98 protein-coding genes, 2 tRNA genes and 1 pseudogene (2 of these 101 running past the window's edge) are annotated in these 115,343 nt (G+C 62.7%); 41 read left to right on the top strand and 60 right to left on the bottom strand.

All coding sequences use genetic code 11. The features are described 5' to 3' along the window. From A3OO_RS21135 to A3OO_RS0104735, 3 genes are all read right to left on the bottom strand, one after another. Positions 1-150 carry the 5' end (the start) of a peptidoglycan-binding domain-containing protein gene (locus A3OO_RS21135; protein ID WP_018406689.1) on the bottom strand. It extends 336 nt beyond the left edge of the window, so only the first 150 of its 486 coding nucleotides appear in the window; its start codon is at positions 148-150; its stop codon lies beyond the left edge, outside the window. Positions 151-163: 13 nt separating this feature from the next. Continuing rightward, complete coding sequence (locus A3OO_RS0104740) at positions 164-448, bottom strand: peptidoglycan-binding domain-containing protein (RefSeq protein WP_018406688.1); 285 nt, start codon at positions 446-448, stop codon at positions 164-166. Between the two features lie 253 nt (positions 449-701). After that, a tRNA-Phe gene (locus tag A3OO_RS0104735) sits at positions 702-777 on the bottom strand. A gap of 243 nt (positions 778-1,020) precedes the next feature. Between A3OO_RS0104735 and A3OO_RS21130 the strand changes: the two are divergent. From A3OO_RS21130 to A3OO_RS0104705, 6 genes and pseudogenes are all read left to right on the top strand, one after another. Continuing rightward, positions 1,021-2,012, top strand: a pseudogene (locus A3OO_RS21130) (aldo/keto reductase). 187 nt (positions 2,013-2,199) lie between these two features. After that, positions 2,200-2,778 (top strand): HdeD family acid-resistance protein, encoded by a 579-nt coding sequence (locus A3OO_RS0104725; RefSeq protein WP_026222690.1) that lies wholly within the window; start codon positions 2,200-2,202, stop codon positions 2,776-2,778. Between the two features lie 479 nt (positions 2,779-3,257). Continuing rightward, on the top strand, positions 3,258-4,160 hold the full coding sequence (gene cysD / locus A3OO_RS0104720) for a sulfate adenylyltransferase subunit CysD (protein ID WP_018406685.1): 903 nt from the start codon (positions 3,258-3,260) through the stop codon (positions 4,158-4,160). Beyond that, a complete protein-coding gene (gene cysN / locus A3OO_RS0104715) occupies positions 4,160-6,061 on the top strand; it encodes a sulfate adenylyltransferase subunit CysN (protein WP_018406684.1) in 1,902 nt (633 codons plus the stop codon). The genes cysD and cysN overlap by 1 nt, the downstream gene beginning before the upstream one ends. 84 nt (positions 6,062-6,145) lie before the next feature. After that, positions 6,146-6,967, top strand: a complete 822-nt coding sequence (locus A3OO_RS0104710) for an ABC transporter permease (RefSeq protein ID WP_018406683.1) — start codon at positions 6,146-6,148, stop codon at positions 6,965-6,967. A 418-nt stretch (positions 6,968-7,385) separates the two neighbouring features. Further along, complete coding sequence (locus tag A3OO_RS0104705) at positions 7,386-7,739, top strand: RidA family protein (protein ID WP_040573355.1); 354 nt, start codon at positions 7,386-7,388, stop codon at positions 7,737-7,739. A 65-nt stretch (positions 7,740-7,804) separates the two neighbouring features. On the opposite strand, the gene A3OO_RS0104700 is transcribed toward A3OO_RS0104705, so the two are convergent. The 3 genes from A3OO_RS0104700 to A3OO_RS0104690 form a co-directional block, all read right to left on the bottom strand. Then, complete coding sequence (locus A3OO_RS0104700; protein ID WP_018406681.1) at positions 7,805-8,584, bottom strand: HesA/MoeB/ThiF family protein; 780 nt, start codon at positions 8,582-8,584, stop codon at positions 7,805-7,807. Between the two features lie 101 nt (positions 8,585-8,685). Then, positions 8,686-9,786, bottom strand: coding sequence for a glycosyltransferase family 4 protein (locus tag A3OO_RS0104695; protein WP_040573626.1), 1,101 nt, complete (start codon positions 9,784-9,786; stop codon positions 8,686-8,688). Then, positions 9,786-10,676, bottom strand: coding sequence for a UDP-2,3-diacylglucosamine diphosphatase (locus tag A3OO_RS0104690; RefSeq protein ID WP_018406679.1), 891 nt, complete (start codon positions 10,674-10,676; stop codon positions 9,786-9,788). Before A3OO_RS0104690 ends, A3OO_RS0104695 begins: the two co-directional genes overlap by 1 nt. 186 nt (positions 10,677-10,862) lie before the next feature. Between A3OO_RS0104690 and A3OO_RS0104685 the strand changes: the two genes are divergently transcribed. Then, entirely contained in the window at positions 10,863-11,480 is a 618-nt protein-coding gene (locus A3OO_RS0104685) for a helix-turn-helix domain-containing protein (RefSeq protein ID WP_018406678.1), read from the top strand. A 55-nt stretch (positions 11,481-11,535) separates the two neighbouring features. Here the strand turns inward: A3OO_RS0104685 and bfr are convergent, their stop codons facing one another. The 3 genes from bfr to A3OO_RS23465 form a co-directional block, all read right to left on the bottom strand. Beyond that, positions 11,536-12,018 carry a bacterioferritin gene (bfr, locus tag A3OO_RS0104680; protein WP_018406677.1) on the bottom strand — a complete coding sequence of 161 codons (483 nt, stop codon included), beginning with the start codon at positions 12,016-12,018 and terminating at the stop codon, positions 11,536-11,538. A gap of 27 nt (positions 12,019-12,045) precedes the next feature. Continuing rightward, a complete protein-coding gene (locus A3OO_RS22855) occupies positions 12,046-12,282 on the bottom strand; it encodes a (2Fe-2S)-binding protein (RefSeq protein ID WP_014891379.1) in 237 nt (78 codons plus the stop codon). A 299-nt stretch (positions 12,283-12,581) separates the two neighbouring features. Further along, entirely contained in the window at positions 12,582-12,935 is a 354-nt protein-coding gene (locus A3OO_RS23465; protein WP_018406675.1) for a hypothetical protein, read from the bottom strand. A 96-nt stretch (positions 12,936-13,031) separates the two neighbouring features. On the opposite strand from A3OO_RS23465, the gene glpK reads away from it, so the two are divergent. Continuing rightward, positions 13,032-14,528 (top strand): glycerol kinase GlpK, encoded by a 1,497-nt coding sequence (gene glpK / locus A3OO_RS0104665; protein ID WP_018406674.1) that lies wholly within the window; start codon positions 13,032-13,034, stop codon positions 14,526-14,528. Between the two features lie 20 nt (positions 14,529-14,548). Here the strand turns inward: glpK and A3OO_RS0104660 are convergent, their stop codons facing one another. Together A3OO_RS0104660 and mutY are read right to left on the bottom strand one after the other, a co-directional pair. Then, positions 14,549-14,815 carry an Imm74 family immunity protein gene (locus A3OO_RS0104660; protein ID WP_018406673.1) on the bottom strand — a complete coding sequence of 89 codons (267 nt, stop codon included), beginning with the start codon at positions 14,813-14,815 and terminating at the stop codon, positions 14,549-14,551. Between the two features lie 23 nt (positions 14,816-14,838). Beyond that, positions 14,839-15,903, bottom strand: coding sequence for an A/G-specific adenine glycosylase (gene mutY / locus A3OO_RS0104655; RefSeq protein WP_018406672.1), 1,065 nt, complete (start codon positions 15,901-15,903; stop codon positions 14,839-14,841). Between the two features lie 75 nt (positions 15,904-15,978). Here mutY and A3OO_RS0104645 point away from each other — a divergent pair, with 75 nt between their 5' ends. Both A3OO_RS0104645 and A3OO_RS0104640 read left to right on the top strand, forming a co-directional pair. Continuing rightward, on the top strand, positions 15,979-16,530 hold the full coding sequence (locus A3OO_RS0104645) for a DUF721 domain-containing protein (protein ID WP_018406671.1): 552 nt from the start codon (positions 15,979-15,981) through the stop codon (positions 16,528-16,530). 71 nt (positions 16,531-16,601) lie between these two features. After that, positions 16,602-16,678, top strand: a tRNA-His gene (locus tag A3OO_RS0104640). 54 nt (positions 16,679-16,732) lie between these two features. On the opposite strand, the gene A3OO_RS0104635 is transcribed toward A3OO_RS0104640, so the two are convergent. Beyond that, a complete protein-coding gene (locus A3OO_RS0104635) occupies positions 16,733-17,368 on the bottom strand; it encodes a DUF2971 domain-containing protein (protein WP_018406670.1) in 636 nt (211 codons plus the stop codon). 184 nt (positions 17,369-17,552) lie between these two features. Between A3OO_RS0104635 and A3OO_RS23460 the strand changes: the two genes are divergently transcribed. Both A3OO_RS23460 and A3OO_RS0104625 read left to right on the top strand, forming a co-directional pair. Then, on the top strand, positions 17,553-17,720 hold the full coding sequence (locus A3OO_RS23460) for a hypothetical protein (protein ID WP_018406669.1): 168 nt from the start codon (positions 17,553-17,555) through the stop codon (positions 17,718-17,720). 213 nt (positions 17,721-17,933) lie between these two features. Beyond that, entirely contained in the window at positions 17,934-18,836 is a 903-nt protein-coding gene (locus A3OO_RS0104625; protein WP_018406668.1) for a pepsin/retropepsin-like aspartic protease family protein, read from the top strand. A gap of 62 nt (positions 18,837-18,898) precedes the next feature. Here the strand turns inward: A3OO_RS0104625 and A3OO_RS0104620 are convergent, their stop codons facing one another. Genes A3OO_RS0104620 through A3OO_RS0104610 form a run of 3 tightly spaced genes read right to left on the bottom strand, consistent with a single transcriptional unit; the run spans position 18,899 to position 23,729 of the window. Beyond that, positions 18,899-21,118: a TonB-dependent receptor plug domain-containing protein gene (locus A3OO_RS0104620; protein WP_245257106.1), complete on the bottom strand. Its 2,220-nt coding sequence runs from the start codon at positions 21,116-21,118 to the stop codon at positions 18,899-18,901. A 14-nt stretch (positions 21,119-21,132) separates the two neighbouring features. After that, positions 21,133-22,431 carry a di-heme oxidoreductase family protein gene (locus A3OO_RS0104615; RefSeq protein WP_018406666.1) on the bottom strand — a complete coding sequence of 433 codons (1,299 nt, stop codon included), beginning with the start codon at positions 22,429-22,431 and terminating at the stop codon, positions 21,133-21,135. Continuing rightward, a complete protein-coding gene (locus tag A3OO_RS0104610; protein WP_018406665.1) occupies positions 22,428-23,729 on the bottom strand; it encodes an ABC transporter substrate-binding protein in 1,302 nt (433 codons plus the stop codon). Before A3OO_RS0104610 ends, A3OO_RS0104615 begins: the two co-directional genes overlap by 4 nt. A gap of 357 nt (positions 23,730-24,086) precedes the next feature. Between A3OO_RS0104610 and A3OO_RS0104605 the strand changes: the two genes are divergently transcribed. From A3OO_RS0104605 to A3OO_RS23455, 4 genes are all read left to right on the top strand, one after another. Continuing rightward, positions 24,087-24,938, top strand: coding sequence for a xanthine dehydrogenase (locus tag A3OO_RS0104605; protein WP_018406664.1), 852 nt, complete (start codon positions 24,087-24,089; stop codon positions 24,936-24,938). A 91-nt stretch (positions 24,939-25,029) separates the two neighbouring features. Then, positions 25,030-25,821, top strand: a complete 792-nt coding sequence (locus tag A3OO_RS0104600) for a TOBE domain-containing protein (protein ID WP_018406663.1) — start codon at positions 25,030-25,032, stop codon at positions 25,819-25,821. Between the two features lie 103 nt (positions 25,822-25,924). Beyond that, the gene (gene hdeA / locus A3OO_RS0104595; RefSeq protein WP_018406662.1) at positions 25,925-26,257 is read left to right on the top strand and encodes an acid-activated periplasmic chaperone HdeA; all 333 of its coding nucleotides are present in this window, start codon (positions 25,925-25,927) and stop codon (positions 26,255-26,257) included. A 32-nt stretch (positions 26,258-26,289) separates the two neighbouring features. Continuing rightward, positions 26,290-26,439, top strand: a complete 150-nt coding sequence (locus tag A3OO_RS23455; protein WP_018406661.1) for a lmo0937 family membrane protein — start codon at positions 26,290-26,292, stop codon at positions 26,437-26,439. On the opposite strand, the gene A3OO_RS0104585 is transcribed toward A3OO_RS23455, so the two are convergent. Continuing rightward, positions 26,436-28,100, bottom strand: a complete 1,665-nt coding sequence (locus A3OO_RS0104585; protein ID WP_245257105.1) for an adenosine deaminase family protein — start codon at positions 28,098-28,100, stop codon at positions 26,436-26,438. The genes A3OO_RS23455 and A3OO_RS0104585 overlap by 4 nt on opposite strands. A 168-nt stretch (positions 28,101-28,268) precedes the next feature. On the opposite strand from A3OO_RS0104585, the gene A3OO_RS0104580 reads away from it, so the two are divergent. From A3OO_RS0104580 to A3OO_RS0104560, 5 genes are all read left to right on the top strand, one after another. Then, positions 28,269-29,423, top strand: a complete 1,155-nt coding sequence (locus tag A3OO_RS0104580; RefSeq protein ID WP_245257104.1) for an SGNH/GDSL hydrolase family protein — start codon at positions 28,269-28,271, stop codon at positions 29,421-29,423. Positions 29,424-29,644: 221 nt separating this feature from the next. Beyond that, on the top strand, positions 29,645-30,061 hold the full coding sequence (locus A3OO_RS0104575; protein WP_018406658.1) for an SxtJ family membrane protein: 417 nt from the start codon (positions 29,645-29,647) through the stop codon (positions 30,059-30,061). 12 nt (positions 30,062-30,073) lie between these two features. Next, positions 30,074-30,220, top strand: a complete 147-nt coding sequence (locus tag A3OO_RS23935; RefSeq protein ID WP_014891398.1) for a DUF5989 family protein — start codon at positions 30,074-30,076, stop codon at positions 30,218-30,220. A 5-nt stretch (positions 30,221-30,225) separates the two neighbouring features. Continuing rightward, a complete protein-coding gene (locus tag A3OO_RS0104565) occupies positions 30,226-32,061 on the top strand; it encodes a carbamoyltransferase family protein (RefSeq protein WP_018406657.1) in 1,836 nt (611 codons plus the stop codon). Positions 32,062-32,342: 281 nt separating this feature from the next. Further along, a complete protein-coding gene (locus A3OO_RS0104560) occupies positions 32,343-32,666 on the top strand; it encodes a hypothetical protein (protein ID WP_018406656.1) in 324 nt (107 codons plus the stop codon). Positions 32,667-32,790: 124 nt separating this feature from the next. On the opposite strand, the gene A3OO_RS21120 is transcribed toward A3OO_RS0104560, so the two are convergent. Further along, complete coding sequence (locus tag A3OO_RS21120; protein WP_018406655.1) at positions 32,791-33,693, bottom strand: isoaspartyl peptidase/L-asparaginase family protein; 903 nt, start codon at positions 33,691-33,693, stop codon at positions 32,791-32,793. A 76-nt stretch (positions 33,694-33,769) separates the two neighbouring features. Here A3OO_RS21120 and A3OO_RS0104550 point away from each other — a divergent pair, with 76 nt between their 5' ends. Beyond that, positions 33,770-34,243, top strand: coding sequence for a cupin domain-containing protein (locus tag A3OO_RS0104550; protein ID WP_192879537.1), 474 nt, complete (start codon positions 33,770-33,772; stop codon positions 34,241-34,243). Between the two features lie 430 nt (positions 34,244-34,673). After that, positions 34,674-35,339 (top strand): response regulator transcription factor, encoded by a 666-nt coding sequence (locus A3OO_RS0104540; protein WP_245257103.1) that lies wholly within the window; start codon positions 34,674-34,676, stop codon positions 35,337-35,339. Here A3OO_RS0104540 and A3OO_RS0104535 read toward each other — a convergent pair. The 5 genes from A3OO_RS0104535 to A3OO_RS0104510 all read right to left on the bottom strand — a co-directional run bounded on the left by A3OO_RS0104535 (position 35,332) and on the right by A3OO_RS0104510 (position 41,879). Then, positions 35,332-37,140, bottom strand: a complete 1,809-nt coding sequence (locus tag A3OO_RS0104535; RefSeq protein ID WP_026222688.1) for a S8 family serine peptidase — start codon at positions 37,138-37,140, stop codon at positions 35,332-35,334. The genes A3OO_RS0104540 and A3OO_RS0104535 overlap by 8 nt on opposite strands. A gap of 61 nt (positions 37,141-37,201) precedes the next feature. Further along, positions 37,202-37,447: a hypothetical protein gene (locus A3OO_RS0104530; protein ID WP_026222687.1), complete on the bottom strand. Its 246-nt coding sequence runs from the start codon at positions 37,445-37,447 to the stop codon at positions 37,202-37,204. Positions 37,448-37,551: 104 nt separating this feature from the next. Continuing rightward, on the bottom strand, positions 37,552-38,808 hold the full coding sequence (locus A3OO_RS22525) for a hypothetical protein (RefSeq protein WP_198008756.1): 1,257 nt from the start codon (positions 38,806-38,808) through the stop codon (positions 37,552-37,554). A 282-nt stretch (positions 38,809-39,090) separates the two neighbouring features. Next, entirely contained in the window at positions 39,091-40,911 is a 1,821-nt protein-coding gene (locus A3OO_RS21110) for an ABC transporter ATP-binding protein/permease (protein WP_018406647.1), read from the bottom strand. A gap of 179 nt (positions 40,912-41,090) precedes the next feature. After that, the gene (locus A3OO_RS0104510; RefSeq protein WP_018406646.1) at positions 41,091-41,879 is read right to left on the bottom strand and encodes a response regulator; all 789 of its coding nucleotides are present in this window, start codon (positions 41,877-41,879) and stop codon (positions 41,091-41,093) included. 177 nt (positions 41,880-42,056) lie between these two features. On the opposite strand from A3OO_RS0104510, the gene A3OO_RS21105 reads away from it, so the two are divergent. The 3 genes from A3OO_RS21105 (at position 42,057) to A3OO_RS0104495 (ending at position 44,412) form a co-directional block, all read left to right on the top strand. Continuing rightward, entirely contained in the window at positions 42,057-42,335 is a 279-nt protein-coding gene (locus A3OO_RS21105) for a NepR family anti-sigma factor (protein WP_040573614.1), read from the top strand. Next, positions 42,332-42,886 carry a sigma-70 family RNA polymerase sigma factor gene (locus A3OO_RS0104500; protein WP_018406644.1) on the top strand — a complete coding sequence of 185 codons (555 nt, stop codon included), beginning with the start codon at positions 42,332-42,334 and terminating at the stop codon, positions 42,884-42,886. Before A3OO_RS21105 ends, A3OO_RS0104500 begins: the two co-directional genes overlap by 4 nt. A 134-nt stretch (positions 42,887-43,020) precedes the next feature. Beyond that, complete coding sequence (locus A3OO_RS0104495) at positions 43,021-44,412, top strand: HWE histidine kinase domain-containing protein (protein ID WP_245257102.1); 1,392 nt, start codon at positions 43,021-43,023, stop codon at positions 44,410-44,412. Between the two features lie 23 nt (positions 44,413-44,435). Here the strand turns inward: A3OO_RS0104495 and A3OO_RS0104490 are convergent, their stop codons facing one another. From A3OO_RS0104490 to A3OO_RS0104440, 10 genes are all read right to left on the bottom strand, one after another. Further along, a complete protein-coding gene (locus A3OO_RS0104490; protein ID WP_018406642.1) occupies positions 44,436-45,731 on the bottom strand; it encodes an HlyC/CorC family transporter in 1,296 nt (431 codons plus the stop codon). A 4-nt stretch (positions 45,732-45,735) separates the two neighbouring features. Continuing rightward, positions 45,736-47,544, bottom strand: a complete 1,809-nt coding sequence (aroB, locus tag A3OO_RS22845) for a 3-dehydroquinate synthase (RefSeq protein ID WP_083909794.1) — start codon at positions 47,542-47,544, stop codon at positions 45,736-45,738. Between the two features lie 10 nt (positions 47,545-47,554). Then, positions 47,555-48,301, bottom strand: coding sequence for an NUDIX hydrolase (locus A3OO_RS0104480; RefSeq protein WP_018406640.1), 747 nt, complete (start codon positions 48,299-48,301; stop codon positions 47,555-47,557). Positions 48,302-48,428: 127 nt separating this feature from the next. Continuing rightward, positions 48,429-49,226, bottom strand: a complete 798-nt coding sequence (locus tag A3OO_RS0104475; protein ID WP_018406639.1) for a nuclear transport factor 2 family protein — start codon at positions 49,224-49,226, stop codon at positions 48,429-48,431. Positions 49,227-49,415: 189 nt separating this feature from the next. Further along, positions 49,416-50,435, bottom strand: coding sequence for a ketol-acid reductoisomerase (gene ilvC, locus A3OO_RS0104470; RefSeq protein WP_018406638.1), 1,020 nt, complete (start codon positions 50,433-50,435; stop codon positions 49,416-49,418). Between the two features lie 119 nt (positions 50,436-50,554). Then, complete coding sequence (gene ilvN / locus A3OO_RS0104460; protein ID WP_018406636.1) at positions 50,555-51,106, bottom strand: acetolactate synthase small subunit; 552 nt, start codon at positions 51,104-51,106, stop codon at positions 50,555-50,557. Positions 51,107-51,187: 81 nt separating this feature from the next. Next, positions 51,188-52,960 (bottom strand): acetolactate synthase 3 large subunit, encoded by a 1,773-nt coding sequence (locus A3OO_RS0104455; RefSeq protein WP_026222684.1) that lies wholly within the window; start codon positions 52,958-52,960, stop codon positions 51,188-51,190. A 236-nt stretch (positions 52,961-53,196) separates the two neighbouring features. Next, the gene (locus A3OO_RS0104450; protein WP_018406634.1) at positions 53,197-53,961 is read right to left on the bottom strand and encodes a glucose 1-dehydrogenase; all 765 of its coding nucleotides are present in this window, start codon (positions 53,959-53,961) and stop codon (positions 53,197-53,199) included. A 79-nt stretch (positions 53,962-54,040) separates the two neighbouring features. Then, entirely contained in the window at positions 54,041-54,658 is a 618-nt protein-coding gene (locus tag A3OO_RS0104445) for a glutathione S-transferase family protein (RefSeq protein WP_018406633.1), read from the bottom strand. 62 nt (positions 54,659-54,720) lie between these two features. Further along, the gene (locus A3OO_RS0104440) at positions 54,721-55,152 is read right to left on the bottom strand and encodes a hypothetical protein (protein ID WP_026222683.1); all 432 of its coding nucleotides are present in this window, start codon (positions 55,150-55,152) and stop codon (positions 54,721-54,723) included. A 523-nt stretch (positions 55,153-55,675) separates the two neighbouring features. On the opposite strand from A3OO_RS0104440, the gene A3OO_RS21100 reads away from it, so the two are divergent. Next, a complete protein-coding gene (locus A3OO_RS21100; protein ID WP_342446766.1) occupies positions 55,676-56,056 on the top strand; it encodes an MAPEG family protein in 381 nt (126 codons plus the stop codon). Between the two features lie 179 nt (positions 56,057-56,235). Here A3OO_RS21100 and A3OO_RS0104425 read toward each other — a convergent pair whose 3' ends face one another. Continuing rightward, positions 56,236-57,909: an acyl-CoA dehydrogenase family protein gene (locus A3OO_RS0104425; RefSeq protein WP_018406629.1), complete on the bottom strand. Its 1,674-nt coding sequence runs from the start codon at positions 57,907-57,909 to the stop codon at positions 56,236-56,238. 433 nt (positions 57,910-58,342) lie between these two features. Between A3OO_RS0104425 and A3OO_RS23450 the strand changes: the two genes are divergently transcribed. Further along, on the top strand, positions 58,343-59,614 hold the full coding sequence (locus tag A3OO_RS23450) for a hypothetical protein (protein ID WP_156824752.1): 1,272 nt from the start codon (positions 58,343-58,345) through the stop codon (positions 59,612-59,614). Positions 59,615-60,701: 1,087 nt separating this feature from the next. On the opposite strand, the gene A3OO_RS0104415 is transcribed toward A3OO_RS23450, so the two are convergent. The 4 genes from A3OO_RS0104415 to ccrA all read right to left on the bottom strand — a co-directional run bounded on the left by A3OO_RS0104415 (position 60,702) and on the right by ccrA (position 65,909). After that, entirely contained in the window at positions 60,702-62,156 is a 1,455-nt protein-coding gene (locus tag A3OO_RS0104415) for a DUF3526 domain-containing protein (RefSeq protein ID WP_245257101.1), read from the bottom strand. An 8-nt stretch (positions 62,157-62,164) separates the two neighbouring features. Next, positions 62,165-63,643, bottom strand: coding sequence for a DUF3526 domain-containing protein (locus A3OO_RS0104410; protein WP_018406626.1), 1,479 nt, complete (start codon positions 63,641-63,643; stop codon positions 62,165-62,167). Continuing rightward, a complete protein-coding gene (locus A3OO_RS0104405) occupies positions 63,640-64,356 on the bottom strand; it encodes an ABC transporter ATP-binding protein (RefSeq protein ID WP_018406625.1) in 717 nt (238 codons plus the stop codon). The genes A3OO_RS0104410 and A3OO_RS0104405 overlap by 4 nt, the downstream gene beginning before the upstream one ends. 299 nt (positions 64,357-64,655) lie before the next feature. Further along, positions 64,656-65,909, bottom strand: a complete 1,254-nt coding sequence (ccrA, locus tag A3OO_RS0104400) for a crotonyl-CoA carboxylase/reductase (protein WP_018406624.1) — start codon at positions 65,907-65,909, stop codon at positions 64,656-64,658. Between the two features lie 182 nt (positions 65,910-66,091). On the opposite strand from ccrA, the gene A3OO_RS0104395 reads away from it, so the two are divergent. The 5 genes from A3OO_RS0104395 to A3OO_RS0104370 all read left to right on the top strand — a co-directional run bounded on the left by A3OO_RS0104395 (position 66,092) and on the right by A3OO_RS0104370 (position 72,335). Then, positions 66,092-66,670, top strand: coding sequence for an HPF/RaiA family ribosome-associated protein (locus A3OO_RS0104395; protein WP_018406623.1), 579 nt, complete (start codon positions 66,092-66,094; stop codon positions 66,668-66,670). Between the two features lie 66 nt (positions 66,671-66,736). Beyond that, complete coding sequence (locus A3OO_RS0104390) at positions 66,737-66,946, top strand: hypervirulence associated TUDOR domain-containing protein (protein ID WP_018406622.1); 210 nt, start codon at positions 66,737-66,739, stop codon at positions 66,944-66,946. A gap of 228 nt (positions 66,947-67,174) precedes the next feature. Next, the gene (locus A3OO_RS0104380; protein ID WP_018406620.1) at positions 67,175-68,053 is read left to right on the top strand and encodes a hypothetical protein; all 879 of its coding nucleotides are present in this window, start codon (positions 67,175-67,177) and stop codon (positions 68,051-68,053) included. A gap of 165 nt (positions 68,054-68,218) precedes the next feature. Then, positions 68,219-70,192, top strand: a complete 1,974-nt coding sequence (locus tag A3OO_RS0104375; protein ID WP_018406619.1) for a protein meaA — start codon at positions 68,219-68,221, stop codon at positions 70,190-70,192. A 421-nt stretch (positions 70,193-70,613) separates the two neighbouring features. Next, a complete protein-coding gene (locus A3OO_RS0104370) occupies positions 70,614-72,335 on the top strand; it encodes an OFA family MFS transporter (RefSeq protein WP_018406618.1) in 1,722 nt (573 codons plus the stop codon). Positions 72,336-72,371: 36 nt separating this feature from the next. Here the strand turns inward: A3OO_RS0104370 and A3OO_RS0104365 are convergent, their stop codons facing one another. Next, positions 72,372-74,183, bottom strand: coding sequence for an autotransporter outer membrane beta-barrel domain-containing protein (locus A3OO_RS0104365; protein ID WP_198008754.1), 1,812 nt, complete (start codon positions 74,181-74,183; stop codon positions 72,372-72,374). A gap of 269 nt (positions 74,184-74,452) precedes the next feature. Here A3OO_RS0104365 and uppP point away from each other — a divergent pair, with 269 nt between their 5' ends. Further along, complete coding sequence (gene uppP / locus A3OO_RS0104355) at positions 74,453-75,325, top strand: undecaprenyl-diphosphatase UppP (protein ID WP_018406615.1); 873 nt, start codon at positions 74,453-74,455, stop codon at positions 75,323-75,325. Between the two features lie 192 nt (positions 75,326-75,517). Here uppP and A3OO_RS0104350 read toward each other — a convergent pair whose 3' ends face one another. From A3OO_RS0104350 to A3OO_RS0104335, 4 genes are all read right to left on the bottom strand, one after another. Beyond that, complete coding sequence (locus A3OO_RS0104350; protein ID WP_018406614.1) at positions 75,518-76,690, bottom strand: site-specific DNA-methyltransferase; 1,173 nt, start codon at positions 76,688-76,690, stop codon at positions 75,518-75,520. Between the two features lie 145 nt (positions 76,691-76,835). Continuing rightward, positions 76,836-77,576, bottom strand: coding sequence for a ribonuclease HII (locus A3OO_RS0104345; RefSeq protein WP_018406613.1), 741 nt, complete (start codon positions 77,574-77,576; stop codon positions 76,836-76,838). A 57-nt stretch (positions 77,577-77,633) separates the two neighbouring features. Then, positions 77,634-78,764: a PA0069 family radical SAM protein gene (locus A3OO_RS0104340; RefSeq protein WP_018406612.1), complete on the bottom strand. Its 1,131-nt coding sequence runs from the start codon at positions 78,762-78,764 to the stop codon at positions 77,634-77,636. A 157-nt stretch (positions 78,765-78,921) separates the two neighbouring features. After that, on the bottom strand, positions 78,922-80,355 hold the full coding sequence (locus A3OO_RS0104335) for a homospermidine synthase (protein WP_018406611.1): 1,434 nt from the start codon (positions 80,353-80,355) through the stop codon (positions 78,922-78,924). A 151-nt stretch (positions 80,356-80,506) separates the two neighbouring features. On the opposite strand from A3OO_RS0104335, the gene A3OO_RS0104330 reads away from it, so the two are divergent. Further along, positions 80,507-81,484, top strand: a complete 978-nt coding sequence (locus A3OO_RS0104330; RefSeq protein ID WP_018406610.1) for a CHAD domain-containing protein — start codon at positions 80,507-80,509, stop codon at positions 81,482-81,484. A gap of 259 nt (positions 81,485-81,743) precedes the next feature. Here the strand turns inward: A3OO_RS0104330 and A3OO_RS0104325 are convergent, their stop codons facing one another. Then, positions 81,744-85,202 (bottom strand): acyl-[ACP]--phospholipid O-acyltransferase, encoded by a 3,459-nt coding sequence (locus A3OO_RS0104325; RefSeq protein ID WP_018406609.1) that lies wholly within the window; start codon positions 85,200-85,202, stop codon positions 81,744-81,746. A gap of 193 nt (positions 85,203-85,395) precedes the next feature. Here A3OO_RS0104325 and A3OO_RS0104320 point away from each other — a divergent pair, with 193 nt between their 5' ends. Next, the gene (locus A3OO_RS0104320) at positions 85,396-86,043 is read left to right on the top strand and encodes a TetR/AcrR family transcriptional regulator (RefSeq protein WP_051080377.1); all 648 of its coding nucleotides are present in this window, start codon (positions 85,396-85,398) and stop codon (positions 86,041-86,043) included. A 25-nt stretch (positions 86,044-86,068) separates the two neighbouring features. Then, a complete protein-coding gene (locus A3OO_RS0104315; protein ID WP_018406607.1) occupies positions 86,069-86,809 on the top strand; it encodes a sulfite exporter TauE/SafE family protein in 741 nt (246 codons plus the stop codon). A 16-nt stretch (positions 86,810-86,825) separates the two neighbouring features. Here the strand turns inward: A3OO_RS0104315 and A3OO_RS0104310 are convergent, their stop codons facing one another. The 14 genes from A3OO_RS0104310 to A3OO_RS21095 form a co-directional block, all read right to left on the bottom strand. Continuing rightward, on the bottom strand, positions 86,826-87,422 hold the full coding sequence (locus A3OO_RS0104310) for a DsbE family thiol:disulfide interchange protein (RefSeq protein ID WP_018406606.1): 597 nt from the start codon (positions 87,420-87,422) through the stop codon (positions 86,826-86,828). Further along, positions 87,419-87,577 (bottom strand): heme exporter protein CcmD, encoded by a 159-nt coding sequence (gene ccmD, locus A3OO_RS0104305; RefSeq protein ID WP_018406605.1) that lies wholly within the window; start codon positions 87,575-87,577, stop codon positions 87,419-87,421. Before ccmD ends, A3OO_RS0104310 begins: the two co-directional genes overlap by 4 nt. Next, complete coding sequence (locus tag A3OO_RS0104300; RefSeq protein ID WP_018406604.1) at positions 87,574-88,338, bottom strand: heme ABC transporter permease; 765 nt, start codon at positions 88,336-88,338, stop codon at positions 87,574-87,576. The genes ccmD and A3OO_RS0104300 overlap by 4 nt, the downstream gene beginning before the upstream one ends. A gap of 49 nt (positions 88,339-88,387) precedes the next feature. Then, positions 88,388-89,752, bottom strand: a complete 1,365-nt coding sequence (locus tag A3OO_RS0104295) for a S41 family peptidase (RefSeq protein WP_018406603.1) — start codon at positions 89,750-89,752, stop codon at positions 88,388-88,390. Beyond that, positions 89,749-91,101: a murein hydrolase activator EnvC family protein gene (locus A3OO_RS0104290; protein ID WP_245257100.1), complete on the bottom strand. Its 1,353-nt coding sequence runs from the start codon at positions 91,099-91,101 to the stop codon at positions 89,749-89,751. The genes A3OO_RS0104295 and A3OO_RS0104290 overlap by 4 nt, the downstream gene beginning before the upstream one ends. After that, positions 91,076-95,296, bottom strand: a complete 4,221-nt coding sequence (gene glgX, locus A3OO_RS0104285) for a glycogen debranching protein GlgX (RefSeq protein ID WP_018406601.1) — start codon at positions 95,294-95,296, stop codon at positions 91,076-91,078. Before glgX ends, A3OO_RS0104290 begins: the two co-directional genes overlap by 26 nt. Before the next feature lie 154 nt (positions 95,297-95,450). Beyond that, the gene (gene glgA, locus A3OO_RS0104280; protein ID WP_018406600.1) at positions 95,451-96,908 is read right to left on the bottom strand and encodes a glycogen synthase GlgA; all 1,458 of its coding nucleotides are present in this window, start codon (positions 96,906-96,908) and stop codon (positions 95,451-95,453) included. After that, the gene (glgC, locus tag A3OO_RS0104275; protein WP_018406599.1) at positions 96,905-98,167 is read right to left on the bottom strand and encodes a glucose-1-phosphate adenylyltransferase; all 1,263 of its coding nucleotides are present in this window, start codon (positions 98,165-98,167) and stop codon (positions 96,905-96,907) included. The genes glgA and glgC overlap by 4 nt, the downstream gene beginning before the upstream one ends. 228 nt (positions 98,168-98,395) lie before the next feature. Then, entirely contained in the window at positions 98,396-100,603 is a 2,208-nt protein-coding gene (gene glgB, locus A3OO_RS0104265; protein WP_018406597.1) for a 1,4-alpha-glucan branching protein GlgB, read from the bottom strand. 113 nt (positions 100,604-100,716) lie between these two features. Continuing rightward, the gene (locus tag A3OO_RS0104260; RefSeq protein ID WP_425338959.1) at positions 100,717-103,170 is read right to left on the bottom strand and encodes a glycogen/starch/alpha-glucan phosphorylase; all 2,454 of its coding nucleotides are present in this window, start codon (positions 103,168-103,170) and stop codon (positions 100,717-100,719) included. A gap of 124 nt (positions 103,171-103,294) precedes the next feature. Further along, a complete protein-coding gene (locus A3OO_RS0104255) occupies positions 103,295-104,146 on the bottom strand; it encodes an OmpA family protein (protein WP_018406595.1) in 852 nt (283 codons plus the stop codon). A 144-nt stretch (positions 104,147-104,290) separates the two neighbouring features. Beyond that, the gene (locus A3OO_RS23445) at positions 104,291-105,211 is read right to left on the bottom strand and encodes a hypothetical protein (RefSeq protein ID WP_156824750.1); all 921 of its coding nucleotides are present in this window, start codon (positions 105,209-105,211) and stop codon (positions 104,291-104,293) included. A gap of 57 nt (positions 105,212-105,268) precedes the next feature. After that, positions 105,269-106,387 carry a DNA polymerase III subunit beta gene (gene dnaN, locus A3OO_RS0104250; RefSeq protein ID WP_018406594.1) on the bottom strand — a complete coding sequence of 373 codons (1,119 nt, stop codon included), beginning with the start codon at positions 106,385-106,387 and terminating at the stop codon, positions 105,269-105,271. Positions 106,388-106,537: 150 nt separating this feature from the next. Then, on the bottom strand, positions 106,538-109,012 hold the full coding sequence (locus A3OO_RS21095) for a TonB-dependent receptor (protein WP_198008750.1): 2,475 nt from the start codon (positions 109,010-109,012) through the stop codon (positions 106,538-106,540). Positions 109,013-109,299: 287 nt separating this feature from the next. Here A3OO_RS21095 and A3OO_RS0104240 point away from each other — a divergent pair, with 287 nt between their 5' ends. Further along, the gene (locus A3OO_RS0104240) at positions 109,300-111,549 is read left to right on the top strand and encodes a transglycosylase domain-containing protein (RefSeq protein ID WP_018406592.1); all 2,250 of its coding nucleotides are present in this window, start codon (positions 109,300-109,302) and stop codon (positions 111,547-111,549) included. Positions 111,550-111,589: 40 nt separating this feature from the next. Here the strand turns inward: A3OO_RS0104240 and A3OO_RS0104235 are convergent, their stop codons facing one another. From A3OO_RS0104235 to A3OO_RS0104225, 3 genes are all read right to left on the bottom strand, one after another. Next, entirely contained in the window at positions 111,590-112,423 is an 834-nt protein-coding gene (locus A3OO_RS0104235; RefSeq protein WP_018406591.1) for an FTR1 family iron permease, read from the bottom strand. 2 nt (positions 112,424-112,425) lie between these two features. Continuing rightward, the gene (locus tag A3OO_RS0104230; RefSeq protein ID WP_018406590.1) at positions 112,426-112,767 is read right to left on the bottom strand and encodes a cupredoxin domain-containing protein; all 342 of its coding nucleotides are present in this window, start codon (positions 112,765-112,767) and stop codon (positions 112,426-112,428) included. Positions 112,768-112,890: 123 nt separating this feature from the next. Beyond that, the gene (locus A3OO_RS0104225; RefSeq protein ID WP_026222682.1) at positions 112,891-113,232 is read right to left on the bottom strand and encodes a hypothetical protein; all 342 of its coding nucleotides are present in this window, start codon (positions 113,230-113,232) and stop codon (positions 112,891-112,893) included. 161 nt (positions 113,233-113,393) lie between these two features. Here A3OO_RS0104225 and A3OO_RS22520 point away from each other — a divergent pair, with 161 nt between their 5' ends. From A3OO_RS22520 to nusG, 3 genes are all read left to right on the top strand, one after another. Further along, on the top strand, positions 113,394-114,617 hold the full coding sequence (locus A3OO_RS22520) for a DUF2235 domain-containing protein (protein ID WP_198008749.1): 1,224 nt from the start codon (positions 113,394-113,396) through the stop codon (positions 114,615-114,617). Between the two features lie 198 nt (positions 114,618-114,815). After that, entirely contained in the window at positions 114,816-115,007 is a 192-nt protein-coding gene (secE, locus tag A3OO_RS0104215) for a preprotein translocase subunit SecE (protein ID WP_018406587.1), read from the top strand. A 24-nt stretch (positions 115,008-115,031) separates the two neighbouring features. Continuing rightward, a protein-coding gene (gene nusG / locus A3OO_RS0104210) for a transcription termination/antitermination protein NusG (protein WP_018406586.1) crosses the window boundary here: on the top strand, positions 115,032-115,343 show its 5' portion. The gene runs 219 nt beyond the window's last position; 312 of the gene's 531 nt are visible here — the first part of the coding sequence; its start codon is at positions 115,032-115,034; its stop codon lies beyond the right edge, outside the window.

The raw sequence follows: 115,343 nt of genomic DNA, 5'->3' as shown, positions 1-115,343 counted from the left end.
CGCCTGTTCCGTGCGCGGTCCGAAGACTCCGTCGACCTCGTCTGGTCCCAAGACCTTGTTGCGCGCGAAGACTCGTTGGAGTCGCTTCACGTCATCTCCGGTATCGCCTAGCTTGATCGTCGCCGGCATGTCGAGTCTCCCTTCGTTCATCGGCCCCTCACGTTTAGAAATCCTGCTCGATGAGCTTCCTCCAAGTCAGCGGGCCGATGATGGCGTCCTTGGCGAGATGGGCCGCCGTTTGGAAGGCGAGCAGCGCCTGCTTGGTATTCGCGCCGGCGGTCCCGTCCAGAATCAGGGGCGAAATCGGACTGCCATCCTCGCCGACATCGCCGGCGGTGAGGAAGACATTCAGCAGCGCCTGCAGCGTCTTGATGTCGTCACCTTCAATTGAATGCAGTTCGGCCTTCCGGAGGTCGATGGTTTTCAAATTTACTGCGACCTGCGTCATGATCCCTCGTCCTCTCATTTGCACGCCGCTCGTGAGCTACTGACAAATCATAGTTCGCTCAGCGCGGTTGTGATCATGCAAATTGATGAGGATGCGCGGAAATTGGCTGACACTGCTTCAGTTGCGACACGAATATTTCCGCCGCGCTCGCGAACCTAGATCTCGAGGAAACGCTTTAGAGTGCGCAGCTCAACGCGGTTAAGCCGCGAGAAATTCGCAATCTGCCTTAAATAGTTGATTTAACATAGTATTCTGGTGCCCAGGGGCGGGATCGAACCACCGACACTGCGATTTTCAGTCGCATGCTCTACCAACTGAGCTACCTGGGCTCGCGCGGACGCGATGTGTCGGGCTTATAGAAAGCGCGCAACGACTTGTCCAGACCCGCTAGGGTGGCGAGACCGTTACGCGAACTGTAACGCGACAGATCAGGCGGCCCAGCCGTTTAGTCCCAAAATTTTTGGCGTGGGTTGAGTTTCATTCGTTCTACTGTGAAGTCCGGCATTGGCGGATCGCAGTTCAGCGCGCGCCTAACCGCAGTCGCTCGACATGGAATTCTTAAGAGGTCTTCGATGATCACTCGCCAGCTTGGCGCGAACGGCCCCATTGCATCAGCCATCGGGCTTGGCTGCATGGGCATGTCGGACCTTTACGGCGCTTCGGATCGCGCGGAAGGCGTCGCCACCATTCACGCCGCTCTGGACGCTGGCGTCACCTTGCTCGACACCGGCGACTTCTACGGCATGGGCGACAATGAGATGCTGATCGCGGAGGCGCTGCGGGGCCGCCCGCGCGACCGCGTCATCCTCAGCGTCAAATTCGGCGCCCAGCGCGATCCGGACGGGAACTGGATCGGCTTTGATGGGCGGCCGTCCGCCGTGAAGACGGCGCTCGCCTACAGTCTGAAGAGACTTGGGGTCAATTATCTCGACATTTATCGCCCGGCGCGACTCGATCGAACGTGCCGATCGAGGAGACTGTCGGCGCCATCGCCGACATGGTCAAGGCGGGCCATGTGCGGTTTATCGGACTCTCGGAAGTCGGACCGGAGACGATCCGTCGCGCGGCCGCCGTACATCCAATCGCCGATCTGCAGATTGAATATTCGCTGGTTTCGCGGGGGATCGAAAGCTCGATCCTTCCGACGTGCCGCGCGCTCGGGATTGGCCTCACCGCCTATGGCGTCCTGTCGCGCGGACTGATCAGCGGCCACTGGCAAGACGGCGCGCAAACAGGAAGAGGAGATTTTCGCGCGAGCATTCCGCGCTTTCAGGGCGAAAACCTTGAAAAGAATCTGGCGCTCGTCGAGGAAATCAAGCGCATCGCCCACGCCAGAGGCGCGACCGTCGCGCAGGTCGCCATCGCCTGGGTTTTCTCGCGCGGCGACGACATCGTGCCGCTCATCGGCGCGCGGCGGCGCGACAGGCTCGCCGAATCGATCGGGGCGCTCGCGTTGACGCTCGATCGCGAGGACCTGGCCGCTTTGGAGAATCTCGCGTCTTCCGTCTCCGGAGCGCGCTACGCGCTGGCGCAGATGGCGCATCTCGACAGCGAACGGCGTTGAAAGGGCCGCTCAGGACGGGGCAGCGCGCGGATGCCGGCTGAGACGAGAGCCAAGTCCCGCTAATCGAGATTTCGGCGCGGACCCGAACGCCGCTGTCGGTCAAATCGTTTGGTCACAATTATCGGCTTGCTATTTGCGCCTAATCGGCAAAGATCCCGCTTTCCTCATCTCACCATGGAAGCCTTAGATGCAGCGACAGTTTGACTCTTTCGTTTCAGGCGCCCCCGATGTTCTCGCCGTTCACTGGGGCTGGGTCATAGCCCTTGGAATATTGGTCGGGGCGCTTGGAATCCTCGCAATCATCCGAGCCAGAATGGCGACGTTCATCGCGGTCGGCTTTCTTGGCGCGCTGCTCATCGTCAGCGCGGTGTCGGTTCTCATCTTCGCCTTTTCGGCCGCGGGCCTGTGGACAGACTTCTTCGTCCACGTCATCTGGGCGGTTCTTCTGGCGATCGTCGGAATCATGCTGCTGACGCGCCCGGCGATCAGCGCCGAGGCGATCACGCTTCTCATCGCCTTCTATTTCATCGCCGAAGGCATACTCGTCATCGGTTTTGCGCTGACCTCCCAGATCGACGGTCTGTGGATGTATCTCCTGCAGGGCGGCGTCGCGCTGCTGCTGGGCGCGCTGTTGGTGACCGGCTGGCCGTTCACCGGGCTGTGGGCGATCGGCACCTTCCTGGGCATCGATTTGCTGTTCAAAGGATGGGGAATCATCGCTCTCGGCTTTGGCCTTCGGGCGATCTCGGAAGGCGCTCTGCTTTAAGCGTCTGGACGGGCGCGTGAGCGCCCGTCAGCCTCAATCGGCGGGTTGGTCGCCGTAATCCGGCCGGAGCCGAACACGGCTCCCGCCACCCCTTTTGGGGAAGGGCGTGCTCGCCAATCAGTAGGCTGAAGCGCACGACATAGATCGGCGGCGCCGGCTGACTTGAAAAATCCGCGGCGACCGGATCATGCCGGAAGCGGCCCGCCACATTGCTGGGCTGAGGACATGGTACCCCGCCACCCCGGCTCGAACGGCGCCCCCCGGTCCTCCCCCCGGTCCTCCCCCCGGTCGCTCAACCCTTTGAGGATTAGAGCGCTATGCTGAGAATGGCGCGAACTGTTCGCTGACGAGCGCAGAGCTGGCGCGTCTCGGGAACGCGTTGAGGCCGATCAGGCAAGCCTTTTGCCAAGCCAATCTAATCATATTTTCGACTCCTTTGACGACCAACATGATGAGATCATTGCTAATTTTGAGGAAGAATGCCCCTCACGCCCCATCTACGCCGGCTCGAAGCCGAAGCGGTTTTCATTTTGCGCGAAGCGGTGGCCGAGTTCCGGCGTCCGGTGATGCTCTATTCCATCGGCAAGGATTCGAGCGTGATGTTGCATCTCGCGCTCAAGGCCTTCTACCCAGCCAAGCCGCCCTTCCCGCTGTTGCATGTCGACACCACGTGGAAGTTTCGCGAAATGATTGCGTTCCGCGACCAAACCGCGGCGCGCGTCGAAATGGAATTAATCGTTCATACGAATGAAGACGGGCGAAAGCGCGGCGTCTCGCCTTTCACATGCTCCTCATCCGCATACACGCAAGCAATGAAAACCGAGGCGCTCAGACAGGCGCTGAACGAAGGCGGATTCGACGCGGCCTTCGGCGGCGCGCGACGCGACGAGGAGAAAAGTCGGGCGAAGGAGCGCATCTTCTCGCATCGAACCGCTTCGCACGGATGGGATCCCAAGACTCAGCGCCCCGAACTTTGGCGGATTTTCAACACTCGTTTGGGAGCCGGCGAGACCATGCGGATCTTTCCGCTGTCGAATTGGACCGAGACCGACGTCTGGGACTACATCGCCGCGGAAAACATCCCGGTCGTGCCTCTTTATCTCGCAAAGGAACGGCCCGTCGTTCGACGCAACGGCGCTTACATCATGGTCGACGATGAAAGGTTTCCACTGGCGCCAGATGAAGTGGTCGAATCGCGGCGAGTGCGCTTTCGAACGCTTGGTTGCTACCCGCTGACGGGAGCGATCGAATCCGAGGCGGATACGCTGGAGGCGATCATCGCGGAAATGCGACAGGCCTCGACCTCTGAACGTCAAGGCAGGCTGATCGATTTCGATGAGTCTGCGTCGATGGAGCGAAAGAAGCGCGAGGGCTATTTCTGATGACCGCTCCCTTTATCGCAGATGCGGAAACCCTCGCAAAAGCCCAGCCAAGCCGGCCGCGGCCCACTTTGCGGGTCTTGACCTGCGGATCGGTCGATGACGGCAAGTCGACGCTCGTCGGGCGTCTGCTCTATGAACGTCAGCTGATCTTCGACGATCAACTTGCCGCTCTGCGCAGCGACTCGCTGCGGCACGGCACTTTAGGCGAGGAGATCGATTTCGCTTTGCTTGTCGACGGACTTGAGGCCGAACGCGAGCAAGGCATCACGATCGATGTCGCTTACCGCTATTTCTCCACCCCGGCGCGTTCGTTCATCTTGGCCGACGCGCCCGGTCATGAGCAATATACGCGCAACATGGCGACGGGAGCGTCGAACGCCGAGTTGGCCATACTGCTCGTCGACGCGCGCAAGGGTCTGCTGACTCAGACGCGGCGACATGCGACGATCGCCTCTCTCCTTGGCGTCCGGCACATCGTGCTGGCCGTCAACAAAATGGATCTTGTCGATTACGACGAAGCCGTGTTTGAAAGAATTGTCGGCGAATTTGAAAGCGTCGCCGCATCGCTCGCCTTTCGCTCCGTCGAAGCAATCCCCATCTCCGCCCGCGATGGGGACAATGTCGTCGCCGACTCGGCGAATATGCCCTGGCGTGACGGACCCAGTCTCTTGACCTATCTCGAAAACGCCGACGTCGAGACTGATGGCGGCGATGCGCCGCTGCGGCTGCCGGTGCAATGGGTGAATCGTCGAAGCGACGCCTTCCGCGGCTTCGCCGGCGCCATCGCTTCCGGCCGCCTTCAGGTCGGCGATGAAATCGTGGCGGCCGCCTCCGGACGGAAAACCACAATCGCGCGTATCGTCGCCATGGGCGGGGACCTGTTCAGCGCCGCCGCGCCGGACTCGGTCATGGTGACCTTCGCCGACGAAATCGACGCGTCTCGCGGCGACGTTCTCTGCCATCCGACGAACCGCCCGAACGTCGCCGACCAATTCGCCGCGCATCTCATTTGGATGAGCGACGAGAGCCTTCTGCCTGGCCGTTCATATTTGATGAAGATCAACGGCCGGTCTCTTGCCGCGAGCGTGACAGACATCAAACACAAGCTCGACGTCGATACTGGCGCAAAGAGCGCCGCCAAGACGCTGAGCCTCAATGAGATCGGCTTTTGCAACGTCGCGACCGCCGCGCCCGTCGCTTTTGATTCTTACGATGAAAACCGCACGACGGGCGCCTTTATCCTGATCGATCGCTTCAGCAATGCGACCGCCGCCGCAGGGATCATCGCCTTTCCGCTGCGACGCGCCACGAATATCCATCTTCAGGAGCAATCCGTCTCCAAGGCGACGCGCGCGCGTCTCAAACATCAGACGCCCGCGGTCCTATGGTTTACCGGGCTTTCCGGCGCGGGAAAATCAACGATCGCCAATCTCGTCGAATCCAAGCTTGTCGAACGTCACGCCCATACGCTGATGCTCGACGGCGACAATGTGCGGCACGGCCTCAACAAGGACCTCGGCTTTACCGAAGCCGACCGCGTCGAAAACATCCGTCGTGTGGGAGAAGTCGCGAAACTGATGGTCGACGCGGGCTTGATCGTGCTTTGCGCCTTCATTTCCCCCTTCCGCGCCGAGCGGCGGATGGTGCGAACGCTGGTCGGCGAACAGGAATTCATCGAGATCTTCATCGACGCGCCGCTCGATGTGTGCAAGGAGCGCGATCCCAAGGGATTGTATAAGCGCGCGCTCGCGGGCGAGATCAAGAATTTTACCGGCGTCGATCAGCCCTATGAAGCGCCGGAGTTTCCCGAATTGAAGGTGAGTTCAGCCGAACGCTCCGCCGAAGCCATCGCCGATCAGATCATCGCCTATCTTGAGGCGAACGGGATGCTGGGGGTCTAGCCAATGCGGCGCAGCGCAGCATCGGCTTCATCATTCCGCCTGGCTCTTATGAGATTTCGTACTTCGTGCGCACGTTGGAGTAAAATGTTGAGTCTAGCCCTTGAATCGCTCGGACGGGGTTACTATACGAGGCTCGGCGGCCAGCTCGCGGAGTTTCGCCGCATCCTTGGCGCGGTTCTGATCCAGGACATGCGCTCCCGCTTCGGGCATAGCCATCTCGGCTATTTGATCGCAATCGCTTGGCCCCTGTCGCACATCGGAGTGATTACGCTAGCGTATCTGTTAAAGGTCGCAGTCGCACCTGTCGGCGACAGCCCAACCATGTTTGTGGGAACGGGCGTTGTGCCCTACATCCTATGCCTTTATCCCGGCCGCGTGTTAGCAACGGTGATTCCGCAGAATCGCCAGTTATTGAATATTCCCCTCATCCAACCATTCCATCTCATTTTTGGCCGTTGCATCCTTGAAACCTTGAACGCCGTGATTGTGCTTGCACTCTTCATGTCAGTCGTCAGCTTGTTCGATGTTGACATCTGGCCCGCCGACACTACTGAAGCTTCCAAAGCGATCGGCGCCGCAGTATTTCTCGGCATCGGACTCGGTGTTTTCAACGTGGTTATGTGCGCGCTCGTGGGACAGTTCTTCTTAATATTTTTTATTCTTGTCATGGTTGCGCTTTATATTTTTGCGGGCGTCTATTTGCCACCAGCCGCGATGCCCGAAAATCTTCGGGAATACATGGCCTATAACCCTCTGCTGCAGCTCGTTGAATGGCTGCGCTCCGCTTATTATACGAGCTACGATTCCGAGCTCATCAACAAGTCCCTGATTCTGTGGGTCGGCGGGATCAGCCTCACGCTCGGTCTCATCGGCGAGCGGTTCTTGCGCGGCAAATTCTTCTCCTAACTCGCGCTTCGACGCGCTTTTCTCCGCAATGATAGGATTGCAGAGCGATCTCTGCGCGGACATGCAACGAGTGAAATGACCGACGAACCAAGCTGAAGGCGGGGAGCGTTTTCTAACGGCGAGGAGGCGGGTTTTGCTTTGACCGCGAAAAATTTCGTCAGTCTGTTCGGCAAACGGAAACGTAACTGCGACAATCACGCAGGCTCGCTTCGCAACGTTGCCTCCTAGGTTACATCGATTGTCCCGCCACTCGTTCACTGACGTGGCGGAGGCGGTTCGCGATCCTGCAAGTCTGCCCGGGCCGGGTGCGGCGCGTCCAGCGGCGCGGAGCGGTAGGTTCGCCGCGCTCGGCATTATCTAACCCGCTTGCCCGCGACACGCGCTTCGCCTAGACCGGCGCGGCACGCATGGAGGCGAGATGAGCAACATTAGAAGGATCGGCGCGGGGCCGCGTATGAGCCAAGCCGTCGTTCGCGGCAACGCCGTTTACACGGCCGGCCAGGTGGCCGACAAGACCAAGGGCGGATCAGTCGCCGATCAGACTCGCGAAATCCTCGCGCAGATCGACGCGCTTCTCGCGGAAGCCGGCAGCGCCAAGGCCAATATCCTGTCGGCGACGATTTACCTTGCCGACATCGCGACATTCGCCGAGATGAACGGCGTTTGGGACGAATGGGTCGACAAGGCCAATCCGCCCGCGCGCGCCACCGTCGAAGCGAAACTCGTGGCGCCGGCCTACAAGGTCGAGATCGCCGTCATCGCGGCGCTTTAGCGCATTTTCCTTCGAAGGGGACGTCGGTACGGCGCTGAAAATGCGCCACCAAAAAAGGCGCGCATTTATTGATGCGCACCGGCGCCGCTCAGCGGGTTTTGCGGATCGAAGGCGTAGCGCAAGGTTTCGAAGCGCATGTCGCGGGCGTCGATGAGCAGCAGCCGGCCGACTAGCCCCTCGCCGAAGCCGACGATCTCGCGCACCACTTCGAGCGCCATCATCGCGCCGACGACGCCGGCAAGCGCGCCGAGAACGCCCGCCTCTTCGCAGGTCGGGATTTCGCCCGGCTGCGGCGGCGTCGGAAACAGACAGCGATAGGTTGGATTAGGCCCGTCGGGGCCGCGCTCGAAGGGCCGCAGCGTCGTCAGCGACGCGTCGAAACCGCCGAGCGCGGCCGTCACGAGCGGCTTTCTTTCGTAATAGCAGGCGTCCGATACGAGATAGCGCGTCGCGAAATTGTCCGAACCGTCGGCCACGACATCGTAGCGCCCGATCAGCGCCCGGGCGTTCGTCTCATCGAGTCGCAGCGCATGCGGCTCGACGACGACATGCGGATTGAGGCGTGCGATAGCGTCCCGCGCGCTTTCGACCTTGGCGCGGCCGACGTCTTGCGTCGCATGGATCACCTGGCGTTGTAAGTTGGACAGTGAAACCGCGTCGTCGTCGACGACGCCGAGCGCGCCGACGCCGGCCGCGGCGAGATATTGCAGCAGCGGCGCGCCGAGGCCGCCAGCGCCGACGACGAGAACCCGCGCATCCTTGAGCTTGCCCTGGCCCGGCCCGCCGATGTCGCGCAGCACGAGATGCCTCGCGTAGCGTTCGATTTCTTCAGGCGAAAGGCTCAAGAAGACGCTCCGGCGCCGTGCGGGATTGCGGCGGCGCGACCATAGCGGCTTCGCTCTCTTGTCTCCAGCGATGACAACTGCAAACGCTGAAATGACGAGGGTCAGGGTTGGACAGGCTGCCGCTTTTTCACCGATCGACGGTCCTCGGCGGACGCCTGGCTCGTTTCGCGCAACGCCTCGAGGCCGACGCCGCCGAGCGCGGCCGCGCCGCGCGCATAAGCGATATTGTCGAGGAACTGTCGCGCGCAATTCTCCCAGGTAAAGGTCAGCGCATGCGCGCGCGCCGCCTCCCTGCTGATGTCGAGCGCCGCCAGCGCGGCGGTCTGGAGATCTTCGTTCAGCGCGCCCGCGCCGCTCGACCCGATGACGTCGAGCGGTCCCGTGACCGGATAGGCTGCGACCGGCAGGCCGCAGGCCATGGCTTCGAGAAGCACGATGCCGAACGTGTCGGTGCGGCTCGGAAAAACGAAGACGTCAGATGCGGCGTAGAGCGCCGCAAGTTCGGCGCTCGTTTTGACGCCGAGGAATTTCGCCTGCGGAAATTTGGCTTCAAGCCCCGCGCGCGCCGGTCCGTCGCCGGCGACAAGCTTCGTGCCCGGCAGATCGAGCGACAAAAACGCCTCGATGTTTTTCTCTACGGCGAGGCGCCCGGCGTAAAGGAAAATCGGCCGTTCATAGGGGAGTGGCGTCGCCGCATCGGGGGTAAACAACGCGTGGTCCACGCCGCGCGACCAGCGCAGGACCCGCCGAAATCCCCGCTCCGACAATTCGCGCGACAAACTCGGCGTCGACACCATCACGCCGGCGCCGGCGTTATGGAAGCGGCGCAACGCCGCATAGGCGACCCCGACGGGAAGCCCAAAACGCGCCTGGATATATTCGGGGAACCGCGTGTGGAAGCTCGTGGTGAAAGAGCGGCGCGCCCGCAGCAGGACCGCGCGGGTCACAAGGCCGATGGGCCCTTCCGTCGCGATATGGACGTGGTCATAACCATCTTCGAGCCGCCGGCGAACGGCGCGCGGCGAAGCGAGCGCCAGCGCGATCTCTGGATAGGTCGGCATGGGCAGCGAATTGAAGTCGCGCGGGGTCAAAAAGTCGATCTCGGCGCCCAGCGCGCGCGCCGACTGCGCCATGGTCTCGAGCGATCGGACGACGCCATTGACCTGCGGACGCCAGGCGTCCGTCGCAACCAATATTCGCATCAAGCCGCCGCCGCTCTCTGGTCCGGCAAGGCCCTGGCGCGCTCGGCCGCGTCAGCGGCGTCGCGTTCGGCCGCCGTCTTGTGCCACCGCAAAATCTCAAATGCGCCGTCGTCATGCTCGGCGATCGCGGTGCAGCTTTCGACAAAATCTCCGGTATTGACGTAGAGCTTGCCGCTGATCGTCTTGATCGTCGCGTGATGGATATGTCCGCAGATCACGCCGTCAACGTTGCGGCGGGCCGCCTCGGACGCGAGAGCGTTCTCGAAATCGCCGATGAAATTGACGGCGTTTTTGACCTTCAGCTTCGCCCAGGCGGAAAGCGACCAATAGCCGACTCCGAACATGCGGCGCGCACGGTTGAACCAAGTGTTGACGACGATCGCAAAATCATAGGCCCAGTCGCCGAAGAAGGCGAGCCAGCGGGCGTTGCGCACGACGATGTCGAACTGATCGCCGTGGATGACCAGCATGGTCTTGCCGTCGGCGGTTTTATGCAGCGCGTGGTCGACGACATCGACGCCGCCGAAGTTGAGGCCGGTGTATTCGCGGGCGAATTCGTCGTGATTGCCCGGCACGTATATGACATGCGCGCCCTTTCGAGCCTTGCGCAACAGCTTTTGAATCACGTCGTTATGCGCCTGCGGCCAATACCAGCCGTTTTTCAGCCGCCAGCCGTCGACGATGTCGCCGACAAGATAGAACGTGTCGGCGTCGTTATGTTTGAGGAAATCGACCAGCAGTTCAGCCTGGGCGCCGCGTGCGCCCAGATGCAGATCGGACAAAAACAGCGTCCGATAGCGCTTCACTGCATATTCACTTGCCGGATCCGACATCTGCGCTGTGTTGCGCACCGCTTGGGAGACATTCACCCTGGCGTTTCTGTCGAGCATGAGCTGTTCGCCTCTCGCCTTCGCCGCTTGGCCTGATTGACCAGATTCGGATCACAGCCAGATGACATGGCCGTCTCGGGCTCGAGCAGACGCAAGCGCGGGGGTTGCTGTTCGATATTTCGAACGCAGTCGGCTATCTTGCCGATCGATTCTGAACGTACGGGCGCAGCTGAAGCGCTGGGGATGATGGGCGTCGAAGGTCAGGACAAGCAAAAAATGTTGGAGGCGGGCGCGCTTGCGCTTTCCGGTCAGCTCGGCGCGACCGTGCAGCGGCTGCGGAAAGCCTATAATTTGTCGCTTTCCGAACTCTCTTCGCAGTCTGGAGTCGCCAAGTCGATCATCAGCCAGATCGAGCGCAATGAAACCAATCCGACGCTCGCCACCATCTGGCGTCTCGCGCAGGCGCTCGACGTCTCGATCGAGCGGGTTTTGCAGACGACGGAAGACGGACCCTTCCTCGAGAAAACCAGCAAAGCGGACACGCCCATCCTGGTGTCCGACGACGGCAAATGCCGGCTCGAGATCATCGGCTGGATCAAGACGGTCGAGTGGCTGCAGTGCTATGAATTCGCCGCCGCGCCTGGAGGCGTATTGGAATCCGAGGCGCATCAGCGCGGCTCGGTCGAGAGCCTGTCGGTACGCGACGGTGAGCTTGAGGTCGAGGTCGCCGGAGCGAAGTCGAGCGTGAAAGCTGGGGAAACCCTGCGCTATCGCTGCGACCGGCCGCACATTATCCGCAACCTCGGCAAAACGCCGGCGCAGGCGACGATGGTGTGCATTCTGAAGGCGGCGGTGATGGAATGACCCGCCGCCGCCGCGGACGCGCAAGCGTCCTGCGGCGGTCGATGGCGGCCCTCCGTCAGGAGGAGTGCAACTCGCCGACGTGCTTTTGCGAGTAAAGCTGGACGCCGAGCTGCTTGATCAACTCAAGCTGCGTCTCGAGGAAGTCGATGTGTTTTTCCTCGCTCTTCACCACGCCTTCGAAAAGCTGCTCGGAAACGCGATCGTTGATCGAGAGACAATAGGCCGCGGCTTCGAGATACAGCTCGCGGGCGGCGAACTCGGTCTCTAGGTCCGCCTTGATGATCTCCTCGACGGATTGGCCGATACGCAGCGGATCGAGCACCTGCATATTCGGGAAGCCCTCAAGGAAGAGGATACGCTCAGCGAAATGATCCGCGTGACGCATCTCCTCGATCGACTCTTCCCGCCATTTCTTGGCGAGTTCGAGAAAACCCCAATTGTGGAATATGCGGTAGTGCAGCCAGTATTGATTGACCGCGGTCAATTCTGCGCGCAACCCGCGATTGAGATAATCGATGACCTTCGCGTCACCGCGCATGTCCGCATCCTTTCCATGAAAATAGACTTACGCCGCCAGTTCGTCGGCGCGACAGCCTTCACAATCGCCGCTCCCCGAGCACTCATCCAATCCTCTCGCGGCGTGCTGGTCGACGATGGCGACAATGCTGCGCACGCATCGCCCGCATTTCGCCTCGCAGCCCATATGCCGGAACACAGCTGAAACCGAAGGCCGGTCACCGCGTGGCCCAAGCGTATCGCGCACATCGCGGTCCGACAGGACGTTGCACGAACAGACGATCATTGCTTAGCCTAGTTTGGAAAGGTTGCAAACTACTTTCTGGAAAGGTTGCAAATTTCCCTTCTTTGGAAAGATTGCAAACTACCTTTCGTATCAGTAGGTTACAACATCTCCTTCCGTTTGCCAACTCCCGCGTGTCGCCTTTCGGACAGACCCGCGCCGATGAACTCTGATTGGCAAGGACCATGCCGGTTTATCAAATACATTTTGGACGGATCGGTCTCCCGGCAAGTGTCAAAAAAGGAGCCGCGAACGACGTCCGCGGCTCCTGATCTCGGGGCTAATCTTGGGGTAAATCTTTCCTACCAGTGACGGTGCCCGCCGCCGCCCCAGCCGCCGCCGCCCCAGCCGCCGTGTCCGCCCCAGCCTGGTCCGCCCCAGCCTGGGCGTCGCCAACCATAGCCGCCGCCCCAGCGGGGACCACCCCAGCCGTAGCCGCCGCCCCAGCCATAGCCGGGCTGCCACCAGCACCGGTAGGGTCCGCACACCCAGCGCGCCTTCTCGACGCCGGGGCCCAGCTGAGCCGCGGGCGCGCGATCAATCCCCGGCAGCGCGGCAGCCTCCGGCGCGAGTGCGTTCGAAGCGAGAACGAAAAGAAGCGCGGCGAGGGCCGGCTTGATTGGCGCCGATAGGGTTTTGACGGCTGCCGATCTCATGGAGCATCCTCCTCTTGAGAAATGATGGAACCGTTTTCAATTTGCGGCGAACGCGCTGAACCGAGGCTGAAACTTCCGTTCATCAGAGGGTTATGAATGTCCAAACTCCTGGGCGCGCTCGATCAGGGCACGACGAGCACGCGCTTTATCGTCATGCGCAGTCATGGCGGGATCATTGCCCAGGCGCAGCGCGAGCACCGGCAAATCTATCCCCGCCCCGGATGGGTCGAACATGACGCCGCCGAGATTTGGCGCAACGCGCAGGCCGTGATCGAAACGGCGCTGGCCGAGGCCAACGTCTCGGCCAGCGACCTCTCGGCCGTCGGCGTCACCAACCAGCGCGAGACGACGGTCTTGTGGGATGCGGCGACCGGCGCGCCGCTTCATCACGCGATCGTCTGGATGGATACGCGCACGCAAGCCGCCGTCGACCGGATCGCGGCGCAAGATTTGGGCAATCTGGTCCGCGCAAAAACAGGTCTGCCGCTCGCGAGCTATTTTTCCGCGCTCAAGCTCGCCTGGCTTCTCGATGAAATCCCCGGCGCCCGAGCGAGGGCGGCGCAGGGCGCGGCGCTGTTCGGCACGATCGATTCCTGGATCATCTGGAATCTGACCGGCGGCCCCGGCGGCGGCCGCCATCTCATCGACGCGACCAACGCCTCGCGCACGCAGCTGATGAATCTCGAAACCCTGAACTGGGACGAAGAGCTGCTGCGGATCTTCGACATTCCCCCAGCCTGCCTGCCGAAAATATGCTCGTCGAGCGAGGTGTATGGGGAATGCGTCGGCGCGCTCGCCGGCGTTCCGCTCGCCGGCGCGCTTGGCGACCAGCATGCCGCGCTGCTCGGGCAAGCCTGCGTCGATGTTGGCGACGCCAAGAACACTTATGGCACCGGCTGTTTTCTGCTGATGAACGTCGGCGAGACGCCGCGCATATCGACCAAAGGCCTGCTGACGACGCTCGCCTATCAGCTTGGCGACGCAAAACCGTGCTACGCGCTGGAAGGCTCGATCGCGATCGCCGGCGCTCTGGTGCAGTGGCTACGCGACAATCTCGGGATCATTAAAGAGAGCCGCGAGATCGAGGCGCTGGCGAGGAGCGTGCCGGACAATGGCGACGTCTATTTCGTGCCGGCCTTCTCTGGTCTTTTTGCGCCGCGATGGCGTGGCGACGCCCGCGGGATCATCGCCGGGCTGACGCGTTTCTCCAACAAGGGCCATATCGCCCGCGCGGCGCTCGAAGCCGCGGCGTTTCAGACCCGCGAAGTCCTGGCGGCGATGATCGCCGACGCGGGCGTTGAGATCAGCGCGCTGAAGGTCGATGGCGGCATGGCGGGGAGCGATTTGTTGATGCAGTTTCAGGCCGACCTCATCGACGCGCCGGTCGTCCGCCCCAGCCAGTTGGAGTTGACGGCGGTCGGCGCCGCCTATGCGGCGGGCCTCGCCGTCGGCGTTTACAAAGGCCTGGATGACATCGCCGCGCAGACGCGACAATCACGTCGCTTTATGCCCGATATGACGCCGCAGGAGCGAGCGCGCCTGATCGCATCCTGGGAAAAGGCCGTCGAGCGTTCGCTCGGCTGGGCGGTCTGACAAGTTTGAGACTTGCGCCGCTATTCGAAATCCGCGCTCAAACCGTGTTTTTCGAGCTGCTTTTCGACCGCGTCGAGAATTTTCTGCAGCTCCTCGATGCCGATCGGCGTTTCATCGTCGGGCGCGTCCCAATGTTCGAGGTCGTCGAGACGCACGATGAAATCGGCGTCCTCTTCTGATTCGCCGTCCGGCGGCGCGGCGGGGATGGTGAGCGTTTTCCCGGCGCGGCGCACGCGAATCGCGCCCTCCGTCACTTCGACCTGATAGCCGCCTGCGCGTCGCGCCATCGCTCCCTCCAGCCTTGCAGCTCTCATGCGTCGAGAAGTCCGGCGCGAGCGGCGGCCTTGCGCATGAGGGTGGGCAGTCCTTCTTTACCCAGATTGGCGCGCGCCGCCCAGCGGCAATCTGAGGGCGCCGCTTTGGCCCGCGTATGCGCAACGAACACCGTCGCCTCCAGGGCGAAATGGGTGAACACATGCGTCACCGGCTCTTCAAGCGCGCGCCACCGCGCCGCGCAGGGCGCGAAACCCGAGAAATCCGCGGCGGCGATGTCCTGCGTCAAAGGCGTCGACGGAAAGGCGTTCATGCCGCCAAAGAGCCCGCGCGGCGGCCGGCGCAGGAGCAACGCCTCGTCGCCGCGCCGCAGAATAAAGATCGCGCCGCGGCGTCTGGGCTTCGGCCGCTTGAGCTCGCGCGCCGGGTAGTCGCTCTGCGCGCCGAGGCGCCGCGCGGCGCAGAAAGACGACAGCGGACAGGCCGGGCAGTCCGGCGTTCGCGGCGCGCAAACAAGCGCGCCGAGCTCCATCAGCGCCTGAACGGAATCGCCGGGGCGCGCGGGGCTCATGAGCGCCGCGGCCTTTTCGCGAATTTGCGGCGCAATCTTGCGCGGCGGCGTCTCCATCGCGTGAAGACGCGCGACGACGCGCTCGACATTGCCGTCGACGGCGACGCAGAGCTGATCGAAAGCGATGGCGGCGATCGCCGCCGCCGTATAGGGACCGACGCCGGGAAGCCGGCGCAGCGCCGCTTCGTCGCGCGGAAAGCGCCCCTGATGCCCTTCAACCACCGCACGGGCGCAGGCGTGCAGATTGCGCGCCCGGGCGTAGTAGCCGAGCCCCGCCCATTGCGCGAGAACGTCATCGAGCGGCGCGCGCGCCAGATCATCGATCGCCGGCCAGCGCGTCAGGAAGGCCGCATAACGCTCCTTCACCGTCGCGACGGTCGTCTGCTGCAACATGATTTCGGAAAGCCAAATCCGATAGGGGTCCGGCGCTTCGCCCGCCCGCGCGCGCCAGGGCAGGTCGCGCCGATGGGCGTCATACCAGGCGAGCAGCGCCGCGCCCGGTTTGGTCGATCTCGCGCGAGGCTTTATCATGAAAGCGATTGATAGAGGGCGAAGCCTCGCCCCGGCAAGGAGGGCGGCGTCGCCGCAAGTCCAATGAGCGTCCCCATGCGCGCCAAAGGCTTCAAAGCGCGCTCGCTCGCGGATTACGTTGCGCGCGAACTCGACCCGCTCATCGCCGCGCGCGGCTTTGGCGAAGCCTCGCTGCTCTTATGCTGGCGCGAGATCGTCGGGGCGCGAATCGCGCGTATCTGCGCGCCCGCCTCGCTGCAGTGGCCGCCGCTGCGGCGAGCGAAGCCGGCCGACCCGTCGCCGAGCAAGCGCCGCGAAAAGACGCCGCGAGAGCCGGCGACACTCGTGCTGCGGGTGGACCCGGGCTTTGGACTTGAGGCGCAGCATCTCGCCCCGACCATTATCGATCGGGTCAATGCCCATCTCGGCTGGCGCTGCGTCGCGCGGATCGCGCTACGACAAGAAGCCATAACCCCCACAACAGCGTCTCGGCCGAGCCTTGGCCGGGCGCCCAAGCCTGACGCGGCGGCGCGCGCGCGCGCCATCGCGGCCGCCGAGGGCGTCGCCGAGGAAGGCCTGCGCGACGCGCTTATCCGGCTCGGCGAACGTGCGCTCGCTGGCCCGAGCGGCGCGCCCGGCGACGCTTGACGGGCGCCCCGATCCGCCCTTGCGAAGGCTTGCAATCGCGATCGCTTGCTTTTAGGTAAACTCCGCTTCATGCCGCCATAGCTCAGTTGGTTAGAGCACCAGATTGTGGATCTGGGGGTCCCCCGTTCGAGCCGGGGTGGCGGTACCAGCAAAATCAAATACTTAGACGTCGCGAGATATCTCAGACCCGCAAGAGATCGAATCAACTTCCTATTTGAGAAGCCAAACTCTTCCACTTTTCGTTTTCAATAAGTGTTGATCGGTAGATTTCGATGCGTTCTTGGCCAGCGAGATTACGAAGTGTGTCCTTTACGGGCTCAATGAATGGCTTTGGCATCCAAGGGCTGAGAGTGATGCGTTTTATGCCCTCCAGGGCGATTTCATATTGCTTTAGTTCGTCTCTCGCGCGCTCGTCTGTGAACACTACCCTGAATTCATGCTCATCTTTGAAAGGATATCTCTTCAGGAACGGAAGATGATCAACTGATACGTCTGACATAAGCGAATTCAAATCGGTCAATTTTTTATAGCTCACAAAGTCTGCCGTAACGCGCCCATCACCGCTGAAAGCGTCGGTCAAAGCTTTTTTGTCAAACTCGATGCAGACTCCGTCGCAGCCATGTGAAAATACCCGCCAGTGATGGTATGTCTCAGGCGCTTCGGCAAAGCAAAGCGCGAGCACGGTATTTGCTTTCTTTTGTCTTTTGTATTCCGCCAAAAAGAACGCATCGTTCCTATCATCCCAATTTGTTGGGTCGAGAAGGGTTATTTTACGGTGCGAGAGCAAATGAATCGTTGCGGCGAGGTTGGTGTACCGACGCAGTGACTTCGCAGACATCTAACCCCTCACAAGCTCGACCTTGACGAGGCTCTTAGCCACGCAGGACCCGCGTAAAGACTAGCTCATTTGACGAAACCAATCGCGCAGAGCCAGATGCAGTCGGATTCGCCTCGGCTTGGGCACGAAGCTTGAGCGGAAATTGCGGATAAAAGTGCTGGTCCTCCCGACTATCTGATCTGCGATGGCCAAAATCGACATCGAATTCCGTCTCTACGCGACGGATTTCGGCTTCGATGCTCAGACCATTCAGGCCAAACAGCTTGATCGCATCCAGCGGATTCCTGAAACGAAAGTCAAACTGTCGCTGCATCCAAGGCTTCCATGGCGAGGAAAGCCGGGTCTCTGCTGATTCGCAAATAGCACGCCGATAATTGTGACCGAACGATTTGACGGTTCGCGGCGTTCTGGTCCGCGCGGCAAGGGCGATCGCGCGACTTGCCGGCGTGAAGCGGCTCGTGACCTTCCATTACTCGCCTTGCTTCACAAGGCGTGGAGCTTGCGCGGGAGGCTCAGGACGCGTTTCTTAGCGGCTGAAAGCGTGTTCGGCAGCAGGAAGCAGTTCATGAAATTTTTTCGAGCGACGGCGTTCGTGCTCTTTGCAGCGCTGTTGTTTTCGGTCGCCGCCGTTGGCGCCGAGAGGAGCCGTTCCGTCATTCCGCTGACAGTGACCGAAGATCAATATTCCGGCGGGCGCATCTACCTGCCGGTCCGCATCGGCAATGTCATGGGAAACATGCGCCTTGACACGGGGGCCTCGAGCACGCGCATCAGGCTGGCGCCCTGGAACAAGGACCTGCCGGTGCTCGGCGCAAGCCTCTCCACCGGGGCGTCCGGCGCGACAATGCGCTGTGACGATGTGGAAGCGCAGAATGTCGAACTCGTCGCCGATCAAGGAAACAACGTCGCGCGAGCGAAATATCAACTCACGCGATGTCCGCCTGGCGACGCTGACGACCTTTTGGGGTTGGACTTTTTCAAAGGCGCACGATTCAGCCTCGATATCGATCGCCGCGAACTCGTCTTCTTCGGAGACGCGACGGCGAGCGGCCGCCCGAAGCCGTTTCGGCGGCTGGGACCCGATGGGCGTCTTGTCGGTGTCGACCTGCGCCTCGGCGCCACGGCTGCGGTCGGCCTGTTCGACTCGGGCGCGGAAGTCTCGGCCGTCGATCAGCAGTTCATACGCAAGCACAAGGGGCTGTTCACGGCGGTGAAGGCCAAAGCCCGCGCAAGCGGCGTCGGCGGAAAACGCATTTCCTTGCAAGTCTACAAGATCAAGTCGCTTGACCTCGGCGAAGATCGCGTCCTGCGCGACCTCTATGCGATCTCCTATGACTTCGGCGCCTTGCGCGCCGCGCTTGGCCGCGATGTTTCTTTCCTGATCGGCTACAATCTCATCCGGAGATTTGCCTGGGACTTTGATTTTCGCGCGCCGGATTCGCCGACATGGGACGCGAAGCTGAAATAGACGATCCCGCTGCGCCGCGCGAGCGCAGCGGGTCTCGCGGTACGTCACAGCGGCAAGCGCGTTCAAAAGTTCACTTTCGACGCGAGATAGAATGTGCGGCCCGGAGAAGGATAGCCGTCGGCGAGCACATAGTAGTCATCGAAGGCGTTGCGCACGCCCGCCGAGAATTTGATGTTGTCGCCCGGCGTATAATCGGCGTTGAAGTTCGTCAGACAATAAGCGCCGGTCCGATAATACCAATTGCCGTTTGTAATGGTCGTCCAGCGAGCGTCCGCGACTTCCAGGCTTGGCGTCAAAGTCAGCTGGGGAATGGGGCGGTATCCGGCGTAAAGAAACATTTTAAAGTCGGGCACGCCCGTCGGCTGAAAATTGAGGATCGAAGGCGAATAGACCCGGCGCCGAATGAAGGTGACATTGCCGCCGAGCGAAAAATCCTCGCGTACGAAATAGTCGGCCGAGATTTCCGCGCCCCAGAACCTCCCGCCGCCGACATTCTGCGACTGCGTGACATTGGCGCCGAACTGCGGCGCAGGCACGCTTTGGATGAGTTTGTCGACAAGGCTGTAGAAGACGTCGACCGACACCCGCATTCCCGGCGCAAGAAGACTGGACCAGCCGAGATCGAAATTAGTGGCGCGTTCGGGCATGAGCGTGGGATTGGACGTCGCGCCGCCAAAGCGCGTGCTGAAACGCTCGAAAAGCGTCGGATAGCGGGTTCGGCTCGAACCGTTGAAGTAAATGCGGTCCGTGTCGGTGTAGCGCCAGATGGCCGCGCCCTGATAATTCGGCGCCTGCACGTCGATGGGCTGATAGTTGATGACGCCCTGCGGAACGGCAAAGCCTTGCGCTTGGCGCAGATGCCGCCAGTCGTAGCTGAAGCCGGCCACGATATCGATGTCCTGCCTCGGATGGAATGTGTTCTCCACGGCCGCCGAATAGGTATCTTCGATGCTGGAGATCAGCGGCTGAGTGAAGCACGGCACGCTGGTCACGCAGCCCGAGCGCGTGCCACGAAAATTCTGACCGAAATTCTCCTGCCACTCGGAATGATTGTCGAGGCGATAGAAGAACAGCGCTTTCAGCGTGTCGATGTCGCCGATCTGCGTGCCCGCCTCAACCTCTGCGCCGAGCGCATAATCTGCATATGCGCTGTTGAAAGATTTCGGCAGAGACTGGCTGATGAAGGAAGGATCGTCGTAGCTGACGAGCGAATTGTCGAATTTGCTCCAATAGCCGCGCGTCTTCACATAGGCGGCGTCATTGAGCTGAGTCTTGGACAATAAATAGAGGTTCTGGACCCGCCAATATGGCCAACGCCAATAGCGCTGACCGCTCGATCCGGTCAACGGATCGGTCGTATGCAGCGGCGATCCTTTTTGTCCCTCTTGGCGGCTGAAGCTTAGGGAATATTCGTCGGTCGCGTTGGGCGTCACGCCCACGCGCGCATTGATATTGTAGTCTTGCGTATAGGATTGACCGCGAAATCCCGGTCCCTGAGCGAGCGTCGAGCGATAGCTCGCGGGCAGCATCCAGCCGTCGTAGTTCTGGAAGGTGCCGCTGAGCTGCGCATAATACATGTCTTTTTTCGTGCCGACGAAACCGTAGGTCATCGGCCCCAGGAATGTGCCGTCGCGACCAAAGTCGAATCGCGTGCGCCATTCGGCTTCAATCTCTCGGGTGGGTCTGCGCGTCACCAGATTGATCTGACCGCCCATGCCGCCCGGACCGTCGAGCACCGAGACATAGCCCTTGGCGATTTGCACTTCGGCGATGTCGGCGGTGAGAAAGCGCGCGAAATCGAGTCTGTTGTCGACCGGGAGATAAACGCGAACGCCGTCGACGGTGAGCGGCACCTGCCAGCGATCGAAACCGCGCACATAAATATTTTGCTCATTGCGTGAATTGCCGGAGATCTGACTGTTGACGCCCGGCGCGATATTGACAGCGCTGTCGAGCGTTGGCCGCGCAAAGGTCTCCATCTGTCTGTTGGTGATGGTGTAGCCGCCAAAGGCGTCGGTGTGCTGACTGGGCGTCGGACCATTGTCGACCTTTTCCGACGGAACCGCTTGCGCCGAGCGCGGTTCGCCTGCGCCGTCGCCGGGCTCTGCAGCGCGTGTCGGGACTCCGAGCCGGCGTGCGCCGACTTTGATCTGGCCGAGTTCGAAGGCTTTGGGCGCGTTCACTTCGATCGGCGGCAGCGGCGTCTGCGCGTCCACAGGAGTTGATAGCGCGAGAAGAACGCCGCCTGAAATCGCCGTTGTCGTCAGCAGCCTGGTCATCATTGCCCCCATGGACATCAGAGAGAGTTGAGGAAAGCGAGCAGCGCGTCGCGCTGGGGTTCGGGAAGATTGCGGAACGCATCGGCAGACGGTTTCGCTTCGCCGCCGTGCCAGAGGATCGCCTCAGCGGGTGTGCGCGCCCTGCCGTCGTGCAGAAAATCGGCGCCGTCTCCGCCTTTGCCCGCGAGGCCCAATCCCCAGAGCGGCGGCGTTCGCCAGTCTCTTGGACCAGCCTCGAAATCTTCGCGGCCGTCGGCGAGCCCATCGCCCATGTCGTGCAGCAGAAGGTCGGTGTAGGGATGGATCTCGACGCCGTTGAGCGCGGGCTGCAGCGGGAAGTCCGCAACATGCAGCGCATCGCGATGGCAGTCCGAACAGCCGATCTCACGGAACAGAATTTCGCCGTCCTTGACGCGCGGGTCGTCGAGATTGCGCCTGGCCGGCGGCGCAAGCGCACGGATGTAGCTGACGACCGCGTCGAGTTGGGCGTCGGTCAATTCCGGCGTCGAAGCGCCGCGACGGCATTCGCTGTGAGACGGCGCGCAGCTCTCGGCAGGAAACAGCGACGAGGTGATGCCGATGTCTTCGACGAAGGCGTTGGCGATCTGCTGCTTGAGATTTGGCTGATTGGCTTTGAGTCCGAAGCGGCCGAGCGTTCTCTGGCCGGTCTCGACGCTGAAGACGAAATTCGGTCTGCCCGCGCCGGCGAGAATTTCGGCTTCGGCCACCGACTCCAGCAAACCCAGGCCGAAGACCGGCGGCGCATTGCGCAGCGATGTCTTTGTCTCGGGTCCGAGCGGACCGTAAGCGAGATTGCGGAAGGCGAGCGTCGGCCGACGAAGCCTTACTATCGCGCCATCGGAGAGCGCCACATCAAATTCGGCGTAGTCGACGACGGCCTGGCCTTCGCCAGCAACGCCGGGAACGCCTTCAGGATTGAGCTGAGCGCCGTAATCAGGATGAACGCGCGGTCCGCCATGCGCGTCCTTTCCCTCGACGCTCAGCCTCGCCGCCATCGTGCGCGCGACGCCATTTTCGCTGTCTGGCGCGGCGCCCCGACCATTCTTGACGTGGCAGGCGATGCAGGAAAGCCGGTTGTAGAACGGACCAAGACCGACAAAGTCTGGATGGTCCTGCGAAGGACCGATGACCCAGGCCTGGCGGAAGATGCCGCTGCCCTTGCGAAAGCTTGCGGCATGTTCGCCGTCCAGTCCGTCAATTGGCCGGGTAAAGGCTTCGGTATCGGAACCGCTCGTCTCATAGCGCGCGGCGCCTGACAGCAGCACTGCGCATAGAAGGACGCCGAAGCGTTTCATGGCGCGGGCTCCAGGCCTTTGACGAGGTCACGCGCCTGTCGCCGCGCCGCGCCGATCTCCTCGCGCCATCGTGCGATTTGCTGCGCATCGATGGCGTCGCGACGCGCGAAGCGATCGAGGAAGGTTCTTGTGCCCGCGTCGCTTTCGGACACCGGAATGAAGCCGGCGAGTCTCTTCGCTTCGCCCAGCGGCGCCATGCCTTTCGCATTGCCGGCGAATTTTTTCTCGGCGTCGTGAATCGTGCGCCACAGTTCGGCGCTCTCGGCATGGCCTTCGACGATCGCCAGATCGAAGAGAAGCGTGATCAGCGGCGGCCGGCGGCGGCCGATCTCCGAATCGTAGTCGAGGAGCGTTGACGCCGGCAGCGCAAAGGGATTCGCAAAGCCCTTCGACGCGCTCTGATAGGCGTCGGGTCGCGCCGGATGCCGGCGGCTGTCGCGCTCCATCATCAGTCTCTGGCCGTCCGTCGACAGCAGGAAGTCGATGAAGGCCTGTGCGGCGGCGACATGCTCGGAGCCGGCGGTCATCGCGACATGGGCGGGCAGGAACGCCCTGCGCTCTGGATAGATCATCTCGACCGCCGCGCCATTGGCTCTGGCGATCTCGGCGAAGAAATCGATCGTCAGCGCGAGCGCCGCTTTGCCTTCGCGCACAGAGGCCGTCGGCGCGAATCCGGAATCGAGCAGCGTCGCTTCGCCGGCTATCTCACTGAGGAGACGCCAACCAGCGTCCCAACCTTCGCTCTGCAGAACGATGTCATAGAGCGCAGGCGAGAAGCCGACCTTTGAAGCGATCGGCATGGCGAGCTGGCGCGCATATTCGGGCGACGCGAGGTCGCGCCAGCGTCGCGGCGCGGAAAGGCCGGCCGCCGCCAGCGCGCTTGGATTCGAGACGACCCCATAGCCGGCGACATCATAGGCTTCGTAGAGGCCAGCGGGATCGGACAATTGTTGCGCGCCCAGCCGGCCGGGAAGCGCAGCGCGGTCGACTGATATTTTGCGAAACGCGCCACGGTCGCGAAGCAGCGCGAAATTCGCCGGCGCCGGCGCCCAATAGACATCCGCGCCCCCTTGTCCGGGCTTGGCGAGTTCGACAAGCGCGTCGCGGGACTGCTTCCAGACGAACTGAACGTGGATTTGCGGATGGCCGCGCTCGAACTCCCGCTCGCAACGGGTCGTCAGTTCTTCAGGAAAGCTCGTGACGACGGTGATCGTCTCATTGGCCGAGGCGCCGGACTGCGCAGCGCAGAGAAGGTTGAAAAAGCTTGCGAATGCAGCGACGGCGACAGCGCGGATCATGTGATCGATAACCGTTATGTAGATAGCTTACATAGTGATTGACTACAAACGAGCGGTACAAAAGTCAATGTTAGAACTTTAAGCAGCGTATGATCAGTACATGTGCAAAACTGTATGGACATATCGTTATTGATATGTTTTCAGATAACATAGCGATGTTCGACAAAAATAGTTATATATATCAAGATGATAACCGGACAAATTTCAGCGCCGTTTGCTGTTTGTTCGTATTGTCGGCTTCAATACAAAATGCGCGAAACGAGGATTCTCCGCCGCCTGGCCGGCGCCGAATTCCCTGCAACGCAAAGGGGTGCGACTTGGCGCGTCATTTGCTGAAAGGGCGCCGGAGGGCGCCCCATGCCAGGCTTTTCAGCAAAAGAATTCCTCTCCGACTGCAGCGAGCATTTCGTCATCATCCTCGGCACCAACGAGATAGCCTCTGCGGTCGCGGCTCGACTGACATGGGAGCGGCGCCGCGTGGTTCTCAGCCATGACGCACACCCGCCGGTCATCCGACGGGGCATGGCCTTCCACGACGCGCTTTATGGAGATCGCGCCGAAGTCGACGGCGTGGTCGCCGATCTGACGCAAACGACGCTGGATGTGGTCGACGTCTTGTCCCGGCCGGGACATGTCGCCGTTTCGCCTCTGCCCTTGACGGATCTCATCCCTCTGCGCGCGCCCGACGTTCTGATCGACGCCCGCATGCAAAAGCACCGCGTCACGCCGGATCTGCGCGGGATCGCAGGTCTCGTGATCGGGATGGGTCCAAACTTCACGGCGGGCTGGAACTGCGACGTGGCGATCGAGACTCATCCGGCGCATACGGGCGAATTGCTAGAAAATGGCGCGACGCTGCCTTCAGACGGCGTCGCGCGCGTGCTCGGCGGCGTCGGCAAGGAGCGTTTCGTCTATGCGGCGCGAGACGGCGTCTGGCGCACGCCGCTCGACATAGGGGCCCGAGTTTTCAGGGATTATCTCCTCGGCCGACTCGACGGCCTTCCCATCCAGGCGCCGATGGACGGCTTTCTGCGCGGGATCGCGCGCGACGGGGTGCATGCAGCGCGGGGCGTCAAGCTCGTGGAAATCGATCCGCGCGGACGCGCCTCGAACTGGACCGGAACCGACGAACGCGGCCGCGCCATTGCCGAGGCGGTGGTCAGGGCGATCGCTGAGTCGCGGGAGGGGACGGAGACCATCGCAGACTAGAGTAACGCTCCACTAACCGAACATTCATCTTAGCCGCGGTTGCCTCCGGCCGTCTTGCCCTGTATCCGGGCGATGAGGCGGGACGCAGGACATGGCCGAAGGCAAGATCGATGCTTCACTGGCGCTGCGGAGCGAGGGCCGACTCCTCGTTGGGCGCGACCGCGTGAAGCTTCTCGAGGCCGTCGCCCTTCACGGCAGCATTACCAAGGCCGCCAAGGCCGTCGGCTTCAGCTACAAGGCCGCATGGGACGCGGTGAACGCGATCAACAATCTCTTGCCGACGCCCGCCTTCATCACCAAGGCTGGAGGCCGCAGCGGCGGCGGCGCCGAAGTGACGGAAGAAGGACGCCGGCTGATCGCCACCTTCCACCGCCTCGAAGAGAAACTTGCGCGCATCTCCGAGACGATCGCCGAAGAAGGTCTCGCGGGCGCCGAGGATTTTCTGCTGTGGACCACGGGCATGACAATTTCCGCGCGCAATGTTTTTCGCGCCGAAGTGACTCAGGTCAAGAAGTGGCCGGTCGACGTCGAAGTGACGCTGCGCGTGTCGGAAAAGGATACGATCCTGGCAATCGTCACCAATGAATCAGCCGAGCGGCTGGGACTTTCTCGCGGGCGCAAGGCGCTGGCGCTGATCAAGGCGTCCTTCGTCAATCTGGCGCCAGCGGGGGACGCGACGCCGCTGCAGCGCAATTGCTTCCGGGGCGTGGTCACGCAGCGGATCGACGCCGAACGCAATAGCGAAATCCTGCTCGACGTCGGTTTCGGAAAGACGATGACTGCGGTGACGCCGCGCCACCTTGTTGAAGACATGGGACTGAAAGAAGGGGACGCGGCGCTGGCGACCTTCGACGCTGCGGACGTCATTTTGGCGGTGGAATAGCGGGTCTGCCGACGGCGCCAGCTCCAACTGGATACCGGCGCAATTCCGCAATAGTCTCTCGTCGGCGCTTTTCGCAGAAGGCGTGGACTCGAAGGAGCATCCTATGAAGCCAGTTTATTTCATTGCCGCGGCCGCATTATCTTTTTTTGCGACGAACGCGCTCGCCGAAACAAAGAAGCCGACGTCCAAGTGGACGTGCGAGGATTTCCTGGCGGTCGACGACCAATTTCAACCCAAGGTGATCTACTGGTCTTCTGCGCAGAGCAAGAAAGGCAAGCCGCTCGCAACGGACGTCGATATCGAAGGAACGGAGAAGGTCATTCCTATAATCATCGATGATTGCAAGAAGGCGCCGCAAGAGTCCTTTTGGAGCAAGCTCAAGGGCGCTTGGAAAAAGGTCGAGACCGACGCAAAGTCGCTTGGCAAAAAGTTGTAAACTACGTTGCGGACCCAATGGAAGGCTGAACAATGCTTGAAACAATCGCGGTCATCCTAATCATCATGTGGCTGCTCGGGCTGGTCTCCTCATATACGCTCGGCGGCTTTATCCACATTCTGCTTGTCATCGCCATCATCGTGATCATTCTGCGCGTCATTCAGGGCCGCAGCATTCTTTAGCGAACGCCGCGCGCAGAACGCTCGCGTTTAGAGGCCGGCGAAGGCGGGGAAGCGAGCGCAACGCTGTTCGCTGGCTTTCCCCCATCCCCGCTCCATGTCGACTCGAAGCGCACGAAGCGCGTCTCAAGCGCCCATTGCAGTCTGGCTTTTTCGGAACCGGCCAAGAAACGACGACACTCGGCGGAAGGCGAAGTCCCGCCAAGCTGTGCGTTGAGGCAAGGCGAAACGGGTCGCGCGGCCGCAGGGTCGCGCCACAGGCTCTCGCCGGGAAGAAAAGCGTAACTCAGGCTGTTTCGAGAGAGCTGTTTCAAGTCGCGGTAGGAAAGGTGGTAGACGCACGCGGCGCGCTGATATTCGTGCGTGAGATCGATTCGCGATACGCCCTCGTCGTCGGTCGATAGGGCCGTCGGCACGCCCGCGTTGCGATAAAGCGGGAATGGATGGTTCGCGCCTTCGACGCCGAGAATTTGCGCATTGGACGTGAGATTGATCTCGACCATTATTCCATCGCGCGCCATTCGCGCCATCAGACCTTTGGCGTCGCGCTCGAAGCCGATGTCGACGCCATGGCCGATCCGCCCCGCGCCGGCGACCTCGACCGCCTCGCGGATATGGAAGGTCAGGTCCTTGGGAGGCACGAGCCCCATTGTCAGCTCCCCGGCATGGAGACTGATCCGCGCCTTCGGGTGTCGGCGCCCGATGTCGCCGACGATCCGCATCTGATCGCTATAATTTCCCAGCGTGATTTCATCGTCCTCCGCTGCGACAAGGTTCAATCCGACGACCGGCCCGTCGCGCGAGGCGAGACGCGCCGCAAGCGCCGTCTGCGCAAACAATTTCGCGCGGTCGACATTGCGATAGACCTGGGCGAGAAACCGTACCGCGACGTCGCATCCGGGCCGACGATGAACCGTGTCGCTGCAGGCGAGCCGCCGGTCCTTGTCGGCGACGACGGCGACGAGGCTCTCCGCCGCACGCTTGACGAGGTCGCCGAGACCTTTGGCGTCGAGCGCCGCAAGCATTGCGTCGGGATCGGCCTTCCAGCCGATCTGCTCGCCAAGATCGCGCGCCTCGCCCATCAGCGGACTTATCATCAACTCGAGATACAAGACGTTTTGCGAAGCGGCGCGCTCGACAACCTCCGCGAGGGCGGCGCCGATATTGTTTCCCGTCACGTCTGAAAAGCGGAAAAAGCTGTTGAAGAACTGATCATGGCCGCTCACGCGCGCGGTGATAACGTCGCGCATCGACCAAGCGTTGACCGCGTCTCGGTAGGCCTGCGTCGAGCGCAACGCTTCGTCCAGAGGCGGCTTGGATGCGGCGTCGCAAGGCGGCGGCAGCGCGGCCTTGCTCTTGACGTCGAAACACCACCCCTCCGCGCGCGCCCAAGCCAATGCGCTCTCCGCATAGACGGCGCCCGCAAGGTGATTGTGCAAATCGGCGCCTTTCGGCATTTCGACAAGGAAGCTGCGCAGAGCGGCGCCATTGTCGCGCAGGGCTTCCAGCGCCGCGGACGTGTCGCTCACGGCGGCGGCGCTTGACATATCGCGCGCATGGACTGCGGAGCCGCCCCATGCGACGGCGAGGGCCGTGCAGAACATCCGCAACGACGCAGAGCCCAGCAGGATTTCAGTAAGCGAACGACTGAGACGCGAGGTCATGAGCAGCTCCGAGACGCGATTTATTGCGGCTTCTTAGCGAACCGCAACGGCCGTACAGCATTCGACGCCGCAAAATGATTTTTTGCAAAGGAAGCTTGCTCATTTCAGTCGATCTATGACAAGAGTGGCGCTCACAATCCCGGGGAAGCCAGATTTTGGCCAATGTCGATGTCGTCGCGCAAAAACTCAACATACAAGCTGTTTCGCATTCTTTTCATCAACTTTGGCCTGCTCCTCAGTCTCGTCGTCGTTGCGGAGATTGTTCTTCATCTCGTCTACAGGGGCGGCAATCCGTTTCTGGCGCCCGCGAGAAACGAATTGAGGGTAAGCGATCCGCATTACACCCATGGCCTCAAGCCCAATTTCCACGGCTTCGACGCCTGGGGCTCCAATAAATTTCCCATCTTCACCAATTCACTGGGGTTTAGAGACGCCGCCGTACGCAGCGTGCCGATGACGGCGGACCGCAAGCGCGTCGTCTTTATCGGCGATTCCTTCACCGAAAGCCTTGGCGTACCTTACGAACAGTCTTTCGTCGGCCTCTTCGCTCAGGCGTTTCCCGCGATCGACGTTCTGAACGCCGGCGTCTCGAGTTATGCGCCGTCCGTCTATTACGAGAAGCTCAAATATTTTCTCGACTCTGGGCTCACCTTCGACGAGGCCATCGTCTATATCGACATCTCCGACATACAGGACGAAGCCATTCTCTATTCGTATGATCAGAATGGCGTATTGCGGATGGGCTTGTTTCAGACCGGCTCTGAGGAATGTTCGCCGGTGCCGCGTCCGCCGCTGCCGCGCCCGGAGAAGCGGTGGTGGGAGAAAGTCTCCTATGTCGGGGAGTTCCTCGGCCAGATGCGCTATTCGGCGCAGTTGGGGAGAGCGATCGAACAGGCGAGCTTCGAGGACTTCGCGAAACCGCGCAGCGTTTATAGTCGTGACTACGCGCGCCCAAGTTGGACCTATAGCGACGATTCCAGCTGCTATGGCGCTCTGGGGATCGAAGCGTCAATCGACAAAGCCAAAAAGCAGATGGATCGCCTGCATGAACTTCTGTCGTCACGCGGCGTCGCGCTTTCGGTTGGCGTCTATCCCTGGCCGCAACAGCTTCTCTACGACAGCGAGAACTCGCGGCAAGCTCGGCTGTGGCGCGACTGGTGCGCGGGCAAATGCAGGAGATATTTCGATCACTTCCCCGACTTTTTTCAATACAAGGCGCAGAACGCTGATTTCCTCAAATCGCTGTATTTCTGGGGAGACTTTCACTTCAACGTCCGGGGCAACGAACTCCTGGCGCGCCAACTCATCAAGAATTACGAATAAGCGCGCGACCGGCCCGCGACGCCTTTGCAACCTGCGGAAATAACGCGATGGGAGTGACGCTCCCCAGGCCCGGCGCGGCGGACCGGCAGCTTGATACGCCCGGCGATATCCCTTAATTTGCGCCTTGAAATGAGACGATTTGGAATTTGGTGAAGCATCGCGAAGGTTTGCTGTTCGCGAGCCGCAGAGATGGTGAGGCGACCTGGGGGGGTCCCGTCTGAATGTCGCATGAGGACTATTCGAGAGACCGTTCCGCCGCCATGGGGTCCGATCGATCGTTCGGCCTGGTGATCGCCGCGGCGATCACGGTCATCAGCATGCTGCCGCTTCGGCACGGCGAGGCGCCTCACTTCTGGGGGCTCGCCGCAGCGCTTGGTTTCGCCGCGGCGGCGTTCGTCGCGCCAGCCAAACTGCGGCCGCTTAACCGACTGTGGCACCAGCTGGGCTTGGCGCTGCACAAAATCACCAACCCGATCATCATGGGCGTCCTGTTCTTTGGAGTGATCCTCCCGATCGCGGTGATTTTCCGACTGCGCCGCGCCGATCCGCTCAAACTTTCGTTCGACAAGAACGCGACTTCTTACTGGACCATGCGCAATACCCCCGAAGGGACGAGCGACATGAGCAAGCAATTCTGAGGGAGAGATAAAATGAGTTTCCTGCTCGAACTTTGGGATTATCTCAAAACCAGTAAGAAATATTGGATGGCGCCGGTTCTGGTCATCATGCTGCTGATTGGCGCGCTGATCGTTCTGCAAGGCACCGCGGTCGCTCCGTTCATCTACACGCTCTTTTAAGCGCGATGCGGATACTTGGCATCTCCGCCTTCTACCACGACAGCGCAGCCGCCGTGGTGGAGGATGGCGAAATTATCGCCGCCGCTCAGGAAGAGCGATTCTCGCGCAAAAAGCACGACTCGCGATTTCCGCGTCACGCGATCGACTATTGTCTTGAAGCGGCCGGCGCCACGCCTCAAGACATAGATTTCGTCGCCTTCTACGACAAGCCGTTCATCAAATTCGAGCGGCTGCTCGAAACCTATATCGCCTTTGCGCCGCGCGGATTCCAGTCGTTCAAGATGTCGCTGCCTCTGTGGCTGCGCGAAAAGCTCTTTCAAAAGTCGCTGCTGTTGAAAGAGATGAAGGCCTATTCGGCGGATGTTGACTGGTCGAAAAGGCTGTTGTTCGCCGAGCATCACTTCAGCCACGCCGCCAGCGCCTTCTACCCCTCTCCGTTCAAGGACGCGATCGTTCTGACGATGGATGGGGTCGGCGAGTGGGCGACGACGTCGGTCGCTTTCGGCAGTGACAATCAACTGACCATGCAGCGCGAATTGCGCTTCCCGCATTCGCTAGGCCTGCTGTATTCGGCTTTCACATATTACACCGGGTTCAAGGTGAACTCTGGCGAATACAAGTTGATGGGCCTTGCCCCCTATGGCGAGCCGAAATACGCCGACGTGATCCTGGATAATTTAATTGACCTGAAGCAGGACGGCACCTTCCGACTCGATCAGTCGTATTTCGATTATTGCACCGGACTGCGAATGACCAACGCCAAGTTCGACGAACTGTTCGGCGGACCGGCGCGCAAGCCCGAAGAACTCCTGACGCAGCGGCACATGGATCTCGCCGCCTCGATACAGGCGGTCACCGAGGAGATCGTCCTCAGGCTAACTCGCGCGCTCGCCAAAGAGACCGGCGCACGCAATCTCTGTCTCGCCGGCGGCGTGGCGCTAAATTGCGTCGCGAATGGAAAACTGCTGCGCGACGGCAGCTTTGACCAGATTTGGATTCAGCCGGCGGCCGGCGACGCTGGCGGCGCGCTCGGCGCAGCGCTCGCCGGCTACTATCACTACAAACAAAATCCCCGAAGCCTCAACGGCGGCGGCGACGCCATGCGCGGCTCCTATCTCGGTCCTTCGTTCCCGCAAGCCGAGATCGAGCGCCGGCTGCATGCCGTAGGCGCCAGATTCGAGCCGATGGCGGAAGGCGATCTTATCGAAGCGGCGGCGCGGGACCTTGCCGACGAAAAGGCGGTAGGCTGGTTTCAAGGCCGCATGGAATTTGGGCCGCGCGCGCTTGGCGGGCGGTCGATCCTGGGCGATCCGCGTTCCGACACGATGCAGAAAACGCTCAATCTCAAGATCAAATATCGCGAGTCGTTTCGGCCCTTCGCGCCGTCGGTGCTGCGTGAGGATGTCGCCGAGTGGTTCGAGCTCGAAGGCGACTCCCCGTACATGCTGCTCGTCGCCGACGTCGCCGCAAAACATCGTCATGCAATGACGGCCGAGCAGCAAAATCTGTTCGGCATCGACAAGCTCAATGTTCCGCGCAGCTCCATTCCGGCCGTGACCCACGTCGACTATTCCGCGCGGATACAGACCGTGCATCAGGAGACGAATCCGCGCTATCACGCGCTGCTTTCGGCGTTCAAGCGAATGACCGCCTGCCCCGTGCTCGTCAATACGAGCTTCAATGTACGCGGCGAACCCATCGTCTGCACCCCAGAGGACGCCTTCGGTTGCTTCATGGGCACGGAGATGGATACGCTGGTGATCGGCGATTGTTATTTGCGCAAAGACGATCAGGACGCATCGCTGAAGCACGATTATAAAGAAATGTTCGAACTGGACTGACCGAGTCTGGCGTTTTTTCATGAGCAGATCGGATAGCATTCAATGGCTGACTTCTGAGCGCGCGCGGATTTTTGCTCTCCGTCAGGATCTCATCTCCAAACACCGCTAAGCGATCGCTATTGGCGTTTTGTCGATCGGCGCCGACGGCTTGGCGACGCCGTCTATGCACAGGAAAGGAACGCCGCTCAGCTTGACGGATTGCGCAAAGCCGCGTCTCCTTTTTGAAGACTGCCTAAACGCCTGAGATTGCATCGAATTTTTGTTTATTGATGGAGCGGCAAATGGATTCTGATCGCGTCAATCGGGAAAGTCTTGTCCACCATCTTCGCGACGCCCTGCCCCTCTCCGCTCGCCCCCGGCCGGCGCTCCTTGCATTTCTGCGCGCGCGCGGCGCAATCGGGCGAAGCGCGCCGCGGCTCGTCGTCGTCGACATCTTCGATGCGGGCGAAACGCAGGGTCTGATGTGCCGCTTCGAGATCGCTGGCGAAATCGACGCCCTAAGTTTCGTCGCGCCCTTGACGCAACTTGCGCTCGATCGGAGGCACCCTCTGGCGCAGCGACTTGCCGAGCATCGACGGCATGCGCCGCGCACGGGGACGGCCTGAGACGACCGCGCCTAGAGCAGGTTCCGAAAAAGTTGACAGACTTTTTCGATGAGAACCTGCTCCAACCATTTTGCTTTTGAGCGATTCCTATCGATCACACGACTCCATGTGATCGGTAAGCGCTCTATGTTGTCTCCACCCGAACGACGCCCTCGGCGAATGTCGCCGTCAGCATGCCCGGGGTCGAGTGCGCCCGTCCGCATCTCCCCTCGCGATCGACGAGAATGAGGCCGCCGCGGCCGTCCACTCTGTCGACGAGATAGCGTATCGCGGCGCGGGCCGCTTCTTGAGCCTGCATCGAGCGAAATTCGACGAAGCAGGCGGCGGTGCGCGCCAACGTCGTGCGGATGAAATCCTCGCCGACGCCGGTGCAGGACACCGCGCAACTGGCATTATCGGCGAATGTTCCCGCGCCGATGAGCGGCGAATCGCCGACGCGGCCGGCGCGCTGGTTCACGACGCCGCCGGTCGACGTCGCTGCTGCAAGATCGCCGTTGCGATCGCGCGCGACGGCGCCCACCGTGCCGAGCTTCGCATCGGTCGCGTCAGAATGATCGAGCGCGATCTCGTGCTTTCGCTTCGCCTTGGCGAGCTGCGCGACGCGTTCTTCGGTCCTGAAGTAGTCGTCGCTTTCGATCGCCAGATGCTGCTCTCTCGCGAAGCGCTCGGCTCCCGCGCCAACAAGCAGCACATGGCCGCTCTTCCCCATCACCTCATACGCGAGACGCACCGGATTTCTGACGCCGCGTATGGCGGCGACGGCGCCTGCCTTAAGGGTGCGGCCGTCCATGATCGACGCGTCGCACAAAGCGTCGCCTTCGGCGTTGAGCACGGAACCCCGACCGGCGTTGAAAAGCGGATCGTCTTCGAGCAGCGCGACGCAGTGAAGGACCGCCTCTAACGCCGGCGACCCCTTTGCAAGAAGACTGGCGCCCGATTCAACGATCGCGCGCAAGGAAGCCTCATAACGATGCGGATCGCGAATCCCGCCGGCGCCGCCATGGATCATCAGAGAAACGTCGCTCATAGACCAACCCGCCGCTCGTCGACGCCTCTCGCGCCTGCGCTATAGTCTCGCACCTCAAACCTCTGGAGTGAACGCCATGCGCAACCCATTGCTTCTTTCCTTGATCTTCGCAGCCCTTGTGTCGACGGCGGCGTCAGAGACGTCGATCATAGGCAACAAGGATGGGAAGGATATCGTGACGGTGCGTGTCGGCGAAGCGTCACAATCGAAGCAGTCGCTCCCGATCTTCCCTGGAATTTCTACAAAGACCGCCGGCGCAAAGGGATTGTCGCTGCTAAAGGTCGTCATTCCTCCCGGCGGCAAGGCGCAAGCTCACACCCATAAGGGCCATGAGTCCGCAATTTATCTGCTGCAAGGCCGTGTCGAGACGCGGTACGGAGAAAACCTGGAAAAGAGCGTCGTGAACGTCGCTGGCGATTTTATCTTCATTCCTCCTGACGTGCTGCATCAGCCCGTAAACTTGAGCGACAGCGAAGCAGCGATCGCCATCGTCGCCCGCAATGACGGCGACGAACAGGAGCATGTCATTCTCCATCCGACGAAGAAATAGCAGACGCCAATCTACATCGCTCATCGCAAACTGCGCCTTGGCGTCTTGAAAGCAGCCTCGAACGCAAACAGCTGTCGAGGCTTTCCAAACCATTCATTTGCAGGAGGACAAAGCTCGCGAAAGCGCGCTTATGAAACCCCATGTTGACTGTCGCCCCATACGCCTTCTGGAGGCGTCATGATGGCTCAATGTCGATGCGGTTTAACAACGGCCATGACGCTGAAACCGAAAAATTGCAGGCGATGACGCCCAGGCGTCACGCCTTTCAAAACGCGCCAATGTATTAGGCGCCCACTCAGACATAGCGCTCAGGAGTAGTTCCATGCCTCGGTTTGCGGCCTTCCGAGACGATTCCGCCCTGGACCCCGGTCTGTCAGCGCAGAGCGCGTTTGTTCCTAGATCGGCAAATCCGCCGCGAAACGCGCGCATCTTGATCGTCAGCGACATGCGCCTGTTCAGCGAGGCGCTTGGCTTGCGTCTTGGGCAGCACGAGGGAATGTCCGTCGTCGGCGTCGTCGAGTGTGACGCCGCGCTGGCGGTAGCGGCTGATTTGGAACCTGATATTGCTCTGCTCGACGTCGGCGAGTTGGAAGGCCTTGCGATCGCGCAAGGTCTCGCTGCGCAGCATCCCGATTTGCGAATCGTCGCCATCGGCGCGCCGGCGTCGGCTAGCCCAGCATTGGCGGCCGCCTGTCCATCGATCGTCGGCGTCATTCCTCGCGAAGGGTCAATTGAAGACGTTGTCGAACTGCTCGCACGATTGACAGCGGCGCCCGCGATTCATCCCGTCGACGAGCGTCGGCCTATCGGCAAGGAGGCGCTCTCGTCCGGCGCGGACGCAGAGGACGCGCTTACCGCGCGCGAGCGGGAAATACTTGAACTGATCGAGCGCGGGCTGCCCAATAAGGAGATCGCCCGTCGGTTACGCATCGAACTCGGCACGGTGAAGAATCACGTGCACAATGTTCTGCAGAAGCTGCAAGTGCGCGGCCGTGGCGAAGCGGCGCACTCGATGCGAAAGCGCTCCCCCGCACATGACGGAGAAGCGCTTCATTCGCCGATCAATCGGGGACCGCTCGTGCTTGCGACTAAATAAGTCCCGCGGCCCGCAACTGCATCATGCGCTGGATGATCGCTGGATTGACCCTTTGCATCATCGCAGGATCGACGGCCCAAGGCGCTGGCGCGCTCAGCGGAGCAAATCCGTCGATCATCACGCGCGCGGGCGCCAGTCCCGCGTTCGCCGGCGCAGTCGCGCCCAAAGGCTGAGCCGCGGCGAGACTGGGCGTGCGCTCAAAATCCGGCGCGCCGGCTCCTTCGCGCGTGGAGTCGCCGAGATAGCGGACGCCCGACGCGGCCAACAACGAGAAGAGTTGCGCGACGCGTTGCTCATTGCGCGCCGTCCGCGCCCCAGCGAGGAGCGCATGGTGCGCGAGAAGCAGCGCCGCCATGCCGGTGACGTGAGGCGTCGCCATCGAGGTGCCGTCCCACGCCGCATAGCCCCCGCCAGGCACAGTGGAGACAATTGCAACGCCAGGCGCCGCGACAGTGATCTGCGGCCCAAAGCACGTGAATTTCGGCGAGAACATCGTCCCCGCGACAAGTTGCGGAACGACGGTCTGAGCATGGTAGCTGTCAGAAGGAAACTCGTCGAGTTTGCCCATCGCGGCGACCGTCAGCACCGTCGGCAGCATGCCGGGAAATTGCACGGGTCCGCTGGAGTTTCCGGCGGCGACGATGCAGGCGACGCCGCTCTGGCGCGCTTCGGCGATTTTCTGGGCGACGAGTTCGGAAGGATCGCCGCTGCCAAGGCTCATATTGACGACGTCGAGCTGCCGTTCGATGCATTCGTCGAGCGCGTCGATAAGATCGCTGAACCGTCCGCCGGGAAATACTTTCAGCGCGTGAACTTCCGCCCTCGGCGCAAAGCCGCGAATGCCGGCGACGCCATCGGAGGCGGCCGTAATGATTCCGGCGCAATGCGTTCCATGGCCGATTTGATCGTTCGACCAACTCGTCTTGTCGCCGCCATTGGTGAGATCGGCGCCCCGCGTCACATGGCGCAATTGCGGGTGCGCGCTGTCGCAACCTGAATCGATGATGCCGATCTTGACGCCGGCGCCGGTGAATGAAGGATCGAGCCGGTCGAGCTTCATGAGCCGCTGGCCCCAGCCAATCATGCCGTTTTGAGGAAAGCCGTTGAAGCGTTCGGTCAGCGGACGCAATTGCACCGTGTTCACGGCGCCGGCCTGAAGCGCTGGCCCGCGGAGCATACGATCCCAATGATCGGCGGCAGGTTTGACGTAAATCGCCTGGATGGTCTCGATCGGACCGCCGAACACGGTCACGACGACTTCGCCGCGCTCATTCGTGACGCCTTGGCCCGGAAAGCCCTGGCCATAGACATAGACGGTGGCCTTGGGCAGCGGCTTGCCACCAGCGCCGACGACGCGCAGCTGCACGTCGACTCCGACGCCCGCCGCAATCGGCATGGCTCCGTTGAAGTCGAAAGGACGGAAGTCGTCCGAGGCGCGTAGAAAGGCGTCGCGCTCCACGATGACGTTGGGCGGCGCCGAGGCCTGCAGCGCTGCGCCGCGCCCAGGGTCCATCTCGGCGACGAGAATTTCCGGCGACTGCGAAGAGGAACCGCCAGCGGAAAAAGCGGTGAGCCCGCGCGGCTGAATCCGCCGCACAATCTTTACGTCGGGGAGCGCATTGGCCAGATCCATGGCGGAAGCAGGCGCGAATCCTGGCACGCGCCGCGAGGCGATCATGAAGCGCTCGGTGGGGGCTATCGCCATCGGCTCGACCCGCGCTTCAGCGCCATTTGCTGACGGCGGGGACGGCTCTGGGTTGTGGCCATTCGGCGCAGGAGTACTATTGTCGGGACCAGCCATTTCGACTCTCCTAATAAATTCGGGCCAGCCTGCGCATCGCCATGAAGGACGCGCGCCGGCGCTAAAATGGTTTCAGCGGAGCGTTTGGTTCGATGATCAGGGTCGCGCCAAATTGTTCGCGCAAGTGACTTGCGCTCGCCGCAGGCAAAGCGACGACCAGCCTTGGTTGACCAGCCTTGCCGGCGCGCTGAAGAATTGCGGCGCCGGGAACAGACTGCATCGCCTGTTCGAAAGCGGCCAAATCCCCTGTGCTCGCCGCGTTGCGGGGCGCCACCAGAAATTGATCGATGCCGTTCGTTGCGCTCATGATTTCGCGATCCTGATCTCTTGAGGGCTTCCGGGCCGATGAATCGGCCCGGAAGCGGCAGCAGATCATCCTTCATGCGCCGCGTCGATTGCGTCGCTCAGACGTCAGCCGTACATCGGCGCCTGCATCTGCGGCACGTAGTAGACGGGCTGCGGCGCGGCGTCGAAGGGCAGGAAGCGCTGGGCCAGTCCGCCCACCGTGCCGCCGATCGTCTGACCGAGTCCCGCATTGCCGAAGCGCCCGCCGATGAAACCGCCGAGCGGCGCGCCGATCGCGCCAAGCGCATCGCCGACGATGCCCTGCGGCGCAAACACAGGCGCAGCCGTCTGGGGGACATAATAAGTTCCAGCCTGTGGGCCAGCTTCGAACGGCAGGAAGCGCTGGGCAAGTCCGCCCACCACATTGCCAACCGTCTGGCCAGCGCCGGCGTTGCCGAAGCGTCCGCCGATCCAGTTGCCAACCCGGCCCCCGACCGCGCCGAGCGCATCGCCGATGAAGCCCTGCGGAACGAAAACCGGCTCCGCCTCGAACGGCAGAAAGCGCTGAGCGAGACCGCCCACCGTGCCGCCGATCGTCTGGCCGAGTCCGGCGTTGCCGAAACGGCCGCCAATGAAGCCGCCGAGCGGCGCGCCGATTGCGCCGAGCGCGTCGCCGACGATCCCCTGAGGCGCAAAGCCGGGCGCAGCCGTCTGCGGGACGTAATAGGTCCCGGCGTAGGCTTGCTGCGGCGCGGCGTCGAACGGCAGGAAACGCTGAGCGAGACCGCCCACCGTGCCGCCGATCGTCTGGCCGAGTCCGGCGTTGCCGAAGCGGCCGCCAATGAAGCCGCCGAGCGGCGCACCGATGGCGCCGAGCGCATCGCCGACGATCCCCTGCGGCGCAAAGCCGGGCGCAGCCGTCTGCGGGACGTAATAGGTCCCGGCGTAGGGCTGCGGGCCGGCGTCGAACGGCAGGAAGCGCTGGGCAAGACCGCCCACCGTGCCGCCGATCGTCTGGCCGAGACCGGCGTTGCCGAACCGGCCGCCGATGAAGCCGCCGAGCGGCGCCCCGATCGCGCCGAGCGCGTCGCCGACGATTCCCTGAGGCGCAAAGCCGGGCGCAGCCGTTTGCGGGACGTAATAGGTCCCGGCGTAGGCCTGCGGGCCGGCCTCAAACGGCAGCAAGCCGCCAAGCACGCCGCCCGCGATGTTGCCGATCTGCCGACCGAGATTCTGGTTGCCGAAGGCGCGGCCAATCGCGCCGCCGCCTAATCCGCCCAGCGCGCTGCCGAGCGCGCCGCCGATAAAGCCCTGCGGCGCAAACATCTGATCCATGGTCACGCCCATCGGCGCGACCGACGGCGTTGCTCCGTTGTAAGCCATTTGCATATCTGATCCTCCCAAAGGGTCAAAGAAATCTGCGCCGCTCAAATGCAATGTCGCGTTTGCTCATCGACGCAGAGCAAACGATATGTCCTTCGGGAAGTCCGATATATGGATCGTTGGGCACAGTTGAGGATACATGCGCGGCGAACGCCTGGCGCGCTTTACCGATCACATGGAATCAGGTGATCGGTAGGGAATCGCTCAACATCAAAATGTTCGAGCAGGTTCTCATCGAAAAAGCCTGTCAACTTTTTCGGAGCCTGCCCTAGCGCCAACAAATCAATGAAGCGCGGCGTCGTCGAACAAGTGCCACAGGGATTTTTGCAGCTTACGGCTCGTAATATGCGCGCCGGCGGGGCGACGCTCAAGAACGAGTTTCTTGTCGTGAAAATCTTCCATGCCAACGCGATGGCCGACGCTGATCACCGTCGCGCCGGCGAGATCTTCATTGAACAGGCGCAGCATCGAAACCTGACTCTCTTCATCGAGCGCCGACGTCGCCTCATCCATGATGATGATCTGCGGCCTTTCCAGCAAGAGCCGAACAAAAGCCGTTCGCTGCCGCTCGCCGCCGGAAAGCGTTTGGTCCCAGCGCTGCTCTTCGTCGAGATGCTTGACGAGATAACCCAGGCCGCATCGCCGCATCGCGCCTTCGAGCATGTCGTCGGTGATGTCCTTGTCGGATATTGAATAGAGCATGGCCTGACGAAGCGTGCCCAAGGGGATGTACGGCTTCTGCGGCACAAAGGCGATGTGGGCGTCTTTAGGCAAGAGGATACGCCCGGAGCCCCACGGCCATAACCCGGCGAGGGCGCGAACAAGCGTGCTCTTTCCCGTGCCGCTCGGCCCCGCCACCAGCAGCTTTTCGCCGTTGGGAATGACAACGTTCGCGCCAGCAATCACGATTCGGCCATTGCGATGCGCGACCGCGAGATCTTCTAGGTGAATCGTGTCGTCGTCGCTGACGCCGAAATCGATGAACTCTTTCTCCTCCATGATGACGGCGATATCCAAACTCTCGAGCGCTTCTGCGAGTTCGTCGACCCGGTTGGCCGAGGCCATCCACTCCGCGACGCGCACCGAATTGTCGATGAACCAGTTGAAGGCGATCTGTACCGAGACGAAGGCGGCGGTAAGCTGCATGACCGCGCCGAGCGTGAGCGCGCCCGAGAGATATTTGGGCGCGACGAGCACGAGCGGAATTAGCGGCACGAGCGCGCCATTGGCGCTCTGCACGGTGGCGATGACCCCGTTGCGATGGATCTGGCGAATCCAGGCCGTGACGACGCGTCGATAGTTCTGCAGGACAGAACTCAGTTCGTCTGCGTCGCCGCGAATGAGCGCAATGCTTTCCGCGTTTTCCTTCAGCCGTGTGAGTTCAGAGAGGAACTGCGCTTCAGCTTCATTCTTCTGCGCAACGGCCGGAACCAGCGGACGGCCGGCGAAGTAGGCGAGGCCGCCGGCGATCGTCGCATAAACCACCGCGGCGAAGCCGAGATATCCCGGCAACACGAGGCGCGCGCCAAGCAGATTGAGCTCCAGCGCGCCGCCAACGGTCCATAGAACCCCGACGAAGGCCAATGCCGTCGCCAGCGCCGTCAAAAAGCCGACGGCGAATTCCACCAGCGGCTCGACGGCAAGTTGCACGTCCTTGGCGATCCGGTATTCCGGCGAGGTTTGCTCGGCTGCGGCGATCTCGAGACGGTAGTAGCGTTGGTCCTCGAGCCACCAGCCGGCGAGTTTCTCAGTGAGCCATTCTCGCCAGCGCATCTGCAAAGTCATGCGCGCGACAAGCGTTCCGCTAATGGCGAGGCCGCTGAACGCGACGAGGGCGGGCAACAGCAGCGTCGCCCAACTCAACGCTTCGACGTTCTTGCTTTCGAGCGCGTCGAAAAACTTGCGGTTCCATTCGTTGATGCTGAGCTGCGCCCCAAGCTGCAGCGCGATGCACAGGGCGACTAACCCCGTCAGACTCCATGCCCGTCGGCTCGGCTCGCTGGCCCAGAATCCCAGAGCAAGCGCGCAGAACTCCCGCCAACGCGCTCGAGCAGGCCGCGCCGCCTCTGCAGCTACGTTTGCCGCTATAGCTTGACTATTCACAGTCCAAGAGCCCCCTCGGCTCGAGCGCGCCGAAAGCGACGAAGGCTCTTCTCGAGCGGCTCAGCGGAGCCGTAATGCGCGTATCTTATATGGCGCGCCGAAACAGCTAGACTACAGCTTTGAAGCGGCCTTTTCGTGAAACTTGGGCGGCGTTGATGGGGATATTCCGCCACGAGCCGCTAGGCCGCGCGAGACGCCTTGCGCTCGAAGAACAGCGCCTGGCTGATCGTCGCCTTGACCGTGTCGACCTTGTAGGGCTTGCTGATGAGAAACGCCGGCTCGGGCCGCTCGCCGGTCAGCAGGCGTTCGGGAAATGCAGTTATGAAAATCACTGGCGCGTCGAAACTTTCGAGCATTTCGTTGACGGCGTTCAGACCAGAGCTGCCGTCGGCAAGCTGAATGTCCGCGAGAATCAACCCCGGCCGCTTGCGCGCCGCGAGTTCCACGGCTTCTTGATGGGTGCGGGCGACGCCGATGATGCGATGGCCCAGATCGCGCGCGATGAACTCGATGTCCTGCGCAATGAGCGATTCATCCTCGATGATGAGCACGTCCGTCGCGACGCGTTCGGCGATTTCCCGGCCTGCCTCCGTTACCAGCGCTTCGACCTCTTCTTCGGTCGCGCCCAGTATTGCGGCGGCGTCAGCGACCGAAAACCCTTCGACCGTGCGCAGCAAAAAGGCCTGTCGCGACCGCGGCGTCAGCAAGCTGATATTCCGCTGTGCCGCGGATATCTCGTCATCGGGCGCTGCTTCGGTGTTCAACCGGATCGACGACCAGGACGTCATGAAGAGGTGGTAAAGCCCGACCTTGGGCGACATATTTGATGGAAACGCATCCGGATCCACCACCAGCGCCTCGAGCGTGGCGACAACATAAGCGTCGCCGCTCTTTTGCGAGCCGCAAAGCGCCCTCGCAAACCGGCGGAGGTAAGGCAGGTGCACCGCAATTTCTCGGGAGAGGTTCATAGTTTCATCCTATGCCGCCCAGCGCCCAAGTCAATTCAAGCGCCCGCTGATATGTCACAGTGTTCCTTGCTTGCAATGACGGAACAATTAGTGTTCTTACGCGTTCCATCAAGGGAGGTCGTCGCTCGGCCGCCCCGGGTAGAGGCGGCCAGTCTCGGGGCGAACTCGGGGTCGAGAATGAGCCAACGCGAAAATCCTCACGACAACGACGGCCCCTCCCGCGACGCGGAACCGAACTTGAACAATAAGACTGGTGGTCCGGAGGAGGCTGATGCTGACAGCTTCCAGGATGCTGACGGGGCACAAGCAGATGGCGTTGCGCTGGACCCGAAGGTCCAAGCTCAGCTCGGGCGCGTTTTTCGCGCCTATTGCGACGATCTGATCCACCAACCTATTCCTGACAAATTCACTGTGCTGCTGGCCAAGCTGGAAGCCAAACAGCGCGAAAAGAAATGAGCTACGAGGCCTTCGGAGATCAGATGGTGGCGCAGATGCCCTATCTGCGCGCCTTCGCCATTTCGCTGTGCGGATCGCATAGCCTCGCCGACGACCTGGTTCAGGACACTCTGGTCAAAGCCTGGTCGCACGCCGATTCCTTTCAGCAAAACACCAATCTGCGCGCCTGGCTCGTCACCATTTTGCGCAACACTTATTTTTCGAGCTATCGGAAACGCTCGCGCGAAGTTCAGGACAGCGACAATCTCCTGGCCCAGCAGATCCCCGTGAAGGGTGGCCAGGAGTCGGCGCTCACCCTGACCGACGTTCAGGCGGCGCTTGATAAGCTTGCCCCCGAACACAAGGAAATTCTGCTGCTGATCGGGATCACCGAACTCTCCTACGACGAAGCGGCGGAGGTCTGCGGCGTGGCCATTGGCACGGTCAAGAGCCGGTTGAATCGCGCCCGCGCCAAACTTGCGCAGCATCTGGGCCTGCTCAACACGAGCGACATCGACACCGATCCCACCGTCTCGGACCTCGCGGCCCGGCGACCCTCCCGCGCCGTTTGACAGCCAAGCCTTCGCGTGGGATGCGCGATCAAGATTTCGCGCTATCTGACGGTTACGCCCGGCAGGGTCCCGAAAATTTTGGCAGCGTAATGACGGAAGGCCATAACGGTCGATCAGCCCGGCGGTCGCCGCCCGTGTCGGCGACGGCCAAACCATACCCGCGGGCGCCGGGGGTCGCCGCGCCGCGCGCTGCGCTGGCGTTCCTGCTGGCGATGACGTCTGCCGCCCGCGCCGCGGAAGGCGCGGCAAACATGATCGAGGTCTGGCGCCTGATCGTTGGCGCGCTCACGCTCGCGCTGGCGACGACGATCGCCGTGATTTTTTTACTGGTGAGGCAGCGCGGGGAGACGCAAAGGGCGCAACATGAACTCGCCGAATTGAGTCTGGCCGTGGAAGCGCGCGGCGCCTCGCATTGGAGCGACACCGGCGTTCCTGAGGTCGATGCGATCGCGCATAGCCTTCAGGACATGGACGAGCGCCTGCGCGAAAAGCGCAAGAGGCTGTCCGAGCTGAACGATCTACTGATGAAAAGCTCGTCGATCGTCAGCCGCGCGGGGGCGAATCTGCAACTGCGCGCGCTGCTTGACGCCGTGCCGGTCGGAATCATCATCGCCGAAGCCCCGAGCGGACGAATCGTCGAGGGCAATCACGTCATTGAAGCGATCTTCCGTCGCCCTGTTCGCTACTCGGAAAGCACGCAAGCCTATTCCAAATGGAACGCCATTCATCAGGACGGCCACCCGGTCGCGAATGAGGAATACCCGCTCGCGCGCGCCCTTGCTGGGGAGAACCATCCGCAGCTCGAGTGCAAGATCGAGCGCGGCGACGGCGCCTACGTCTGGATCAACATCGTCGGCGCGCCGATCCGCGACGACAAGGGGGCCGTTATCGGCGCGATCGTCGCCATCACCGACGTCGACGAGATCAAAAACGCGGAGATGCACAATCAGATGATGAACCGCGAGCTGCATCACCGGGTGAACAATTCGCTCGCGATGATCCAGGGAATCGCCAATATCACCGCGCGCACGGCGCAGGACTTTTCGAGCTTTCAGCAAGGCTTCTCCCACCGCGTCCAGTGTCTGAGCCGCATCTCCACGCTGCTCGTGCAGACCTCCTGGGAACGAACGCCGCTCAGAGACCTGCTCATGATCGCGCTGTCTTGTGGCAGCCACGACTACGCCGAGCGTATCTCACTGTCGGGCGAAGACGTGGAATTGCGCTCCGCGGTCGCCTCCGCCTTGGGTCTGACCATCAACGAACTGCTTGCCAACGCCGAGCAGCACGGAGCGCTCTCAGACGACGACGGTCGGATAGCGATCAGCTGGCGTATCGATCGCGAAGAAGATCGTCCACGTCTCATCTTGAATTGGACGGAGACGGGGGGGCCAAAGGTCGAACACCCGGAGCAAACCGGAGTCGGGCATTTCCTGATCACCAATGTGCTCGCGCGCCAGATGGGCGGAGACGTCAGGCTCTCGTATCGCGCCGAAGGCCTGCAAGTCGAATTATCCGCTGAAATTTAAGAGAAGATCCTCTGCGTGCGTCGTCATACGGCTTGCTGCGGCGTCACCCGCAAGGCGGTGACGCGATTCCTGATCTTGCGCATCACCTCGAAACGGAAACCGTGATAGGTGAAGACCTGCCCGGCTTCCGGAATCGCGCCCGCCTCGTGGATCACCAGTCCCGCGATCGTTGTCGCTTCCTCATCGGGCAGCTCCCACGCCATGACGCGATTGAGATCGCGCACCGGCACGGCGCCGTCGACCAGCACCGACCCGTCGGGCTGCGGACGCACGCCCTGCACCGCGAGATCATGTTCGTCACGAATGTCGCCGACGATTTCCTCGAGGATATCTTCGAGCGTGACGAGTCCCATCACCTCGCCATATTCGTCGACGACCAAAGCGAAATGCGTCTTACGCTTCAGGAAGGCTTCGAGCTGATCCTCGAGCGTCGTCGCCTCGGGGACAAACCACGGGGCGAACATCACCTCGCCGACGTCGAGCTTGGAGGCGTCGCCGCCTGCGGCGTTCAGCGCCCGCAGTATGTCCTTCGAATGCAGGACCCCGACGAAATTGTCCGGTCGCTCGCGCCAGAGCGGCATGCGGGTGAAGGGCGACGACAGCACCTCGCGCACGATCTGGTCCGGCGGCAGATCCGCGTCGATCGTGCGCATTTTGGTGCGGTGGATCATCACGTCCGAAACATGCAGCACCTGCAAATCTAGGACGCCGCCGAACATGTCGCGCGCGGCGCGCTCGACATTGCCCTCGTCATGCAAAATATCGACGGCGCTCTTTAATTCGTCATAGGGCGAGCGAACTGTTCGTCCTTGGCCAACCTCGACGCCCGCCAACGCGAGCACCGTGCGCACGATATATTCGACGCCCGCGAGGAGCGGCCCGACGACTCGCACGAAGGGCGCAATAAACTTCGCGACCCGCAGCGATGTTTCGTCGGGATGATTGATCGCCAGCGTTTTCGGCAGAACCTCGGCGAAGACAAGCAGCAACACGGTCATGATGACGGTCGCATACACCGCGCCATTGTCAGCCGCGACAACGACCAGCACGCTCGTGGTGAAAGCGGAGCCGCCGATGTTGACCAGGGTGCCGCCAAGCAACAGCGCGGCGATCATGCGGTTACGCTGGCGCAGCAGCCGATTGACGGCGGCGGCGCGCTTATCGCCCTCTTTTTCCAGCGAATGCATCCGGGCGTGCGACGCGGCGGTGAGCGCCGTCTCCGACCCCGCAAAGACCGCCGACAGGAATACGCAGACGATGACGATGCCGACCGCAGTCCATATGTCGACCTGCGGCGCGCTGGATTCGAGCCCATGCATGGCGCTATGTCCGCTTTAGCTCGTCTTTAAGAAAGCCAAGCACCTCATTGGCGTCGACGGATTTTGCGATAAACGCCTGGCCGATGCCGCGCAAGAGAATGAAAGTCAGCGCGCCGCGCTCGACCTTCTTGTCCTGATACATGGCGTCGAGAATGGCCTGGGCGTCGTCGCGCCAATCCGGAATGTCGCGGATCTTCGTCGGCAGACCGACGGCCTTCAGATGGCGTTCGACGCGCTCCGCCGCCGCCTCGGGGCACAGACCGCGGCGCACGGAGAAGCGCGCGGCGCAAGCCATGCCGATCGCAACGCCCTCGCCGTGAACCAGGCGCGCGCTGTTGTAATCGGTCAGGCGCTCGAAGGCGTGGCCGAATGTGTGACCGAGGTTGAGCAACGCCCGTTCGCCCTGCTCCGTTTCATCGCGCGCGACGATCGTCGCCTTGGTCTCGCAGCTCACCGCCACGGCGCAAATCTGTTCCGCCTGACTGTGGAACACCGCTTCCGAGTCGGCGTCGAGCCAATCGAAGAAGCGGGCGTCGCCGATCAGACCGTATTTCACCACTTCGGCGTAGCCGGCGCGGAACTCGCGCAGCGGCAACGTGCGCAGTGTGTCGACGTCGGCCAGAACCAGCGAGGGCTGGTGAAAGGCGCCGATCAAATTCTTGCCGTGACGCGAATTGATCCCCGTCTTGCCGCCGACCGAAGAATCGACCTGCGACAGCAACGTCGTCGGAATCTGCACGAAGCGCGAGCCGCGCCGCACGCTCGCGGCCACAAATCCGGCGAGGTCGCCAACGACGCCGCCGCCAAGCGCGACGATCAGATCGCGCCGTTCGATTCTTGCGGTCAGCACGTCGTCACAGACGCGGCCATAGACCGACAGCGATTTTGACGCCTCGCCAGGCGGAACGATGATGGTCGTCACACGCAGGCCGGCGTCCTTCAGACTCTGCTCAACCGTCGGAAGGTGCAGTCTGGCGACATTCTCGTCCGTGATGACGGCGCATGCGGCGCCGGGCGCGATCTCCGCGATATAATCGCCGGCGCGCTGCAGCAGCCCGTCGCCGATGATGATGTCGTAGGAGCGCCCGCCGAGCGCGACCCGAACGATTTCCTGGCGCCGGGCGTCGCCTTCAGCGCGCGCGGGATAGAGATGCGTCATGGCTTTGGCGAAACCTTTGCTTTGCGCCCGCTGCCGCAAGTCTTCCAACATCGGCAAGCCTGCGGCGAGAACCCCGAGCGTATCATCCACCATCGCATCCTGCGGGATTTCGCGCGACTCGACGCGAAGATCGGCGAGTTCGTATAGGGGGCGTCGCGCGTCCAGCAACTGGCGCAGCGTCTCCTCCGGATCTTCCGTCTGCAGCAGGGGACGATCATTCTTGCGGCGCACGCGTTTCAGCAAGGTCTTCAGATCCGCGTCTAGCCACACCGATACGCCCCGTTCGGCGATGCGGTCGCGCGTGCGCGGGTCGAGAAACGCGCCGCCGCCGGTGGCGAGCACGACCGGGCCGCCGTTCAGAAGCCGCATGATCACGCGCCTCTCGCCGTCGCGAAAATAGCGTTCGCCATATTTGGCGAAAATCTCGGGAATGGACATGCCGGCCGCCGCGGCGACGATCTCAGCGTCCGCATCGACGAAAGGCAGGCCGAGACGTGCGGCCAGCCTCTGGCCGATGGCGCTTTTGCCGGAGCCCATCATTCCGACAAGCACGATAACCCTGCCGTTCAGGGCGGCGCGCACGGCCAAAGCGCGCTCGTCACTGGACGCTTGCGGAGCTGGAAGGACGACGCCGGAGTGTTGCGGTCGAGTCATTGGCGCAAATCTAACCCGCGCGACGCGGAATTTCATCCGCGCCGGCGAGGACGCGCGAAAGATACGCGACCATGAAGGCGGGCAGGCGCGGGTCGGAAAGCGCCGTCAAGCTCGAAACCATATGCGCGTCCGCGAGTTCGGGCGCGCTTTCGGTCGCGATAAAGGCCTTCACCCTGGCGAGGAGGGCGTGCGACGGCGCATCGAAATCCAGCCTCTTGACGCAGGCGACATGCTGGCGATCGAATATCGCCGTCCAGCCGGCCGACGCATGCGCCTCCGAAGCGGCGAGGCCCGTCTCTTCTGCGAGTTCGCGCACAAGACTGCCGGCAAGATCAACGCGACCGCCCGAGACGACGTCGGAAGGGTCGGGGGTTCCGCAGGGAAAATAGAGCTGGCCGGCGAATGAGTGGCTTGGCCCCATTTCCCCGAGGAGATAGGCGCCGTCGCGCGCGCGCGCCGCCGGCATCGAGAAGCAATTGTATACGGCTTCGTCCGGCCAGCCGAATTCTCGCCAGGCAAGAAAGCTCGAGAAAGGCGTCTTGAAGAACGCCATCCGCAAGATGCGCGCGCCGTCTTCGCCGATCGCCCGCTCGACGCGACAGGCGAGCAGCACAGAGCCGTCGTAGAGCGCCGGATTGGCGCGGCGACGCTCCTCCCAATGGCGCTCGATGTCGACGGCCCGCTCCTCAACGAAGCCCCAGCGATGGTCGACAAAGCGACACTCGAGCCGATCGAACTCCACAATCTCGAGAGTCACGGGCGGACCGCTCCTTGGCGGCAACGACGCGCCGGGCCGTCACATCCGTACTCGACGCGACTGCGCGCGATGATTGCCGGATGTCGATTGGACTGACTGAATCGCATCGCACACGTCACGCGCTTTGTTACGCCTGCATCTGCAAAAGCGCCGTGCTGTCGCGAAATTCGACGATCTCGACAATGCGGCCGTCCTCGAAGCGCACGAAGTCGGCAAGCTGAACTTGGCCGCAACGGCCTGTGCCGCGATGACGCCACTCGACGATCCGACGCGCAGCGGCGGCGCCGCCGTCGACGATGACCTCGGGCATGGCGAGTCCGAGTTGCTCGAACTCGACCTCGATGCTGCGCACGATGTTGATCAGCGCCTCTATGCCGCGATGTCGCCCGGCGTGCGAAACCGTCGCGCGGTCGCCAACGAATTCGCACACGACGTCAGGCGAACACAGCTCACGGAACAGCGCGATGTCGGGCGCGCACGAGAAACTGCCCATGGCGATCAACCGGCGCGCCATTTCATCGCGCGAGAGTCCCGGGCTGCGGGGATTGAGAATGTCGTCGAGGCTTTGCGGCAGGAAATCGGCGCCGCGCGCGACGCAACGATGATCCCGGAACTCGTACATTTCCGAAACGAGTCCGTTCCGCCAGCGCAGAAAATGCGCCATGTCCATGCTGTGGATATGGCCGGTGGCGCGGTGGCGCCACCGGCTGATCCATCGCACCACGGTATTGTCGCCTTCGACAAGAACCGAGAGAACTTCCGCGTCGAGCGGTTCATAATCGACGTCGACGCGACGCAAATGGGCGCGAAGCGCATCGCGCCCGCGCCATTGTCCCGGCGGAAGCACGCCAAGTCGGGAGCAGCTGTAGTTCAACTCGACGTCTTCGACGAAATGTTCGATCAATGTCGAGACGTCGTACGTCATGCGGCTCCGTACAATCTCATGTACGCGCCGACGCGTTTCGCTCTCGATAATATGACTCGACCGCCCGCCCGGCCCGTGCATTCATCCCCCGCTATGGCGATGCATTTGTCGATGCGTGATGCGCCGATTGCGCCTCGGTAACGCCCCAAACCCGAGTGCGCGCTCGCCTTTTTGGGAAATCATTATGCGCTAATTGCGGTCCTTGTCGACCAACTTATTCTTGCCGATCCAGGGCATCATGCCGCGCAAGCGAAGGCCGACCTCTTCGATTGGATGCGCGTTATTTCGCGCGCGAGTGGCCTTAAAGGAGGTCTGGCCGACTTTGTTCTCCAGCATCCAATCGCGCGTGAATTTGCCCGCTTGAATATCGTCAAGCACACGCTTCATCTCCGCCTTAGTGTCCTTGGTGATGATGCGCGGACCGGTGACATATTCGCCATACTCGGCCGTGTTCGAAACCGAATAGTTCATGTTGGAGATGCCGCCCTCATAGATGAGGTCGACAATCAGCTTCACTTCATGAAGACATTCAAAATACGCCATTTCCGGCGCATAGCCGGCTTCGACCAGCGTCTCGAATCCGGCGCGGATCAATTCCACGAGACCACCGCAGAGCACGACCTGCTCGCCGAAAAGATCCGTTTCGCATTCTTCGCGAAAGGTCGTTTCGATGATGCCGGCGCGGCCGCCGCCGATCGCCGCAGCATAGGACAGCGCGATCTGCTTGGCGTTGCCGGAAGCGTCCTGATGCACAGCGATCAGGCAGGGCACGCCGCCGCCCTTGAGATATTCGCCGCGCACCGTATGGCCCGGGCCTTTCGGCGCGATCATGGCGACGTCGATATCCTTGCGCGGCTCAATCAGGTTGAAATGGATGTTGAGGCCGTGGGCGAAGAGCAGCAGCGCTCCCGGCTTCAGGTTCGGCGCCATCTCATTGGCGTAGATCTCGCCCTGCAGTTCGTCGGGCGTCAGCATCATGATGACGTCGGCCCATTTGGAGGCCTCCGTGACGGTCATGACCTTCAGGCCGGCGCCCTCCGCCTTGGCGGCCGAGGCGGAGCCGGGGCGCAGCGCGACCGCGACCTCCGCGACGCCGGACTCCTTGAGATTTAGCGCATGCGCGAAGCCCTGGCTGCCGTAGCCGACGATGGCGACTTTCTTGCCTTTGATCAAATTGATGTCGGCGTCCCGATCGTAATAAACGCGCATGTGCTCTGCTTCCTTGATGTGCGTGCGCTCTTGGGGGAACGGCGCGCCCCGCGCGCCGTCGAATTCGCTGGCGGGCTCCTTCTACGCGGGCCGCCCGGCAAGGTCAAAATTCTCGAGCCTTAGATCGGATCGGGCCCGCGCGAGATGGCGGCGACGCCTGTGCGGGAGACCTCGACGAGCCCGATCGGACGCATCAGGTCGATAAATTCATCAATCTTCTGCGGTTTGCCGGTCAATTCGAAAATAAAGCTCTCGGTCGTCGCGTCGACGATACGGGCGCGAAAGGCTTCGGCGAGCTGTAGCGCGAAGGTGCGGTGCTCGCCGCGACCTTTGACCTTGACCATGGCGAGTTCGCGTTCGAGCGAACGCATCGACATGGTGAGGTCGGTCACCTGATGCACGGGGACGAGTCGCTCGAGCTGATGATGGATCTGGTCGATCGTCTCCGGCGCGCCGGAGGTCAATATGGTGATCCGCGAGAGATGTTCGGCGTGGGCGACCTCGGCGACCGTGAGGCTCTCGATATTGTAGCCGCGGCCGGAAAACAGGCCGACGACGCGCGCCAATACGCCCGGCTCATTGTCGACGAGCACGGACAGCGTATGCGACTCGACCTTGGCGTTCGGCGCGGCGGCGGAATAGGGAGAAGGCGGAGAAGCAGGAGCGTTCATCTTTTTTCCTGAGCGGTCGGCAGATCGGCGGTCGGCAGTCGATTGCAGCGCTGCGACTGCCGATCGCCGAAACCCGACCGTCTAAACAAGCATCTTTCCTTTTTCGTCGATGACCGCGCCGATCTCTATCCCGGCGTCGTCGGAAAGATCGGCGAGCAGCATGTCGTTATGCGCCTTGCCGGAGGGGATCATCGGGAAGCAATTCTCGACCTTGTCGACGACGCAGTCGAAGATCACCGGTCCGTCATAGTCGAGCATCTCCTGGATCGCGGCGTCGAGCGAGGCGGGATCAGAGCAGCGGATGCCCTTGGCGCCGAACGCCTCAGCAAGCTTGACGAAATCGGGCAGCGCCTCGGAGTAGCTATGGGAATAGCGCCCGCCATGCAGCAGCTCCTGCCACTGGCGCACCATGCCCATATATTCGTTGTTGAGGATGAAGATCTTCACCGGCAGGCGATATTGGATCGCCGTCGACATTTCCTGAATGCACATCAGAATGGAGGCTTCGCCGGCGATGTCGATCACCAGCGAACCGGGGTGCGCGAGCTGCGCGCCGATCGCCGCCGGCAGGCCGTAGCCCATGGTGCCGAGTCCGCCCGAGGTCATCCAGCGGTTCGGCTCTTCAAAATGATAATGCTGGGCGGCCCACATCTGATGCTGCCCGACTTCTGTCGTGACGTAGACGTCGCGATCCTTGGTCAGCGCATAGAGCCGTTGCACCGCATGCTGCGGCTTGATCGCCGCGTCCGAATTGCGGAACGCCAGTGACTTGCGCGCCCGCCACTCGTTGATCATCGCCCACCAATGGTCGAGCGGCTGCTTGTCGGCGCTCATCGCCTCGGCGCGCCACAGGCGCACCATGGCTTCGAGCACATGGGCGCAATCGCCGACGATGGCGAGATCGACCTTGACGTTCTTGTTGATGGACGAACGATCGATGTCGATGTGGATCTTTTTCGAGCCCGGCGAAAAGGCGTCGAGACGTCCGGTGATGCGGTCGTCGAAACGCGCGCCGACCGCGATCATCAGATCGCAGTCGTGCATGGCGTGATTGGCTTCCCAGGTGCCGTGCATGCCCAGCATGCCGAGCCAGTTTTCGCCCGACCCCGGATAGGCGCCGAGCCCCATCAGCGTCGAGGTGATGGGAAAGCCCGTCAGGCCGACGAGTTCGCGCAGCAGGGTCGAGGCTGCGGGTCCTGAATTAATGACGCCGCCGCCGGTGTAAAAGATCGGACGCTTCGCCGCCGCCATCATGCGCACGGCCTGCTGCATCGCCTCCATGTCGGCGTCGAGCTTGGGATGATAGGTCTTGTGCGCGGCGCTGCGCGGCGGGGCGTAGACGCCGCGCGCGAACTGCACGTCCTTGGGGATGTCGATGACCACCGGTCCCGGCCGGCCGGACGAAGCCACATAAAAGGCTTCATGCAGCACGCGCGGCAGATCGGCGATGTTCTTGACGAGATAATTGTGCTTCGTGCAATGGCGGGTGATGCCGACCGTGTCGCATTCCTGAAAGGCGTCGGAGCCGATGAGATGCGTCGGCACCTGCCCGGTGATGCAGACGAGCGGGATCGAATCCATCAGCGCGTCGGTGAGGCCCGTCACCGTATTGGTGGCGCCCGGTCCCGAGGTGACGAGCAGCACGCCGACCTTGCCCGAGGAGCGCGCATAGCCTTCCGCGGCATGGGCGGCCCCCTGCTCATGGCGCACGAGAATGTGCTGCACCTTCTCTTGCTGGAAGAGCACGTCATAGATCGGAAGGACGGCGCCGCCCGGATAGCCGAAAAGAATCTCCACGCCCTGATCCTTCAGGGCTTCGACCACCATTTCGGCGCCGGACATTTCCTTCGACATCATCATTTTCCGTCTTGCTTTTCGCGGCGGGCGACTAGGATGTTTTTTGTCTTCGGGCAACAAAAAAGGCCCTCTTGGGGCCTTGGGTCAAGCGCCACTGGCGGAGGCCGGGCCTAGCCCAGCTCCATCCTTGGCGCTTCAAATACGAGAATTGCGCGCATTCCGCGTTCCGCCCTTTTGTTCACAGCCGACGTTACGGGAGGCGCGGCGGAGAATCAAGGGCGGAGAGTGACTCTTCAGCGGGCGATCCATCCGCCGTCGACGACGAGGAGGTGGCCAACGATGAAGCGCGCCTGTTCGGAGCACAGGAACAGCACGGCCTCGGTCAGCTCCTCGGCCTTGCCCATCCGCCCGATCGGAAACAGCTTCCCAGCCTCCTCGGGGCTGATGTGCTCCTTCTCCATCCATTGGTGGAAGACGTCGCCAGGGGCGTCGATCCCGCAGGCGCAAATGGCGTTGACGCTGATATTGTCCTTGGCGACCTCGAGCGCGACCGTCTTGGTCAGGCCGTCGACGCCGCCCTTGGAGGCGGCATAGGCGCCCTCTGCAGGGTTGCCGGTGAGGCTGCCGGTGATCGACGACTGGTTAACGATGGCGCCGCCGCCGTTTTGGCGCATCTGGCGGATCTCATGCTTCATGCAGAAGAACACGCCGCGCAGATTGACGTCGATGTGGAAATTGAAGCCCTCTTCCGTCTCCTCGACGATGGGCTTGAAGCGTACGACGCCGGCGTTGTTCACCGCGCAGTCGAGGCGGCCATAGGCCTTGACCGTCTCCGCGACCATGGCTTCGACGTCCCGCTCGATCCGCATATCTGCGAGCGTGAAGAGCCCCTCGCCGCCTGCCGCGCGGATCATGTCGAGAGTCTCGCGCCCGCCAGCCTCGTCGATATCGGCAAGCGCGACCCTCGCCCCCTCGCGGGCGAAGGCGAGCGCCGTGACCCGGCCAAGACCTCTCGCTGCGCCAGTAACGAGCGCAACTTTCCCATCAAATCGTGCCATGAACCCCTCCGCGCCTGAGCGGAAGCTTTCACCCGACGCCGTCGCGGTCAAGCTCGTAAGAGGCGATAATTCGAGGCGGTCACGCGCCTTCGGCGGCGAGCACGCGCTTTACGCCTTCGTCCGCCGCCATCATGTCATGGTGTTTCTGAATGTTGGGGTATTTCGACAAGCCGTCCTCCAGCAGCGACGCGCCCCAGCGCTCCATCGGGAAGACATAGGCGTCGAGATAGCTCAACTTGTCGCCGGCCATGAAGCGGCGACCCGCAAGATGCGCTTCGACAATATCGAATTTCTTGCGCACCAGGGCCTTTGCGGCTTCGCGCACATTGTCGAACTGCTCCTTCTCCCGAGCGCGCGTATAGCGGTCCGGCAAAAACAGCGGGAAAAAGGCCGGGTGGAGATCGCCGGTAATGAAGGAGGACCAGCGATCGGCCTCGGCCTCGTCGCGCGGCGACCCGTCGGGGGCGATCCCCGCCTGCGGGAAGCGGTCGGCGAGATAGCGCAGCACGGCCGCGGCCTGGGTCAGGATCCAGCCTTCGCCGGTGTCGAGCGCGGGCACTGCGCCTGCCGGATTGATCTTCAAATATTCCTTATCGCCGAACTCGACCGGCTTGGTTTCGTAGGGTTCGCCAATCCATTCGAGCGCGATATGCGGCGCGAGCGAACACGCGCCTGTATGATAGTAGAGCGTGAGCATGAGGGCCTCCGGTTGAGGGCGTCGCTCTTAGAATAGGGCGGCGGCCCGCGTGAGGGTCGCGTCTACCCCTCGCCGCAGTCGAGAATCCAGGTTTTGTCGCAGAAGGCGACATAGAGGCGCTCCTGCCCGAGCGCCGCCCCGAGCTCGCCGGCCAGTTCGTTCAGCATCGCCTCGATCTGCGCGTCGGGAAGGCCGCCGAGATAGGCGTGCACCGCTTCCCCGGTGAGGATCGCGACCGGCTCGCGGTCGGAACCGACCGTGCCGTCGTCCCTGGGCCAGGCGTAGGTCACCTCGCCGCGGGTGAACATGCCTGAGAGCGCGGGCTGGCCCGCTTCGACGCGGCGGCGCATCCAGGCGTGCGCGCAGCGCACCGCTTCGGAAACGTCATAGACGCGGCCCTCCGCCTCCCAGCCCTCGCGCAGCCCGACGGTGATGCGGAAATCCCGCCGCGGCCCGCGTGAGCCGTCAACGAGGTGATAGACGCGCTTGCTCATGAGCGGAAGGTAAGGCGCCGGATGCACGCAAGAAAGGCTGGCGAACCGAGATAACGCCGCCGCGCCTATGGGTCTTCGAGAGCGCCCCTGGGCGATGTCGAACGCGATTTACCATTCGTCGAGGTCGCGTGGGCGCGATGGCTGGTCAGCGCTTGCCCGTCCATGTGGACGCCAGCTTTTGCAGAGCCTTATCCGCTTCCTGCTCAGCCTCGCGCTTGGTCGCGTAGGAATGTGGCGACCGCAGATGAATCTGTGACCCCTCGCAGACAGTCCAACGGAACCGCTCAGCGTAGAGTGGGTCAGGCTCGATTCTGGATGTAAACAGATCTATTTCGCGCATGGCTACATTATGCGCGCGGCCGCCTGTTTATTCCAGAGCGCTGACGAATGTCATAATCAAAACTGTTCGGACGATCGCATAAAATCCGAGTGCCCATAACACGTGCATTCGCTCCACGGCCGGCTCATGGAGGCTCCGATGCCCATCCCTGTCTGGGTCCTGCTCGGGTTCGCGCTCTGAACTCTGCTGCTGCTCTTCACGACCGTCGGCGTTTATCGCTGGAGCCGGATCTTGACCGGTCGCACGGCGATCTCCGACTGGCGCGCCGACGAGCCGCAAGGCGGCGAATGGTATCGCCGCGCTGTGCGCGCCCATATGAACTGCGTCGAGAACCTGCCCGTCTACGGCGCGATTGTCGTCGCGATGCTCGCCGCGCGCGTCGCGAGCCCGATCCTCGATGCGCTGGCGATCATCATCCTTATCGCGAGGATCTGCCAGAGCGCGGTTCATCTGCTCTTCGAGCAGACGAATGTCGTCGCCTCGGTCCGCTTCGCCTTTTACTTCGCGCAAGCGATCTCAATGCTCGCGATGGGCGCGCTGATCGCGATTTTGGCGCAGGGGTGACGAGAAGCTTCAGTCTCTGAGCCGGCAGCTCATGAGAGCGTGGATGCCCGCGACAAGCCCGGGTATGACGCGGAGAAGCTGCGGTTCAACGTTTAAGTCGTCGCGCGTTCATGGCGGCGAAATTTTTCACCGTCATGGCCGGGCTTGTCCCGGCCATCCACTGTGCGCGGCGCTCGCCCTTACCCTTCCAGCAACCGGCGCGCGATGACCTGCGCCTGAATTTCCGCGGCGCCTTCAAAAATGTTGAGGATGCGGGCGTCGCAGAGAACGCGCGAGACCGGATATTCGAGCGCGAAGCCGTTGCCGCCGTGGATCTGCAGGGCGTTGTCCGCCGCCGCCCAGGCGACGCGGGCGCCAAGCAGCTTCGCCATGCCCGCCTCGAGATCGCAGCGCTTGCCCTCGTCCTTCTCGCGCGCGGCGAAATAGGTGATCTGGCGGGCGACATGAATCTCGATCGCCATCGAAACGATCTTGTTGAAGACGCGAGGGAAGGAGAACAGCGGCTTGCCGAACTGAATGCGCTCCTTGGCGTATTTCAATCCGAGGTCGAGGGCGCATTGGGCGACGCCGAGCGCGCGCGCCGCCGTCTGGATGCGCGCCGACTCGAAGGTCTCCATGAGCTGCTTGAAGCCCTTGCCCTCCTCGCCGCCGAGAAGATTTTCCGCCGGCACTTCGAAATTGTCGAAGCCGATTTCGAACTCCTTCATGCCGCGATAGCCGAGCACTTCAATCTCGCCGCCGGTCATGCCCTTGGCGGGAAACGGATTCTCGTCCGTGCCGCGCGGCTTCTCGGCGAGCAGCATCGACAGGCCCTTATAGCCCTTCTCATTCGGATTGGTGCGCACGAGCAGCGTCATGACATCGGCGCGCACCGGATGGGTGATCCAGGTCTTGTTGCCGAACACCTTGTAGACGCCGCCCTCGAGCGTGGCGCGAGTCCGCAGCCCCGCGAGATCGGAGCCGTTGTTGGGCTCGGTGAAGACGGCGGTCGGTAGGATGTCGCCAGCGGCGATCTTGGGGAGATATTTCTCCTTCTGCGCCTCTGTCCCGCCGACCAGGATCAGTTCCGCCGCGATCTCCGAACGCGTGCCGAGCGAACCGACGCCGATGTAAGCGCGCGACAGCTCCTCGGAGACGACGCACATGGCGATCTTGCCCATGCCGGAGCCGCCAAACTCCTCCGGAATCGTCAGGCCGAAGACGCCGAGTTCGGCGAGGCCGGAGATGACGTCCAGCGGGATGTAGTCATTTTTCGAGTGCCAGTCGTGCGCATAGGGCGTGACATTCGCCGAGGCGAATTTGCGCATCTCGCTGCGGATCGCCTCCAGCGTCTCGTCGAGGCCGGAGGCGCCGATGGTTTCGGCCGCCGCGTGGTGATCGATGAGTTCGGCGAGGCGGGCGCGGTTCGCCGGCGTGTTTCCGGTGAGGATCAGCCGGTCGATGGAGGCGGGGCGCCGCGCGACGATCTGCTGGCTTGAAAGCCCGAAATCCGAGAGCCGGACGATCTCGCCCTGGCTCATCGGAATGCCGCCATAGACCTGGGCGAGGAATTCGGCGAAGCCGATCTGGTTCAAAAGCTCTTCGGTTTCGCCATATGCGCCTTCCGCCGAGAGGCGTTCGGCATAGTCGATGAGTTCGCGCAGGCCCTGAATATAGGTCGCGAGCCAGGCGAGCCCGTGGGCCGCGTGCTGATCGGCCTCAATCAGCTCGCTGGAAAGCTTGCCGTCCTTGGTGACGCGGGCGCGCACGCTCGCCAGCGCGTCCTTGTAGAGCGCCTCGACGGCGGCGAGCGCCTCTTTCGCGTCACTCGTCCAATCGGCGGCTTCAAGTTTCGTCGCGACGGCTGCGGTCATTCTCTCTTTCCGGAAGTCAAGGCGCCTTGGGGCGCTGGGCGAATTTGCGCCTTACATGCCGCCATTTGGCCCGCCGCGCAACCGCCCCGGGCCGCGGGGTAGTGTCCCAGTTTCAATTTTGGCTTTGAGTGAAAAATGAAAACCTTTCGCTGGCGGGCGGGAGGGCGCTTCGCGCCATGAGCGGACATCCCTTTACGCGAATTGCACCATGTGTTTGCGATTGTATCCTATGCTGGCGCGCATACGTAATTATAGGATTTGAAAGTTTTGGGAGGGGAATGATGATACCAGACGTTTTTTGGAAACACCTTCTCATCGGCTTCATCGCATTCCAATTTGTCTCATTTCATGCCGTAGCCAGCGACGTTTCCGATAAAATTGCTCCCCAACCAATACATCCAGAGATAAAAGCGCTGCGGTCTGAAACCACCGCATGGCTCAACAAGCGTTGATTCAAAAGCTGGTGTTGAGATTGGGTCCTGAAACAGCACAGGACGAGATATATCGTTCGGGACTACCGTTTACCGGCGAAACCCATCTCGTTATTCACACTGTAGGAAGTTTGATTTACGAAAAATTTGGAAGCAATGGTGTGTCACGCTGTCGCCCACATTTCCTTGGTGCCTGCTATCACGGTTTTCTTATTGCTGCAGTTGCTGAACACGGCCCGAAAAGCATTTCCGATGCATGGCAACAATGCCGCGAAGGCGGGCCAGAAGTCACGCGTCAGTGCGCACATGGCGCAGGCCATGGTCTCCTCATCTGGAATAACTATTCGATTCCCGAAGCTTTGCAAGCCTGCGATTCGATGGCGGGCATTAGCGATTTTGCTTCTTTCAATTGTTATGATGGGGTTTTCATGGAAAATGTATGGGGGGCGCATGGACATGACCATGGGCATTTAGCTGCCCGCACAGCAGACATTCAAACGAATCGACGCAGTAATCACTTGGTAAGCCATAGCTTAGCAGACGCAAAAGATCTCGACTATCCGTGCAATGACAATCGGATCAAGATGAAATATTTGCCAGCATGCTGGGGAAACCAAGTTTCTATTCTATACGAAGCATTCCACGGAGATTTGGCCAAGATTGCTCAAAAATGCTTTTCTTTGCCGGAGGTTGCCAACAAGGAATTTTGCTTAAATGGTTTGGCACGGCAAATACAGCCGCTGACAGGCGGCAGCGCTGATGAGGCATTCCGCCTCTGCGCAATGGCATCCACAGGCCAGTGGAAGCAGGACTGCTTGATTATCAACGCAGAGGCGGCATTCGCCTTAGGCGATCGGTCTAACGCCCCATTTCAAATTTGTCGCCGTCTCGAAGGCGCAACACGTGACGCATGCTATCAAAAACTGTCGTCGCTTATCACTCTTTACGCAAATGGTGATTTGAGCCGTATTGAACGAATTTGTGCAGACATTGCGGAACGCAACTATCTCGATAGTTGTGCCAGTTCCGCGCGATCTTCTGAGCGACCGGAACTATCTCACGCTATCAGGCCTGCTAACGAGCAACACTTCTTCGTCGAAACTCGCAGTCAGCTCGCGTCGTCGCCAACGTTGGAAGCGCGAAAAAGCTTTCCGTATTCCACACCTTATTCTACTCCATATCCCACCCCGTATGAAACGCCCTATCCCACCCCGTATGAAACGCCCTATCCCACCCCGTATGAAACGCCCTATCCGTCACCAACCTCTAGATAGTTCGGGGTTCGTTGCTCACGCACCTGATCGCCCAAGCGCTCATTGTAGCCGTGCGAAATGCAAGCTAACAATCGTCGCGCATCGGGAATGTCTGAAATGGGTCACAGACGGTCACTCGCGGCAGTCTGCAAAGCGCCTTCAGCGGGCCTTCGTGTCTAACTGTAACGGACGGCAGCTTCATCGCCGTGGCTCACGTAGCCTAAGGCCACCAATAATTGGCTCTTTCCTCAATCAATAGTATCATAACGTGCGTTCACATTTTTGGGAAAACGATATGCGCGGGATAAAACTTATTTTGTTCGTGACCATTGGAATGGCATCTTCTCCGGTCTTGGCGTCATGTCCGGTGCATCGGGGGCAAAAATGGTGTGAACACAAAATGGAATGGAAATGCACGGGTTGCGGCGATCAACTTTGTCCGACCCACACAGGTCGGGACTGTCAATCAGACGGTGTTTGCTGCGGAAGTAACGGGCATCGTCGTCGTTCAAATTGATTGGCTAGCCACGTTCAATTGAACGTCACAGACAATAGGTTCAACGTTACGACCTGGTAGCGGCCGCCATTTCAGCGGTAGCGTCAGCGGTCGTCCTGTAACCTTTACGATCCCGGCGAAGGCCAGCACTTTCATTATCAGGCAGGGTCGCATTCAATTTCATTGGCCGGCCCCATCGGGTGATCCAATTCGAATGTTAGTTTAAGAACGGCATTCGGACCAGCGGCTGGGCACCTGGCGGAGCTGGCCGGGGTTGCGGAGCCAGGCGCTCGGGGAACAAAATCGCCGGATTGGGTGGTCGATATCCGAACGACGAATGTGGCTTTACGCCAGTTTATTTCCCCATTGACATAAGCGACGTCACCAACGGTGGCGTCCTTGAACATGCGAGCGCGCGCCAAGTATTGAACCGACAAGGCCAGACCATGCGTCGGCGAAGGGAAGATGGGCGATAAGATCACCCGCATGGGGTAGAAGCTTCTTCCTCGCCGCGGTAGGACCTCGCAGCCCGTCAGCGCGTGCCCCACTGAACGATCTACGATATGCGCGTCACAAGATGCGCAGCATTCGAACTCGATGGGGTCGGGCGCTTTATCGCGGCGCGGCGCGCCGATAGCCGCGCAAGGCGAGCGCCGCGAGCAGCAGCGCCGGCAGCGCGACGCCGATGAGCGCGCCGGCATGTCCGGTCGGCGCAGGCCCCATCAACTCTTCATCCGCCTGCGTAAATTTCGGCATCGCCGCGTAATCCTGCGCCGTCAGCGACGCGCCGGCCTTGGCGCGCGAAAGGAAGAACTCACGCCAATTGACGTGGAAGTCGCGGATGCGATCGAGAAAGGCGCGATAGCGCGTTTCCCCCGAACCCGCGATGTCGGCGAGCGCCTGATAGGTTAGGTAGGCCGGCGAGAGATAGCCGAGCCTGTCCACCATGTCGCGCTGGCGCGCAAGCTGCGCGTCATGCTCGGCGACGATCGCCTCGACGCGCTGAAAGGCCGCCTCCTGCGTCGCCAGACGCCGCAGCGTCATCTCCTGCGGACCGCCGGCTGGCTTTTCCGCGTCGCCATGTTCCTGGGCGTAGCGCGCGAGCGAGGCGTCGCGGGCGCGGTCGGCGTCGATCGAGGCCGCCCGGGCCGCGAGCACCATGTCGGTTCGCGAGGGCGCGGGATGGGCGAAAGCGGCGAGGCTGTTGATCGCGGCTGGCAGGATCATGGTGATCGCCACCCAGGCGCCGATCAGCGTCAGCGCGTTGAAGGCGGAGCTCCGGCCCAGCCCGTCGACCGCGGCCGCCAACGCCGCCCAGAAGAGACCGTAGAGCAGCACGACAACGAGCAGCACGGCGAAGCCGGGCGTCGCGAGCCGCTCCCAGCCGGCGAATATCCATACGCCTGCCGCGACCGCGAGAAGCGTGGCGAGGACCGGCGCGGCGATGCGCGCCGTCAGCTTGCCGGCGAGCGCGGCGCTGGGCCGGCGCGCCGAGGCCAGATTCATCGCCAGCGTTCCCTGCTCGCGCTCGCCGGCGAGCAGATTGAAGGCCATCGCCAGAATGACGAGCGGATAGACGAAGACGACGACAAAGGCGAGATCGGTCGCCCCCGACATCAGATTCGCCGGATTGTCGATCTCGTCGGCGAAGAGAAAACTGTCTTTCGAGCCGGTCGTCACCCGGACGGCGGGTGGCAGAAGATCGCTCTGCCCTGTGGCGACGAGCGCCAAGGGCGCGGGCGCGAGCGCGGCGACCGCCGCGGCAGGCCCGCCGCCCATGAAGGCGGCGTTGCGCGGATCACGATAGGGGGGCGGCTCCGGCGCCGGCTTTCCCTGCGTCTCGCCCTGCTGCAATTGCGCCAGCGTCTTCTGGAGGTTTGTCAGGCGCTGCGTCTCGTCGGCGCGGGCGCCCGCGATCGCCGCCTGTTGCGACACGACGCGCGAGGCGCCCATTGCCAGCGCAAAAAGCGCGACGCCCGCCAGCGCCAGCAGCGCGAACCATATGGCGCCGTCGCGGCGCATCATGCGCGCCTCGAACCGCAAGCCAGCGAGGAAAGCGGAAGACACGGGCGCGCTCATACCGGCCGCAGACGCCGCGCCGCGAAGAGCGCGAAAGCGCAAGCGAGCGCGAGCCAGGCTAACAGGCCGATAATGGGGAGCGCGCTGTAGCCGAGGGCGAAGACCGCGCCGGGCGCACGATAGGCGAAGGAGGCGATCTTTCGCCACAGCTCCGGCCCCGCGACGTAACGATTGTCGTGGGCGAAATGGATGATGTTGTCGCTGACCTGATTTTGAATGTCGCGCCGGTGCGCCTCGGCCGCCGTGGCGAAATCGAACTGGCTGCGGCTGTCGACGCCGGCGAAGGCCATCGAGATCGGCCGCAGCGCCAGCAGCGGAAACAGAAAGCCGGGCGCGGCGCGCAGCGCGTCCTGACGGTCGAAGGCCGACTGCAGCGCGCCGAAGTGGCGATCGAAGATCGCATAGCCGGCCTCGTCGTCCTTGCGCAGCGAGAGGCCGCGGAAGCTGACCGGCAAATCCTCGATCCGCGACACGCCATATTTCTTCAGCGTCTCGTCGCGGAAGGCGACGAAGGCCGGATGACTTTCGTCATGGCCGAATGTCTTCGCCTTGTCCTGCGCGATACCGGAGCGAAATTCTTGCCATGTCGGCGTCGGCGCGAAGGCGCGCGCCGCGTCGGTCGCAAGCCGCGGCGCGAGAAAGGAATTGGCCAGCCAGAAGGCGAGCAGCGTGACGAGCGCCGCGCGGGAGTTTCTCGCCAAAGCCGAAACGCCGAGCGCGAGAAAAGCGAAGCCCGCGAGATAGGCGGCATAGGCGGCGCCGAGCGCGCCGAGACGAAGGAATTGATCGGCGAGCGACAGGCGTTCGCGATCGACGAAGAAGAAAAGCGCGAGCGCCGCGCCGATGAAGGCCGGCGCGAGCAGCGCGAAAATGGCGCCGATGAGCGCGAGCGCCTTGCCGGCCAGAATGTCGCGCGGCCGCGCGCCGACGCTGAGCAGCTGTTTCAGCGTGCCGCTTTCGCGCTCGCCCGAGAAGCTTGCAAAGCCCATCAAGATGACGATGAGCGGCGCGATCGTCTGCAGGATGAAGGCGAGCGATAGCGAGCCGAGCCGCGCGCCGACGCCGCCGTCGCGCGCCTGTTTGAACTGGGTCTCGTTCTGCTTATGCGCCTCGAGCCACACCGCCGAGCCGACATAGGCGTCGACGCCGGGATCGGCGAGCGCCAGCGGGCTTAAGGGCTTGAAAGCGTATTGGCCGAAATGCGCGGCGGCGTGCGGATTCTTGGCGCTCTGTCCGACCCAAAGCTCGCGATCGGCCTGCGCCGCCGCGTCGCGCTCGCGCAGGATGCGGGCGTTCTCGACATAGCCGAAGGCGAGCGCGGCGAGCATCAGCGCCATAATGAAGGCGCAAAGCCAGACGAGGCGCCGGTCGCGGAACAGCTCCAGCCATTCCTTGGCGGCGACGGCGCGCACGACGCGCCAGCGGCTCTTCGCCGGCGCAGTCGCGGCGAGCGGGGCGAGGGCGAGATCGCTCACGCCGCCGCGCTCGCGAAGAGATCGAGATAGGCGCGCTCCAGCCCGAGATGGTCGACGTCATCGGCGCCAAAGACCGACGCGAGCCGGCCCTGCGCCATGATGCCGATCTTCGTGCCGCATTGCTTGGCGAGGAAGAGGTCATGCGTGACCATCAGCACCGCCATGCCGTCCTTGCGCAGCCGCTCGATCAGCGCGGCGAACTCATTCGCCGCGAGCGGATCGAGGCCGGAGGTCGGCTCATCAAGCACCAGCGCCTGCGCGCGGCGCGCGAGCGCGATGGCGACGCCGACCTTCTGGCGCATGCCCTTGGAATAGCCGCGCACGGGACGATCGAAGGCGTCGCGGGGCAGTCCGGCGGCGGCGAGCAAGGAGCGAAGCGTCTCGTGCGGCGCCTCGGCGCCGGAGATTTCCGTGAAATATTGCAGATTCTCGAGGCCCGTCAGCGCGCCGTAGAGCATCACCTGCTCCGGGATATAGGCGAGAAGCGCGCGCGCCGCGGAGGGATCAACCGCGGCGTCGACGCCGCAGACGAGCGCCTGACCTGCGGTCGGCGCGATGAAATTCAAGAAGAGATTGACGGTCGTCGTCTTGCCGGCGCCGTTCGGACCGAGCAGGCAAAACACCTCGCCCGCCGGCACGGTCAGATTGAGACGATCGAGCGCCGGCGAGTCCGCGCCGTCGTAACGCTTGGTGAGATTGCACGCTTCGAGCATGGCCGCATCCGCCTTACGGCTCGCTGCCGGCGCGTGTGGCCCCGCGCCAGCGTCAAGTATGATTTCTGCCTCAAATCTGCATCATTGCGTCAGGGCGGTCAAGCGCGCGGGCGACGCGTCACTTCTTCTCGCCGCCATCTGCGGCCTGACGCAAGGATCGGGACGAGAGCCCGATACGCCATGGTCGGCCCGCCCGTTCAAAGGCAGCCCCTTTCGGATGCTTTTCGCCGCATCCGAATATGACGAAAACGGCGCGCCGGTTTCCCGACGCGCCGCGAATTTTCTCCAGGCCGAAAAGCCTACTTCTGCTTATAGGCGTCCGTCACATCCTCGACCGTGCGCAAGCCGGGCTTTGGCGACATCACCAGCACCGCCATATTGCCCGGCGCATGTTCGTTCTTCCACATCTTGGTGTGGGCGAGAGGAATCTTCTCCCAGGAGAAGACTTCCGACATGCAGGGGTCGACGCGCCGGTCCAGCACGAAGCGATTGGCGGCCGACGCCTGCTTCAGATGCGCGAAATGCGAACCCTGGATGCGCTTCTGGCGCATCCAGACATAGCGGGCGTCGAAGGTGAGGTTGAAGCCGGTCGTGCCGGCGCAGAACACCACCATGCCGCCGCGCTTCACCACGAGGCAGGAGACCGGGAACGTCTGTTCGCCCGGATGCTCAAAGACGATGTCGACGTCCTTCTTGCCGGTGATGTCCCAGATCGCCTTGCCGAAGGCGCGGGCGTTCTTTGTCCATTCGTTGAACTCGGGCGTGTTGACCTTCGGCAACTGGCCCCAGCACTTGAAGTCCTTGCGGTTGATGACGCCCTTGGCGCCGAGCGAGAGCACGTAGTCGCGCTTACTCTCATCCGAGATGACGCCGATGGCGTTGGCGCCCGAGGCGGCGCAGAGCTGCACGGCGAAGACGCCAAGACCGCCAGAGGCGCCCCAGACGAGCACATTGTCGCCGGGCTTCAACTGGTGCGGCGCATGGCCGAAGAGCATGCGATAGGCGGTGGCGAGCGTTAAGGTGTAGCAGGCCGCCTCCTCCCAGGTGAGATGCTTCGGCCGCTCCATGAGCTGGCGGTCCTGGACGCGGCAGAACTGGGCGAAGGACCCGTCCGGCGTCTCATAGCCCCAGATGCGCTGCGAGGGCGAGAACATCGGATCGCCGCCGTTGCACTCTTCGTCGTCCCCATCATCCTGGTTGCAGTGGATGATGACCTCGTCGCCGACCTTCCAGCGCTTCACCTTGGAACCGACCGCCCAGACGATGCCCGAGGCGTCGGAGCCGGCGACATGATAGGGATTCTTGTGGACGTCGAGGGTCGACACCGGCTCGCCCAGCGACGCCCAGACGCCGTTGTAATTGACGCCAGCCGCCATCACGAGCACTAGCACGTCGTGACTGTCGAGCTCCCAGGTCGGCAAGACCTCGAGCTGCATGGCGGTTTCCGGCGGCCCATGCCGCTCCTTGCGGATCGCCCAGGCGTACATGTTCTTGGGAACATGCCCGAGCGGCGGAATCTCGCCCATCTCATAGAGGTCTTTCTTCTCGCTCAAGGTTTCGTTCCCTCCGACTTTGAATCTTGCGCCGATAAAGTTCCGGCGGAGCTTATAATAGGGCGACGGCGCGCTTCATAGCGCGAAATTCCTATGGATCGGCAAGTGTTTCTCGATAGCTGCAGGAAGCCTTTCAGCGCCGGCGCATTATTTATCTGCGCCTGGGGGCAGAAAGAGACCCGATGGAAACCGCGCCCGAGATTGATTTCATCGACATGGAGCCGCGCCCCGAGTTGGGCGCCAAGATCGTCGCCAAGCTGGCGCAGCTGGAGAAGGTTTATGGGCGCATGACCGCCTGCCGCGTCGTCGCCAAGGGGCCGAGCGGCCATCATCGGACGGGCGGCCAGCATCATTTCACGATCTACATCGCGCTCCCCGACGGTCGGGAAGTGTCAGTCGAGCGCACGCCCGACGCCGACGAGCGCTTCATGGACGCCGAGTTCGCGCTCAACGACGCCTTCAGGCGGGCGCGGCGGCAGTTGCGCGATCAATCGCGCCAGATACGCGGCAAGGTCAAGCATCACGAGACGGCGCCGACGGCCGTAGTGAAAAGCGTCTTTCGCGCCGACGGCTTCGGCTTCCTCGAAAGCGAGGATGGACGCGAGATTTATTTTCACCGCAATAGCGTGGCCGAACCCGGCTTTGACGCGCTCGAAATCGGCGAGCGGGTGGCGTTTCTGGAAGGCCAAGGCCGGGAGGGTCCGCAGGCCAGGCGCGTGCAGTCGCTGAACGAAATGGCGCCGCGCCCCACCTCGCAATAGGCGCGGCCCCAGGACCTGAAACTCAGGAAGGCCTGGAAGCGGGGTTCTCTGGCCGGAGGCAGCGCCATGCCGCATAAGTTCAAGCCCGGCGATCCTGTCAGCTGGAAGACATCCCAGGGAGTGACGACCGGCAAGGTCGTCAAGAAGGTCACGGCGCGGGCGCGCGTGAAAGGCCATGTCGCCGAGGCGAGCCCGGACGATCCACAATATCTGGTCGAAAGCGGCAAGACGGGCGCCCGCGCGATCCACAAGCCGAAGGCGCTGAAGAAAAATTAGCGCAAAGCTTCGTCCCGAACGCGCCTGATAGAATGCAAGTCGTCTATCTTTGACGCGCGATCCCTCAGACTCGAGCCGAACGAAGATCGGGCCGGCTCACGTGATTCTGGGCGCAATCCTGTTTTTGTCGAAATCCGTCATCATCAAGCGCAACTGAAAACGCCTGTGTTTGTCTTTCGCTTTTATTGCCCTACGTCAGCTTCGTGCATTCAATTTTAGGAGGCACTGATGCGAAATCTTTTTATTATCTCGATCTTTGCCGCCGGATTGATTACGACGAGCGCAAACGCCCAGGAAGCGAACGGTTGCGTCGATGTAGGCAAGACAGGTAGCGGCCTGGTTGATGTGCCGTTTTCTCCCACGAGCGTTCCGTTGCTGTCCCGTTTCGGCTTCGCTTTCAATCCTGGCGTTGACCATCATATCCAGCAAATTCTTATAGGTCCGGGGCTACCGTCGGGAATGATGAGACTGGGTTTCATGGACAAGAACCCCGACGACGACGACAGCTACTGTTTCAACATTTCACACCAGGATATTTCGGACAGCCGTATACGGCGGATCTCTCGCAATCTCGACATATGCAGCGAAAACGGCTCCTGTTCGGCAACTTTGGAGAAGCCGGCGGGCGACTTCGTTTTTGTCCTGACGGGCTTTCAATTGTCGTTCCGGGGCGGCTTCGATCACCATCTCAAGGAAGTTTCCCTGCTGGAAGATAATGGCCAGCTACAGGTCACGTTTCGTGACAAGCACTTCGATCCGCCCGAGGATACTTTTATCTGGAGTCTGCAATATGCTTATGTCCCCCGCGACAAGTTCGCCGACATTGGCGTGCTGAGCGGTTCTGGCGCGAACGACCGTGTCCTGGCTTCGATGCCGGCCGGTCAGCCCGTCATTCGCGGCTTCCGGTTCAATTTTTCCGGCGATGATCACCACCTTCAGCAGATCAGCGTGCGCCCGAACGGGACCGGCACGGCGTTCATTTCCTTCCGCGACGTCAACGGAGACGACAAGTTCGATTGGGAATATCGTTGGGGGACGCTTGCTGCGCGTCGTCGTCCGCCCATCGACGTTCCGCCGATCGGCCCCCTCCAACCGAGAAGCCCTTAAAAGCGCGCCTGCCGCAGTCGGCGACCTATTTTTCGCGTTTTGACGAAGGCGCGACGGTAATAAAAGGTCCAATACAGTAGGCATTGACCTTCGCCGCCGCGCAGCGCCCGTCTCTTCCGCACCCGCGCCCCTCATGCTAAGCGCAACAGCGGAGGAGACGCAATAATGACCGAGACGACTGCCCCGCGCCGCGACAAGCCCTGGATGTTTCGCACTTACGCCGGCCATTCGACGGCCAGCGAGTCCAATAAGCTCTATCGCTCCAATCTCGCCAAGGGCCAGACGGGTCTCTCCATCGCCTTCGATCTGCCGACGCAGACGGGCTACGACTGCGACCACATTCTGTCGCGCGGCGAGGTCGGCAAGGTCGGCGTGCCGGTCTCGCATCTTGGCGACATGCGCGCGCTCTTCGACGGCATTCCGATCGGCGAGATGAACACGTCGATGACCATCAACGCCACCGCCGTGTGGCTGATGGCGCTCTATATCGCCGCCGCCGAGGAACAGGGCGCGCCGCGCGCAAAACTGCAGGGCACGACGCAAAACGACATCATCAAGGAATATCTGTCACGCGGCTCCTATGTGTTTCCGCCGACGCAGTCGCTGCGCCTCACGCAAGACCTCATTCTCTTCACCACGAAGGAATGCCCCAAGTTCAATCCGATGAACGTCTGCTCCTACCATCTGCAGGAAGCGGGCGCGACGCCGTCGCAGGAATTGGCCTATGCGCTCGCGACCGCCGTCGCCATTCTCGACGGCGTGAAAGCCGCGGGAATGCCTGAGGAAGACTTCGCTCAGGTCGTCGGCCGCATCTCCTTCTTCGTCAACGCCGGCATGCGCTTCGTCACCGAACTGTGCAAAATGCGGGCGTTCGCGGAGCTTTGGGAGGAGATCACGCGCGAGCGCTACGGCGTGAAGGACGAGAAGCTCCGCCGCTTCCGATACGGCGTGCAGGTCAATTCGCTCGGACTGACCGAGCAGCAGCCGGAAAACAACGTCTATCGCATCCTGATCGAGATGCTCGCCGTCGTTCTCTCCAAGAACGCCCGCGCCCGCGCCGTGCAGCTTCCTGCCTGGAACGAGGCGCTCGGCCTGCCCCGCCCCTTCGACCAGCAATGGTCGCTGCGCATGCAGCAGATCATGGCCTATGAGACCGACCTCCTGGAATATGGCGACATTTTCGACGGCAATCCCGAGATCGCCCGCAAGGTCGCCGAATTGAAGGCGGAGGCGAAGGCCGAACTCAAGAAGATCGAAGACCTCGGCGGCGCCGCTGCGGCGGTCGAGATCGGCTATATGAAGGGCAAGCTCGTCGAAGCCAATACGGCGCGTCTCGAGTCGATCGAGGCCGGCGAGCAGATCGTCGTCGGCGTCAACAAATTCACCGGCGGCGAGCCGTCGCCGCTCGCCTCGGGCGACGACCAGATCATGGTCGTGCCCGAACATGTCGAAGCCGAGCAGATTTCGCGGCTGAAGGCCTGGCGCGAAGCCCGCGACCAGAAGGCCGCCCAGGCCGCCATCGAAGAGCTGGCGCGCGCCGCCAAGGAAGGCCGCAACATGGTCGAACCGTCCATCGCCGCGGCGAAGGCGGGCGTCACCACCGGCGAATGGGGCAATGTCTTACGCGGCGTATTTGGGGAATACCGCGCGCCGACGGGCGTCTCCTCGACGGCCCGTCAGGTCGGCGGCGCGCTCGACGCCGTGCGCGGCGAGGTCGAGCGCGTGTCGCAAAAACTCGGCAAGCGGGCGAAATTCCTGGTCGGCAAGCCGGGCCTCGATGGCCATTCCAACGGCGCCGAGCAGATCGCGGTGCGCGCCCGCGACGCCGGCTTCGACGTGATCTACGCCGGCATCCGCTCGACGCCGGCTGAACTCGTCGAGGCCGCGAAGAAGGAAGGCGCGCATTGCATCGGTCTCTCCATTCTCTCCGGTTCGCATGTGACGCTGGCGCATGAAGTGATCAAGCTGATGAAGCAGGAGGGCGTGGACGCGCCGCTGGTCGTCGGCGGCATCATCCCGCCGGCCGACGAGAAGCTCCTGCGCGAAGCGGGCGTCGCGGCGGTCTACACGCCGAAGAACTACGACCTCAACGCCATCATGACCGATCTCGCGCATATCATCGAGAAGGCGGCGATCTGAGCAGGCGCTTACCTTTCCGCGTCATGCCCGCGCTTGTCGCGGGCATCCACGCTCCGCCATTTGGTCGGGCTACCGCATAAGCGCGGTCAACTTCGTGGATGGCCGGGACAAGCCCGGCCATGACGGCGCACCCGAGGTTGCGGCTGTTGTAATCTCAGGTGCAGGCATTTCTCCTGCTTCCCCGCTATGCCGGAGAGGGAGCAATGGAAGGTCCCTCATCCTGAGGAGCGTGCGGAGCACGCATCTCGAAGGACGAGGGACCGTTTCCCGAAATCGCGAGCCGTCGGCATCGCAATCCTCGTCCTTCGAGACGCCACCTTCGGCGGCTCCTCAGGATGAGGATTGCTTCGGACGGCTTGGGCTTGTGCCGCGAGCCGCGCATGCGCAATAACCGACCTACAAAAACCAGCCCGGAAGTTTAATGACTGCCGACGCCATCACCCGACCCGATTTCTTTAGCCGGGCTCGAACCATTGCTTCTCCCGCCTTCAATCGCTGGCTCGTTCCGCCGGCGGCGCTCGCCATTCATCTGTGCATCGGCATGGCCTATGGCTTTTCGGTCTTCTGGCTGCCGCTGTCGCGGATCATTGGCGGCGCGCAGCCGAAGGAATGCGCAGAATCGCTCGGTCTTTTCGCGACGCTCGTCGCCACTGACTGCGACTGGAAGATCAGCTGGCTCGGGTGGACGTTCACGCTGTTCTTTGTGTTTTTGGGCTCCTCGGCGGCGGTCTTCGGCCATTGGCTCGAAACAGCCGGCCCCCGCAAGGCCGGTCTCGCGGCGGCCTGCTGCTGGTGCGGCGGCCTGCTCATCTCGGCGCTCGGCGTCTATCTCCACCAGATCTGGATGCTCTGGATCGGCTCCGGCGTGATCGGCGGCATCGGCTTGGGGCTTGGATATATCTCGCCGGTTTCGACGCTCCTCAAATGGTTTCCCGACCGGCGCGGCCTCGCGACCGGTCTCGCCATCATGGGCTTTGGCGGCGGCGCGATGATCGGCGCGCCGCTCGCCGACCGGCTGATGGGCGTCTACGCGACGCCGGCTTCGCCGGGCGTCTGGCAGACCTTCGTCACGCTCGCGGCGATTTATTTCGCCTTCATGGTTGCCGGCGCGCTCAGCTATCGGGTGCCGCCCGAAGGTTGGGCGCCGGAAGGATTCACGCCGCCCACGGCGGCCAAGAACGCCATGGTGACGCATCGTCATGTGCATCTCGACGTCGCATGGAAGACGCCGCAATTCTGGCTGCTCTGGGCCGTGCTCTGTCTCAACGTCTCCGCCGGCATCGGCGTTCTGGGCATGGCCTCGCCGATGCTGCAGGAAGTCTTCGGCGGCAGGCTGATCGGCCTGGACATGGGGTTCGATCAACTCAACGCCGATCAGAAAAAGCAGATCGCGGCGATCGCGGCGGGCTTCACCGGCCTCTTGAGCCTGTGCAACATCGGCGGGCGCATCGGCTGGGCCTCGGCGTCCGACAAGTTTGGCCGCAAGCTCACTTACGCGATTTTTTTTGTCGTCGGCATCGCGCTGTATTCGGCCGAACCCTTCGCGGCGAAGGGCGGCATGGTCGGCGTCTTCGTCCTGCTCTTTGCGGTCATCATCACCATGTATGGCGGCGGCTTTTCCACGATCCCCGCTTATCTCGCCGACATTTTCGGCACGCATCATGTCGGCGCCATCCACGGCCGGCTGCTGACCGCCTGGTCGACGGCGGGCGTGCTCGGACCCGTGCTTGTCAATTACATTCGCGAATATCAGCTGAGCGTCGGCGCGCCGCGCGAGGCGGTTTATAACCAAACGATGTATGTGCTCGCAGGCCTGCTTCTCTGCGGTCTCGTTTGCAATCTGCTCGTGCGGCCCTGCGCCGAGAAATATTACATGAGCGACGAAGAGGTCGCGGCGCAGAAACACGTCACGGTCGCAGAGGTCGTCAAGGAAGAAGACGAAACCCACGCAGACTTCGAGGATTTTGTCGAAGAAGGGTTGGACCCCGCCCCGACCGACGCCATTCCGCCTGCCGCCGGGCGCGCGCCGCCCGGCTCAAAGGGCGGAGCGTTGCTGCTGGTTTTCGCCTGGGCCGCCGTCGGCGCGCCGCTTGCCTGGGGCGTCTGGATCACCCTGCTCAAAACCGCCACGCTGTTTCACTGATTTTGCGCGGAACAGCGCCTTAAGGCGTAAGCGCCTTCAAAATCTTACTGACACGCCGCCTGTCGCGCTAAAGATGTCCGCATTATTCGAAAACAGGCCATCGTAGCGAATAAAGAGATCGGCTTGAGCCACAGGGAGGGTTAGCTTGGCCCCAACTGCCGCGGCATTACGCGGCCAGCGCGCGCCCTCAACCCAAAAATTGGTGCGCAGCGCGCCCTGGAAATTTTGCGCGGCCCTCCGGTTCACATCAGCGAAATCATGCGCCCAACCCGCTCGCCCAGAGAGAGTCAAGGGAGCGCTCCAGCCTAGCGGCAGATCATAGGATAGCTCAGCGCCCAAAGCGCTCATTGCCGTAGCAGCCGTTCGACCAGAGACATTAAGGCTGACAGCCCCAGCTCCCTGCTCCGAAAAACGTCTCGCGAAAACCACGATGCTTTGGAACGAAGCAAAAGGCGTGGCTCTCAGCCTATCGCTCAACTGAAAATTATAGCCGACTTCCGCCGTGGAAAGCAGAGAATCGTTGTTAAAGCTCGCGGACGCCGCTCGCGCGAGCCCAGGGAAAGCAATGCTGCGGCCAACCCCTGTTTGATTGTAGGAGTATCCCAAAGCCGCGTCGATATAGACATTGCCTGAGGCATATCCCGCATAAGACCCTATGGAATAGCTATCAAGATTTCCCGAGCCGGAAACACCACTCACAGCAAATGCGCTACGTGAGTAGGCTGCGCTCAGACCAAACAGAAGCGCCGGACTGAAAAGGTAATCCGCTCCTACCGCCACTCCACCGCCGGAGAAGCGCACTCCTTCAAAATCTTGGCTTCCGTAGAGCGAGGCCGCTCCTCCAAACCCGCTGATCCAGGGCCGCCAACCATTTGGTAAGCGCGGAACCGTTGGGACACGCGCCAAATGCGTTTGATCTCGCACAACCTGAGCAAACATGCGTCCGGCCCCCATCACAACCGACGCGACGTTAGCGTAAACCTCACCGTCCAACTGCCTCAAGGCATAACGCAAGGCGCCCGAATCGCCGTAGTTGAGGAGATCGAGCGAGTTATAAACGCCATCCATATCGGTGAACTGCGCGGGAAAAATCGCGTGGTCGAGGGCGAAGGCGACCGCCCCAGGATTGCCGTCTCCCGCACGAGGACCATAAGCCAGCGCGAAAAGTCCGATGAATTGCCGATTGACGAAGTTGTTTTGGTCTACATACCTTGGATCGGAACCCGGCCCACATCCGCTTGGGCTTTGTCCAATTAAGAAGCCTTGAATCGCGCCGCCATTTCCCCAGAAGCCCAATGGTTGGACTTGTTGCGAGTTCGTAATGGGACCCGCTTGGCCGAGGATCATACAAGTGTGGGCGGGCAGCAATGCAATGGTCTGCATTGTCGGAGTTGTGGGCAGAGCCAAAACGTCTTTGATTTGCTCCGCGGTCAACCCCCGCACTTGGTTGGACGGCACAACCCAGCCCCCTGCCGGATTGCTCGTAGCGTCGTAAAAACGCACATACTGCGTTGGCGTTGAGGTCCAAACCACGGCTGCGGCGGCGAACGTTGAATCGACGAATGGCGGCGTCGTCGTCGATGGCGCCGTATAGGGCAACAGGTACGTGTCGGCGTCGTGCCCGTTCGTAATCGACGGGTACACCTGGCCCTGACATTTCGTCACCGTCTGATTTGGCGGGCAATTCGCCTTCCAAAGCGACTGACCATAGGCGACAGGACCGGAGACGATCTGCCCGGGGGGCAGCGGCAACGAACTCAAGCTCTGAGCGTATGCCGAAGCGCTGATCGCGGCAGCGATGATTGCGGCCGGATAAATAATCCATCTTCCAGGAAAAGGATTTCCCATGCGGCCGCCCTGGTCCGACATTGCCGATCGGTAGAATGAATAAACATTCACATACGGCCACTTACCGTGACTATGGCTTTTGCTGGTCGGAAGTTCTTTCGGAGCCGAGTGTGGCGCCTCAGCCACAGTCAAGATCCGCTCTCGCCCAAGGCTAAACGGACGCCGATCTGCGCCTCGCCTTGATCGTGGCTGGCTTGTTTGCCAGAAGTCGGAGTCGCTTGGCGCCTTCGTGATTCGTCGCGGGGCCGACAAACGAGACGAGGGCCTCTATGGCGACCGCTTGCACGAATGGGCTCGACACCGGTTTTGTCGATCTCGGCTATATGAAAGTCGCCGTTCTTGGCGTGGTGCAGGGCATCACCGAGCTTCTGCCGATCTCCTCCACCGCGCATATGCGCATCGTGCCGGCGCTGCTCGGCTGGAAGGACCCTGGCTCCGCCTTCTCCGCGGCGATGCAGCTCGCGGCGCTCGCCGCCGTCGTCAGCTATTTCTGGACCGACATTCGCGCGCTTGCCGAGGGGTCCGTTCGCGCGCTCGTGCGGCGCGACTTCAACGACTGGACGTTTCGCTTCGTGGTCTGGATCGCGCTCGCGACCGTCCCGATCGGCATCGCCGGCCTCGCGCTGTCGCATACGCTCAACACCTGCGGCTCGCCGCTGCGCACGCTACCGGTGATCGGCATTTCCTGCATCGTGATGGCGGCTCTGCTCGCCATCGCCGAACTCTATTGCAATCACAAGCGCACGCTCGAGCATGTCAGCCTGAAGGACGCGATGATCGTCGGCTTCGCGCAGGTCGGCGCGCTCATTCCGGGCGTCTCGCGTTCCGGCTCGACTCTAACGGCGGCGATGTTTCTCGACCTGAAGCGGGAGGAAGCGGCGCGCTTTTCCTTCCTGCTTGGCCTGCCGGCGATCGCCCTTGCGGGCCTGAAGGAGCTGTGGGAGCTGCATAAGGCGCAGCTCGATTTCCACGGCTGGGCGGTGCTGACGCTCGGGCTTTTCGTCGCTTCGATCTCCGCCTTTGTCGCGATCTGGGGCTTGTTGCGGATTCTCGAACGCTTCTCCGCCTGGCCCTTCGTCTTCTACCGCGCATTCATCGGAATCGTGCTGCTCGTCGGCTTCTACGCAGGCTTTTTGGTCTGATACGAAATCCGTCGACCCCTGCGCTGGGTGTCATTCCCGACAGGCGAAGGCCTGATCGGGAATCCAGAGCCGATACAGGAGTGCTGGTCTGCTCTGGATTCCCGATCGCGCTTCGCGCGTCGGGAATGACGTGAGAAGGTTCAGACCGAAATAGTTTGAGGCGCTCTACCCTTCCTCATGGAAGAGAGCAGGTCACTCCGCCGCGATGCGCAAACGCTCGCGCGCCTCGGCCCGCAGATCGTCGATCGGCGCGAGTGCGCCCTTTTCTTCATAATGCCAGAAGGTCCAGCCGTTGCAGGCCGGCAGGCCTTGCGCCAGCGCCCCGGTCTTGTGGATCGAGCCGACGAAGCCCGAAAGCGACAGCGCGCCGTCGGCCCGCACGACCGCGCGATGGCGCCGCTTCGCGTCAACGAGCGTCGCGCCCGGCGCGATGAGCCCCGCTTCGACGAGGCTAGCAAACGCGATGCGCGGCTCCGTGCGCTTCGACGGGGCCGTCGCGAGCGTTTCATGCGGCAAGGGTTCGATCGCCGCGATCCGCGCCCGCGCCGCGGCTCTGTAGTCGCCGTCGCGCTCGATGCCGAGCCAATCGCGGCCTAAGCGCTTGGCGACGGCGCCCGTCGTTCCCGTGCCAAAGAAGGGATCGAGCACTAGATCGCCGGGTTTTGACGCGGCGAGAATGACGCGCGCGAGCAGCGCTTCCGGCTTTTGCGTGGGATGGGTCTTGCGGCCCGCGTCATCCTTGAGACGCTCGGTCCCGCCGCAGATCGGCAGGAGCCAGTCGGACCGCATCTGGCAATCTTCGTTCGCCGCCTTCAGCGCCTCGTAATTGAAGGTGTAGTTCTTGGCGCTTTGGTCGCGCGCCGCCCAGATCATCGTCTCATGGGCGTTGGTGAAGCGACGGCCGCGAAAGTTCGGCATCGGATTATTTTTGCGCCAGACGATGTCGTTCAGGATCCAGAACCCGAGATCCTGCATGATCGCGCCGACGCGGAAAATATTGTGGTAGGAGCCGATGACGAAAATCGTCGCCGACGGCTTCATCACCCGGCGCGCCTGCGCGAGCCAATCGCGCGTGAAGGCGTCATAGGCGGCGAAATTGGCGAATTTGTCCCAGTCATTATCGACCGCATCGACGAGACTTTGATCCGGGCGATGCAAACGATTGGCAAGCTGCAGATTATAGGGCGGATCGGCGAAGACGAGATCGACGCTCTCCTGCGCCAGTCGCTCCATGGATGCGACGCAGTCGCCGCACAGGATTTCGTTGCGCGCCGTCGCGCGGAGCGGCCCTTCATTTGTGCGCCCGATACGCGTGACCTGATTTCGGGCTTTGAGGCGAGCCGCCCCGACGCGCGCGCTACGCATGAACTGAACACCATCAACGCAACCAACATGCGAGATAGTGAAGCAGGGAGGTAAAGGGGGCGTTTAGATTGGCAAAACGCAGACGTCTCTTTTTCGAACGGAAGTGTTAAAGAAGTAAAAAGGTTAGCGAATAGTTGACGAGGCCTCACGCTTCGCGGACGGGCGCGAAGCTGACGCGGTGCGCCGGGCTCGCGCCGTGCAGCGCCAGCGCATCGAGGTGACGCTGCACGGCGTAGCCGACATTGGTCTCAAAACCATAGTGCGGATAATGGACGGCGAGGCGGCGCATCATGGCGTCGCGCGCGACCTTGGCGACGATCGAGGCGGCGGCGATGCTGAGCGCCGTCGCGTCGCCCTTGATGATCAGCTGGCAGGGGCAGTTGACCGGCGGCCGGTCGTTGCCGTCGATGAGAAGATAGGCCGGCGTCTGGGAAAGGCCGGCGACGGCCCGCGCCATCGCCGCGAGCGACGCCTGACGGATATTGATGCGATCGATCTCGGCGGGGGCGACGAAGGCGACGCTCACGGCGAGCGCGCTCGCCATGATGCGCTCAAACGCTTCTTCGCGCTGCGCCTGGTTCAGCGCCTTCGAATCATCGAGGCCCCGCGGCCGTCGTTCGGGATCGAGAATCACCGCCGCCGCCGCCACCGGACCCGCGAGCGGCCCGCGTCCAACCTCGTCGACGCCGGCGATCGGCCAGACGCCTTTGCGGCGCAGCTGGGCTTCCAGTCGAAAATGGGGCCCCTTGGCCGTCACAAACGCTCCCCCGGGGCGAATCGCTAGGGTTCTGCACGACAGTGGCGTCAGCGCAGGACCGCACAGCGAATAAAGCGCGGCGGGCGGGCGGCTGGCAACCGGAAAGACGGCGTTTGCGGCGGCTTCCAAAGAATTCTCGGCCCACGCGAACGCGATAAGCTCGCCGGAGACCAGCCTAAGATGGGCTCAGAAGAGGCTCAGCTGTTGCGGCGCGCGACGCGGCGGCTCGAACAGATCCGTTCGCAATCTTGTTTTCTGCGCAAAACCGAGCCGGGCGGCCGCGAGCTCAAAACGCCGGCCGATCATCCAGGCGTAGGGCCCCTCGCCTTTCATGCGGGTACCGAAGGACGCATCGTAAAGCTTGCCGTCTCGCGTCGAGCGCACGAGCGCGAGGGCTCGGCGGGCCCGGTCAGGAAAATGCGTCGCCAGCCATTCGGTGAAGAGATCGCGCAATTCGAGCGGCAGGCGCAGCAGCACATAGCCAGCCTCGCGAGCGCCGGCGGCGTGCGCCCGCGTCAAAATCCGCTCGATCTCGTCGTCATTGATGGCGGGAATGATCGGCGCCGTCATCACCGCCGTCGGCACGCCGGCGGCGCTGAGCTTCTCCAGCGCATCAAGCCGCAGTTCCGGCGTTGCGGCGCGCGGCTCCATCAGGCGCGCGAGCTTTCGGTCGAGCGTCGTCACCGAGATCGCGACCTTCGCGAGGCCCTTGGCCGCCATTGGCGCGAGCAGATCGAGGTCGCGCAGGACGAGCGCGGACTTCGTCACGATGCCGACCGGATGATTGGCGCGCGCCAGCACTTCGAGGATCGAACGCATCACGCGATGGCTCTTCTCGGCGGGCTGATAGGGATCGGTGTTGGTGCCGATGGCGATCGTCTTGGGAACGTAGCGCGGCGCCGACAATTCGCGTTCGAGAAGCTGCGCCGCGCCTTCCTTGACGAAGATCTCGGTCTCGAAATCAAGGCCGGGCGAAAAGCCCATATAGGCGTGCGTCGGCCGCGCGAAACAATAGACGCAGCCATGCTCGCAGCCACGATAGGGGTTGATCGAGCGATCAAAGGAAATGTCCGGCGAATCATTTCTGGTGATGATCGTGCGCGGCTTCTCGACGTGGAAATTCGTCTTGAGCGCCGCAAGGCTCTCGAGCGAGCCCCAACCGTCGTCGGCCTCCTCGCGAGTCTCCTTTTCGAAACGGCCGCTGCGCTTCGACAACACGCCGCGTCCGCGCCGGCGATCGGCGTCGATGAGGGCCGCAGCGTCGATCGGCTGCGGCGCGCCTTTGATTTCTACCGATGCCTGAGCCGCACGCCCCATGTCCGCAACCTCTGCCCAGAGTCGCCCCGAGCATCGCCGTGACGACCGCTCAGAACTGACGCTAAGTCAGAACATATAGAGAACATTAAAGTGAGGCAAGCGGCTATCTAACGAAAAAGCGCGCCGAGAGCTCCGCGCGCATGTTGGGGCGCGCGCCCTAGCGCACCAGAATATTTTTGAACTGCCACGGATCGCTTTCGTCGATGTCTTCCGGGAACAATCCGGGACGCCCTTCGAGCGGCGTCCAATCCGTGTAGTAGCCCTTCACCGGGCCGAGATAGGGCAGTTGCACTTCGAGGCAGCGCTTGTAGTCGACCTCGTCGGCTTCGACGATTCCCGCCTGCGGGTTCTCCAGCGCCCAGACCATGCCGGCGAGCGCCGCCGAACTCACCTGCAGGCCGGTCGCGTTCTGATAGGGCGCGAGATCGCGCGTCTCCTCGATCGAGAGTTGCGAACCATACCAATAGGCGTTCTTGGCGTGGCCGTAGAGCAGCACGCCGAGCTCGTCGATTCCATCGACGATCTCGTGTTCGTCGAGGATCGTCCAGCTCTCCTGCATCTTCCCGGCGGCGCCGAACATCTCGTGCAGAGAAAGCACGGCGTCGTCGGCTGGATGATAGGCGTAGTGACAGGTCGGACGATAGATCGCCTGACCCTTATCGTCGCGCAGGGTGAGATAATCCGCGATCGAGATCGACTCATTGTGAGTGACGAGGAAGCCATATTGCGCCCCAGGGGTCGGGCACCATGAGCGCACGCGCGTATTGGCGCCGGGCGACAGCAGATAGATCGCCGCGCCGCAGCCGGAGGGATGCGTGCGGCCGATGTCGGGCAAAGATTTTTCATGCGTGCCCCAGCCGAGTTCGGCGGGCTGCAGGCCCTCGGAAACGAAGCCTTCGACCGACCAGGTGTTGACGAAAACATTACGCGGCTTCGGATTGCGCGCGCGCTGGGTGTCGCGTTCGGCGATGTGAACGCCCTTGACGCCGAGCTTTTGGGCGAGCGCGCCCCATTCGGCGCGCGTCGCCGGCTCCTTGTCGAAAGCGCCCGTGTCGCGCGCGATATCGACGAGCGCCTGCTTCACGAACCAGGACACCATGCCGGGATTGGCGCCGACGCAGGAAACCGCCGTCGATCCGCCGGGATTTTTGCGACGCTCCTCGAGCACCGTCTCGCGCAGCGCATAATTGGTGCGCGCTTCATTGGACATGGTCTTGTCGAAGTAGAAGCCCGGCCATGGCTCCACCACCGTGTCGACGCACAGCGCGTTCAATTCGCGCGCGAGTTTGATGATCGCAAGCGAGGAAACATCGACCGAGAGATTGACGATAAAGCCCTGGCCTTCGCCCTTCGTCAGCAGCGGGGTCAAGACTTCGCGATAGTTCTCCGGCGTGAGTTTGGTTTTGAGAAAAGCGATGCCGCGCTCGTCGAGCAGACGGCGATGCGTATCGACCGGGTCGATGACGGTGAAGCGCGATTTGTCGAAATCGAAATGGCGCTCAATCAGCGGCAAAATGCCTCGGCCGATGGAGCCGAAGCCGATCAGCACGATCGGACCGGTGATTTTGCCGTAGTTTGGCCAAGTCGACATGAGGCGCAGCTCCCGAGAAAGTTATTGCGCTGCGATAAAGCAAGCGTGGACGTATTAATCAAGAGCTTGAGCAAGCGCCGCCGGCGCGCTTAATGTGGCGCCGCCCGCGCCGGACCCTATGTGTGAGATAAATCTGCAGTAGAGCGTCTGTATGGAGCGTTCGACAGAACCAGCGAGAACATCCGCGCGCGACAGCGCGCGGGAGTCCGATTCCACCAATGCGCCAGCGGCGATCAAGGCGCAGCCGATCGAGCTCTCGGACGATGAAACGCTCGAGGACGCCGCGGTCGAAATTTTCTCCGCTTCGCTGCAACATTTCCTGGCCAATGTTCCGCTTCTGCAAACATCGAGCGCGCGAGAGAGCGTGCATCAGATGCGCGTCGCCTTGCGCCGCCTGCGGGCGGCGATCGGCCTGCTGCGGCCGGCGCTCGGCGGACCTTCGCTCGAAACCGCGGGCGAACGCGCCAAAACTCTTGCGTCCGTCCTCGGCGGGGCGCGCGATTGGGACGTCTTCGCCGCTGCCTTGAACGCCGATCCACGAGAGGCGCTTGGCGACGATCCGAGCTTTCACGCGCTAACTGACTCCGTCGAGGCGTTTCGCGACAAGGCCTATCGCGCGGCGCATGAAGCGGTTTCTTTGGACGAGACGGCGCAGTTCATTGAAGACTTGCGCCTGACGCTCGAACGGCGCGACTGGGAGGTCCAGCCTGAGATGCGCGCGCGTGTCTCCGCATGCACATTCGCCGCGCATGCCTTGACTCGGCTGCGGAAGCGGCTGCTGAAGAAAAGCAAAGCGTTGGCGACGCTCTCGGCCGAAGAGCGTCATAAAGTCCGCATCGCGCTCAAGAAGGCGCGCTATGGCGCAGACTTTTTCGAAAGCCTTTTTGAAGACCGCAAAGCCGCCCGCGCTTATTTGCGCGCGCTCGGCGACATGCAGGACCAGCTGGGCGTCTTCAACGATATGGAGGTCGCTAACGGCCTGCTGGACCGGATCGATGCGGAGAATCCGGCGGCCGCCCGAGCTTCGGGCTTTATTCGCGGCTGGTTGGCGCACGCGGCGCGCCAAGGCGGCGATCACGCCAAAAAGAGCGAGAAGCGGCTCAAGAAGCTTGCGCCGTTTTGGACGTAATCTTCAGCGCTCCACGAACACGCCGTGACGCCAGCGGCCCTTCGTCCTTCGAGACGGCCTCTTCGAGGCCTCCTCAGGATGAGGGGCCGTGGGTTGCGCAAACGACATATTGGCAGGCGCCCCAAGTTGGAGCGCATCAATTAGCGCGCCATAAGCGGTCCTCATCCTGAGGAGCCGCCGAATGGCGGCGTCTCGAAGGACGAGGGCCGCGACGCCAAGCGCGCTCGCTCATTATCTCGACGGTGGTGGCGGCCGCACCTCAAACCAAGATCGCGGCGTTTCCGTCGATGCGTCCCTGCAGGCCGTTGGGCAGGCGCGGATTGGGTAGAATGTAGCGCCCGCGCTCGCGCACCATTTTTGTCACCGCCGCGAAATCGAGCTTGCCGGAGCCCAGAAGCGGCACCTGCTCCACAAGCATGATTTCCGCTGGAATCATCAGGTCGGAGGCGCCCTTCGACTTGGCGAAGGCCTGGAAATCGGCGCGCGTCGCGTCCTTCTGCTGCGTGATAAGAGTGATTCTCTCGCCCTTGCGCGGATCGATCTCGGTCGCCGCCGCCGACAGCGCGTTTGGCCAAAGTTCCGCCGCCAGCTGTTCAATCGCCGCGAGCGACACCATCTCGCCGCCGACCTTGGCGAAGCGCTTGGCGCGACCCTTGATCGTCACATATCCCTGCGCGTCGATGGTGACGATATCGCCCGTGTCATGCCAGCCGTTCTCCGTCGGCTGCACCACCCCGGGCTTGTCGGTCTTGAGATAGCCCATCATCACATTGGGACCCCGCACCAAGAGCCTGCCGCCGTCCTCCACGCCTGGAACGGGCTCAAGCCGATGTTCGACGCCCGGCATCAGGCGTCCGACGGAGCCGAATCTGTTGAACATCGGCGTGTTGAGCGCGAGGACCGGCGACGCTTCCGTCACGCCATAGCCTTCAAGGATGCGGACGCCGAACTTCTCCATCCACAGATCGCGCGTCGATTGCTTCACCGGCTCGGCGCCGGCGACGACATAACGAATCGACCGGAAGTCATAAGCGTGCGCCGCACGGGCGTAACCGGCGAGAAAAGTGTCCGTGCCGAAAAGAATCGTGGCGTTTGAGCCGTAAACGAGTTCCGGCACGATGCGATAATGCAAGGGCGAGGGATAAAGATAGATCGGAACGCCGGAGATCAGCGGCAGCGTGAAGCCGATCGTCAGACCGAAGGAATGGAACATCGGCAGCACGTTGAAGACCTTATCCGTGCGTCCGAAGTCGATGCGCGCCGCGGCTTGGGCCGCATTGGCGAGCATGTTTCGATGCGACAACGCCACGCCCTTTGGCGCGCCTTCCGACCCCGAGGTGAAAAGTATCGCCGCCATCTCCTCGGCCTTGCGCGGGGCGACGGGTTTGCGGAAGCGTCGGAACGCGTCCAGCCTGTCGGCAAAGGAGATGCGCGCGCGCATGTCTTCGAGATAGACGAGCGCTACTTTCTCTTCGATCGCAGCGACGAGCTTTTCGAGCTTGGCTTTCTCGATGAAGCCGCGCGACGTCAGAATCGTCCTCGCCTGCGCCGCCTCGCAGCCCGCCAGAATATTGGCGGCGCCGGCGGTGAAGTTGATCATCGCCGGCGTGCGGCCGGCCGAAATGACCGCGAGGAACGCTATTCCCGCGCCATTGGCGTTCGGCAGCATCAGTCCGATCGCGTCGCCCGGCCTTCCAATGCGCGCAATCTTGCCGGCGAGCGCGCGCGTTCCGATCAGCAGCCTGCGATAGCTGAGCTTGCCGGCGACCGGATCTTCGAGTGCGACGCGCGACAGCCCATGCGTGCGCGCGGCTTCAACGACGGCTTCAAAAAGCGTGCGATCGGCGTTGGTCGCGCGGAAGACGAGATCCGACATGATCTGATAGAGCGCCGCGCCGGCCGCCATCCGCCGCGCCTTGCCTTTCAGCGCGTCATCGACCGTGAGGCGGATCGGTTCGAGCACGGTGAGCGTGAATTTCGGAAACCAGCGCCGGCGCGCCTGTTCGCGCGTCAGCCGCGAGAACATCGTCGCCTCGGCGCCGTCGATGTGCACCGGGACGACCATCGCGCCGGATTTTTCCGCGATCAGCCCCGCGCCGTCATAGACTTTCATCAGACTGCCGGTGACCGTAAGCCGGCCTTCCGGGAAGATGACGAGCGGGTTTCCGTCCTTGACCGCATTGATGAGCGCGCGCGCGCCAAGCGGATTGGCTGGATCGAGCGGGATCACGCGCATGAGTTTCAGAAACGGCTTCGCCCACCATGTCTTCGAGATCGCGCGGTCAACGGCGAAGACCGGCTGCTTTGGCATGACGGCGAAAATCGCCGCGGCGTCGAGAAAGCTCACATGGTTGAGCGCGACGATCGGATTGGACCCCGCCTTCTCGAAATTCTCGAGTCCCTTAACCTCGAGACGGTAGAAGGCGCGAAAATAGATCGAGAGCAGATCCTGCAAAGGCGACGCGACGACCGCCTTGACGATCCAGATCGAAGCGACGAGCGCGACGACGGCCAGGCCAATCAGGAGCGCCGCGAAAGAGACGCCCAAGCTCTGCAGACCCGCAACCCCGACGCCGCCGAGCGCCATGAAGGCGGCGTTCTGCACATTCACGGCGGCGATGGTGCGGGCGCGCTGCTGAGGCGCGCTCTGCGCCTGAATGGCGGCGAAGGACGGCACGATCATCAGTCCGCCCGCGAGCGCGAGCAGTGAAAGATCGATCGCGGCGCGCCAGGCGAGCGGCTGAGCAAAATAGGCCTGCGTCGACAGCGCCGTCGCTGCGGCGGGCGCATTCGAAAGCAGCAGCGCGAGGCCGAGGTCCGCGGACGCAAAAGCGACGAGCGCCGCGCCGACGGCAGAGGGCAGCAGCACGATCTTGCCCTTAAGCAGGAAGGCGGCGAGCCCCGATCCGATGGCGATGCCCACGGCGAACAGCGCCAGATGAATGCTGACGAGGATCTCCGCGCCATGCAACGTCTGGGTGATGAGCGAGGGCGTCAAGGACATGGCGACGGAGCCGAACAGCCAGAAGAGGCTCGTCACCACGGCCAGCCGCCGCAGCTCTCGTTGACCGCGCAAATGCCGCAGCAATTTGAAGGTTGAGCGGAAGACGTTGGCGTCGATCGCAAGATCGGGATCGGCGCGCCTCGTTGGGGGAATCAGCCACGCCGCGCCAAGCGCCAGCGCCGCGACGCCCATGACTCCCGCGGCGAGGATCACTCCGTCGCCGACATGCAACGCCATGCCGCCAGCGACCGTGCCGCTGAGAATCGCGAAAAATGTCGCGCTCTCGACGAGCGCATTGCCCGCCGGAAGTTCCTCGCGCGTCAGATGGTCGGGCAAGATGCCGTATTTGACGGGGCCGAACAGCGCGCCGGTGGCGCCGAAGAGAATGAGCGCGCCAAAGAGCGTGGGGATATTGGCGAACAGAAAGCCGGTCGCGGACAATGCTGCGACGGCGATCTCCGCGACGCTGAGCCAGCGCACGACGCGCGCCTTGTCGTATTTGTCGGCGAATTCGCCGCCGATCGCCGACAGAAGAAAGAACGGCGCGATGAAGGCCGCGCCGGCGAGCGTAACGAGCGACGCGCCGCTCTCGGCCGCATGCGCCAGTATCAAGAGAACCAGGGCGTTCTTCAGGAAATTGTCGTTGAAGGCGGCGAAGAACTGACGCCAGAACAATGGCGCGAAACGCCGAGAAGCGAGAAGCGAATGCGTCATGTCGAAGCTTCCGGGAGGTGCGTCGTGACTTTCGCCGATCACCCTTAAGGATCGGTCAAACCGGACGCGTTGCAATGGGCGTGGCGATCGGCGTTGCAATCGGGTCGAAGGTCAGCCTTTCGCCATGAACTATGTTCAATATGGAGACTGCAGCGCTTTTGCTCTGCCGTCAACAAGAAAATGAACGGTGTTCATGCCGAATTGGGAGACGCCTTTGAACGAGAAGAACGCCGACGCGGGAGCCGACCGCCGGACGCAATTGCGTGACCGGCTTATCGACATCGCGCAGGAAACGGTGGCGGCGCAGGGCCTCGACGGACTTAAGGCGCGCGATCTCGCCGCCGCGGCCGGTTGCGCTCTCGGCGCGATCTATACCGCTTTTCATGACCTCGACGAGCTGATCCTGCGGGTTAACGCGCGCACGCTGGCGCGCCTGGAGCTCGCGCTCGACGCGGCCTTCGTGGACGCTGAGGCGGAGCAGGCGCTCGAAGCCATGGCGCGGGCCTATCTGAGCTTTGCGAGAAAAGAGGAGCCGAGCTGGCGCGCGCTGTTCGAGCACCGATTGCCCCCTGGCGCGCCCGTGCCGGCCTGGTATGCGGACGATCGCAACCGCCTGTTCAGCCGGTTGGACGCGCCGCTTGCGCAACTGCTGCCAGGCAAGGACGCGACGGCGCGCGCCGCACTCGCGCACACGCTGTTTTCGGCCGTGCATGGAGTCATCGCGCTAGGGCTCGAGGAGAAGATCGCTGAGACCCCGCCAAAGTTGCTGGATGAGCAACTCGGCGTGCTGATACGACTTCTCGCGGCGGGACTGATGATGGAGTCGGCCCGCTTGATTTGAGCCGCGCGAGCTGACATAGGCGCGCATGGCTTTCATTCTGCTGTTTGCGGTAGCGACCTGGGCGGGCGCGCAGAATGCGCTTGCCGGCGGCGGCTCGTTCCTCACGCTTCCCGCCCTGATGTTCACGGGCATGGACGCGCTGGCCGCCAATATCACGTCATGTGCGGCGCTGTTTCCGGCGCAGGTCGCGACCGGCTGGACCGGCCGCAAACTGGCGAGGGGCGCCAACGGGCTTTCGCTGCGCACGCTGTTCGTCATCAGCATCGTCGGCGGCGCCGTCGGCGCGGCGGTGTTGCTTGGCACGCCGCGCGGACTCTTCGCGCGCCTCGTGCCATGGCTCGTGCTCTTTGCGACGGTGGTCTTCGCCTGGGGAAGTTTCTTCCGCAAGCCCGTCGAAACGCATAGCCATCTCGGCAGGCCGCGCGCGGCCCTCGCGCAATTTCTGATTTCGGTTTACGGCGGCTATTTCGGCGGCGGCATCGGCTTCCTCATGGTCGCCGCGCTGACCATGGCCGGACAGGGCGTGCGCGTCGCCAGCGCCACCAAAAATGTTTTGGCCGGCGTCATGAACGCCTCCGCCGTCACGATCTTCCTGTTCTCGCCGGATCTGCACTGGCCGCAGGCGCTGGTGACGAGCGTGGGCGCGACGATCGGCGGCGTCGCCGGCGCCCGCCTGATCCATCACATCGACGAAAAAATCCTGCGCATCTTCATCGTCGTGGTCGGCGCGGCGCTGACCGTCGGCCTCTTCCTCAGAGCGCCATAATCCCGGCTCGACGCGTTCAGCGCGTCGTGGCCGCTCCGCCCGCCATCGCTTTTTCAATTTCCGGAATGAGGGTCGTCGCAATGGCGGAAGGCGTCAGCGGTCCGACGAACTTATAGGCGATCGTGCCGTCGCCCTTGATTACGAAAGTCTCGGGCACGCCGTAGACCCCGAAGTCGATCGCCGTGCGGCCGGCAGGATCGACGCCGACGCGCGCGAAAGGATTGCCGCCCTCCTCAAGGAAACCTAAGGCCTTGGTCGTTTCATCCTTGTAGGAGAGCCCGTAAAGCTCGACGCCTTTGGCCTTGAGCGCTTCGTCGCCGGCGATCGCCATGAGCGCCGAATGCTCCTGTCGGCAGGGCCCGCACCAGCTGGCGAAGACATTGACAAGACTCACGTGACCCTTGCGCAAATCTTCGGTCGAGAGACCGGGAACGCCGGCCAGTCCTTCAAGCGCCGGCAGATCGAAAGCCGGCGCCGGCTTGCCGATCAGCGCCGAGGGAATGCGCGAAGCGTCGCCCGAGAAGAGCCGCACAAGGAAGACGAGGGCCAGCAACGCGAAGAGCGCCAGCGGCAGAAAGCGCAGCGCAGAGCGCGGCGCGACGGCGTCGCTCACGCGCCCTCTCCTTCATCGCGCGCGCCAGCCGCGCCAAAGCGCGCCAGCGCTGCGCGCAGGCGGCGATGCTCAAGGACGATGCGCAAGGTCACGACGCCGAGCGTCGCGGCCGTCACGCCATAGGCGGCGGCGATATAGAACCAGTGATCGCTCACTCGGCGGCCTCCATGCTTTCGTCGGCGGCGATTTCGCCGGCGCGGACGGCCTGCATCGAAAGGCGCGCGAGGCGTCGCCGCAGGATCTCGTTGCGGATCGCCATGATATGCAGCGTCGAAAACAGCAGCGTCGCGGCGAGCGCCATGACGATAAGCGGCCACAGCATCGATCCGGAGATCGCCGGTCCGTCAATGCGAAACACCGAGGCCGGTTGGTGCAGCGTATTCCACCAGTCGACCGAATATTTGATGATCGGAATGTCGATCGCCCCGACGAGCGTCATGATCGCCGCGATGCGCGCGCCGCGGGGCGTGTCGTCCATCGTCTGCCTGACGGCGATGAGGCCGAGATAGAGAAGAAAAAGAACCAGCATCGAGGTGAGGCGCGCGTCCCACACCCAGAACGTCCCCCACATCGGCTTGCCCCACAGCGAGCCCGTGACGAGGCAGATGAAGGTGAAAGCGGCGCCGAGGCTGGCGGCGGTTTTCTGCGCCGCGTCGGCGAGGGGATGACGCCACACCAGAACGCCGAGCGACGCCGAGGTCATCACGATATAGGCGAAGATCGCAAGCCAGGCGGACGGAACATGGATGTACATGATCCTCACGGTTTCGCCCTGCTGATAGTCGGGCGGCGCCGTGAAGGCGCCGTAGAGCCCGATCGCGAGCAGAAGCGCCGTGGCGCTTGAGAGCCACGGCAACGCGCGTTCTGCGAAACGCAGAAAGCGCGTTGGATTAGCGTAAGTGGACAGAAAGGTCATCGACCGCCGGAAACTCCCGCCGACCGTCTAAGCCGCACGGCCATCACCGTCAATTGGCGGCCTTGGACGGCGGCTTGGTCGTGTCCTTGGCGACTTCCTTGGACTGTTCGGCGAGGATCTGCGCCCTCGGCTTGCCGTGCAGAAGCTCGACCGCGGCCGTGAGCTGCTTGTCCTTCGCCTCATCCGGCGGGACATAGGCTTGCGAGCCGGTCTTTTCCTCGTCGCCAGTCTTGAGATGGCCCTTCAGCGACGCTTCGCCCTTGGTGTCGTCCTTGCCCTTAAGCTCGTCCGGCACGTCCTGCAGGATGATCATGTCGGGATCAATGCCCTTGGCCTGGATTGTGCGGCCGGACGGCGTGTAATAGCGCGCCGTCGTCAGCCGCAGCGCGCCGCTCGAACCGCCAAGCGGAATGATCGTCTGCACCGAGCCCTTGCCGAAGGACCGCGTCCCGATCAGCGTCGCGCGCTTATGATCCTGCAAAGCGCCGGCGACGATTTCGGACGCCGAGGCCGAACCGCCGTTGATCAGCACGACGACAGGCTTGCCCTTCGACAGATCGCCGGAGCCGCGGGCGTTGTAACGCTGGGTTTCGTCGGCGTTGCGGCCGCGCGTCGACACGATCTCGCCCTTGTCGATGAAGGAGTTGACGACCTGGATCGACTGATCCAGCAAGCCGCCCGGATTGTTGCGCAGATCGAGGATGTAGCCTTTGAACTTGTCGGCCGGGATGTCCTGCTGCGCCTTGGCCATGGCGGTGCGCAGGCCTTCCGCGGTCTCTTCATTGAACTGCGAAATGCGGACATAGGCGATGTCGTCGCCCTGTTTACGCGAGCGCACGGATTTGATGTGGATCTCGGCGCGGACCAGCTTGACCTCGACCTTATCCTTGTTCTTGCCGCGGAACAGCGTCAGCTTGACTGGCGTGTTGATCGCGCCGCGCATTTTGTCGACGGCCTGATTGAGGGTCATGCCCTGCACGGTCTCGTCGTCGATGGCGCCGATCAGATCGCCGGACATGATCCCGGCGCGCGACGCCGGCGTGTCGTCGATCGGCGTGACGACCTTCACGAGCCCGTCTTCCTGGGTGACCTCGATGCCGAGGCCGCCGAATTTGCCCTCGGTCTGCGTCCGCATGTCCTTGAAGGCCTTGGCGTCAAGGTAGCTCGAATGCGGATCGAGCGAGGTCAGCATGCCGTTGATGGCGTTTTCGACGAGCTTCTGCTCATCGGGCTTTTCGACATAGTCGGCGCGCACCTTGTCGAACACGTCGCCAAACAGGCTGAGGTTCTTGTAGGTGTCGGCGGAAGCGGCTTGAGCCGGAGCGCCGATGACGGCGCGCGCCTGCTGGCCAAGCGTGGCGCATCCCGCTCCAATTGCGATTCCTGTGGCGATAAGGGCTGTTTTGCGAATCATCCGCCGACCTTCCGACTGTCTGACTTTGCCCACCATGGGCCCGAGTCGATTGACGCTCCGTCCTTGCGGAACTCAACATAAAGAATGGGTTGTTTCGCGCCGATTGCGATGGTCGCCGCGGTTTGCGCGGCTCCGTCTCCCATGCTGGCAACCGGCTCACCTGCGAGAACGAACTGTCCCACGTTCACATTGGTGCGACTCATGCCGGCCAGGACCACATAATAACCGCCGCCGGCATTAATGATCAAGAGTTGTCCGTAACTTCGGTAAGGCCCTGAAAAAGCGATCCATCCGTCGCAAGGGGCGATAACCACCCCATTCTCGCGCGCCGCGATCGACAGGCCCTTCTCCTTGCCGCCAAAACCGTCGGGCGCGCCGAAACGCCGCACGACCGATCCCGAGGCCGGGGCCGGCAGCCGGCCTTTAAGATCAATGAAAGCGACGGCGGGCGCAAGTCGCGCCGGATCCTTGAACGGCGCAGACAACGCTTTGAGCCGCTCCCGCTCGGAAAGCATCGCTTGAGCTTTGGCGCGCTCGTCGTCGGCCTTGCGCGCCGACTCCGCCGCGCGCCGCGCCGCCGCGCTGTCCGCCTCCATGCGCGAGATCAGGTCCTTGAGGCTGGTGGCGCGCTGCGCCAGCGTGCGCGCGCGCTCCGTCTCCGCCTGCAAGGCGCTTTGCGCGGTGGAAAGCGCCTCCTGACGTTCCCCAATCATCGGCGCGAGCCTTTCGCGCTGAGCGGTGAGACTCGCTTGCTGCTCCGCGAGGCGTTCACGCTCGCGCCGAACGCCATCGCGCACCTGCTCCAGTTCCGACAGATCGCGCTGCAGCTGGCGCGCTTCGGCGCGCATTTGCGGCAACAGGGCGCCGAGCGCGAGCGACGCCCGGACGGCCTCGAGAATCTCGTTCGGGCGCGCGATCAGCGCCGGCGGCGGCTTACGGCCCATCCGTTGCAGGACGGTAAGGATCTCCATGATCAATCCGCGGCGGCTCTCGAGCGAAGCGACGATCTTGCGCTCGCTCTCGGTAAGCGTCGAAAGCCGCTCTTCGATCTCGGCCGCGCGCCCTTCCGTCTCCTGCAGCCGCAGCGTCGATTCGATGAGCGCGCCATTCAGTCGTTCGCGCGCGGCGGCGTGATCGACAAGCTGCTCTTCAAGTCGACGCGCGCGCTCCTGGGCGGCGCCCATCGTGTCTTCGACGCCGCGCAATTCTTGTTGCTTTGACGAGATGTCCTTTGCGTCAGGACCTTGTTGTTCGGCATGCGCGGAAAATGCGACAGAAATCGCAAAGAGCGCCGCAGAGATGAGCCCGCGCTCCGTGGCTTCGTTACCCGCCATGCTCGAAACGCTCATGTCCGTCCGCGGCATCAATGTCGCCCGGAGGCCGATATGCGCCGGGAATCGCGTCCACATTGCGGCAAAGCCCGGCGAGGATCGCGCGGGCGCGGCGCGAATCAAAGAGCGCGTCGATCGATTCTGGCCGTCTGCGTCGCCAGTTCAAGCGTTCGCAATCGGTGCCGGGCAAGTTGATCGCCTGCGTTTCGCCCGCAAGGTCATCGAGTTGCGCCATGGCGAGTAAGGATGGCGTGCGCGCGATGAAGGCATGGAGCGCCCGAGCCAAGGCGTCGTCGAAGACGCTTGATGGGTGATGCGCGCCGTCGATCAGCGCCTGTGCGCGAAGCGCGTCGAGAAGCGCGTCCTTTTCCGCGCGGCGCGCGGCGCGGGCCGCTTCGGCCGTGTCGCGCGCGATCAGCCCCAGGGCTTGCTTCTCGGCGATGTCCGCCGCCGCCCACCAGCCTTCGAGCGTCGGCAAGTCATGCGTTGAAACGCAGGCCATGGCCTTCTTCGGATAGTGCGTCGGCGACGCGAAGCCCTCTCCCGAACGTTCGAACCATAGAACCCGGTAGCTCAGCACGTCGGCGCGTTCGATGCGCTCGCGGAATCCCCATGGCGCCGTGCCGAGATCTTCACCAACGACGACGCATTGCGCGCGTTTGCTTTCGAGCGCGAGCTGACCCAGCAAGGTCTCCAACGGGTAATTGACGTAAGCGCCGGCCGCAGGATTTTCGCCGTCCGGAATGACGAAAAGCCGCGCCAGGCCCATGACGTGGTCGATGCGCAGCGCGCCCGCATGGCGCATGTTGGCGCGCAGCAGCTCCGCGAAATCGTCGCCGCCGCCTTTTTCCATTTCGATCGGATTTGGCGGCGGCAATCCCCAATTCTGGCCCTCCCGACTGAAGGCGTCGGGCGGCGCGCCGACCGAGAAGCCGTCGACGAAACTTCCCGCGCGGCTCCAGTTCTCGGCGCCGTCGGGCGCTGCGCCGATGGCGAGATCGCGGCAGAAGCCGAGCGACAGGCCGGCGGCGCGCGCATCTTGCGCCGCATGTGAAAATTGCGCATCGGCGAGCCATTGCAGAAATTGGTGGAATTGGACGCGCGTCGCATGTTCGCGCGCGAAGGCGGTCAACGCCGCGGCGCGTCCTTCGCGCAGCTCTTGCGGCCAGATCCGCCAGCTTTGACCGTTGCGCGCCTCGCTGATCGCCTCGAAGAGGCAGAAACGCGCGAGCGCCGCGCCGCCTTGTGCAATAAAGCGTGCGAATGAAACGACAAGCGCGGCGTCGGGCTGGCGGCGCGAGAGATCGAGGAAGACTTCAAAAGCGCGTTCGAGCGCGGCCATCTTCAGCGCATGAACGCCGGGATAGTCGACATCGGCGGCGGCGCTGAGAGCGGCCGCGGCGCTCGCGTCGAAATCAATCGGCGCGCCGAGCATGCGCCCCAATCCGGAGACATCAATATAGAGCGGATCGAGAAACCGCCGGTCGGACGGATAATACGGGCTGACGCGCGTGCGGTCTTGCGCAAACAAGGCGTGCAGCGGATTGATCGCGATGAGCGCAGCGCCGGCCCTGGCGCCGGCGCGCGCGAACTCGGCGAGAGTCGAGAAGTCGCCGATCCCCTGATCGCCCTCGCGGCGAACGGAATAGAGCTGTGCGGAGAGACCAAATTCGCGGCGCGCGTCGTGAGGCAGATAGCAGCCCGGCGGCGCGACAGTGAGCGCACAGTCTTCGCCGCCCTCGATCGACAAATGATGACGACCGGAGGGCATCGGCGGCAGTCGCGTTTCGACGCCGTCGCAGCGCCGGCCATCCAATCCGCGCCATGTGACCGGCGCGGCGTTCTCCGCGCGCAGGGCGATGCGCGAACAGCTTCCGTCTTCCTGCGTGACGACGATCCAGCCCGGCGTGCGGCCGTTGCGCGCGGCGAGCCGAAGCGTGAAGGGCTTGCCTTCCTGCGCCGACAGACTCGCTGGCGGCACGCGTCTGTCGCGAAAGTCGGAAAGCCGCGCGAGACTCTCGCGCGCGTCGTTGAGCGTTCCGGCCGGAAAGCCCAATTGCGCCAGCAGCGCGCAAACCGTCTCGCGCGGGACGTCGTGTTGCGCGCCTTCCACATCTCGCCATTGTCGTTCAACGCCCGCCGCTGCGGCGAGACGCGACAACATTTCTTCCGAAGCGGGCGCAGTAGACCGGCGCCGCGCGTAGCTTTCCTCGATCAGAAGCGTCACGGAGCGCGGCGCGACGGAAATGCTTTCTTCAACGTCTCCGCTTGCGCCGTCCTTCGCCGAATTGAACGCCAATCTCCAGCCGCGATTGTCCCGGGCGGGCGGCGGCCGCACGACAATTTCGTCAGGCCCACGATGCAGAATGACGATGACGCGATCGTCTTCGGCATAAAGCGCGGCGACAAGCGTTTGCGCCTCGCCGTCGCGCCAGTCGTCTTCGCGCATCGGCGCGCCGTCGGGACACAACCATTCGACGTCGGGGATGAGCGAAGCATCATGCGGCGCGCCGTCGAGAAAACGGTCTTCGTGTAATGCCGCGTGTCGCTTGCGCAGCGCGATGAGCTTCGCCGTCGTCGCGATCAGTCCTTCGTCGGCGCGCGCCCAATCGATCCATGAGAGGGCATTGTCCTGCGCATAGGCGTTATTATTGCCGGACTGCGTCTTACCCAACTCCGCGCCCATCGCCAGCATCGGCGTTCCGCGAGAGAAAAGCAGCGTGGCGAGCAGATTGCGCGCATCCCGCGCGCGCGCCGCATGGATCGCGGCGTCGTCGCTTTCGCCTTCGACGCCATTGTTCCACGAAAGATTATGGTCGGCGCCGTCGCGGTTCTCTTCGCCGTTCGCTTCATTGTGTTTATGCGCGTAAGAAACGAGATCGCGCAACGTGAAGCCGTCATGCGCCGTAATGAAATTGACGCTGCGCGACGGACGCCTGCCCGAAAACACATCTTGCGAGCCGGAAAAGCGCGTCGCGAGTTCGGCGACGCCGCAGGAGTCGCCGCGCCAGAAACCGCGCGCGCTGTCGCGATAGCGATCGTTCCATTCGGCGAAGGGCTCGGGAAAATCGCCAAGCCGATAGCCGCCCGGGCCCATGTCCCAAGGTTCGGCGATGAGCTTTAAGTCCCGCAGCACGGGGTCCTGCAAGATCGCCGAAAGCAATGGCGCGTCGCGATCGAACCCCGAGGGGCGACGCGCGAGCGTCGTCGCGAGATCGAAGCGAAAGCCATCGACGCCGCCATAGAGCGCCCAGGCGCGCAGCGCATCCATGATGAGCCGCACCACAGGCGCGCGCTCGCAGTCGAGAATATTGCCGCAGCCGGAGTCGTTCACATAGCGCGCGGGATCATCGGCGAGCCGATAATAGCTGGCGTTGTCCAATCCTCGGAAAGAAACCGTCGGACCGAATTCGTCGCTCTCGCCGGTATGGTTGAAGACGACGTCGAGAATGACTTCGAGCCCGGCCCCGTGAAGTCTGGCGACGGCTTCCCGAACTTCACGCCATCCGCCCGGCGCGAGACGCGGGTCGGGCGCCATCATGGCGATGGGATTATAGCCCCAGTAGTTGGAAAGCCCGAGCGGCGGCAGATGGCGCTCGTCGATCCAGGCAGCGCACGGCAAAAGTTCGAGCGTCGTGACGCCGAGTCGCGTCAGATGTGCAATCGGAGCGTCATGCGCGAGACCGGCGAAAGTCCCGCGCAGATGTGGCGGGATGTCGGGATGCGTCGCGGTGAAGCCCTTGACGTGAAGCTCATAGATGATCGTATGGCGCCAGGGATGCTTTGGCCGCAGCGGCTCCGCGGGGACTGGCTTCGTGAAAATGGATTTCGGCAGATGCACGGCGCTATCAGCGTGCGCGGCGTCGCCATAGGCGAAGAGCGACGGATGCAGCGTGAAGGCGCGATCAAGCGCCAGCGCATAAGGATCGACGAGCAGTTTCGCCGGATTGAAGCGATGGCTGGTGTTTGGCGCGTCGGGTCCGTAGGCGCGAAAGCCGTAGCGCTGGCCTTCAGTGAGGCCCTCGACATAGCCGTGAAAAACGTCGCCGCTGCGCGCGGGCAATTTTATACGGGCGATTTCTTCGTCAGCGTCATCGAAGAGACAAAGTTCGATCGCCTCGGCGTGAGCCGAAAACACCGCGACATTCGCGCCGCTCGCGTCCGGCGTGACGCCAAGCGGCTCCGGCGCGCCATCGGTGAGGCGGCCGATCATACCCCCTCCCCAACCCTCCCCCGCTGCGCTTCGCTTGCGGGAGAGGGAGGAAGACGCGGCGCATGTTGCACACCGCGCGCTACGCCGATCGTTGGGGTCCCCTCTCCCGCCAAAGCGGGGGAGGGACAGGGAGGGGGCTTTGTTGCCGAAACAGTCACCCGACGTTCGCGGCGGCCGCGTCCCGAAAGAGCTTCGCGTAACGGCGCGCCGGATTGCGCCAGGAGACATCCGTTCTCATGCCATTGACTTGAATCTTGCGCCACGTCTCGGCGTCCTCGAAAAGGCGTTCGGCTTCGCGCAGCGCGAGGGCGAGCGCCTCGGCGGTCGTCGGCGAAAATTGCAGGCCGGTGGCGACGTCGGCCTGCAGCGCCATCTCGTTGGCGTCGATGATCGTATCTTTCAGCCCGCCGACGCGCGAAACGATCGGCACGGCCCCATAACGCAGCGCACAAAGTTGCGTCAGTCCGCATGGCTCGAAGCGCGACGGAACGAGGAAGGCGTCGGCGCCCGCTTGGATCATATGCGCGAGTTCTTCGCTATAGCCGATATGGACGCCGACACGGCCGGGATGCGCCGCCTCCGCGGCCGCAAATCCTTCTTCAAGCGTCTTATCTCCAGCGCCGAGCAGCGCGAGTTGCGCGCGGCCGCGCATCAGCTGCGGCAAAACGTCGAGCAGCAGATCGAGCCCCTTCTGCCAGGACAGCCGGCTGACGACGCCGATGAGAAAGGCGTCGGGATCGACGCGCAGTCGCAGACGTTTCTGCAAAGCCGCCTTGTTCCTGGCGCGCGACGGCAGGCTCCAATGATCGTAGCGCGTTCCAAGATGCGCATCGGTCGCCGGATCCCACGTCTCTTCATCGACGCCGTTCAATATGCCGCTCACGCGATCCGCGCGCGCGCGCAACAGGCCCTCGAGGCCCATGCCGAATTCCGGCGTCTCGATCTCGCGCGCATAGCTTGGCGACACCGTCGTGATGCGGTCGGCGAGTTGCAAACCAGCCTTCAAGAAGCCGATCGCGCCGTAATATTCGACGCCGTCGATATCGAACGCGCGCGTCGGCAGTCGCAACGGCTGCAGCAGTTCTTTGGGGAATTGTCCCTGGAAGGCGATGTTGTGGATGCTGACAATCGTCGCCGGGCGCGGCCTGTCCGCATAATGCATATAGGCCGGCGCGAGCGCCGCCTGCCAGTCATGCGCATGCACGACTTCGGGCGTAAATCCATCTAGCGCGCCGAGCCCGATCTGCGCGCCGGCCCAGGCGAGCGCCGCGAAGCGGAAGGCGTTGTCGGGATAATCGGCGCCATCCGGTCCCGTATAGAGTCCGCCTTCACGCGCATAAAGATGCGGCGCGACGAGCGTATAGATCGCGGCTCCGTTATGGCGCGCGGCGTGAATCCAGGCCGGGCCACCGAAAAGGTCGTCAAACTCAAAAACCGTTTCCCCGGCGCGCAACGCGTTTAGAACGTCCGGATAACCCGGAATGAGCGTGCGCAGCTCGATGTTTTCGGCGGCGAGCGCATGCGGCAGCGCACCGACGACATCGGCGAGTCCGCCGGTCTTGACCAAAGGCGCCATCTCCGAAGCGATGGCGAGCGCGCGCAGCGAACTCATGCGCCGAGCCTGTCGATCATCGGCTGGGTAATGAGACAGACCCCGCCCTCGGTGCGACGGAAGCGCGCGGCGTCGAACGCCGGGTCCTCCCCGACGACGAGGCCCTGTGGGATTTGCACGCCGCGGTCGACGACGACATTGGTGAGCCGCGCCGAGCGGCCGACGTCGACATAGGGTAGGACGACGGCGTTCTCGACGGTCGCGTAGGAATTCACGCGCACGCCGGTAAAGAGCAGCGTTCGGCGCAGCGTTGAGCCGGAAACGATGCAGCCGCCCGAGACGAGCGAGGACAGCGCCTGTCCGCGCCGTCCGACCTGGTCGTGCACGAATTTCGCCGGAGGGGTGATTTCGGCATATGTCCAGATTGGCCAGTTGCGATCGTAAAGATCGAGCTGCGGCGTGAAGTCGGTGAGATCGATATTGGCCGCCCAATAGGCGTCGACCGTGCCGACGTCGCGCCAATAGGCGTTGGGCTCGCTCGCCGCGCGCACGCAGGAGCGCTCGAAATGATGCGCGACCGCCTTGCCGTGCGAGACGATGTAGGGGATCAAATCCTTGCCGAAATCATGCGTCGAGAGCGTCTCAGCGGCGTCGCGGCGCAATTGCTCGTAGAGAAACTTCGCCTCGAAAACATAGATGCCCATGCTGACGAGCGCACGGTCCGGATGTCCCGGCATCGCCGGCGGATCGCGCGGCTTTTCGATGAAGGAGATGATGCGGTCGTTTTCGTCGACATGCATGACGCCGAAACCGGACGCCTCGGCGCGCAGCACCTCGAAACAGCCGATCGTCACATCGGCGCCGGAATCCACATGCTGCTGCAGCATGGGCTCGTAGTCCATCTTGTAGACGTGATCGCCCGCGAGCAGCACGATATATTTTGGATCATAGCTCTCGACGATGTCGAGGTTCTGATAGACCGCGTCCGCCGTGCCGAGATACCAATGGTCTTCGGACACGCGCTGGCTCGCCGGCAGAATGTCGAAGCTCTCGTTACGCTCGGTACGAAAAAAGCTCCAGCCGCGCTGCAAATGGCGGATGAGGCTATGCGCCTTGTACTGCGTCGCGACGCAGATGCGCCTGATGCCGGAGTTGAGCGCATTGGAGAGCGCGAAGTCGATGATGCGCGACTTGCCGCCGAAATAAACCGCGGGCTTGGCGCGCCTGTCGGTCAATTCCATCAGCCGCGCGCCGCGGCCGCCGGCAAGGACATAGGCCATGGCGTGGCGCGCGAGGGGCGGATTTTCAAAGGCGGACATCGCCAGTTCCCATCAGATCGATGACGCGGGAATCCCCCAAATGGGGCGCCTTCGCCCTCATGCTGAGGAGCCTGCGCAACAGGCGTCTCGAAGCGCGAGGGCGAGGAATGTCGCTCTTAAGGGTTTCCTCGTCCTTCGAGACGGCCCTTTCGGGCCTCTTCAGGATGAGGAAATCTTTGTCCCGATCTCTTGAAGCGGACATCTTCATCGCCCTGCTCGATTCGATCTTCATTCTAATTCATCGCTTTCGAATGCGAAGAAGAGAGTCGAAAGCGGCGGCAGAAGAATATCGGCGCTCGCGGGAAAGTCGCGGAACACCTCGGCGCGCGCGTGAATGGCGCCGAGATTGCCAAGTCCCGAGCCGCCATAGATCGCCGCGTCGGAATTGACGAGTTCGCGCCAGCGTCCCGCCCGCGGCAAGCCGAGCCTATAGGCGCTTCGCGTCACCGGCGTGAAATTCGATACGACGACGATCGCGCGGGAACGATCCGCGCCAAAACGCGCGAAGGCGAATACCGAACTCTCCGCGTCGTCCGCGACGATCCACTGGAAGCCTTCGGCCTCGCAGTCGCGCGCATAGAGCGCCTCGTGATCGCGATAGAGGCGGTTGAGATCGCGGATGAACGCCTGAAGTCCGCGATGCGGAGGAAAATCGAGCAGCCACCAGTCGAGGCTGCTCGCGAAATTCCACTCGCCTGTCTGACCAAACTCCTGACCCATGAACAGGAGCTTCTTGCCGGGATGGCCCCACATAAATCCGAAATAGGCGCGCGCGGTCGCGAAACGGCGCCATTCGTCGCCGGGAATTTTACCGATGACCGAGCCCTTGCCGTGCACGACCTCGTCATGAGAGATGGGCAACACGAAGTTTTCGGTGAAGGCGTAGAGCAGGCCGAAGGTCAGCTCGCTATGGCGCCATTTGCGATGGACTGGTTCGGACGAAAGATAGCGCAGCGTATCGTTCATCCACCCCATGTTCCATTTGAAGCCGAAGCCGAGTCCGCCCGCATATGTCGGCCGCGTCACGCCGCCCCAGGCGGTGGATTCTTCGGCGATCGTCACGACGCCGGGATAAAGCGCGTAGACGCGTTCATTGAACCTTTGAAGAAAGGCGACGGCGTCGCGATTGTCGTTGGAGCCGTCGGGATTGGGCGACCATTCGCCCGGCTTTCGCGAATAGTCGAGATAGAGCATGGAGGCGACGGCGTCGACGCGCAGCCCGTCGACGTGGAAGCGGTCGAGCCAATATAGCGCGCTGGCGATGAGGAAATTCGCCACTTCGCGCCGCCCATAATCATAGATCGCGGTGTTCCAGTCGGGATGAAAACCGCGCTTGGGATCGGAATGCTCATAGAGCGGCCCGCCGTCGAATTGCGCGAGGCCATGTTCATCGGTCGGAAAATGCGCCGGAACCCAGTCGAGAATGACGCCTAATCCCGCCTGATGCGCGCGGTCGACGAAGCGGCGAAAGCCATATGAGTCGCCGTGCCGCCGCGTCGGCGCAAAAAGCCCGATCGGCTGATAGCCCCAGGAGGCGTCGAGCGGATGCTCGTTGATCGGCATCAGCTCGATATGGGTGAAGCCGAGATCGGCGACATAGGGCACGAGCTGATCGGCGAGTTCGTCATAGGTCAGAAAGCGCCCATCCTCGCCGCGCCGCCACGACGGTAGATGCACTTCATAGACCGAGATGGGCGAACGTCGCGGATCAACTTCGGCGCGCGCGCGCATGTGACTCTCATCGCCCCAGTGATAGGGCGCCTTCGAGGCGACGGCGGACGCCGTCGAGGGGCGCAGCTCCGCTTCGAAGCCGAGCGGGTCGGCTTTGAGCGGCAAGAGCTCGCCGTGCCGCCCGATGATTTCATATTTGTAATTGGCGCCGGCGCCGACACCGGGAATGAAGATCTCCCAGACGCCGCTGTCGATCCGCTTGCGCATCTGCTCGCGGCGCCCGTCCCACTGGTTGAAGTCGCCGACGACGGAGACGCGTCTGGCGTTCGGCGCCCAGACGGCGAAATGCGTTCCTTCGACGCTCTCATGCGTCAGCACATGCGCGCCGAGCTTGTCATAGAGCTTCTGATGCGCGCCTTCGACGAGCAGATGATCGTCTGTGGGACCGAGCACGGGGGAAAATGCGTAAGGGTCGGCGAATTCCCATTGCGCGGAGTCGTTCGAAGCGCGCAGGCGATATGGCGCGCGCGCCTTCAGCGGCGTCAGCCCTTCGAAGAAGCCTTCGGCGTGAACGCGACCTAGCGGCGCGATCGTGGCGCCGTCCGGCGCAACCGCCTCCACTCTCGTCGCGCCTGGAACGAACGCGCGTATGACATAGCCCGCGGGCGTTTCATGCAGGCCGAGCGCCGCGAAGGGGTCGCCATGGCGCGCGCCGATGATGGCGTCGATGTCGTTTGCGGAAGCGCGCCAGTCGGCTTTTGTCACTCTATCGTCCTTGAAGCCGCATCGTCATTGCGAGGAGCGAAGCGACGAAGCAAACTAGATATGATCGAACGACGCTGGATTGCTTCGCTTCGCTCGCAATGACCCAGTCTTACTCACATCGCGACATTCCAGATCTCTTGCGCATATTCGCGGATCGTGCGGTCGGAGGAAAACCATGCAACCCGCGCCGTATTCAAAATGCTCGACCGCCGCCACGCCTTCTGGTCCCGCCAGCGGGCGTCGACGCGGCGCTGCGCCTCCCAATAGGCGTCGAAGTCCTTCGCGACCAGAAAGTGATCGTAATAGGTCAGCGTATCGACAAGCTGCGCGTAGCGGTGCGGATCGTCGGGCGAAAAGACGCCGGCGGCGATGGCCCGCAGCGCCTCGGCGAGACGGGGACTCGCGGCGATCGTCTCGCGCGCGTCGATGCCCTTCGCGCGGCTTTGCTCCACCTCCTGCGCCGTAAGGCCGAAGATGAAGATGTTGTCGTCGCCGACGCGCTCTCTGATTTCGACATTGGCACCGTCCAGCGTGCCGATGGTGAGCGCGCCGTTGAGCGCGAATTTCATATTGCCGGTGCCCGACGCCTCCATGCCGGCGGTCGAAATCTGCTCGGAAAGATCGGCCGCCGGAATGATCGTCTCGGCGAGGCTCACATTGTAGTTCGGCAGGAACACGATCTTCAAAAGCTCGCGCGTCGCCGGATCGGCGTTCACGACCTTCGCCACATCGTTCGCGAGCTTGATGATGAGCTTCGCCTGATGATAACTCGCGGCGGCCTTGCCGGCGAAGATCTTCACCCGCGGCGCAAATTCGCGGGCGGGCTGCGCGACGATGTCCTGATAGAGCGCGACGGCTTCAAGCACGTTCAAAAGCTGGCGCTTATATTCGTGAATGCGCTTGATCTGCGCGTCGAAGAGTGCGGCAGGATCGACTCTGACGCCGACGCGCTCGAAGATCGTCGTCGCCAGGCGCGCCTTGTTTTCGCGCTTGGCAGCCGCAAATCGGTTCTGGAACTCGACGTCTTCGGCGAATTTCTCAAGCTCGATCAGTCGCTCCGGCTCATCGAAAACGCCCGCGCCAATCGTGTCGGCGAGCAATCGCGACAGCGGCGGATTGGCCTCGAGCAGCCAGCGGCGGAAGGTGACGCCATTGGTCTTGTTGACGATGCGATCGGGGTAGAGCCGATGGAAATCCTTGAACACCGTCTCCTTGACCAGCGCGCTATGCAACGCCGAGACGCCATTCACCTTGTGCGAACCCAGAAACGCCAGATGGCCCATGCGCACATGCCGTCCGTTACGTTCGTCGATGAGCGACACGGAGGAGAGCGTCGCCGGGTCGCTCTCGCCCTTGGCGCGCAGGCAGTCGAGATGCATGGCGTTGATGAGATAGATGATCTGCATGTGGCGCGGCAGCAGCCGCTCCATCAGCTGCACCGGCCAGGTTTCGAGCGCTTCCGGCAAGAGCGTGTGATTGGTGTAAGAGAAAGTCGCCTGGGTGATGCGCCAGGCCTCCTTCCATTCAACGCCGTGGACGTCGACGAGAAGCCGCATTAGCTCGGCGACCCCGATCGCCGGATGCGTGTCGTTGAGCTGGATCGCCACCTTGTCGGCGAGCTTGTGGATGTCGCCGGTCTGCCTCAGGTGACGGCGGATCAGATCCTGCAGAGAGGCCGAGGCGAAGAAATATTCCTGCCGCAGCCGCAGCTCCTGTCCCGCGGGCGTCGAATCGCTTGGATAAAGAACTTTGGAGATCGCTTCGGCGCGCGCCTGCTCCGATTGCGCGCCGACGTGATCGCCCTGATTGAAGGCGTCGAGGCGCAGCGCGTCAGGCGCTCTCGCCGACCACAGGCGCAGCGTGTTGACGTGTTTGCCGCGCCACCCGACGACAGGCGTGTCATAGGCGACGGCGACGATGGTTTCGCCGGGGCGCCAGACATGCGCGAGCATGCCGTCGGCGAGGCGCGAACTTTCGACATGGCCGAAGAAGCCGACGTCATAGGTGATTTCCGGCCGCGGGAATTGCCAGGAATTGCCGAAGGAGAGCCAGTCTTCGGGATATTCATGCTGCCAGCCGTCCTTGAGCGTCTGGCGAAACAGGCCGTGGTCGTAACGAATGCCGTATCCCATGGCGGCGATTTCGAGAGTCGCCATGCTGTCCATGAAACAGGCGGCGAGGCGCCCGAGCCCGCCATTGCCGAGCGCCGCATCAGGCTCCAGCACGCGCAGCATATCGAGATCGACGCCAAGTTCGGCGAGCGCGTCGCGCATCGCCTGGGTCAGGCCGAGATTGGTCAGCGTGTCGATGAGCAGACGGCCGATGAGAAATTCGAGAGAGAGATAATAAACGCGACGCCGGTCTTCCTGATAATTGCGCTTCGTCGACGCGAGCCAAGAAGGAACGAGCCGGTCGCGGGTCGCAAGCGCGGTCGCGACGAACCAGTCGCGCGGACTTGCGTCGGCATTGTCCTTGCCGACCGTGTAAGTGAGACGCCGCTGCACGTCGTCGCGCAGCGCGGCGACGACGGCCTTATGGGCGGCCTTGGGCGGGTCAAAAGCGTTCAAGGCGATCCTTTCGCGACGGACAAGGCTCCCGGCAGACAGTCTTAGCGGCCGCTGTTTTAAGTAGAATTGGAATTTGGCGCCACCGGGCCGCGCCGGCGCCTGAAGTTGCGGCGCCGAGCGCTGCTCATCGAACCTCAAAGGTGAGGGCGCGGTTTTCCGCCTGATCCGCTTCGCCGGGGGATGCGACGAGGCGGCGCCCGCCGACGCCCTGACCCTCGATATAGCCCCTCGCCGCCTCCGCCCGCCTCTGCGCCAGCGCGTCATTGGGCGCTTTCGCGCCCGAACCGCGAACATGGCCCCTGACCGCGATCGTCGCGCTTTCCGGGCACCGGCGAATGATCGCCGCCGCCTTGTCGAGCGCGCGCGTTGCTGACGGCGTGAGTTGCGCGCTGCCTTTGCGAAAGACCAGTGCGCCGGGCGTCGAAGAGGCTTCAAGCGCCGTCTGGCAGTCGACGAGCGTCATGACGCCGGATACGGCCGCGGCTGGCGCGCTCGGCCCTTGCGCGTGGACGGGCGATATGGTCGCGCCGGCGGTGGGTGTTTCGTCGGCAGGCGGCGACGTCGCGGGCGGCATGTCGGCGCCCGCGCTTTTTGTCGACGCGGCAAAGCGGCGACCCTCTTCGCCGTCGGACTGGCCGATCACGACCGCTCCGACCCAGAGGAGCGAGGCGGCGACCAGCCCTACGGCCCAGCCCTCATGCGCCCAGATCGACCGATGCCGCGCCAAGGCGCAGAGCGCGGCGCCAACAATCAAGACGGCATAGGCCGCGAGCGCGCCCTCGACCAAGGGCGCGGCGGCGTCGAGCGCGCCGAGCCGGACGAGAAGGAGGCCGACGCCGAAAGCGAGCGCGGTCCACACCAGCCAGCGGGCGACGAGGCCATTTTCAGGCGCGCGCCCGGTCAATGCCCCGGCGGCGGCGCCGATGGCGAAACAGGCGAGAAGCCACGGCCAGAGGCGAGGGAATTCAACAAGCACGCGCCGACCCTAACGGGACGAACGCGTCTCTCCAAGACCTAAACGCGCATCGGCATCAAGACGTAGAGCGCAGTGGCCCCGTCACGGTCCTGGACCAGCGCCGGCGAGCCGGGGTCAGCTCACGCTCGCGCTTTGCGAGGCGAGCTAAAAAGGACAGCTTACAGCGTTCCAGGTCCTAAAATGTTCGTCACACACGTGGAAAATATAGGATTCTGACAAGTCCCATTTCGGTTTTGCCTTTAAGTCAAAATATTCGCGAATATCCTGAGCGTCACCCAGAACGGGGCCGCCGTATTGAGCTACTAACACTGCCCAACATGCGCACAGCGCCGTCATAGCATTGCCCAAGCTCGCCTTGGGTATATTCTCATTTCGGTTGTGCTTGGTGGCGTTGTAGGCGTTATACCAACCCAGATCCTGGGTCGGATTTCCCGCCGCATGCCAAGAACCGAAAGGACGTATCGGTTCGAATGAAGGGTAGCGGGTCAAGGCGACTTCATACTCCCGAAGTCGTAGAACCCGTTCAAGCCGCACATAGTCGTTGGTCGAGTAATGTTCCTTTACATAACCGTTGGCCTGCAGGACGGCACGCCACTGCGTTTCGCACTCGGTGCAAGCAAGAATTAATAGGTTTCTAATTTCGTAGCCGTAGGTAGAGAGAGTGTCTCGTGAAGGGTAAACGACCAACAGTATTCTATCCAACAATCCAATTAGGGTTCTTAAGTGTGTTTGATGAGTTAGCACCTCAGGCTGTGCGTCATGACGCAAAGGCAGCATGTGATTCGTGTTTTGCCAATGCGAACTGACCACAGGCCGGGCCACCTTGTGGTAATATTGACCTGGTGTGAAGGAAGACCACGTGAGCCTAATCTGATCGTCCAAGATATCCATAGAGCTGAAATAGCGCATTGCAGCAGCAATAACCTGAGCTTCGGTCCCGGAAGAAAAATTTTTCCAAGAACTAACGATCGTTGCGGAACTTCCATCGAAAAATAATATACCGGCCGGACTCCATGTCTCTGGCTTTATTTGTTTTTCAAAAATGTAATATCCGGCACTTCGCATAGATTTAGCACAGATTATTAAAGCCTGGGAGCCGCTACTTCGAGAAAGCTTAAAGCTTTAAACGCGCATCGGCATCAAGACGTAGAGCGCCGTGGCCCCGTCACGGTCCTGCACCAGCGTCGGCGAGCCGGGGTCGGCGAGTTTGAAGAGCGCCGTGTCGCTGTCGAGCTGCTGGGTGATGTCCAGGAGGTAGCGGGCGTTGAAGCCGATATCGAGCGGCGGCCCGTCATAGTCGGCTTCGAGCTCCTCGACCGCCGAGCCCTGGTCTGGATTGGTGACGGACAGCACGAGCTTGCTGTCGGAGAGCGAGAGTTTGACGGCGCGGCCGCGCTCGGAGGAAATCGTCGAGACGCGATCGACCGCCTTGGCGAAGACGTCGCGCTCGACAGTGAGCCGCTTGTCGTTGCCGGCGGGAATGACGCGCCCGTAATCGGGGAACGTGCCGTCGATCAGTTTGGTCGTCAGCAGCGCGTCGCCGAAGGTGAAGCGCATCTTGTTGATCGAAAGCTCGACTGAAACGTCTCCCTGCGCATCCTCGATGAGACGCATTACTTCGGTGACGGCCTTGCGCGGCAGGATGACGCCCGGCATGCCCGCGCTGCCTTCAGGCGCGGGAAGCTCCAGCCGCGCCAGACGATGGCCGTCGGTCGCGACGGCCCGGAGCATCGGCCGGCCCTCAACATCAAGCGTATGGAGATAGATGCCGTTGAGGTAATAGCGCGTCTCTTCGGAAGAGATGGCGAATTGCGTTTTTTCTATCAGCCGCTTGAGATCCGCCGGCGCGAGCGCGAACTTATGGCTGAAGTCGCCGGAGGTGACGTCGGGAAAGTCGCTCTCGGGAAGACTCGAGAGGTTGAATCGCGAACGTCCCGAACGCAGCGTCAGCTGTCCGGCGTCTCCGGTGGCTTCCAGAGAGACCTGCGCGCCCTCCGGCAGTTTGCGCACGATGTCGTAGAGCGTATGCGCCGGCAGCGTCGTCGCCCCGGGTTGGGAGACCTCCGCCGCGGTCTTCTCGGTAATCTCAAGATCGAGATCAGTGGCCTTGAGCGTCAGCGCGCCGTCCTTGGCGGACAGCAGCACATTCGCCAGGATCGGAATGGTCGTGCGTCGCTCCACCACGCGGTGAACATGGCCGAGCGCCCGCAACAGCGCCGCTCTCTCGATGGTGACCTTCATCGCCGGAAAATCCGCATATGATTGCGGCGCGGCAGGCCGCCGCGCCGGGGGCGAAGACTTTGGCGCGGCAGGACGCGAAGCGCAAGGGCGGGTGACGCGCCGCCGGGGGTTCGTCCACGAATTTCGGCCGGGCGCCGCGCGATGGCGTCATCACAAAGCATTTAGACCCGGCAGGGATCGCATGAAACCGCCTGGAGTCTTTTCGGCGAAGTCGTATCGCAAGCTCAGATAATAGGTGCGCTGCGGATAGGGATGAAAGGCATAGGCCTTATAGCGGCCGATATTGTCGACGCCCGCCGCGAGCGTCCACTCGGGCGTAAGCCGGTAGCTCGCCTTGGCGTCGAAAAACAGGAACGAACTGGAGCCGCCGGCAAGCACGTCATGGTTGAAGTCAGAATTGTCGAGGTTGTTGAAGGCGGCGGTTTGGTATCGCACGCCCGCCGAGAGGATGAGATTGGGCTCCCACGGCGGCGTATAGACAGCAAAACCGCGCAGGCGGATGCGCGGAATGCGCAGGAACTGCATGCCCTGTGTATTGGGCTGGCGCCAATTGGACAGGGTTTTCGCGTCGGTGAAGGTCACGCTGCCATTGATGTCAAGGCGTTCCGTCAAGAAGTCCTTCATGTCGATCGCGCCCTCGACGCCGCGGAAACGCACCTTGTCGACATTGACATTGGCGCTGGTTCGAAGAGCCGGATCGATGAGGTTGGCGATGGAGTTCCAGCGGTCGTCCATGAACAGGGTGACGCGCGGCCGCGCCCAGCCGATCGAACCCCACAGGTTCTCAAGCGTATATTCTCCGCTCAGTTCATAGACCGTCGAAATCTCGGGCTGAAGATCGGGATTGGCGATGGTGATGGCGTTCGGGGTCACGAGGTTTTGGAACAATTCATTGACCGTCGGATAGCGGTAGGCCCGTCCGATCGCGCCGCGCATCACAAAATCCCGCGACACATTCCATACAAGTCCGCCGCTCGGCGAGAAGGACTGCTTGTAACGATTGGTGAAGAAGGTCGGCGCCGCTCCAACGCCAAAGGTGTTGAAGCCCGTCAGCGTCTGGTTCATGCCGTTGAAGGCTTCCCAGAAGTCACCGCGCCCTCCGGCGCTGATCAGCCAGTCGGGATGAACACGCCATGCGTCCTGGACATAGACGCCCTTAGTTGACGTCTTGCCGGTGTTAACCGCCTGAATCGAGGTGAAGAACGTGTCGGTGAAGACTGGCGTATTGGTCTGCGTCGAGGCCAGCGAATAGACATCCCAATGGCCGCCCATCGACACTTCATGCTTGCCGAAAAGATCCCATTCGGGACGCCACGTGCCGCGCGCGTCAAGCGTGCGCCAATATGTGCCGGTTTGCACGACATTCGTGCCGCCCGGCTGCACGCCATAGCGAACGGCGGCGTGGCGATAGTCCCGGAGAAAAATATAGGACGTGCCGGTGATGTCGAAATCGAAAACGCCGCCATCCTTCTTTACCAACGACGCCGCCTGCATCAGATGGCTGGCGTTGGCGTGCGCCGGATTTGTGGCCGGCAGATTGAAACGCCAAGGGCCGAACTGCACGGCGTTACTTGGAGAATTATAGAATTCGGCGCCATTGTCGGCGCGACGCAGGAAGGGAGTCACAACCGCGTCGGAGACGAAAGACCACAAGCCCGTCTGATATTTGGCGTGCACATTGGGTAGGAACTCGTAATCGAGTTTGACCTTGCCAAGATGTTGCTGCGAATGGTCGCGACCGTTCAGCGCGGCAATGAGGCGCGGGCGCCCTTGCGGGTCAACGTCGAACCATCCCTTGGCGATGACGGGCGTTCCGCCGCTCCCTACCGTTGGGTTGGCGACCGTAAAATCAGCAGACTGACCGCGCGCGTCGAGCCAGTCGTAACCGACCCAATATCTCAAATTGTTAATCTTATCGCCAATCAACAAATTCATATGACCTGAGAGGTTGTTCTCCTTGGCGCCAAAGATGCCGAAGTTCTGAAACGCGCCGTCGCCCTGATAATGGACCTCGAATTTCTCCGGCATCCGCGTCGTGATCGTCATAACGCCGCTGATTGAATTGCCCGGGTAGGCCGCCGAAAACGGCCCATACATGATGTCCACACGCTCGATTTCCGCAGGCGAAACCATCCCCCAGCGCGGCGGAAAGCTGGGGCTGTTGCCGAGATAGTTCGACAGCAGCACGTTGTCGGCGAACACCATGGTCTGCGCGCCAGCGAGCGTGCTGTTCGTTCGCAGGGACAGTATGCCGTTGCGGTCGCCGATGAAGCGCTCGCGCACGGTGACGCTCGGCATATATTTCACCACGCCCATGGTCGTCAGCGAATTGACCGATTTATCGATTTGCGCGCGAGAGAGGGTTGCGATCTCAGCGCCCGGCGCCGGCTGCATGGCGCTCGGAACGCGCGGAGCGTCGCGCAAGGCAAGCAGCGTCGAGGACGGTTGTTGCGCAGGCGCGGGCGCGAGCGCGCGGCCTGGACTGGGTGGGCCCGGCCGCGCAGCGCTTGCCTGCCGCCGAGCGCCGCCGACCTCGATCGTCGGCAGCGCCTGTTGGGCGAGCGCGACGGACGCCCAGACGCCGCTGAGGAAGAGGAGACCGAAAATAGCTGGCGTTCGGCGCATGTGGCGCATCGGCGATCCCCCCCAGAGCTTGGCTCTGGGCGCGAGCCGCAGAGTATGCACTCTTTAGTAAGTTAGCTTAACGTTAGCAGGAGAGGCGCCTGCGTCCAGCGCGGCGTAAGATGATTGCTTCAATTTTACTTACCTGTGTCGGTTTGGCCACAGCCTGACTGCGCTCAATCAAATGCTGGATGGCATAAGGACGCCGCCCCTTAACCGGCCCTTAAACGGCCTTCGTTACGCTTCATCAGGCACTTCGGCCCCGTGCGGCGGCGACAGGCGAGTATCCGATGGCGCGCAGCGACAAGCGTCGCGAACCGCGGTTCGACGACGACGATGACGGCGAATTGCGCGCCGAGCGCCGTCCGCCGCCCCGCCCGCGCGCCCGCAAAACGCCGCGCCGCTCGCGCTCGCTCTTTGGCGCGCTCATCTATTGGAGCTTCACGCTGGCGCTCTGGGGGGCCATCGCGGGGGGCGGCCTCGCCGTCTATTACGGCGCGCGGCTGCCGCCGATCGACCAGCTGGCGGTGCCCAAACGCCCGCCCAATATCGCCATCCTCGACGTGAACGGCGAACTCCTCGCCAACCGGGGAGACACCGGCGGCGCGGCGATCCGGCTCGCGGACCTCCCGCCCTATGTCCCCAAAGCCTTCATCGCCATCGAGGATCGCCGCTTCTACTCGCATTGGGGCGTCGATCCGATCGGCATCGGCCGCGCCATTGTCCGCAACGTCACGGGACGCGGCGGCATGCAGGGCGGTTCGACCCTGACGCAGCAGCTCGCCAAAAACCTGTTTCTGACCCAGGAGCGCACCATCTCGCGCAAGATCCAGGAGGCGATCCTCGCGCTCTGGCTCGAGCATAAATATTCCAAGGACCAGATTCTCGAACTCTATCTCAACCGCGTCTATTTCGGCTCCGGCGCCTATGGCGTCGAAGCGGCGGCCGAGCGCTACTTCGGCCATGGCGCGAAAACCATCACTTTGTCTGAAGCCGCCGTCCTCGCCGGACTGATGAAGGCGCCGAGCAAGCTTGCGCCGGATCGCAATCCGGAGGGAGCGGCCGAGCGCGCGGCGCAGGTGATCGCCGCCATGGCGCAGGAAGGCCATATCAGCGAGTCGACGGCGACGACGGCGCTGTCGCATTCCGCACGCGCCCGAAGCGACATCGGCGCGGGGTCGATCAATTACGCCGCCGACTATGTCATGGACATGCTCGACGACACGATCGGCGCGATCGACCAGGACATCGTCGTGACGACCACGATCGACGCGCGCATGGAGATGGCGGCGGAAGGCGCGCTCAAGCAGGAGCTCGACGAGAAAGGCGCCAAATTCGGCGTAGCCCAGGGCGCGATCGTCGCCCTCGATCCCACCGGCGCGATCCGGGCGCTCGTCGGCGGACGCGACTATTCGGCCAGCCAGTTCAATCGCGCGGTCTCGGCGAAACGCCAACCCGGCTCCGCCTTCAAACCCTTTGTCTATCTGACGGGGCTCGAACAGGGACTTACCCCTGAGTCCGTGCGCGAGGATGGTCCGCTCGACGTCAAAGGCTGGCGGCCCGAAAACTACAGCCGTCAATATCTCGGACCCGTCACCCTCACCAAGGCGCTGTCGCTGTCGCTCAACACCGTCGCCGTGCGTGTGGGCCTCGAAGTCGGCCCCAAGGCCGTGGCGAAGACTGCGCATCGCCTCGGCGTCCAGTCCGACCTGCAGGCGAACGCCTCGATCGCGCTCGGCACGTCGGAGGTGACGCCGCTCGAGCTCGTCGCCGCCTATACGCCTTTCGCCAATGGCGGGATCGGCGTCCAACCGCATGTCATTCTCAAGGTGAAGACCGCCGCCGGCAAGACTCTCTATCAGCGCAAGAATGCGTCGCTCGGCCGCGTCATCGCGCCGCAATATGTGGCGATGATGAACGACATGATGCGGGAGACGCTGCTCACCGGCACCGCCCGCAAGGCCGAGCTTCCGGGATGGAACGCCGCCGGCAAAACCGGCACGAGTCAGGATTTCCGCGACGCCTGGTTCGTCGGCTACACGGGCCGGCTGGTCGCGGGCGTCTGGCTCGGCAATGACGACAACTCGCCGACGAAAAAGGCTTCCGGGGGCAATCTGCCGGTCGAAATCTGGAGCCGCTTCATGAGCGTCGCCTTGAAGGGCCAGCCCGTCGCCGGACTGCCCGCGGGCGCCTGGCGGTCGGAGAACATTGCGCTCCCCGAGGAGATCGCCAAGCCGATGGATGACCTCATCGGCTTGTTCACCGGGGAGTCGAGGCCTGCGCCCCGACCGCTATCCTCGAGAACGGCGCCGGCGCCGCGACCGCCCGCCCATATCCCCGGCGACTCGCCCGACCAACCGCCCGTAGCGGAGGCGTCGCCCGCGCCACGCGACGCTCCGCCCAGGTCGCAGCCGCCGCGCGCGATCGACGATCTTCTGCCGCCGGAAGACATACCGACGGTCGGCTCGATCGAACGGCCGCGGCAGAGGCGCGGGGCGCCGGATAGAAGCATATTCGAGGATCTCTTCGGCGGCGGCTGAGGCAGCGGTCGATCGCCGCGCGCGCGCGACCAGCCAAACGCTACTCCGCCGGAGCGCCCACCGAGGCCGAAGGCGGCCGCGCGGCAAAAAATCTGGTCGCCGCGACGATGACGACGAGCGTCGCGAGATACACAGCGACCTGCATGGCGGAAGGCTGGTCGGCATAGCCGATCAGCGTGTGCAGCACACGGCCGACGATGCTCTTATCCGATAAAATCCATGACGAGTCCCAGGCGGTGTCGGAGAGCGCCGTCACGAAGCCCGCCTGCTGCAGAAAAGCGACGCATTGCGCCGCAAGGCCGGCGGCGAGCAGCGTGATGAGCCATGTCGTTACGGCGAACAAGCGCCGCGGGGGGATCGCGACGAGTCCATAGAATGTCGCGACGCTCGTCAACGCGCCGAGCGCCAGTCCGGCGAGTCCCCCGGCGAAGACGTCCCAGCCGGATTCGCCAGAGGCGAGAATGCCGTAAAGAAACAGCGCCACCTCGGCGCCTTCGCGCAGCACGGCGAGGCCGACGACGGCGGTCAGCGCGAAGAGCGTCTCGTCGCCGCGCGCCACCGCCCGCCCGACGTCCGAAAGATTCTGCGCCAGCTCGCGCCCATGCTGCGCCATCCAGATGTTGTGCCAGACGAGCATGACGACGGCGATCGCGAGGATCGAGGCGTTAAAGAGCTCCTGCCCGCTGCCGGCGAAAGCTTGCGAGAGCCGGTCGGCGAAAGCGGCGACGACAATCGCGCCCAGCGCGCCGATTCCGACGCCGGCCGCGACGAAGCCGCGAGAGCCGGCGACGCCGCGAGTCACGGCGAGAACGATGCCAATGATGAGGCCGGCCTCGATGGCCTCGCGGAAGACGATGATGAGCGCGCCGAGCATGGCTATTCCGCGATGACCTCGCCCTTGGCCGTATTATCGTGAAACTCGCCCTCGAATTTGTAGCGGCCGGCTTTCAGCGGCCGAAGCGTAAAGGTCGCCTCGCTGTTGCCGGGGATCACTTTCTCGATCCGCAGGCTCTTGCTTTCAAACTCTTCGGGCGTGGCGTCGAGATTCTTCACGGTCAGCGTCGCCGGCTGATTGGCTGGAACGCGAAGTTCGGCCGGATCGAAGCGATGATCCTTGATCGTGAGCGTGAAGGCGTTCTCAGCCGCAGCGGCGGCGGAAATGCCCAAGACCGAGGCCACGAGGACCCCCAGAAAATGGTCGCGCTTCAAAAACCGCATCTCCCGAGTTCGCTGAGCCCCGACGGTCTCGCCGCGTCCGCATCGAAAGTAAGAAGGCCAAAACATGAGGTCAATCAATCTAGTCTGGAGCGCTTCCAAGCTGATGTCGCAGGCGCGCGCGCCTCACCCTGGATAGCCGTGCCGCGATTTCGAGGCGCGCAGGAGCGATATCGCGCGGCCGTCCTGACCGCTGGAGCAGGCTGACGCCGCCTCGCCGATCTCTTTCGAGATTTGGGCATGGACGCTCCGGTTGACGTGGCCCATCGCGAGATCATTGTCGATGACGGAGCGATAGCGCGCGACGGCGCCGGCGCAGCCCGGGGCGTCCGGCGGAGGCGCTTCGACCATACGCGCCGGCGGCGGGCCCGCTGGTCCGGGAGGAACGACCTGCGGTTGGCGCGCGGCGTTGCAGCCGGCGAGGCCAGCCGCGGCAAATGCGGCCATGAAAAGCCAACCTGCGCGCATCCGTTTCTCCAATGCTTGGCTGAGGTTTTCCTTTCATAATGGCGAGCGCCCTTCCTGGCCAAGTATTTTCCACTTGCTTGCCCGGGCCGCCAAACCGCGTCAGCATCGCAAAGCGCCCTGACGCCCCTTGTCCGCAGTTGCTTAAGCTGTTGGAGGAAAAAATGATTCGCAACATTGTCCTGCTCGACGGCACATGGAATACGCCGCGCGATTTCACCAGCATCTGCAAGAAGTCCTGGGACGAGAAAGTCTCCGAAAAGCTCATCCCGCCGAAAGGCGCAGACGACGTCGAGCAGAACGTCCGCTACTTTTCCGGCGTCGGCGCCGAAGGATTCAAGATCGTCGGCGGCGCCGCCGGCCTCGGCCTGCGGACCATCGCGCAGGACGCCTACAATTGGGTCGTCGACAATTATCGGGACGATCAGGAGCTGTATATCTATGGATTTTCGCGCGGCGCCTATGCCGCCCGCGCCTTGGCCGGCCTGATTGGCGACTGCGGCATCCGAAAGACGACAGACAAAAGCATCTTCGACATCGCGCGCGCCAATAAGAGCGCGAAGAAGGCGTCGCGGCTCGGCGCGCCGCCGAGCGGTCCCGACGTTCAGGCGAACAATCGCATCAAGCTGCTCGGCGTTTTCGACACCGTCGGCTCCTATGGCGTGCCTGCCGGTTTCAGCGGGCTTGCGCCGCTCGGCCGCTACGTCACGCTGGCGGTGTTCGGCGGTTTTGAGGACACGCAGCTCGGTCCGCATGTCGACCACGCGCTGCACGCGATCGGCGTCGACGAGCGCCGGCGTCCGTTTACGCCGACTTTCTGGACGGTGAAGAAGGGGGCGCCGCGTCCCTCGAACATCCAGCAGAACTGGTTTCCGGGCGTCCACTGCAACGTCGGTGGCGGCTATCCGGAATCGGGGCTTTCGGACATCGCTTTGATCTGGATGATTGCGCGCACGCAGGCGCTCACCGGTCTCTCATTCGACGAAGCGGCGATCAAGCGCACGTTGACGCCGAACATCGACGGAAACATCCCCGATTCCGCCGAGAAATATCCGATCGACAGGAATTTTCCGCGCAGCCGCGAGATGTTTCCGGCCGGGGCGCCCGCCAACAGTTTTTTCAGCTCCAGCGGCGATCCCGCCGAGGAACAGGTCAATGAGAAGGTCCATTGGAGCGTGCTGGCGAAGCTCGGCCGCAGCTGCAACATCTATGGCGCCAGTAGTCGTTACGATCCTCCAAACCTGAAAGAGGCGATGGCGCGCCTCGGGTCGAACCTCGCGGGGAGGGTGGCGTCCATCACCGAAGAGGAGGCCCGATTGCTGCCGCCCGATCTCGTCGAGCTGGCGAAGGCCAGCGCCGCCGGCCATACTGCCGACGCGACGCCGTGAGCGGCAGGACGACCCGGCGTCGACGGGTCAGGGCTCCCGCGTTTTTCGCTTGGCGGCGCGGCGCTAAGGGGCTATAAGCCGCTTGAATTCGTGGCGCGCGGCCGGCAGGTCCCGCGCCGCGATCGTTTTACGGCGCGAGTCCTTTGCGACGTGAGTTCAGAGGGGTGGATCGCGCGCCCCGCACAGCCCGGTAGCCGAATGGTCAATCCGTTTCAATTCCTGCAGGAAGTCCGCGCCGAAGCGGGCAAGGTCACCTGGCCTTCGCGGCGCGAGACGCTCATCACGACCGGCCTCGTCATCCTGATGGTGCTATTCGCAAGCTTGTTTTTCGTCGTCGTCGATTCGGCGCTGCGTTTCGGCGTCGGGTTGATGCTGGGCGTCGGTCGATAGACAATTGGAGCTAGTCGCGCCGCTATGAGCATGCGCTGGTACATCGTTCACGCCTATTCGAACTTCGAAAAGAAGGTCGCCGAGGCGATCCGCGAGGGCGCGGCGCAGCGCGGACTCGCCGACCAATTCGAAGAGATTCTGGTCCCGACCGAACAGGTCATGGAAGTGCGGCGCGGACGCAAGGTCTCCGCCGAGCGCAAATTCTTCCCCGGCTATGTGCTGGTGAAATGCGAACTCACCGATCAGGTGTTCTCGCTCATCAAGAATACGCCGAAGGTCACGGGCTTTCTCGGCGCCGACAACAAGCCGATGCCGATCAGCGAGGAAGAGGCCCTG

Source organism: Methylocystis rosea SV97 (assembly GCF_000372845.1).
GTDB lineage: Bacteria > Pseudomonadota > Alphaproteobacteria > Rhizobiales > Beijerinckiaceae > Methylocystis > Methylocystis rosea.
Note: the sequence above shows the minus strand (reverse complement) of the source record. Positions and strands in the feature narration are given on the sequence as shown.

Bases quoted from the DNA above. Each gene is read 5' to 3' on its own strand.
- A3OO_RS23460 (WP_018406669.1), top strand. From the start codon at position 17,553: ATGGCCAAAATCGACATCGAATTCCGTCTCTACGCGACGGATTTCGGC.
- A3OO_RS0104725 (WP_026222690.1), top strand. From the start codon at position 2,200: ATGCAGCGACAGTTTGACTCTTTCGTTTCAGGCGCCCCCGATGTTCTC.
- A3OO_RS22855 (WP_014891379.1), bottom strand. From the start codon at position 12,282: ATGATCGTCTGTTCGTGCAACGTCCTGTCGGACCGCGATGTGCGCGAT.
- A3OO_RS0104660 (WP_018406673.1), bottom strand. From the start codon at position 14,815: ATGGCGCGACGCGCAGGCGGCTATCAGGTCGAAGTGACGGAGGGCGCG.
- A3OO_RS0104615 (WP_018406666.1), bottom strand. From the start codon at position 22,431: ATGAAACGCTTCGGCGTCCTTCTATGCGCAGTGCTGCTGTCAGGCGCC.
- A3OO_RS0104705 (WP_040573355.1), top strand. From the start codon at position 7,386: ATGAGCAACATTAGAAGGATCGGCGCGGGGCCGCGTATGAGCCAAGCC.
- ilvC (WP_018406638.1), bottom strand. From the start codon at position 50,435: ATGCGCGTTTATTACGATCGGGACGCCGACATCAATTTGATCAAAGGC.
- A3OO_RS0104600 (WP_018406663.1), top strand. From the start codon at position 25,030: ATGGCCGAAGGCAAGATCGATGCTTCACTGGCGCTGCGGAGCGAGGGC.
- secE (WP_018406587.1), top strand. From the start codon at position 114,816: ATGGTCAATCCGTTTCAATTCCTGCAGGAAGTCCGCGCCGAAGCGGGC.
- aroB (WP_083909794.1), bottom strand. From the start codon at position 47,544: ATGACTCGACCGCAACACTCCGGCGTCGTCCTTCCAGCTCCGCAAGCG.
- A3OO_RS0104710 (WP_018406683.1), top strand. From the start codon at position 6,146: ATGTTGAGTCTAGCCCTTGAATCGCTCGGACGGGGTTACTATACGAGG.
- A3OO_RS0104605 (WP_018406664.1), top strand. From the start codon at position 24,087: ATGCCAGGCTTTTCAGCAAAAGAATTCCTCTCCGACTGCAGCGAGCAT.
- glgA (WP_018406600.1), bottom strand. From the start codon at position 96,908: ATGAGTTCGCTGCGCGCGCTCGCCATCGCTTCGGAGATGGCGCCTTTG.
- A3OO_RS0104690 (WP_018406679.1), bottom strand. From the start codon at position 10,676: ATGCTCGACAGAAACGCCAGGGTGAATGTCTCCCAAGCGGTGCGCAAC.
- glgC (WP_018406599.1), bottom strand. From the start codon at position 98,167: ATGTCCGCCTTTGAAAATCCGCCCCTCGCGCGCCACGCCATGGCCTAT.
- A3OO_RS0104575 (WP_018406658.1), top strand. From the start codon at position 29,645: ATGTCGCATGAGGACTATTCGAGAGACCGTTCCGCCGCCATGGGGTCC.
- dnaN (WP_018406594.1), bottom strand. From the start codon at position 106,387: ATGAAGGTCACCATCGAGAGAGCGGCGCTGTTGCGGGCGCTCGGCCAT.
- A3OO_RS22525 (WP_198008756.1), bottom strand. From the start codon at position 38,808: ATGGCTTACAACGGAGCAACGCCGTCGGTCGCGCCGATGGGCGTGACC.
- ilvN (WP_018406636.1), bottom strand. From the start codon at position 51,106: ATGAACGCTCCTGCTTCTCCGCCTTCTCCCTATTCCGCCGCCGCGCCG.
- A3OO_RS0104610 (WP_018406665.1), bottom strand. From the start codon at position 23,729: ATGATCCGCGCTGTCGCCGTCGCTGCATTCGCAAGCTTTTTCAACCTT.
- A3OO_RS23445 (WP_156824750.1), bottom strand. From the start codon at position 105,211: ATGCGAAGTGCCGGATATTACATTTTTGAAAAACAAATAAAGCCAGAG.
- A3OO_RS0104740 (WP_018406688.1), bottom strand. From the start codon at position 448: ATGACGCAGGTCGCAGTAAATTTGAAAACCATCGACCTCCGGAAGGCC.
- A3OO_RS0104230 (WP_018406590.1), bottom strand. From the start codon at position 112,767: ATGCGGTTTTTGAAGCGCGACCATTTTCTGGGGGTCCTCGTGGCCTCG.
- A3OO_RS21105 (WP_040573614.1), top strand. From the start codon at position 42,057: ATGAGCCAACGCGAAAATCCTCACGACAACGACGGCCCCTCCCGCGAC.
- A3OO_RS0104645 (WP_018406671.1), top strand. From the start codon at position 15,979: ATGCGCGCCAAAGGCTTCAAAGCGCGCTCGCTCGCGGATTACGTTGCG.
- A3OO_RS0104325 (WP_018406609.1), bottom strand. From the start codon at position 85,202: ATGACGCATTCGCTTCTCGCTTCTCGGCGTTTCGCGCCATTGTTCTGG.
- glpK (WP_018406674.1), top strand. From the start codon at position 13,032: ATGTCCAAACTCCTGGGCGCGCTCGATCAGGGCACGACGAGCACGCGC.
- A3OO_RS0104375 (WP_018406619.1), top strand. From the start codon at position 68,219: ATGACCGAGACGACTGCCCCGCGCCGCGACAAGCCCTGGATGTTTCGC.
- A3OO_RS0104290 (WP_245257100.1), bottom strand. From the start codon at position 91,101: ATGAGCGTTTCGAGCATGGCGGGTAACGAAGCCACGGAGCGCGGGCTC.
- A3OO_RS0104565 (WP_018406657.1), top strand. From the start codon at position 30,226: ATGCGGATACTTGGCATCTCCGCCTTCTACCACGACAGCGCAGCCGCC.
- glgX (WP_018406601.1), bottom strand. From the start codon at position 95,296: ATGATCGGCCGCCTCACCGATGGCGCGCCGGAGCCGCTTGGCGTCACG.
- A3OO_RS0104580 (WP_245257104.1), top strand. From the start codon at position 28,269: ATGTCGTCGCGCAAAAACTCAACATACAAGCTGTTTCGCATTCTTTTC.
- A3OO_RS0104550 (WP_192879537.1), top strand. From the start codon at position 33,770: ATGCGCAACCCATTGCTTCTTTCCTTGATCTTCGCAGCCCTTGTGTCG.
- A3OO_RS0104425 (WP_018406629.1), bottom strand. From the start codon at position 57,909: ATGACCGCAGCCGTCGCGACGAAACTTGAAGCCGCCGATTGGACGAGT.
- A3OO_RS0104635 (WP_018406670.1), bottom strand. From the start codon at position 17,368: ATGTCTGCGAAGTCACTGCGTCGGTACACCAACCTCGCCGCAACGATT.
- A3OO_RS0104315 (WP_018406607.1), top strand. From the start codon at position 86,069: ATGGCTTTCATTCTGCTGTTTGCGGTAGCGACCTGGGCGGGCGCGCAG.
- A3OO_RS0104490 (WP_018406642.1), bottom strand. From the start codon at position 45,731: ATGCATGGGCTCGAATCCAGCGCGCCGCAGGTCGACATATGGACTGCG.
- A3OO_RS0104445 (WP_018406633.1), bottom strand. From the start codon at position 54,658: ATGCTCACGCTCTACTATCATACAGGCGCGTGTTCGCTCGCGCCGCAT.
- A3OO_RS0104685 (WP_018406678.1), top strand. From the start codon at position 10,863: ATGGGCGTCGAAGGTCAGGACAAGCAAAAAATGTTGGAGGCGGGCGCG.
- A3OO_RS0104450 (WP_018406634.1), bottom strand. From the start codon at position 53,961: ATGGCACGATTTGATGGGAAAGTTGCGCTCGTTACTGGCGCAGCGAGA.
- A3OO_RS0104560 (WP_018406656.1), top strand. From the start codon at position 32,343: ATGGATTCTGATCGCGTCAATCGGGAAAGTCTTGTCCACCATCTTCGC.
- A3OO_RS0104320 (WP_051080377.1), top strand. From the start codon at position 85,396: ATGCCGAATTGGGAGACGCCTTTGAACGAGAAGAACGCCGACGCGGGA.
- mutY (WP_018406672.1), bottom strand. From the start codon at position 15,903: ATGATAAAGCCTCGCGCGAGATCGACCAAACCGGGCGCGGCGCTGCTC.
- A3OO_RS0104510 (WP_018406646.1), bottom strand. From the start codon at position 41,879: ATGAACCTCTCCCGAGAAATTGCGGTGCACCTGCCTTACCTCCGCCGG.
- A3OO_RS0104405 (WP_018406625.1), bottom strand. From the start codon at position 64,356: ATGCTCGAAGCGTGCAATCTCACCAAGCGTTACGACGGCGCGGACTCG.
- A3OO_RS0104365 (WP_198008754.1), bottom strand. From the start codon at position 74,183: ATGGGAAATCCTTTTCCTGGAAGATGGATTATTTATCCGGCCGCAATC.
- hdeA (WP_018406662.1), top strand. From the start codon at position 25,925: ATGAAGCCAGTTTATTTCATTGCCGCGGCCGCATTATCTTTTTTTGCG.
- A3OO_RS22520 (WP_198008749.1), top strand. From the start codon at position 113,394: ATGATTCGCAACATTGTCCTGCTCGACGGCACATGGAATACGCCGCGC.
- A3OO_RS23465 (WP_018406675.1), bottom strand. From the start codon at position 12,935: ATGAGATCGGCAGCCGTCAAAACCCTATCGGCGCCAATCAAGCCGGCC.
- A3OO_RS21120 (WP_018406655.1), bottom strand. From the start codon at position 33,693: ATGAGCGACGTTTCTCTGATGATCCATGGCGGCGCCGGCGGGATTCGC.
- A3OO_RS0104530 (WP_026222687.1), bottom strand. From the start codon at position 37,447: ATGAGCGCAACGAACGGCATCGATCAATTTCTGGTGGCGCCCCGCAAC.
- A3OO_RS23935 (WP_014891398.1), top strand. From the start codon at position 30,074: ATGAGTTTCCTGCTCGAACTTTGGGATTATCTCAAAACCAGTAAGAAA.
- A3OO_RS23450 (WP_156824752.1), top strand. From the start codon at position 58,343: ATGGCTCAACAAGCGTTGATTCAAAAGCTGGTGTTGAGATTGGGTCCT.
- A3OO_RS0104295 (WP_018406603.1), bottom strand. From the start codon at position 89,752: ATGATTCGCAAAACAGCCCTTATCGCCACAGGAATCGCAATTGGAGCG.
- cysD (WP_018406685.1), top strand. From the start codon at position 3,258: ATGCCCCTCACGCCCCATCTACGCCGGCTCGAAGCCGAAGCGGTTTTC.
- A3OO_RS0104585 (WP_245257105.1), bottom strand. From the start codon at position 28,100: ATGACCTCGCGTCTCAGTCGTTCGCTTACTGAAATCCTGCTGGGCTCT.
- A3OO_RS0104455 (WP_026222684.1), bottom strand. From the start codon at position 52,960: ATGTCGAAGGAAATGTCCGGCGCCGAAATGGTGGTCGAAGCCCTGAAG.
- A3OO_RS0104335 (WP_018406611.1), bottom strand. From the start codon at position 80,355: ATGTCGACTTGGCCAAACTACGGCAAAATCACCGGTCCGATCGTGCTG.
- A3OO_RS0104395 (WP_018406623.1), top strand. From the start codon at position 66,092: ATGGAAACCGCGCCCGAGATTGATTTCATCGACATGGAGCCGCGCCCC.
- A3OO_RS0104625 (WP_018406668.1), top strand. From the start codon at position 17,934: ATGAAATTTTTTCGAGCGACGGCGTTCGTGCTCTTTGCAGCGCTGTTG.
- A3OO_RS0104225 (WP_026222682.1), bottom strand. From the start codon at position 113,232: ATGCGCGCAGGTTGGCTTTTCATGGCCGCATTTGCCGCGGCTGGCCTC.
- A3OO_RS0104535 (WP_026222688.1), bottom strand. From the start codon at position 37,140: ATGGCTGGTCCCGACAATAGTACTCCTGCGCCGAATGGCCACAACCCA.
- A3OO_RS0104500 (WP_018406644.1), top strand. From the start codon at position 42,332: ATGAGCTACGAGGCCTTCGGAGATCAGATGGTGGCGCAGATGCCCTAT.
- A3OO_RS0104330 (WP_018406610.1), top strand. From the start codon at position 80,507: ATGGAGCGTTCGACAGAACCAGCGAGAACATCCGCGCGCGACAGCGCG.
- A3OO_RS0104440 (WP_026222683.1), bottom strand. From the start codon at position 55,152: ATGAGCAAGCGCGTCTATCACCTCGTTGACGGCTCACGCGGGCCGCGG.
- uppP (WP_018406615.1), top strand. From the start codon at position 74,453: ATGGCGACCGCTTGCACGAATGGGCTCGACACCGGTTTTGTCGATCTC.
- A3OO_RS0104340 (WP_018406612.1), bottom strand. From the start codon at position 78,764: ATGGGGCGTGCGGCTCAGGCATCGGTAGAAATCAAAGGCGCGCCGCAG.
- bfr (WP_018406677.1), bottom strand. From the start codon at position 12,018: ATGCGCGGTGACGCGAAGGTCATCGATTATCTCAATCGCGGGTTGCGC.
- A3OO_RS0104475 (WP_018406639.1), bottom strand. From the start codon at position 49,226: ATGACGTACGACGTCTCGACATTGATCGAACATTTCGTCGAAGACGTC.
- A3OO_RS0104240 (WP_018406592.1), top strand. From the start codon at position 109,300: ATGGCGCGCAGCGACAAGCGTCGCGAACCGCGGTTCGACGACGACGAT.
- A3OO_RS0104695 (WP_040573626.1), bottom strand. From the start codon at position 9,786: ATGCGAATATTGGTTGCGACGGACGCCTGGCGTCCGCAGGTCAATGGC.
- A3OO_RS0104370 (WP_018406618.1), top strand. From the start codon at position 70,614: ATGACTGCCGACGCCATCACCCGACCCGATTTCTTTAGCCGGGCTCGA.
- A3OO_RS21095 (WP_198008750.1), bottom strand. From the start codon at position 109,012: ATGCGCCGAACGCCAGCTATTTTCGGTCTCCTCTTCCTCAGCGGCGTC.
- A3OO_RS0104235 (WP_018406591.1), bottom strand. From the start codon at position 112,423: ATGCTCGGCGCGCTCATCATCGTCTTCCGCGAGGCCATCGAGGCCGGC.
- A3OO_RS0104300 (WP_018406604.1), bottom strand. From the start codon at position 88,338: ATGACCTTTCTGTCCACTTACGCTAATCCAACGCGCTTTCTGCGTTTC.
- cysN (WP_018406684.1), top strand. From the start codon at position 4,160: ATGACCGCTCCCTTTATCGCAGATGCGGAAACCCTCGCAAAAGCCCAG.
- A3OO_RS23455 (WP_018406661.1), top strand. From the start codon at position 26,290: ATGCTTGAAACAATCGCGGTCATCCTAATCATCATGTGGCTGCTCGGG.
- A3OO_RS0104380 (WP_018406620.1), top strand. From the start codon at position 67,175: ATGCGAAATCTTTTTATTATCTCGATCTTTGCCGCCGGATTGATTACG.
- A3OO_RS0104620 (WP_245257106.1), bottom strand. From the start codon at position 21,118: ATGATGACCAGGCTGCTGACGACAACGGCGATTTCAGGCGGCGTTCTT.
- A3OO_RS0104350 (WP_018406614.1), bottom strand. From the start codon at position 76,690: ATGCGTAGCGCGCGCGTCGGGGCGGCTCGCCTCAAAGCCCGAAATCAG.
- A3OO_RS0104390 (WP_018406622.1), top strand. From the start codon at position 66,737: ATGCCGCATAAGTTCAAGCCCGGCGATCCTGTCAGCTGGAAGACATCC.